This is a genomic window from Geodermatophilus sp. SYSU D01119 (genome assembly GCF_054049975.1).
This window is the reverse complement of the sequence record NZ_JBJGYL010000014.1, coordinates 1-112,251: the sequence shown is the minus strand read 5'-3', so window position 1 is coordinate 112,251 and position 112,251 is coordinate 1. Positions and strand designations below refer to the sequence as shown.

Sequence of the window (112,251 nt, the reverse complement as noted above, 5' to 3'; positions counted from 1 at the left end):
GTGCGGGAGGACGGGCACGTCCTCCCGCACGACGACGACGCCGACCTCGCCTACCTCAGCCGGCTCTCGGCCCCGGTGGACGTGGTGCTCGAGGCGTTCGAGCTCGGCCGGGTGCTGGCCGGCGCCGGACACCGGGTGCTGCGCCTGTCGGCCGGCCACCTCCAGGTCCTCGTCGAGCACGACGGCCGGCCCGATCACTACGTCGACGTCTTCACCGGGTTCCTGCTCGAGGGGCGCTGGTTCCAGCACTTCCCGATCCGCACCGAGGCGACCGAGGAGGACCTCCTCCCGCCGGTGACCGTGCTGGTCGAGGGCCGCCCGGAGCCGGCGCCGCGGGACCCCGAGCGGATGTTGGTCGAGCTCTTCGGCCCCGGGTGGCGCGTGCCGGACCCGGCCTACCAGTTCGACATCCCGCCGGAGACGGCCGACCGCTTCTACGGCTGGTTCGCCGACTACAACGTCGAGCGCGAGGGCTGGGAGGACGAGATCGTCCTCGCCACCGAGGAGCCCCGCCCCGCCCGCGCGATGAGCGGCCTCGCCCGGGCGCTGCACGCGATGGCCCCCGACGGTGCGCCGGTGCTCGACCTCGGCTGCGGGCTGGGCTCGGACGCCCTGGCGCTGGCCGCCGCGGGCCGGACCGTGCGCGCTGTCGACTTCTCCCGCTACGCCGTGGGGACAGCCCGCCGGGCGGCGGGGGAGCGGGACCTCGACGTCGCGTTCGACGTCCTCAACCTCCTCGACACCCGCCTCGTCCTCCGGCTGGGCGCCGAGCTCGCCGCCGGGCACCCGGGCGCCTGGACCGTGCTCGGACGCCGCCTGCTCAACGCGCTGGAGGACCGCGGCCGGGACAACGTGTTCCGGCTCTGCGGGATGCTGCTGCGCCGCGGCGGGACCGCCCACCTCGACGTCGTCGCCGACCACGCCCACCCGGGGATCGCCCCCCACCGCCACCTCCGCCTCGACGACGTCCTCGCCGAGGCGGCGCGGCACCGGCTCGTCGCCGACGAGGTGGTCCCGTGCACCGAGCCGGTCTCCTGGGCCGGCGCCCCCGAGGAGCGCCTCACCGACCTGTGGCGCATCACCCTGCGACGGAGGAACAGTTGACCCCCGACGACGCGGCGCCCCGGCGCCCCCTGGCCCGGCCGGCGCACCTGGTGCGCCGGGCCCTGGCACCCGCCGGCCTCGAGCTGGCCGGGCAGCTGTCCGCCCTGCAGCAGGAGTTCGCCGACCTCCGCGCCGCCGACGACCGGCTGCGCGAGGAGCTCGACGAGGCGCACGGCCGGACCCGTGAGCTCGAGGCGGAGGTGGCCCGGCTGCGCGGCCTCGGCGACGAGGTGGGCGCGCTCCGCGAGGAGGTGGCGCGGCTGCGGGACGGCCTGCACGAGGAGCGGCGGCTCCACCTGCGCGTCGCCGAGCTGACCGACCTGGTCACCGAGCTGGTCCTGCCCCTGCACGACCGGGAGATCGACCCGGCGGTCCTGCGCTCCCTCCGGCCGGAGACCACGTGAGCCTGGCGCCGGTGCCCGGCCCCACCCGGGTGGTCACCTTCGGCACCTTCGACGTGTTCCACGCCGGCCACCTCCGGCTGCTCGAGCGGGCCGCGGCGCTCGGGGACCGGCTCGTCGTGGGCATCAGCTCCGACGAGCTCAACCGCGGCAAGAAGGGGCGCTCACCGGTCTACCCGCTCGCGGCGCGCATGGCGATCGTCGGCGCGCTGCGGTGCGTCGACGAGGTGTTCGTCGAGCACAGCCTGGAGGCCAAGCGGCGGTACCTCGTCGAGCAGCGGGCTGACGTCCTCGTCATGGGCGACGACTGGGCGGGCCGCTTCGACGGCCTCGGCGACGTCTGCCGGGTCGTCTACCTGGAGCGCACCCCGGCGGTGTCCACGACCGCGATCATCGAGCAGATCCGCGGCGTGCCGGCGGAGGTCGGCGAGAGCGCCTGAGCGCCGTCAGCGGCGGAAGACCACCGTCCGCAGCACGACGAAGTTGACGGCGGTGCCCAGGCCCTGCGACACCGCCCAGGCCAGCGTCGGCGCCCACCACCGCTGCGGCAGCCACAGCAGGGCGAGCGCGTTGACCGCCAGGACCACCCCGAACGTGGTGCCGTAGAGCAGCACGAACCCGGCCACCCGCCGCGACCCGCCCTCGACGCCGAACGCCCAGCGCCGGTTGAGGACGTAGGCGGTCGTCGTGCCGCAGACGAAGCTGATCGCCCGGGCGAGCCAGGTGGCCAGCCCCAGGTGCAGGCCGAGGGTGTAGACGCCGAGGTCGACGACGGCCGACAGGGCGCCCACGGCGACGAAGCGGGTCAGCTGGCGCAGCAGCCCGTCGCGCGCGGGCTCGCCGGCGGGTCCGTCGGCGGGGATGCCGTCGGCCGGGACGTCGGCGGCCACGTCAGTCGAGCAGCCGGGACACCGCGGCCAGCCGCGAGTCGCCGGCCATCGAGGCCAGCCACGCCGACCAGCCCGGGCGACGGCGGACGGCGGCCAGCGCGGCGCGGGCGCCCTCCCGGTCGCCGCGCCGCGAGGCGGCCAGCGCGGCGTAGAGGTCGCGGGCGCCCTCGGGGGCGAACAGGGCCAGGGTGTCGTAGTCGCGCTCGTCGTAGGCGCGCTGCAGGTTGCGCAGCATCCGCAGCTGGGCGACCGGGTCGCCCGAGTCGTCGACGCGCAGGTCCATCCGCACCCCGTCGTCCTCCTCCGACGCCGGCTGCCCGCTCACCACGAGCAGTGCCGCCGACTGCCGCCCGCGCAGGTCGCCCCCGGCGTCCTGGCCCGCGGCGAGCGCGGCCAGCAGCCGATCGGGCAGCCCGCCCGCGGCGGCCTCGTACGCCGCGGCCATCGCCGGGAGCACGTCCGGGGAGGCGAGCATGTTGCCCTGGACGCTCCAGCCCCCGCCGACGAGGTGGCCGCTGACCGGGAACGAGCCGGGGCCGGTGTCGGCGGCGACGGACCCGTCGGTGGCGAGCACGGCGATCTGCCGGTCGACGTCCTCCGCGGCGTGCGCGGCCCGGCGCACCAGCACCGCCGGCGCGGTGCCCTCGGCGAGCCCGCCGAGCAGCACGTGCCCGAGGCCGCGCGGGCTGCGCGCCTGCACGGCGACGACGCCGACGCCCGGGCGGGCGCTGGGGACCGCCCGGCCGACGGCCAGGATGCACGAGGAGACCGCGATGCCCATGTCCCCGGTGACGGGGTCGCGGGCGACGACCGAGAACGTCACCGGGGGAGCGGTGCCGTGGTCACGACCGGGTCAGACCGTGGCCGGCAGGGCCATCGTGGGCACGTCGCCCGGCACCGCGAGCGGGGCACCGGTCTTCTCGACGACCTCGTCGGCGCTGACGCCCGGCGCCACCTCGCGCAGCACGAACCCCTCGGGCGTGACGTCGACGACGGCGAGGTCGGTGACCACCCGGTCGACGCACGCCTTGCCGGTCAGCGGCAGCGAGCACTCCTCGACCAGCTTCGGCGACCCGTCGCGGGCCACGTGCTCCATCATGATCACCACGCGGCGCGCGCCGTGGACGAGGTCCATCGCCCCGCCCATGCCGTTGACCATCTTCCCGGGGATCAGCCAGTTGGCCAGGTCGCCGCGGGGGTTGACCTGCATCGCGCCGAGGATGGCGAGGTCCAGGTGCTTGCCGCGGATCATCCCGAAGCTCATCGCGGAGTCGAAGAAGCTCGCGCCCGGCAGGATCGTGACGGTCTCCTTGCCGGCGTTGATCAGGTCGGGGTCCTCGTCGCCCTCGAAGGGGTACGGACCGACGCCGAGGACGCCGTTCTCGCTGTGCAGGACCACGTGCACGCCGTCGGGGACGTGGTTGGGCACCAGCGTGGGCATGCCGATGCCCAGGTTGACGTAGGAGCCGTCCTGCAGCTCCTGGGCCACCCGGGCGGCGAGCTGGTCGCGGGTCAGCGTCACGCGTTCTCCTCCGTGGCCTCTTCGCCGCCGGCGGCCGGCGGAGCGGACTCCGCGACCGCGGCCGGGCGGGGGCGCGTGGTGCGCCGCTCGATCTTCTTGCCCTCCGCGCCGACGACGACCACCCGGTCGACGAAGACACCGGGCAGGTGCACGTGCTCGGGGGTGATCTCGCCGGGCTCGACGAGCTCCTCGACCTCGGCGATCGTGACCCGCCCGGCCATGCCGGCCAGCGGGTTGAAGTTCATCGCCGACTCGTGGAAGACCAGGTTGCCGTGCCGGTCGCCGACCGCGGCGCGCACCAGGCCGAAGTCGGCGGTCAGCGCGGTCTCGAGCACGTACTCGGTGCCGTCGAAGACGCGGGTCTCCTTCGGCGCGCTGGTCTCGACCACGGTGCCCTCGGCGTCGTAGCGCACCGGGATGCCCCCGTCGGCGACCATCGTGCCCACGCCGGTGGGCGTGTAGAAGGCGGGGATCCCGGCGCCGCCGGCCCGCAGCCGCTCGGCCAGCGTGCCCTGCGGGGTCAGCTCGACCTCCAGCTCACCGGAGAGGTACAGCCGGGCGAGCTCCTTGTTGCCGCCGACGAACGAACTGATCGTGCGGCGGATGCGCCCGGCGTAGAGCAGCACCCCGAGCGCCTGGTCGTCGACGCCGCAGTTGTTGGAGATGGTCGTCAGGTCCCGCGCGCCCTTCTCCAGCAGCGCGTCGATCAGCGCCACCGGGACACCGCAGAGCCCGAACCCGCCCACGGCGAGGACGGCGCCGTCGCCGACGTCGGCCACCGCCTCCCGCGCGCTCGCGACGACCTTGTCCATCAGCTGACCACCGTCTCTCCCGGCGCGGTGGGCGGCCGCCTCAGGCGGGCCGGCCCAGCTCGCGGATGCCCTCGATCCGGACGCCGAGCGTAGCGGTGACCCGTTCGGCCTCCGCCCGGCCGCGCAGAGCGGCCGGGTCGGGGTGCCGCACGAGCACCAGCGAGGCGCCCGCCGCCAGCGGCGCGAGCAGCCAGGCGACCGGCCCTGCCTCCTCCGCGGTCCGCTCGTCGACCAGCACCCGGTCCCCGGCCGCTAGGCCCAGCCGCCCGGCGAGCTCCTCGGCGGCGCCGGCCAGCGCGCCGAGCGTCAGCTGCAGGCCGCCGGCCGACAGGCCGGGGGAGGCCGGGTCCGGCTGCCGGTAGGGGGTGAAGACGTCGCCGTGCGTCCGCACCTCGAGGGCGAAGTCGCGCGCCGGGCCGGCGTAGCCCGTCATGCCCATCCCGAGCGGGTGCAGCGACAGGCCCATGAGGTCGGGGAGGTCCTGCTCCTCCAGCGGCGCGAGCCGGTCCTGGGCGGCGAGGACGACGTCGGCGGCGTCGAGGCGGCCGTCGTCCTCGGCGGCGGTGTCGAGCACCGCGGCGCCGCAGCTCCACACGCCGAGCAGCACCGCGGCGGTCTGCCAGTGCACCGGCAGGGCGACGGCGACCGCACTGCCCGGGCCCACGTCGAACTCGTCCTGCAGCAGGTTCGCCGTCTTCGCGACCCAGTTCGCCAGGGTCGTGGCCGACAGCTCCACGCGCTCGCCGGTGGCGTCGTCGTAGGCGGTGACCAGGGGGGCGGAGGGGTCGCGGCGCAGCGCCGCGGCGAGCAGTCCGGCGGGGTCCGTGGGACGAGTGGGAGGCACGGGGACAGGGTGGCACCGGACCGGACCGGTTCGCCCCAGGGCCGTCCACGCGCGGATACAGTCGGCTCCCGGAACGCCCCACGAGCACCGGTCGGGCCCGCCTCCCGACGGGAGCGCCTTCGGTGCCGCGGGCCCGGCCGGTCAGGCCGCCCGCGTCGGACGAGAAGGCCGAGACCCCATGAACGCAGACACCGGCTCCCGCGCCGCCGTCCTCGACCGCGAGACCCCGCCGGTGCCCGAGCGGACCCCCGACGCCGACCGCGCCCCGCGCGGCCCGCGCGCCGCCACCTGGGTGCTCGCCCTCGCCGGCTACCTCGTCGCCCAGGGCCTGCAGCTGCTGCTGGTCCGCCACTGGGCGCCCCGGTTCTTCTGGTTCGACGACTCGCAGGCGCAGTTCGGCCCCATGACCTGGTGGCTGGGCCAGAACCTCGAGGGCGGCCGGCCGCCGCTCATGGACCCCGACCTCGGGATGGGCGGCAACGTCGTCGCCGACATGCAGTACGGCGTGCTGGACCCGCTGCACTGGCTGGTGCAGGCGGTCGTCGGCCGCTCCGGGGACTTCCTCGCCATCTCCTGGGCCTACGGCGCCGGGATGATCCTGGTGCTCGGCGCGGGCGCCGTCGTCGTCCTGCTGCAGTACGGCGTGCGGCCCGCGCTCGCCGTCGCCGGCGCCGTCGGCATCGGCTCCAGCGGCTTCCTCGTCTGGTACGGCAGCTCCTGGTGGCCGCTGCTGTGGGCCACCGCCTGTCTGCCGTGGCTGTGGGCCGGCCTGCGCAGCCGCTCGGCCGTGGGCGTGCTGGGCACCGGTCTCGCCACCTGGGCGCTGCTGACCTCCGGCAACCCCTACGCCTTCCCCTTCGCCGGGCTGGTGATCGTCGGCCAGCTCGTCGAGTACCGCCGCGAGTACGGCTCCTGGAAGGCGGCGCTGGTCAACGCCCGCGCGCTGTCGCGGGTCGCGGCCGCCGTCGGCGGGCTCGTCGTCGCGCTGCCGACCTTCGTCGCCACCCTGCAGCTGTCGGAGGTCATGGGCCGCCAGGGCGCCGACCCGCTCATCGGCAACGCCGGCTTCGGCGTGCCCAACCTCGCCGACGTGCTGCTCGGCGGCACCACGCTGCTCGGCCAGACCAACGCCTGGACCGGCACGATCGGCCTGGTCCCGGCCATGGCCACGATGCTGGTGGCCCTGCCCGCCGCCGCGCTGGTCGACTGGCGCGCCGCCTGGCGCCGGCCCGGGGTGCTCACCGCCGGCCTGGTGTGGGCCGCCGCCGTCGTCGCCACCCAGCTGCCCACCACGGTGTCGGTCTTCCGCTACCCGGTGCGCTACCTCGTCTACGTCGAGGTCTTCCTCCCGCTGCTGGTGCTGATCGCGCTGGCCGCCGCGCCGGTGCTCACCCGCCGGCGGATCGCGCTGGCCGGCGGGATCGCCGCCGCCCAGGCCGCGCTCGCCTTCTCCCGCGCCCCCGTGCTGGTCAAGTGGCACGCGCTGGCGTTCGTCGTCGCCCTCGTGGCGCTCGCCGCGCTGGTCGCCGTGCTGCGCGGCTCCACCGGCGGCCGCGCCGGCGCCCGCCCGGCGGTGCCGGCCCTGGCCGGCGTCGTGCTGGTCCTCGCCGTCGCCTCCGGCTTCCCGCTGGGCGAGCAGATGATGGTCACCGTCCAGGAACGCGACGACGTCATCAAGGGCAACCCCGACAGCAACGGCGCCCCGCTCCGGGCGCTGGACCCGGGCCGTGACGTGGGCACCACGGTCGAGCAGTTCCGGGCCGCCTCCGTCGCGCCCGGCGAGCAGCTCACCGTCGTCACCTGGGGCTTCGACGGCGACCGCGGCTGGTCCGACGGCGTCGTCAACGGCAGCGGCAACGTCATCGCCGGCCTGCGCCCGGGCTACGCCTCGCTGGCCGTCTGGCAGGCCGCGCTCAACGACCACTGGTGCCGCTCGGTCTGGGGCGCCACCTGCTCCGAGCCCGCGCAGCTGCTCGCCGAGGCCGGTGACACCGGGCTGACCTGGCTGGACCTCATGTCCTCCGACGTCGTGCTGCTGTCGGCCGAGGCGCCGCAGGAGGTCGTCGACCACTTCGCGCAGGGCGGCTGGCGCCAGGTCGCGGCCAACGACACGTGGCTGCGCTACCAGCGCGCCGACGGGCTGCCCGGCCGCGTCACCGCGGTCACCGGCGACGTGAGCGTCTCCGAGGAGGACTGGACCTCCACCCTCGCCCGCGTCGACGCGCCCATGGACACCTACGTCGTCTCCACCGGTGACGAGGGCGGCACGCTCGCCACCCGGATCCCGTACTACCCGGGCATGACGGCGACCCTCGACGGCGAGGAGATCCCGGTGACCACGGTCGAGGGCGCCGCCCTCGCGGTGGACCTGCCCGCCGGGATCGACGGCGGCCGCCTCCAGCTGGCCTACGCCCCGGCCGGCGCCGGCGCGGTCGTGCCCGCCGCCCTCGCCGGGTCCGCGCTGATCGTGCTGGCCGCCGCCGGTGCCGTCGTCGCCGGCCGCCGGGAGGCCCGCCGGTGAGCGGCGGCCGCGTGCGGCACCTGCTGCGGCAGGTGGTCCGCTTCCTCCTCGGCTCGTGCCTCGGCCTCGCCGTCGACCTGGGCGTCTTCGCCCTCGGCGTGCGGCTGGGTGCCTCGCCCGGCGTCGCCAACGTGGTCAGCGCCGCCTGCGCCGTGGTCGTCGTCTACCTGTTCGTGACGAAGTACGCCTTCGCCGCCGAGCGCTCGCGCACCACCTTCGCGCTGTTCGTCGGGTGGTACGCGACCTCGATCGTCGTCTTCTCGGTGCTCATCGAGCTCCTGCACGACGTCACGGGGTGGGACGCCTTCGTCTGTAAGTTGGTGTCGCTGCCGCCGTCGTTCGCGGCCAACTTCGTCGCCAGCAAGCTGCTGTTCCGCGGCCGTCCGGCGGCTCAGCCCGAGCGGGAGCCGGCGCGCGACGGGGCGGGGGCCTGAGGTGGCAGCACGACCGGGCACCGGGACCGACGCACTGGGGGGACCGAACGGCATGACGCGTCCAGGCGGGTCGGTGCAGGCCCTGCTCTTCGACCTCGACGGCACCCTCGTCGACACCCGCGAGGCCAACTACGCGGCCTACCGCGGCGCGTTCGCCGAGTCGGGCCACGAGCTGACGCCCGAGCAGTTCGCCGGCACCTGGGGGCGCGACTCGCGGGACTTCATCCCCGACCTGCTGCCGGGCATCGACCCCAGTGGCGTCGACACGATCCGCGCGGCCAAGAGCCGGCTCTACGCCGAGGTCCTGCACGAGACGTCGGCCAACGACGCGCTCATCGCGTTCCTGCGGCTGGTCGCCCCGACCCACCGCACCGCGCTGGTGAGCACCGCCAAGTCCGGCAACGGCCGGCAGATCCTCGACACCCACGGGCTGACGCCGCTGTTCGACGTCGTCGTGTGGGGTGACGAGGTGACCCGCAGCAAGCCCGACCCGGAGGGCTACCTCAAGGCGCTGGAGCTGCTCGGCGCCGACGCGTCGGCGAGCCTGGCGTTCGAGGACTCCGAGACCGGGCGCCAGGCGGCCCTCGCGGCGGGGCTGATGGTCCTCGAGGTGCCGCACTTCTGATGGCTCTCCGCTACTCGCGCGGCCGGCTCGCGCTCATCGTCGTCGCGCTGCTCTCGCTCGCCGGCTTCGTCGTCCTCACCCGGGACTCGCTCACCGACGTGTTCGACCGGCTGGCCTCGGGCCTGTCCGGCGGCGGCTGGGCGCTGCTCGGGCTCGCCGCCGCGGTGCAGCTCGGCGGGCACGTGCTGCGCGCCGCCCGCACCAAGGTGCCGATCGACAACGTCCGGCGGGGCAGCCTCGCGGGGCAGTTCCGGCACCTGTCGATCGGCTACCTGTTCAACCTCGTCTGGCCGCTGCGCGTCGGCGAGGTCGTCCGCTCCTACCTGATCGCGAAGACCCTGCGGATCAGCTGGCTGTACACGCTGATGGCCGTCGTGCTCGAGCGGCTCATCGACGTCGTGCTCGTCTCGGTGGCGTTCCTGCTGGTCATCGCGCTGTTCGGCGGCCCGATCGCCGGCATCGTGCCGTTCGCCGCCGTCGCCGCGCTGGTCGTCTCGCTGCTGCTCATCGGCTCGTTCGCCGCGCTCGTGCGGGAGAACGCGACGCTCATGCGGCTGGCCTGGCGGATGACGGCGTGGCTCAACACCGACCTGGAGAACCGGGCCCGGTTCAAGCTGTGGTCGGTCATCTTCGGCTTCCAGCGGTTCCTGCGGCAGCGCCGCCAGCTCGCCCGCTACGGCGTGCTGACGCTGGCCTCGTGGGCCTGCTACGTCGCCGCGGCCGCGGGAACCGTCGCCGTCGTGTTCCCGGCGCTGTCGAGCCGCGACGCGGTCATCACCACCGCGGCGCCGGCCGGCGTGGTCAGCCCGAGCATCGGCAACGGCGCCCCGGGCACCTACACCGACGGGATCCGCGACTTCGTCACCGGCAGCACCGGCCTGTCCGGCTCCGAGGTGCTGCTGTTCGCCGCCGCCTCCTGGGTCGTCGTGAACGTGCCGGTGATCGTCGTCGCCGTCGTCGCCCTGTTCGTCAACTGGGCGCGGCGCACCAGCGACCCGCTCGCCGGCGCCGAGCTCGCCCCGGCCGACCGGTACGTGAACAAGCTCGGCCGCGACCAGGACATCTCCGGGTCGATGACGCACTTCCTCGACGCCTACTTCCAGCGCCAGCACCTCAGCACGGTCATGCACCGGCTGGAGGTGAAGGGCAACGTCAGCCTGGTCCGCTTCTTCAAGGGCGGGTCGAACGCGGTGACGCTGCTGGCCACCAACGGCTCCGGCGAGCTGTTCGTGAAGAAGATGGTGCCCACGGAGTACGCACACCGGCTGAAGAACCAGCACGACTGGCTGGCCGAGCGGGCCGACCACGACCAGCTGGTCACCGTGCTGCGCGAGGAGCACGCCGAGGACCACTACTCGATCGACCTCGAGTACCGGCCCAGCAGCGTCCCCCTGCACGAGTACGTGCACGAGAACCCGCTGGCCGAGGGCGCGGCCAAGCTGGCCGAGGTCTGGGACTACATGTACTCGCGGGTCTACCGGCTCGGCGCGCTCGAGGCCCGCCCGGAGCTGCGCGACGACTACGTCACCGAGCGGTTCGTGCTGCGCGTGCGCGCCGCCGCGGAGTCGCACCCGGCGCTGGCCGAGGCGCTCAAGGGCGACCGGATCGTCGTCAACGGCACCGAGCTGGACAACTTCGACCGGATCCTCGCCCGCATCCAGGCCAACCCGGCCGCGTGGGAGGACCTGGCGACCTTCCGCTCGTCGTCGCACATCCACGGCGACCTGACGGTCGACAACATCCTCGTCGACCTGCCCACCGACCGGGTGCTGGTCATCGACCCCTCCGACGACAACCAGATCCGCGGCCCGGTCATCGACTTCGCCCGGCACATGCAGTCGCTGCTGTACGGCTACGAGTTCCTCAACGACGACGAGGACCCGGTCGTGCTCGGCGCCGCCGCCGACGGCACCCCGGAGATCACCTACCGCGACGCGCGGTCGGCCCGGTACGCCGAGCTCGCCGACTTCGTCTCCACCGAGGTCATGCCGCGGCGGCTGTCGCAGGCCGAGCAGCGCGCGGTGCTGTTCCACGTCGGGCTGTTCTACGGCCGGATGCTCACCCACCGGGTGGCGATCAACCCCGGCACGGTGCTCAAGTACTACGGCGTCTGCATCCAGGCGCTGAACCGCTTCCTGGAGCAGTACGAGCTGCCCGTGGCTGCCCAGGACGACGACGTCTTCGGCGATGCGCCGAGGGACGGGGAGGTCCTCGCACGGTGAGTCCGGAGCCGCAGAAGGTCGTTGTCGCCATCCCGGCGTACAACTGCGCCCCCCAGATCGGCCGGGTGCTCGACGAGATCACCGACGAGGTGGCCGCCCGGGTCGAGGAGATCTGGGTGATCGACAACCGGAGCACCGACGACACCCTCGAGCGGGCGGTGGAGTACCGGCGCTCGGGCCGGCTGCCGAAGCTGCGGGTGTTCCGGAACCGGCAGAACAACAGCCTCGGCGGCACCCACAAGGTGGCGTTCGAGCACGCCCGGGCCGCCGGGATGACCCACGTGGTGATCCTGCACGGCGACAACCAGGCGAAGAGCGACGAGCTCACCCTGCTGCTCGACCACGCCGCCGCCCACCCGGAGACCCAGACGGTGCTCGGCTCGCGGTTCAGCCGCCGCTCGACGCTGCACGGCTACGACGCCAAGCGGGTGTGGGGCAACCGGGTGCTCAACGGCGTCTACAGCGCCGTGGCGCTGCGCTCGCTGCAGGACCTGGGCTCGGGCCTGAACCTGTTCGCGCTGCGCGACCTCGACCCGGCCCGCTACCTGCGGTTCGCGAACCACCTGACGTTCAACTACGAGCTGATCCTCGACCTGGTGGCCCGGAAGGTGCGCTTCGCGTACGTGCCGATCACCTGGCGCGAGGAGGACCAGGTGTCGAACGCGCGGAACTGGAACATCTTCCGGACGGCGCTGCGCAACCTGGCGCTGTGGCGGCTGGGCCGGCCGACGTCGGAGCCGGCGCCGGAGCGCGACTACGAGTGGGACGAGGTCTCCTGATGGCCACGCTGCAGGTGCTCATGCCGATGGGCGGGCTCGGGACGCGGTTCCGCAAGGTCGGGATCACCACGCCCAAGCCGCTCATCGAGGTCGACGGCGGCCCGATGTTCCGGCGGGCGCTGCGCTCGTTCGACCCGTGGAGCGGCGACAAGACGGTCACCGTCGTCGTCCGGTCCGACGACGACGCCGAGCACGGGCTGGCCGAGAAGGTCCTCGCCGCCCAGCCCGACGCGCGGATCGTGATGCTCGACCACGACACCCGCGGCGCCGTCGAGACCTGCCTGGTGGCCCGGGACGCGCTCGACCCCGACCAGCCGCTGGTGATCATCGACTGCGACATCGCCTTCGACAGCGCCGAGTACTTCCGGGTGCTCGCCGACGCCGTCGAGCAGCAGAGCCTCGACGGGCTGCTGCTGTCGTTCTCGTCGGTGCTGCCGCGCTACAGCTTCGCCGAGGTGGGCCCCGACGGGCTCGTCGTCCGCACTGCGGAGAAGCAGGCGATCAGCTCCGACGCGCTCATGGGCGTCTACTCGTTCACCTCGGCGCGGGTGTTCCTCGAGGCCGCCGACCGGCTCATGGCCAGGCAGATCGACGCCGCCATGCCCGAGTACTACGTCTCGCTGGTGTTCAACGAGCTCATCTCGTCGGGCCGGCGCGTGGGCCTGGTGCGCGGCGACTTCTACTGCTTCGGCACGCCCGAGGAGCTCGAGGCCTACCAGCGGACCGGCCTGCCGGTCTGAGCTCCCGCACGACGCGGCCCGGAGGCCCGGTGGCGATCCGCCACCGGGCCTCCGCGCGTCCGGGGTGTTGGCGTTCCCGCGGGAACGCGTCCGCGGACGCGCTCCCCGCGATCACGGGGCTCCGGTGGCGACACGCCGCGCGGTACCGGCGCGTCGCCACGCCGGCTCCATGATCGCGGGGGAGGACCCGCCCCACGGGTGACCGCGGAAGCCGCGTTCCGCGGGAACGCGGAACCGGAACCACGGCGCACGGGCGCGCGGCCCGCGGCGGATCCGTGGCCACGGTGGGCGGGTGGGCGACGTCGAGGCTCTGCTGGACGCCGTCGAGCACGACGTCGCCACCGTGCTGGACGCGGGCGCCGGCCGCAGCCGCGCGAACGCCCTCGCTCTCACGGACGTCCGTGCCCCGGTGCAGCGGGCGCTCCAGGCCCTGGGGCCGGTCGCGGTGTGGACCGGCGACTCCCTGGGCGACATCTCCTGCGTCCACGAGGTCGAACCGCCCGGGACGGGGCCGCGACGGTGTTCGTCCCCGCGGTCCTGCCCCACGCCGCGGTGCGCACGAGCGCGGGGCAGCGGCTGACCGGGTTCGCGCGCCCGGACGAGGACGAGGGGCTGGCCGGCGCCGTCGTCGCCCTGCTGGCGGAACAGGGGCTGGTCGTGCGGGCCGACGAGGTGTGCCGCGCCCGGCGTCCGCGGCCCGACCTCCCCGGCGACCCCCCGCCGTCGTCCTTCGAGGCCCTCCTCCAGGACGAGTCCGGAACACCCGCGACTGGTACCGGGCCGGTGATCCGGACTCCTCCGACGGCGGTCCGTGGACGGCACAGCGCCCCCGGGCCCGGGTGGGCCCGGGGGCGCCGGCGCGTCGTCGGAGGGTCAGACCCGCTGGGCGATGACCTGCCCCAGCGTGCGCGAGAACGTCGCGGTGAGGTGCGAGCCGTCGAAGTAGACGATCACGCCGCCGATGAGCTCGTGGCAGGTCTGCTCGTCGCAGAAGACGTCGGTCAGGTCGAGCACCGAGATGCGGTCGTCGCCCAGCTCCTCGACGGCCTGCACGATGCGGTCGGGGGAGAGCCGGACGTCGCGCGGGCCGGCGCACGGGTCGTCGGTCTCGCCGACGCGGGCGATGCAGTCCGGCGCGCTCGACTCCAGGTTCACCAGCTCCGGGCCGGGGTGGAAGCCGTTGGTGGTGGGCACCGCGCGGATGACCGTCACGTCCTTGCCGGCGTCGGCCAGCCGCTGCAGCGAGCCCGCGACCAGGTCGGTCGGGAACTCCGCGTGCAGCTCGCCCGACTCGTCCTCGTACCGGTAGACGTCGGAGCGGTAGCTGGTGAAGACCCGGCTGATCGAGGGGTCGTCGGCGATCTGCTGGATCGCCGCCTCGCCCCACTCGCCGCACGCCGGGCGCTCCTCGGCGGGCTGACCGACGGCGGGCAGCTGCGAGCTGGCCAGCGCCGGGCAGCCGGCCTTCATGTAGGTGACCACCGCCCAGTCCTTGCGCTCGGCGACGGTCTCCATCGCCTCGTAGAGGCTCGCGGTGTGCGAGTCGCCGAGCAGGGCGACGGTCTCCACCGGGTCCTCGCTGCCGAAGCGGCAGGTGACGACGTCCGTCTCGGCCAGCACCGACAGGCACTGGAAGCCGTGCGGCAGGTCGCTCTTGGCGAAGATCGGGTTGGCGGCGTCGCCCTCGTAGGCGTACGGGTCGCCGCAGCCGTTGGCCGGGTCGGTGGCGCCGGCGCCGAAGCACGGGTCACCGCCCGCGGCGTAGGCGGCCGCGGCCGCCCGGGCCTTGTCGACCTCCGACTGCACGTAGAACCAGCCGCCGGCCGCGCAGCCCACGACGAGCGCGGTCGCCGCGAGGGTGGCCACGAAGGTGGTGCCGTTGCCGCGGCGGGCCAGCGGCGTGCCGGTGCGCACCGGGTCCTCGATCCACACCTTGGTGGCCCACGCCAGCACGACGGTGGCGACCAGGACGGCGAGCTTCGCCGTCGTGCCCATCTCGTGGCCGAGGGCGAAGGGCGCGATCACGACCAGCGGCCAGTGCCACAGGTAGGCGGAGTAGGAGACGTCGCCGAGGAACCGCACCGGACCGAAGTCGGCCAGCGTGGTGGGGCTCCAGTCCCAGCGCGGGGCGCCGGCCCAGATGACGGCGACGGTGCCCAGCACGGGCACGAGCGCGGCGGTGCCCGGGAACGGCGTCAGCGCGGTGAAGGCGAAGGCGGAGTAGGCGATGGCGCCGAAGCCGGCCCACGAGACCAGCGTCCGCAGCTTCTCCCGACCCTCCGGCGGGGTGGCGGCCACGAGGGCCAGCAGGCCGCCCAGACCGAACTCCCAGGCGCGGGCCGGGGTGGTGAAGTACGCGTCGGGCGGGCTGGTGACCGTGGTCGACAGCGAGTACAGGAACGAGCCGACGGTCAGCGCGCCGAACAGGACGCCGACGGCGAGGCGGCGGTGCACCCCGGCCTTCACGGCGACCCAGGCGGCGGCCACGACCAGCAGCGGCCAGACGAGGTAGAACTGCTCCTCGGTCGACAGCGACCAGTAGTGCTGCGCCGGCGAGGCGGCGTTGGTGTGCGCGAGGTAGTCGACGGCATCGCCGGCGAGCAGCCAGTTCTCGACGTAGAGCGCCGAGGCGCCGACCTCGCGCAGCCAGCCCTGCCAGTAGGTCTGGGGAACCCACACGACGGTGGCGACGGCGCTGGCCACGAGCACGAGCAGCGACGCCGGCAGCAGCCGGCGGGCGCGGCGGGCCCAGAACTGCGCCAGCTTCACGCGCCCGGTGCGCTCGACCTCGCGCAGCAGGTGCGCGGTGATGAGGAAGCCCGAGACGACGAAGAAGACGTCGACGCCGACGTAGCCGCCGGGCACCCGCAGCGGGACCACGTGGTAGAGGACGACCAGCGACATCGCGAGCGCGCGCAGCGCCTGGATCTCGACCCGGACGCCGGACTGCTTCTCCGGGGCCGCCGGTGGGGGAGGCGTGTCGCCGTCGCGGGGCGGGACGACCGGCGGCACGGGGGCCATCCGCACGGTGCTCGTCGGCAGGCCTGCCCCCGGCACCCCCGCCGTCGTCGGATCCATCGTCCCCAGTCGACCAGACACGCTGCTCTCTCCTGCATCCGGTGCGGCGGCGCACGCCTGCACCCGTTCGGTCCAGGTCGGCGGCGACACCGGCGACCGACGGACTGAATGTAACGAAACGGGTACTGAGAGGAACCGGTCCGACGCGCCCGTCGGCGACACTCGAGGGGTGTCCCGCACCCCTCGTCACACCCGTCCCACGACCGCGGCCGCGGTGGTCGCGGCGGCCGCGCTGTCCCTCGCAGGATGCACGTCCGGGGACGGCGGCGACACCCCTCCGTCCCCGCCGGCCGACGCGGTCCGGCTGGCCGCGGTCGGCGACTCGATCACCCAGGCCGACGGCGACGTGCCCGCAGGCGTCCTGGGCCGCGAGTCCTGGCTGTCCACGGCGGCGACCGACGGCGTCGTGTTCGCCGGCGGCTGGGCCCGGCCCGGCGCGACGACGGCCGACATGCTGGCCGCCGCCGGGCCGGTGGACGCCGACGTGCTCGTCGTCCTCGCCGGCACGAACGACCCGGGCGCGGGCCTGACGGAGGCCGAGACGGCCGACAACGTCCGCGGCATCGTCGAGGCGGTCGGCGTCGAGCGCGTGGTGCTGTCGGCGGTGCCCCCGCGCGACGAGGCGCCGGCCGTCGCCGTCGCCACCAACGCGGCGCTCGAGGTCCTCGCGGAGGAGGAGGGCTGGACCTTCGCCGACTCCGCGGCGGGCGTCCGGTCGGGGGACCGCTTCGCCCCCGGCATGGCCACCGACGGCCTGCACCCCTCGGAGGAGGGTGCGGCGGTCATCGGGGCGGCCCTGCGGGAGGCCGTCCTGGAGGCCGCGGGGGCTTGATCCCCGGACGGGTGAGCGCCCTTCGTGACCGGGCGGGGGCTCTGCGTGAACGCCTACGCTCGGGACACATGGGCTCGGGACAGGTGGGGACGACCCGGGCGGCACTGGCCCGGGGTGAGGTGGCGCTCCTCGGCGCCACCCGGCGGGCGCTCGGGCGCACGCCGGCGGTGCCGGTGGCGCGCGGGCTGTCGCTGTTCGGTGAGCACGCGGCCGGCTGGCTGCTGCTCGGTGCCGCCGGCTGGCTGCGCGGCCGCGACCGCCGCGACTGGGCGACGGCGACGCTCGGCGTGCTGCTGGCCCACGGCGCCGCGGTCGGCGTCAAGCGGGCCGCCCGCCGCTCCCGCCCCGTGCTCGAGGCGGTGCCGTCGCTGGTGCGCACCCCCAGCACGCTGTCGTTCCCGAGCGCGCACGCCGCCTCGACCGCCGCGGCCGCCGCCGGCTTCGGCCCGCTCGTCGGGCGGCCGGTGATGAACGCCGCCCTCGGCGCCATGGCGGTCTCCCGGGTGCTGCTCGGCGTGCACTGGCCCACCGACGTCGTGGCGGGCGCCGTGCTGGGTACGGCGGTGGCCTCCGGCGTCCGTCGCGCCGCGACCCCAGGGGAGGACCGATGACCAGCGGACCCGAGGCCCGGCGGGCCGAGCGCGAGGCCGAGGTCCCGGCGCCGCGGGGCGCCACCGCCGCCGCCGACGCCGCACTGCCGCCGCCCGGCGAGCTCCCGCCCCGCCCGCCCGGCGCGCGCGGCTCGCTGGCGGTGGGCCTGGTGCGCGCCGTCCGCCCGCGGCAGTGGGTGAAGAACGTGCTCGTCCTGGCCGCGCCCGCCGCCGCCGGGCGGCTGTTCGAGCAGGACGTCGCCCGGGCCACGCTGCTCGCGCTGGTCCTCTTCTGCGCGGTGTCGGCCGGCATCTACCTGGTCAACGACGTCGTCGACGTCGAGGAGGACCGCCGGCACCCGAAGAAGCGCTTCCGGCCGATCGCCGCGGGCATCGTCCCACGGGGCCTGGCCCTCGGGCTGGCCGTCGTCCTGTTCGCCGGGGCGCTGGTGCTCGGCTCGCTGTTCGCCCGCCCGGCCCTGGGCTGGGTGCTCGGCGTCTACGTCGTGATCCAGCTCGGCTACTGCCTGTGGCTCAAGCACCAGCCGGTCATCGACCTGGCGATCGTCGCCTCGGGCTTCCTGCTGCGCACGGTCGCCGGCGGTGTCGCGGCGGGCATCGCCATCTCGCAGTGGTTCCTGCTCGTGGCCGCGTTCGGGTCGCTGTTCATGGTCGCCGGCAAGCGCTACTCGGAACTGGTCGTCCTCGGCGAGGAGGCCGCCACCCGCAAGTCGCTGCGCGAGTACTCGGCCAGCTACCTGCGCTTCGTGTGGAGCATGTCGGCCGGGGTCACCGTCACCGTCTACAGCCTGTGGGCCTTCGAGATCGGCCGCACCCAGGACGGCATCCCCTGGTCGACCATCTCGATCGCGCCCTTCGTCCTCGGTCTGCTGCGGCACGCGGTGGACCTCGACCGCGGCGCCGCCGGCGCGCCGGAGGAGGTCGTCCTGAACGACAAGGTCCTGCTGCTCATCGGCACGGTGTGGGTGGCCACCCTCGGCCTGGGGGTGTTCCTGTGACCGCCACGCTGCCCGCCCGCGAGCAGCAGCTGACCGGCTGGGGGCGCACCGCGCCCACCCGCGCCAGCGTCACCAGCGTCCGCTCGGTCGACGACGTCGCGGCGGTGGTCGGCGGCTCCGGCCCGCGCGGCGTGCTCGCCCGCGGCCTGGCCCGCAGCTACGGCGACGCCGCGCAGAACGCCGGCGGCGCCGTGCTCGACCTCACCGGCCTGGACCGCGTGCTCGCCGCCGACCTGGTCACCGGCGAGCTCGACGTCGAGGCCGGCGCCTCCCTCGACCGGCTCATGCAGCTGTTCGTGCCGCTGGGCTGGTTCGTGCCGGTCACCGCCGGCACCCGCTACGTGACCGTGGGCGGGGCGATCGCCGCCGACATCCACGGCAAGAACCACCACCGCGTCGGCAGCTTCGGCGCGCACGTGGCCTGGCTGGACCTGGTCACCGCCGACGGGCAGGAGCGCCGGGTCGGCCCCGACACCGACCCCGACCTGTTCTGGGCCACCGTCGGCGGCATGGGCCTGACCGGTGTCATCGTGCGGGCCCGCGTGCGGATGAAGCCGATCGAGACCTCGCGCGTCGTCGTCGACACCGACCGCACGCCCGACCTGGACTCCCTGCTCGACCTGCTCACCACCACCGACCACCACTACGACTACTCGGTGGCCTGGATCGACTGCGTGGCCCGCGGCCGGCGGATGGGCCGCTCGGTGCTCACCCGCGGCCGGTTCGCCCGCCGCGACGAGCTGCCGGCGCGGGCGCAGCGCGACCCGCTGCGCTACCGCGGCGACGTGCTGCTCTCCGTGCCGCCGGTCGTCCCCGGCGGCCTGCTCAACCGGCTCACCGTCTCGGCGTTCAACGAGCTCTGGTACCGCAAGGCCCCGCAGCGCAAGCGGGACCAGCTGCAGACCATCCCCACCTTCTTCCACCCGCTCGACGGCGTGGGGGAGTGGAACCGCGTCTACGGCCCGGGCGGGTTCGTCCAGTACCAGTTCCTCGTGCCGTTCGGGCAGGAGGACGCCCTGCGCACCGCCCTCGAGCGGATCTCCGGCTCGGGCACCGCGTCCTTCCTCGCCGTCCTCAAGCGGTTCGGCGAGGGCGACCCCGGGTTCCTGTCCTTCCCGGCACCCGGCTGGACGCTCGCGCTCGACATCCCGGTCGTCCCCGGCCTCGCCCGGCTGCTCGACGACCTCGACGAGCTGGTGGTCGCCGCCGGCGGCCGGATCTACCTGGCCAAGGACGCGCGCGTCCGGCCGGAGGTCTTCGCCGGCATGTACCCCGACCTCGACCGCTTCCGCGCCGTCCGCGCGCGGGTCGACCCCGACGGGGTCTTCACGTCCGACCTCGCCCGGAGGCTGTCCCTGTGATCGACGCGCTCGGTTCCGTCGGCTCCCTGCTGCTGGTGGGCGGGACGTCGGACATCGCCGTGGCCACCGCCCGCCGCTACCTGCAGGAGCGGCCGCTGCGGGTGGTCCTCGCCGCCCGCGACACCCCGCGGCGGGCCGCCGTCGCCGAGGAGCTCACCGGCCTCGGCGCCACCGTCGAGGTGCTCACCTTCGACGCCGAGCACCTCGACGACCCCGCCGGCCTGGTGGCCGCCGCGGCCGCGGGCGGGGACGTCGACGTCGCCGTCGTCGCGGTCGGCCAGCTCGGCGACCAGGAGGTGCTGGCCGACGACCCGGTCGCCGCCGCCCGCCTGGCCCGGGTCAACTACGAGGCGCCGGTCGCCATCGGCACCGCGCTGGCCGCGCACATGCGGCGGCAGGGGCACGGCGTGATCGTCGCGCTGTCCTCGGTCGCGGGGGAGCGGGCCCGCCGCTCGAACTACGTCTACGGCTCCACCAAGGCCGGCATGGACGCGTTCTTCTCCGGCCTCGGCGACGCACTGCACGGCAGCGGCGTCTCCGTGCTCGTCGTCCGGCCCGGCTTCGTCCGCTCGAAGATGACCGAGGGGCTGCCCGAGGCCCCGCTGGCCACCACGCCCGAGGCCGTGGCCGAGGCAATCGTCGACGGCGTGCGCTCCGGGCGGCACACCGTCTGGGTGCCCGGCGCCTTCCGCGTGGTGATGAGCGGCCTGCGCCACCTGCCGCGCCCGCTCTTCCGCCGCCTGTCCATCTGAGGCGAGGGACGACCGAGGGCCCCTCTCCCGCGCGGGAGAGGGGCCCTCGGGCGTCGGGGACCTAGTTGATGCAGGTGGTGTCGGCGGCGGTGCGGGGCACCTCGGTGGGCGCCGCGGCCGTCGGCGCCGGCGGCGTCGTGGCCTGGCCGATCCCGTTGAAGTCGGTGCCCAGGACCAGTTGCACGGTGCCGGTGGAGGCGTCGCCGCTGGCCTCGGTGATGGCTCCGGGGATCTGCGCGGCCAGGGTGGTGGCCAGCGCCTCGTCGCCCGCGGCGTACCGGATCACCGTCTGGTCGTAGTCGCTGGAGTCGGCGTTGCCGGTCGAGGCGACGACGAAGCCGGCGGTCTCCAGCGAGGAGGCGGCCTCGGCGGCCAGCCCGGGGGTGCCCGAGCCGTTGTAGACCTGCACCGACACCTGCGCCGGCGCGACGGTGACCGGCGCGGCCGGGGCCTCGGACGCGGGCGCCTCGGGCTCGGCGGACAGGTCGGCGAAGAACTCGTGCAGCGTGTCCTCGTCGGCCAGCTGCAGGATCGAGCGGCCCTGCTCGTCGCGGTCGTCGCCGACGATCGGCACGGTCTGGAACTCGATGCTGCCGGGGGTGACGGCCTGCATCTGCTGGGCCAGGTCGAGAAGCACCAGGTCGCGGTCGATGGTCAGCGACTCCGACGCCGCCTGCACGAGCTCGCGCTGCTTGCCGAGGTCGAGCAGCACGTCCTCGGACAGCATCTTGCGCAGCACGCCGCCGATGAAGACCTGCTGGCGCACGATGCGGTCGAGGTCGCCGCGGGGCAGGCCGTGCCGCTGGCGGACGAACTCCAGCGCGTCGGCGCCGGCGATGACCTGCTCGCCGGCCGGGAAGACCGCGCCGGAGTACTCGGAGTCGTCGACGGCCTCGCAGAGGTTGACGGTCACGCCGCCGACCACGCTGGTCAGGTTGAAGAAGCCGAGCAGGTCGACCTCGGCGTAGTGGTCGATCTGCAGGCCGGTGAGCTGGCTGATGGTCTGCACGAGCAGCTGCGCGCCGCCGGCCTGGCGGTCGGCCTCGGGGGCGGCGTCGTCGACCTCGCTGTAGCCGTAGGCGTAGGCGGCGTTGAGCTTGTCCATGCCGTAGCCCGGGATCTCCACGTAGGAGTCGCGCGGGAAGGAGACGAACGAGGCGCTGGACCCGTCGGCCGGGATGTGCACCAGGATCATCGTGTCGGTGTTGATGCCGGAGTCGGTGCCGGCGGTGAGCTCGGCGAGCTGCTCGGGCGTGAGGTCGGCGCGGCTGTCGTTGCCGACCAGCAGCAGGTTCATCGCCTCGGGCGCGTCCCCGGCCTGGGTGTTGCCGGCGCTGGGGATGGCGTCGGTGCGGTTGACCGTCGCCTCGGCCACGCGGCCGAGGTACCAGCCCCAGCCGCTCGCGCCGAGCAGGACGACGGACAGGACGGCGGCGACCCCGCGGGCGACGGCGGCGGCGCGGCCGTTGCGGCGGCGCGCCGGGCGCGGGGCGTCGGTGTCGCGCTCGTCCCGGCCGGCGCGCGGGGCGGCGTCCGCGGCGTCCCGGGTGCGGGGGCGGGACGGGCGGCCGGCGCGCGGGTCGAGGCGCGCCGGGAGCGGCCGGCCCGGGGACGCGTCCTGCTCGTTGCGGTCTCGGCTCACGCGACCGAGGTTAGGTGCGGCCGGTGCGGCCGGGCGGCGAGCGACACGGGGGAACGCTCCGTCTCGCCGTCGCCCGCGCCCGTCTGGCACCGGCCGCCCGTCTGGTCGCGCGCGACCTCATCCGCCACGGACGTCACACACGGGGAGGATGCCCCCGGTGTCGCCCGACAGGAGGATGTCGCCCATGCGCGTGCTCGTCACCGGCGGAGCCGGGTTCATCGGCTCCCACTACGTCCGGACCATGCTCACCGGCGGCTACGCCGGCTACGAGGACGCCGAGGTCACCGTCTTCGACAAGCTGACCTACGCGGGCAACCCGGCGAACCTGGCGCCGGTGGCCGGCTCGCCGCGCTACCGGTTCGTGCAGGGCGACATCTGCCGCGCCGAGGACCTCGACGCCGCGTTGCCCGGGCACGACGTCGTCGTGAACTTCGCGGCGGAATCGCACGTCGACCGGTCGATCAGCGGTGGCGCGGCCGACTTCGTCCTGACCAACGTGCTCGGCGCCCAGGAGGTGTTCGCGGCGGCCCTGCGGCACGGCGTCCGCCGGGTCGTGCACGTGTCCACCGACGAGGTGTACGGCTCCATCGACGAGGGGTCCTGGACCGAGGAGTCGCTCCTCGAGCCCAACTCGCCGTACTCGGCGGCCAAGGCCGGCGGGGACCTCATCGCCCGCGCCTACGCCCGCACCTACGGCCTGGACGTCTCGGTCACCCGCTGCAGCAACAACTACGGGCCCTACCACTTCCCCGAGAAGGTCATCCCGCTGTTCGTCACCAACCTGCTCGACGGGCAGAAGGTGCCGCTGTACGGCGAGGGCGCCAACGTGCGCGACTGGTTGTTCGTCGACGACCACTGCCGCGGCATCCAGCTCGTCCTGGAGGAGGGGCGGCCCGGCGAGTACTACAACATCGGGGGCGGGCGGGAGCTGTCCAACCGGGAGCTCACCGAGAAGCTCCTCGAGGCCACCGGGCGCGACTGGAGCTACGTCGACCACATCGTCGACCCGCGCGGCGGCGGCCACGACCTGCGCTACTCGGTCGACTACTCGAAGACGGCGGCGCTCGGCTACGCCCCGCGGATGTCCTTCGAGGAGGGGCTGGCCCTGACCGTGCAGTGGTACCGCGACAACCGCGCGTGGTGGGAGCCGCTCAAGGCCGCGGCCTGGCGGGCCGGGGCGTGAGCGCGCCGACCGCCTGGCTCGTCACCGGCGCGCACGGGCAGCTCGGCCGGGAGCTGACCGCTCTCCTGGGCGCCCGGCCCGGCGACGAGCTCACCGCCCTCGGCCGCGACCGGCTCGACCTCACCGACGAGGACGGCGTGCGCGCCGCCGTGCGCGGCTGGCTGGCGGGCGCCCGCGCGGCCGGCCGCCGGCCGGTGCTGCTCAACGCCGCCGCCTACACCGCCGTCGACGCCGCCGAGACCGACGAGGACACCGCCCTCGTCGTCAACGGGCACGCGCCGGGCTGGCTCGCGCAGGAGGTGGCCGGCGCCGGGCGGCTGGTGCACGTGTCCACCGACTACGTGTTCAGCGGCGATGCCACCGAGCCCTACCCGGTCGACGCGCCGGTGGCCCCGCGGTCGGCCTACGGGCGCACCAAGGCGGCGGGGGAGCGGGCGGTCGCCGCGGCCGGCGGCGACGCCACCGTCGTGCGCACCGCCTGGGTCTACAGCCGGCACTCGGCGAGCTTCGTGCGGACGATGGCCGGCCGCGCCGAGGCCGGGGCGGAGGTGTCGGTCGTCGACGACCAGATCGGCTCGCCCACCTGGGCCGCGGGCCTCGCGGCGGGGCTGGTCGCGCTGGGGGAGCGGGACGAGCCGGCGCCGCCGGTGCTGCACCGCACCGACGCGGGCGCGGTCAGCTGGTTCGGCCTGGCCTGCGCGGTCTACGAGGAGCTGGGGGTGGACCCGGGCCTGGTGTCACCGACGACGACCGCCGCCTTCCCGCGTCCCGCGCCCCGGCCGGCGTGGTCGGTGCTCGACGGCGGCGCCTGGCTGGCCGCCGGGCTACCCGAGCCGCTGCCGTGGCGGGAGGCGCTGCACCGGGCGCTGGCGGTGCCGGCCGGGGTCTGAGGGTCCCGGCCGTCGTCCGATCCGCCGGGAGGGGTGGGTCCGCTGTGACCGATGGTGACGGGACGGTCCCGTCCCGTCACCGGTTCGGGCGCGTCGCCTCAAGGTCGGACGGCGCCGTGCCGATGCTCGTGGCGGACAGATGCGCCCTCGTCCGGGCGTGTGGCCGCCACGACCCCCCGGAGGTCCTCCCTCGTGCGCCGCCTACTCGCGGGAACCGCAGCCTTCGTCGCCATGACCGGCACCCTCCTGGTGCTGCCCGTCTACGCCGACCCGGGGCCCGAGGCGGTGCCGGTCGAGACGTCGGCCGAGGAGGTGCCGCTCGGCTCGGTCGAAGAGCCCGCGGCCGACGCCGAGGTGCAGGTGGGGACCACCGACCCGGTGGCCGGCGTGCCCGACACCGCGCCGGCGCTGACGGTGACCCGCACCGGCGTCGACGAGTTCTCCCTCGTCGGCGTCACCTGGGCCGCCGACCCGGCGGTCCGCGACGTCCGTGCACAGGTCCGGGTGCAGGACGCCGACGGCGCCTGGGGCGAGTGGACCGAGCTCGGCGTCGAGGACGCCGCGGTGGGCACGGACGCGACGTCCGGTACCGGGCAGCGCGGCGGGACCGCCCCGCTGTGGACGGGCCCGAGCACGGGCGTCGAGGTCGAGGTCGTCACCGTCTCGGGCGCCGCCCCGACCGACGTCCAGCTGGACCTGATCGGCTCACCGGAGAGCCCGGCCGACGCCCTGCCGGGCACGCCGGAGATCCAGGACACCGCCGACGCGGCGCTCGCGATGCCCGATGTCTACTCGCGCGCCCAGTGGGGAGCGGACGAGAACATCCGCAGCTGGGCGCCGGAGTACGCGTCCACCATCAAGGCCGCGACGCTGCACCACACGGCGGGCTCCAACAACTACGCGCCGGACGACGTGCCCCGGATCATCCGGGAGATGTACCAGTACCACGCGAAGAGCCTGGGCTGGGGCGACATCGGCTACAACGTCATCGTCGACAAGTACGGCCGCCTCTGGGAGGGCCGCTACGGCGGGCTGGCGAGCACCGTGGTCGGCGCGCACGCCGGGGGGTTCAACACCGGGACCTTCGGCGTCTCGATGATCGGCAACTACGACGTGGTCGACACGACGCAGCCGATGGTCGACGCGGTGGCGGCGATCATCGCCTGGAAGTTTTCGCTCTACAACGTCAACCCCAACGGCACGGTCCAGCTGACCTCCGGCGGCAGCACCTCGCGGTACCCCGCCGGTACGAAGGTGACCCTGCCGACGGTCTTCGGCCACCGGGACACCGGCAGCACCGCCTGCCCGGGCCGGTACGGCTACGCCAAGCTCCCCGAGATCCGCGGCAAGGTCGCCGCGCAGGTCGGCTCCGCGCTGCCGCTGGTCTCCCAGCGGTACGACACCGACGCCGCCGCCCGGGCGCTGCTCGGCGCGCAGACCACCGCCCCGACCCGCACCCCCGACGGCCGGGGCGCCTACGCCCACTACGCCAACGGCTCGATCTACGCCAGCGGCGCCACCGGCGCCCGCATCCTGCGCGGCCCGATCCGCGACAAGTGGGCTTCGCTCGGCTGGGAGAACGGCAGCCTCGGCTACCCGATCACCGACACGACCGCCACGCCCGACGGCCGCGGCCTCTACCAGCACTTCCAGAACGGCTCGATCTACTGGTCGCAGGCCACCGGCGCGCACACGATCGGTGGCGCCATCCGCGACCGCTGGGCCTCCCTCGGCTGGGAGAACGGCAGCCTCGGCTACCCGGCCTCGGACTGGACGACGACGCCCAACGGCCGCGCCCAGTACGTGCACTTCCAGAACGCCTCGGTGTACTGGTCGCAGGCCACCGGCGCCCGCGTCCTGTCCGGCCCGGTCTTCGAGGGCTGGGCGCGCACCGGCTTCGAGAACAGCCCGCTGGGCATGCCGACCACCGACGTGACGGCCACCCCCGACGGCGCCGGCCGTTTCGCGCACTTCCAGAACGGCTCGGTGTACTGGTCGCAGGCCAGCGGCGCGCACACGATCGGCGGGCCGATCCGCGACCGCTGGGCGGCCGCGGGCTGGGAGGCCGGCCCGATGGGCTACCCCGTCTCGGACTGGACGACGACGCCCAACGGCGCCGCGCAGTACGTGCACTTCCAGAAGGGCTCCGTCTACTGGTCGCAGGCCGGCGGCGCGCGCTGGCTGACCGGCGGGGTCTACGCCGCCTGGGCGGCCAGCGGCTGGGAGACCAGCGCGCTCGGCATGCCGGTCACCGACACGGCCACCACCCCCGACGGCGGCGCGACCTACGCCCACTTCCAGCGCGGCTCGGTCTACGCGACCGCCGAGCACGGCACCTCGGTGCTGAGCACCGACGTCGCCGCCGCCTGGGGGCGCACCGGCTGGGAGAACGGCCCGCTCGGCTACCCGACCGCCCCGCCGGCGCGCACCGCCGCCGCGCAGCCGGCCGGCGTGACCCTGCAGCGCTTCGAGGGCGGCGTCGTCTACGCCACCTCCGCCACCGGCGCCCACGCGGTCTCCACCGCCTTCGGCGCCGCGGTCGACGCGGCCGGCGGCAGCGAGGTGCTCGGCTACCCGACCACCGACGTGGCCACCACGCCCGACGGGCGCGGCAGCTACCAGCACTTCCAGCACGGCTCGGTCTACGCCACCGCGGCCACCGGCGCCCGCGTCGTCCGCGGCGCGGTGTACGACCTGTGGGCCCGCACCGGCTGGGAGAACGGCGTCCTCGGCTACCCGACCGTCTCGACGGCGGCCACCCCGGACGGCCAGGGCCTCTACGCCCACTTCCAGGGGGGCTCGGTCTACTGGACCCGCCCGACCGGCGCCCACCTCCTGCGCGGCGAGATCTACACCGCCTGGGCGGCGCAGGGCTGGGAGCAGGGCGCGCTGCGCTACCCGACGACCGACGTCACCACGACGCCGGACCGCAAGGGCAGCTACGCCTACTTCCAGGGCGGCGCCGTCTACAGCAGCGCCGTGGGCGGCACCCGCGTCCTGCGCGGCGCCGTCCTCGACGCCTGGGCCCGCACCGGCTGGGAGCAGGGCCGCCTCGGCTGGCCCACCTCGGACACCGCCGCGCAGCCCGGCGGCGGCACCCGCACCTCGTTCGAGCACGGGACGATCACCGTCTCCGCCTCCGGCGCGGCGACCGTGACCGTCCGCTGACCCGCTCGCCGTCCCCCGAACCGCCGACGAGCGCCCCGGCCGGGGCGCGGAGGAGAACCGTCATGACCCGTTCCACCACGACCCGCCGGACCCTCGCGGCGGTGACCCTCGCCGCCGTGTGCGCGCTGCCGGCCTGTTCCTCGGAGGGGAGCACCGATGAGGCGGGCGCGTCGTCGTCGGCGACGAGCGCCGCCGCCGAGAGCCCGGCCGCTCCGGACGAGGACGCCGACGCCACGGAGGCGCCCGTCGTCGACGAGGCCGGCGAGCCGGTGGCCACCGACGAGCCGGCGGAGGAGACCAGCGTGGCGATCTCGAACGCCTACTGGGACCCGGCCGAGGCCGCGCTGTTCGCCTCGGGGTTCGTCAGCCCGGTCGTCGAGGACGGCGGTACCTGCACGCTCCTGGTCTCGCGGGACGGCAACACCGTCCGGGCGACCGTCGAGGGCATCGCCGACGCCACCACCACCGTCTGCGACCGGCTGGTGCTGCCGGGCGACGAGCTCCGCCCGGGCACCTGGTCGGTCGTCCTGCAGTACGAGTCCGGCACGGCGTCGGGCGAGTCGGCGCCGTTCGAGGTCGAGGTGCCGGAGTGACCCCCACCCGCCGGGTCCTGGTCGCCCTGCTCACCGCGGTCTGCGGCGCGGCGGTCCTGGCCGGCGTGCTGACCACGTCGTCGGCGCCGCGGCTGGCGGAGGCCGCGGACCCCAGCCAGTTCCGCCCGGGCAACATCATCAGCGACCAGCTGTTCTTCGACGGCAACGCGATGACGGCCCCGGCCGTGCAGACCTTCCTCAACCAGAAGAACCCGAACTGCGCGGCCGCCCCCGACGGCACGCCCTGCCTGAAGAACTACCGGCAGGACACCTGGACGCGCGCGGCCGACGGGAACTGCCCGGGCGCCTACGTGGGCGCTCCCGGGGAGACCGCGGCGACGATCATCGCCAAGGTCGGCCAGGCGTGCGGTATCAGCCAGCGGGTGCTGCTGGTCCTGCTGCAGAAGGAGCAGGGTCTCGTCACCGCGAGCGGGTCGGGGCTCACCGCCACCCGCTACCAGAAGGCCACCGGCTACGCCTGCCCGGACACCGCCCCCTGCGACGCCCAGTACTTCGGCTTCTACAACCAGGTGTACATGTCCGCCTGGCGGTACAAGTGGTACGCCGCCAACCCCGGCTTCCTCGGCCGCAGGGTCGGCGCGACCGTCCAGATCCGCTACGACACCGAGGTGGAGTGCGGGTCGTCCGCGGTCTTCCTCGAGAACCAGGCGACCGTCGGGCTCTACAACTACACGCCGTACCAGCCCAACGCCGCGTCGTTGGCCGCCTACCCGAGGACCGGCGACGCCTGCTCGAGCTACGGCAACCGCAACTTCTGGTTCCAGTTCACTGACTGGTTCGGCTCCACGCAGGTCCCCGGTGCGAGCCAGGTGACCGGGCGCTACGCCGAGACCGGCGGTGCCTCCGGTCCGCTCGGTGGGACCGCGGGGAACGTGCAGTGCGGTCTGCGCAACGGCGGCTGCATCCAGAACTACGCCAAGGGCTCGATCTACTGGTCGCCGGCCACGGGCGCGCGGATCGTCTGGCTCGGCGCGGTCCGCGACAAGTGGTCCACCTACACGTGGGAGGCCGGGCCGCTCGGCTACCCGACCGGCGACGGCGTCTGCGGCCTGGCCGGCGGGGGCTGCTTCCAGGCGTTCGAGGGCGGCTCGCTCTACTGGTCGCCGGCCACCGGCGCCCACTTCGTCACCGGGGCGATCCGCGACAAGTGGGGCTCGACGTTCTACGAGTTCGGCGCGCTGGGCTACCCGCTGACCGACCAGGCCACCACGCCGAACGGTGCCGCGCAGTACGTGCACTTCCAGCGCGGGTCGATCTACTGGTCGGCGGCCACCGGGGCGCGCGTGCTCTCCGGCGCGGTGTACGACCGGTGGGCGGCCAGCGGCTGGGAGACCAGCCCGATCGGCCTGCCGGTCAGCGACGTCGCCACGACCCCCGACGGCCGGGGCAGCTTCGCGCACTTCCGGTCCGGCTCGGTCTACGCGACCAGCACCACCGGCGCGCGGATCATCCGCGGCGAGGTCTACGCCAAGTGGGCGGCGACCGGCTGGGAGAACGGCCCGCTCGGCTACCCGGTGGCCGACCAGGCCACCACACCGAACGGCGCTGCGCAGTACGTCCACTTCGAGAAGGGGTCGGTGTACTGGTCGGCCGCCACCGGCGCCCACCGGCTGGCCGGCGACGTGCTCGACGCCTGGGCCGCCACCGGCTGGGAGACCGGCACCCTGCGGCTGCCCACCAGCGACGTCGGCACCACACCCGACGGCGAGGCGCAGTACGCCCACTTCCAGGGCGGCTCGGTGTACGTGACCTCCACCGGCGCGACGGTGCTGCCGTCAGCGGTCGTCGGCGTGTGGGGCCGCAACGGCTGGGAGGGCGGTCCCCTGGGCTACCCGACCGGCGCGGCGAGCACCGCCGGCGGCGTCACGACGCAGCCGTTCGAGGGCGGCCGGGTGCACACCGGCGAGGCCGGCGGCGACGCCGTGCTCACGCCGATGGTCGCCGCCTACGACGCGGCCGGCGGTCCCACCGGCGCGCTCGGCCTGCCCACCTCGCGCACCGGGCGCACCCCCGACGGGAAGGCCACCTACCAGCACTTCCAGGGCGGGTCGGTCTACGTGACCGCCACCGGCCCGAAGGTGCTGCCGACGGCGGTCGTCGCCGTCTGGGCGCGCAGCGGCTGGGAGGGCGGCTCGCTCGGCTACCCGACCGGGGCGGCCCAGACGGCCGGCGGCGTGACGTCGCAGGCGTTCGAGCGCGGCACCGTCTACGTCTCCGGCGGCCGCGGCTCCTCCGTGCAGACCGTGCTCGCGTCGGCCTACCAGGCGGCGGGCGGGCCGGCCGGGACGCTCGGCGTGCCGGTCTCCGACACCGGGCGCACCCCGGACGGCAAGGCCACCTACCAGCACTTCGAGGGCGGCTCGATCTACTCGACCGCCACCGGCGGTGCCCGTGTCCTGCCGACGGCGTTCCGCGACGCCTGGGCGGTGAGCGGCTTCGAGCGCGGCCCGCTGGGCTACCCGGTCGGCGACGTGCGGACGACGCCCGACGGCCTGGGGGAGTACCAGCACTTCGAGACCGGGTCGATCTACCGGACCCGGGCCACCGGCGCCCACTTCCTGTACGGCGCGGTGCTCGACACCTGGGCCCGCGGCGGCTGGGAGACCGGCGTCCTCGGTTTCCCGACCACCGACGTCACGGTCACCCCGGACCGGCAGGGCCGCTACGCCTACTTCCAGGGCGGCGCGGTCTACAGCAGCCCGGCGGGCGGGACGCGCGTCGTCCGCGGCGCCGTCCTCGACGCCTGGGGGACCACCGGCTGGGAGCAGGGCCGCCTCGGCTACCCGACCGGCGACGCGCAGACCGTGGCCGGGGGCACCCGGCAGACCTTCCAGAACGGCACGATCACCGTGGACGGCGCGACGGGTGAGGCGACTGTGCAACCCCGTTGAGATGTGACGGACGGGTCGCCCCGGGGCAGCATTGCGCTCCCCGGGGCGATCTGCGTCCACAGGTAGCGTGGTCCGCATGACTGCGACGGCCGCCCCTGGCGTGCGCAGCTGGCGCAAGGCCGTCGACGACCTGTCGGACGGGTGGCGGCAGCGCCAACTGTGGGGCCACCTCGGCTGGCAGGACATCCGCCAGCGATACCGCCGATCCGTCCTCGGACCGGTGTGGATCACCATCAGCATGGCGGTCACCGCCATCGCGCTCGGCGTCCTCTACTCGGGCCTGTTCGACATCGAGCTGTCGCGGCTGCTGCCGCACGTGCTCGTCGGCTTCATCGTCTGGGCCTTCATCAGCGGCTGCATCAACGAGGGCTCCGAGGTCTTCATCGCCAACGAGGGCCTCATCAAGCACCTGCCCTCGCCGCTGTCGGTGCACGTGTACCGGCTGGTGTGGCGGCAGATCCTCTTCTTCGCGCACAACCTCCTGGTCTACGTCGTGATGCTGCTGGTCTTCCCGCAGCCGCTGAAGTGGACGGTCGTCTACGCGATCCCGGCCTTCGTCCTGCTGGCGCTCAACGGCGCCTGGGTGGCCCTGGCGGTCGGCACGATCACGGCCCGCTTCCGCGACATCCTGCCGATCACGCAGAGCATCGTGCAGCTGGCGTTCTTCCTGACGCCGATCGTCTGGATCTACGACGAGCTCGTGAACAGCCCCAACCCGGCGATCGCCGAGCGGGCGCGGCTGGCCGAGTTCAACCCGTTCCTGCACTTCGTGGAGATCATCCGCCGGCCGCTGCTGGGTCAGGACCAGGTGTGGCGGCACTGGGTGGTCGTCCTCGTCATCACGGTGGTCGGCTGGGCGCTCACGATGCTCGTCCTGCGCCGCTACCGGTCCCGCGTCTCCTACTGGGTGTGAGCGTGTCCGAGAACCCGAACAGTCCGATCGGCATCGTCACCAAGGACGCCTGCGTCGACTTCCCGATCTTCGACGCCAAGAGCCGGTCGCTGAAGAAGACCGTCGTCGGCCTGGTCGGCGGCAACGTCGACAGCAGCCGCAAGGTGCCGGTCATCGAGGCGCTGCGCGACATCACCGTCTCCCTCGACCACGGCGCCCGCGTCGGGCTGGTCGGCCACAACGGCGCCGGCAAGTCCACGCTGCTGCGGCTGCTGTCGGGCATCTACGAGCCCACCCGCGGCATCGCCGAGGTGCGCGGCCGGGTGGCCCCGGTGTTCGACCTCGGCGTCGGCATGGACCCCGAGATCTCCGGCCTCGAGAACATCATGATCCGCGGCCTGTTCCTCGGGATGACCCGCAAGCAGATGCAGGAGCGGGTCGACGACATCGCCGAGTTCACCGAGCTCGGCGACTTCCTGCACATGCCGCTGCGCACCTACTCCACCGGCATGCGCGTGCGCCTCGCCCTCGGCGTGGTCACCAGCATCGACCCGGAGATCCTGCTGCTCGACGAGGGCATCGGCGCCGTCGACGCGGCGTTCCTCGAGAAGTCCAAGCAGCGGCTGGTGGCGCTGGTCGAGCGCTCGGGCCTGCTGGTCTTCGCGTCGCACTCCGACGAGTTCCTCCGCGAGCTGTGCGACACCGCCATCTGGATGGAGCACGGCCGGATCCGGCAGCAGGGCCCCCTGGAGGACGTGCTGCGGGCCTACAAGGGCCTGCCGGCGTGACCGCGGCCGCCCCGGCCGCCGGCGAGCGGGTCGTCGCCGTCGTCGTCACCCGGCACCGCCGGGAGCTGCTCGCCGAGAGCCTGGCGGCGCTGGCGGCGCAGAGCCGGCCGGTCGACCACGTCGTCGTCGTCGACAACGGGCCGGACGAGTCGGCCGCCGACGTCGTGGCCGCCAGCGGCCTGCCCGCCACCCACCTGCCCAGCGAGCGCAACCTCGGCGGCGCCGGCGGCTTCGCCTACGGCATGCTGCACGCCCTCGCCCTGGGCGCGGACTGGGTCTGGTGCGCCGACGACGACGGCCGCCCCGCCGACGGCACCGTGCTCGCCACCCTCCTCGACGCCGCGCGGCGGCACGGGCTGGCGGAGGTCAGCCCGCTGGTCACCGACATGGCCGACCCCGACCGGCTGGCCTTCCCGCTGCGCCGCGGGCTGCGCTGGCGCCGGCACCGCAGCGACTTCGCAGGCCTCGACCTGCTGCCGAGCTACGCCTCGCTGTTCAACGGGGCGCTGTTCCGGGCCGAGGCGCTCGACGTCGTCGGCGTGCCCGACTACCGGCTGTTCTTCCGCGGCGACGAGACCGAGATCCACCGCCGGCTGCTGCGCGCGGGGCTGCCGTTCGGCACCTGCACGCAGGCGGCGTACCTGCACCCCGAGGGGACGACGGAGTTCGCGCCGATCCTCGGCGGGCGGCTGTCGGCCCAGTACCCGGCCAACGAGGTCAAGCGGTTCTTCACCTACCGCAACCGCGGCTACCTCATGGCCCAGCCCGGGATGCGCTGGCTGCGGCCGCTGGAGACGGTCCGCTTCGGCTGGTTCTTCCTGGTCTCCCGCCGCGACCCCGCGGGCTGGCGGGAGTGGCGCCGGCTCACCCGGGCCGGCCGCCAGGAGCGCCTGACCCGCCCCGCCTGACCGGCCGTCCACGGACCGCCGCACACGACGAGGCCGCCGCACACGACGAGAGGGCCCCGACCGGATCTCCGGTCGGGGCCCTCTCGTCGTGGTGCCGGGGACTACACCCGCTCGTAGCCCCACTGCTCGAAGGCGCTGCTCCAGCTGTCCATGGAGGTCAGGTCGCCCGCGGCCTCCTGGTAGCGGCGCTGCAGGTCAGGGAACTCCGCCGACATCCGGCGCAGGTACCGCGCCGACGTCGCCGCCAGCCGGCGGAACGTGGCGGGGTCGCGACGGCGGAACGTGACGCCGCGGCCGTCGGCGGTCCCCACGGTGGCGCTGTCGAGGCGGGAGAGCAGGAACCAGCGGGCGTCCTGGAACGCCAGGTTCAGCTGCGGGGTCTCCAGGTTCGCCTCGTCCACCGGCCGGGCGTTGTGCACCAGGCCCTTGACCAGCGTCTTCGCGATCGACACCGGGGACACCGGGATCTTGCGGAAGCGCACCGCCTTCGCCGTCGGCATGGACGGCAGCGGCAGGTCGGCCGAGGAGGGCAGCACCTGGCCGTCGGAGTGCGTCGCGCGCACCTCGCGGGCCCGCACGACCGACTGCGGCATGCCGCTGAACAGCCCCTCCGGCCCGGCGAGGAAGTCGCGGTAGGCCAGGTGGTGCAGCTCGACGGTCGAGTACTGCAGGTTGATCAGGAACCGCAGGTCGGCCTTGAGCATCTCGCGGAACAGCTTGCCGCCGTGCTTGTGCGGCGAGTGCAGCGCCGCGGCGACCAGCCGGTTGCGGATGTGGAAGTAGGCCTGCCAGTCGCTCGCGTCGTCCTTGTCACCCCAGGAGAGGTGCCAGATCGCGGTGCCGGGCAGCGACGCGGTCGGGAAGCCGGCCGCGAAGGCGCGCAGGCCGTACTCGGCGTCGTCCCACTTGATGAACACCGGCAGCGGCATGCCGATCCGCTCGGTGACGGCGCGGGGGATGAGGCACATCCACCAGCCGTTGTAGTCGACGTCGATCCGGCGGTGCAGGTCCGGCGACTCGCGCAGCGACTCCTTGCCGAAGTCGTGGTGGTACTCGGTGTTCGGCGCGTTGGTCCAGAAGAACGTCTCGCGGTCGACGATCTCGCCCATGCTGTGCAGCACCGAGCGGTTCTGCAGGGCCAGCATCTGCCCGCCGACGAGCATCGGGCTCTTGGCGTAGGCGGCGAAGGCGCGGGCCCGCAGCAGGCTGTCGGGCTCGATCATGATGTCGTCGTCGAGCAGCACCACGTGGGTGGCGTCGCTGCGGGTGAACGCCTCGTGCATGGTGCGCGCGAAGCCGCCGCTGCCGCCGAGGTTGGGCTGCTCGACCACGCGCAGCCGGTCGCCCAGGGCCGCCTTGACCTCGGCGTAGCCGACGGCGTCCTTGACGTGGTTGTTGCCCTGGTCGGCGATCGTGACCAGCGCCAGCCGCTCGAGCACCGCGGCGTCCTCGACCAGCGCGCGGGCGGCGGCCAGCGCGTCGACCGGGCGGTTGTAGGTGCAGATGCCGACGGCCAGCCGCGGCTCCTCGGCCGGCGCCTGCGGGGCGTACCAGCCGGCCTCGCGGACGACGGTGTCGCTGTCGGCGGTGACGTCGAACCAGTACCAGCCGCCGTCGATGAACGGCGCCAGGTCGAGCTCGAACTCCAGCGTCCGCTCGTCGTCGCCCTCGTGCGAGACGCCGGTGACGTGCATCGACTCGCCGTCGGCCTTGGAGCGGTGGACGTCGATGCGGCAGGTGCCGGCGACGGTCACCCGCAGCACGATCGAGCCGAGCACGCTCCACCGCCGCCAGTAGCTGGCCGGGAAGGCGTTGAAGTAGGTGGCGAACGAGACCTCGGAGCCGGCGGTGATCGTCCCGGAGTGGCGGCCGTCCTGCCGGACGCGGACCGGCGCGTTCTCCTCGTCGAGGTAGAGGCTGCGGACCTTCAGCGGGTCGGCCGGCCGCGGCATGAGGACGCGCTGGACCAGCGTGACGGCCTTGTCCGGGGTGAGGTCGGTCTCGGCCGGCTCGCTCACGGCGTCGGGCTTGACCGGCGCGTCGGCGACCTGGGGTGCGGTGGTCGTCATGGGGGAGTAGTCCTCTGTGTCGACGTCGGAGCGGTCAGTCGTCGAGGCGGCCGTCGAGCGAGCCGCCCTCGTCGAAGAACGGCCGGATGCGGTTGTCGAACATGCTCAGCGCCGAACCGATCGCCATGTGCATGTCCAGGTACTTGTAGGTGCCCAGCCGGCCTCCGAAGAGCACGCGCTTCTCGGCGGCCTCCTGCTTGGCCAGCTCCCGGTAGCGCTCCAGCTTGGCGCGGTCCTCGGGGGTGTTGATCGGGTAGTACGGCTCGTCGCCGGTCTCGGCGAAGCGCGAGTACTCGCGGACGACGACCGTCTTGTCCTCGGGGTAGGACCGCTCGGGGTGGAAGTGCCGGAACTCGTGGATCCGGGTGAAGGGCACGTCCTCGTCGGCGTAGTTCATGACCGAGGTGCCCTGGAAGTCACCGATCGGCAGGACCTCGGTCTCGAAGTCCAGGGTGCGCCAGCCGAGCTCGCCGGCCTCGTAGTCGAAGTACTTGTCGATCGGGCCGGTGAAGACCGTCGGCACGTCGGCCGGCAGCTCGTCGCGCACGTCGAAGTAGTCCGTCGACAGCCGCACCTCGATGTTCGGGTGGTCGGCCATCTTCTGCAGCCACGCCGTGTAGCCGTCCTTCGGGAGGCCCTCGTACGTGTCGTTGAAGTACCGGTTGTCGAACGTGTAGCGCACGGGCAGGCGGGCGATGACGGCGGCGGGCAGCTCGGTCGGGTCGGTCTGCCACTGCTTCTTGGTGTACCCGCGGATGAACGCCTCGTAGAGCGGGCGGCCGATCAGCGAGATCGCCTTCTCCTCGAGGTTCTTCGCCTCGGCGGTGTCGATCTCGCCGGCCTGCTCGGCCACGAGCGCGCGGGCCTCGGCGGGGGAGAAGCTCTTGCCGAAGTACTGGCAGATGGTGGCCAGGTTCATCGGCAGCGAGTACGTCTGCCCCTGGTAGATCGAGTACACCTTGTGCTGGTAGCCGGTGAACTCGGTGAACTGGTTGACGTACTGCCAGACCCGCTCGTTGGACGTGTGGAAGAGGTGGGCGCCGTACCGGTGGATCTCGATGCCGGTCTCGGGCTCGGGCTCGGAGTAGGCGTTGCCACCGATGTGGTCACGTCGGTCGAGGACGAGCACGCGCTTGTCCAGCTGGCTGGCCACCCGTTCGGCAACGGTCAGTCCGAAGAAGCCGGAGCCGACGACGACGAGGTCAGGTCTCGCTGAGGTCACGGGGACCGACGGTACCCGGGAGGTCGCCCGCAGCCACGTCGACGGATGTGGTGTCGGGGGCGTCGGTTACGGATGTGACGAACCCGTCCGGTCTGGGTGACGGTCAGGGCGCCACGAGGGAGAACGAGCCCGCGCCGCGCCACGCCGAGGTCACCGGCCAGTCGCCGTCGGGGCGGTCCTGCTCGTACACCAGCGCCCGGTCGGGTTCGGCCGCCGGCGCCCGGTCGAGGTTGGCGAAGTTCAGTCGCAGCAGCAGGCGCATCACCGTGCCGGCCTCCTCCTGGCGCTGGTCGATCTGCGGCAGCAGCGTCCCGCGGTCGGAGAACGGGTCGACGATGTCGCACCGGCACGCGTAGGCGAGCGTGCCGATCTCGCCGGGGCTGCGGACGACGTCGTCGCCGACCTCGGTGCGCAGGTCCTCACCGATCGCCAGGTACTGCTCGGCGGTGGCCCAGTTCGTGGTGATCGGCGTCATCTCCCACGGCACCCCGCGCTGCAGCGCGAAGGCGGCGTCGACCAGCAGCAGCGCGGCCGCCAGGCCCGCCGCCAGCAGCGCCACGGGCCGCCGCCCCGCGGGGGTGGGGGCGTCGGCGGTGGCGGTGGCGTCGGCGGTGGCGGGCCGGCGCCCGGCGGCCGCGGCGCCGAGGAAGGCCGCGGTGACGGTCAGCGCGCCGACCGAGGGCGCGTAGTACCAGTGGAACGGCGGCGGCGCGAGCAGCGAGTAGGCCACCGCGTGCAGCACCCCGCCGGCGCCGAGCGCCACGACCGGGCCGAGGCCCGCCCAGCGGGCGCTGCGCCGCAGGAACGGCCAGGCGACGAGCGCCAGCAGCCCGGCCAGGGCCGGCACCGCGGCGAGCACCGTGGCCGCCGGGTAGCGCTCGAGGTAGAGCTGCCAGCCGTTGGCGAAGTCCCACGGCCCCCACGCGCCGGTGGACACCGTCTTGATGACCAGCGTGTCGGGCACCAGGGCGCCCAGCGCCACCCAGCTGAAGACGTACCAGGGCGCGGCCACCAGCAGCGCCGTGCCGAGGACGACGTGCGTGCGGCGCAGCAGTCCCGGGGTGGCCAGCAGCAGCACCAGCGGGAAGACGGCGAGGTCGACGCGGGTGAGCACCAGCAGCGCGGCCAGCGCGCCGAAGAGGACCGGCCGCCGCTCGGCCGCGGCCACCGTCGCCCAGACCGCCAGCGTGAGCGCCAGCGTCATCTCCATGCCGACGATCGCGAGGAACAGCGGGGACAGCAGCAGCAGCGCCGTCGCCGCGACCGCCGCGCCGCGGGAGAGGTCGAGGCGCCGGGCCAGCCGGGCCAGGCCCAGCGCCTGCAGCGCGGTGAGCACCACGAACACCACGCCCAGGCCCCACACCGGGTCGCGGACCACGAACGCGGCCAGCCCGAGGACCAGCACGTTGAGCGGGGAGGTGGCGCTGTTCGCCGTCCGGAACGGGGTCAGCCCCCAGTGGAACTCCTCGGCGAGGTTCCGCGCGTAGGACAGGGTGATGTAGGCGTCGTCGATGAGGCTGGCGCGCACCAGCAGGAAGCACAGCGCCGCGACGACGGCGGCCCCGCCGGCCAGCAGCAGGTCGGTCCGCTCGGTGCGGCGCGACCGCGGGGACGCCGGGGACACCGACGACGACGGGCTCGCCTGGGACGTCTGCACGGGACCTGCTCCTCGGGCGGGAGCCGACCGGTCCGTCCCGGTGGCCGCCGCCGCTGCCTCGGGGGTCGGACCCCTCGACCCTAGGCGACCGGACGGGCGCGCCGCCCCGGTCACGGGACCCGTTCCAGGTAGATGGTGGCCGGCCCGGTGGCGGGGGAGTCGGTGGGCCAGGTGATCGCGCCGTCCGGCACCGGGCCCTGCGTCCAGCGCAGCCGCCACTCCGGCGCGAGCGGCTCGTCGTCGCGGTCGAGGCGGGCGAAGTTCGCGTCGAGCAGCGCGCGCATCAGCGGGCCGGCCCGCTCGGTGCGCTCCTCCACCAGGCCGACGGCGATGCCCCGGTCGGAGAAGTAGTCGACCATCTCGCAGCCGCACGCGTAGGCCAGCGTGCCGATCTCGCCGGGCGCCTCCACGGTGTCGTCGCCCACGATCGCGGCGACCTCCGCGCCGATCTCCCGGTACTCCTCGGGCAGGGCCCACGCGCCGAAGTAGACGGGGCGGTCCCACGGCAGCGGGCGGTCGCCGGAGGTGACGGCGAGCAGCGCGCCGGCCAGCGCGGCGAGGCCGAGGGGGACGGCGTACCGGACGGCCGGCAGCCGCGGCGCGGGCAGGAACAGCGCCGCGCCGAGGACGCCGGCGGTGGCCAGCGCCACCGTCGTCGGCACGTAGTACCACTGGTAGGGCGGCACCTGGAGCAGCGAGTACGCGCCGTACCAGGCCAGCCCGCCCACCACCAGCCCCGCGAGCGGGCCGGCGACGCCCGGATGGGCGCGGCGCACCCGCGGCACGGCCAGGGCCACCGCGACGGCGACGCCCGCGAGCGCCGGGACGAAGGCGAGCGACAGCTGCAGCACGCCCCGGTCGAGCCAGAGGGTGAAGGGGCCGTTGGCGAAGGTGAAGTCCCCGAACGAGCGCTGCAGGGTCTTGATCACGAAGGTGTCCGGGATCGCGGAGCCCAGGACCGTCCAGCTGAACGTGAACCACGGCAGGGCCACGGCGGTGGCCACGGCCGGTGCGCGCCAGCCGCGGACGGCCGGGGTGAGCAGGAACACCGCGGCGACGATCACGCCGAGGTCGAGCCGGGTGAGCACCAGGACCCCGGCCAGCAGCCCGAACGCCGCGGTGCGGCCGGACACCGCCGCCCAGGTCAGCGCCGCGAGCAGCGCCGCGATCGGCAGCACCTCGAGGCCGATCGCGGAGTTGAGGAACGGGTTGGCCAGCACCACGGCCAGGAGCGCCACCGACCACGCGCCGGAGCGGCCCAGGCGCCGCGCCGTGGCGGCGGTGACCCCGGTGAGCAGCGCGCACCAGGCGACGGTGGCGATCCCCAGGCCGAGCACCGGCCGGACGTCACCGGTGACCAGCGACACCAGCCAGGTGACCGCCGCCAGCGAGAGGACGTTGAACGGCGAGGTGGCGCTGTTGGCCGTCTCGGTGGGGATCAGGCCCCAGTGCAGGTCGGACGCCACGTTCCGGACGTAGGAGAGCGTGATGTAGGTGTCGTCGATGAGGGCGCGCGACACCACGAGGAAGAACAGCCCGCCGACCACCGCGCCCGCCGCGGCCCAGCCGAGCACCGGCCGCCGGTCCCGCCCCCGCACGGGTGGGACGACGGGCACCTCGCCGGTGTCCTCGTGCTCGGCCGGCGGCGCGCTGTTGGCCACGCTGGTCCCCTCGGTCGGTCGTCGTCGTGTCGCGCGTGCCCTGGGTCCCCGTGCGCCCCGGGTGTCGGGCAGGCCCCGGGACGCGGCCTCTAGTGTCGGGCACATGAGCGCCGAGCACGCGGGGCCGCTGCGCGTCGTCGCCGTCACCTACTCCCCGGGCGAGGCGCTCGAGGGGTTCGTCACCTCCCTGGCGGAGGCCACCACCCGCCCGGTCGAGGTCGTGCTCGCCGACAACGGTTCCACCGACGGCGTGCCCGAGGACGTCGCCGCGCGCCACCCGCACGTGCGCCTGCTGCGCACCGGCGGCAACGTCGGCTACGGCGCGGCGGTCAACGCGGGCCTGGCCGGGGCGGCGGGCCGGTACGCCCTGGTCGCCAACCCCGACGTCCGCTTCGAGGCCGGCGCCGTCGACGAGCTGCTCGCCGTCGCCGCCCGCTGGCCGCGAGCGGCCACCGTGGGCCCGGCCATCCGCACGCCCGAGGGCGAGCTCTACCCCTCCGCCCGCGACCTGCCGCGGCTGTCCACCGGCGCCGGCCACGCCCTGCTCGGCTGGGCGTGGCCGGGGAACCCCTGGACGGCGCGCTACCGCCGCGAGCGCGAGGCCCCGCGGGAGCGCACCGCCGGCTGGCTGTCGGGTTCGTGCTTCCTCGTCGACCTCGGGGCGTTCCGCGCCGTCGGCGGCTTCGACCCCGGCTACTTCATGTACTTCGAGGACGTCGACCTCGCCGAGCGCCTCGGCCGGGCCGGCTACCTGCACGTCTACGCGCCGTCGGCGGTCGTCGTCCACGAGGGCGGGCACGCCACCCGCCGCGAGCCGCACCGCATGCAGCGGGTGCACCACACCAGTGCGCTGCGCTACCTGGCCGGGCAGTACCCCGGCCGCCGGAACGCGCCGCTGCGGGCGGCCCTGCGGGCCGGGCTCGGCGGCCGGATGCTGGTCAGCTACGTCAGCGGCCGGGTGGCCGCCGGGGCGCGGTTCCAGCGCCGGGCCGACGACGTCGGCCGCGCCGCGCGGCGGGCGCGCACGCCCTAGACGCGCCGCCGGACGGGTGATCCGCGACCGGAACCGGGCCTCATCCGGCCGCGGGCGTGCGAGCATCGGCGCCGAACACCGTCGCGAGGAAGTGGAGTCGATGAAGCGCGCGCTGATCACCGGGGTGACCGGGCAGGACGGCCTGTACCTGTCCGAGCTCCTGCTCGACAAGGGGTACGAGGTCTACGGGCTCGTCCGGGGCCAGAACAACCCCAAGGTGGAGATCGCGCGGCAGATCCCCGGCCTCAAGCTGCTGTTCGGTGACCTCACCGACCTCTCCAGCCTGCTGCGCGCGGTGCAGACCGCACAGCCCGACGAGGTCTACAACCTCGGCGCGATCTCCTTCGTGGCCTACTCCTGGGAGAACGCCCACCTGACCTCCGACGTCACCGGCAAGGGCGTGCTCAACATGCTCGAGGCCGTGCGGCTGTCCTGCGGCGACGACCCGGGCCGGATCCGCTTCTACCAGGCGTCGAGCTCGGAGATGTTCGGCAAGGTGCAGGAGGTCCCGCAGCGGGAGAGCACCCTGCTGTGGCCGCGCTCGCCCTACGGCGTCGCCAAGGTCTTCGGTCACTACATGACGATCAACTACCGCGAGTCCTACGGGATGCACGCGTCCTCGGGGATCCTGTTCAACCACGAGTCGCCGCGCCGCGGGCCGGAGTTCGTCACCCGCAAGGTCACCCGCGCCGTCGCCCGCATCTCCCTGGGCCTGCAGAAGGACCTGGAGCTGGGCAACCTCGACGCCCGCCGCGACTGGGGCTTCGCCGGCGACTACGTCGACGCCATGTGGCGGATGCTGCAGCAGGAGCAGGCCGACGACTACGTCGTCGCCACGGGGGAGACCCACTCCATCCGCGAGCTGCTCGACGTCGCCTTCGCGGCCGTCGGGATCGACGACTGGGACCAGTACGTCAAGCTCAACCCCGCCTTCCTCCGCCCGGCCGAGGTCGACCTCCTCATCGGGGACGCCTCCAAGGCGAAGGAGCAGCTCGGCTGGGAGCCGAGGGTCGGGTTCGAGCAGCTGGTCCAGATGATGGTCGAGAACGACCTCGCGGAGCAGCGCGCGCTGGCCGGCTGACGTGGCGCTCGCACTGGTCACCGGGATCGGCGGCCAGGACGGGGGCTACCTCGCCGAGCAGCTGGTCGCGGCCGGCCACCGGGTCCACGGCACCGTCAGCGGCGGCTCCGTCAGCGGAGCGGGCGGGCCGCTGCCCGCCCACCTGGCCGCGCTCGGGGACGCGCTGACGGTGCACGCCGCCGACCTGCGCGACCCCGGCGCGCTGCCGGGGCTGGTCGACGACGTCGGGCCCGACTGGGTGTTCAACCTGGCCGGCGCCTCCAGCGTGGCGGCGAGCTGGGACGACCCGGTCGGCACCCTCGACGTCAACGGCCGGGCGGTGCTCGCGCTGCTGGAGCACCTCCTCCGCCGGGCGGAGGACGGCACGCCGGTGCGGCTGGTGCAGGCCTCCAGTGGCGAGGTGTTCGCCGGCGCCACCGGCGGGCCGGTCACCGAGGAGTCCCCGGTCTCGCCGGTGAACCCCTACGGCGTCGCCAAGGCCGTCGCGCACCGGTCCGTGGGCATGTACCGGGAGCGCGGCCTGCACGCGAGCTCGCTGGTGCTGTTCAACCACGAGTCGCCGCGCCGGCCCGAGCGGTTCGTCACGCGCAAGATCACCCGCGGCGTCGCCGCCATCGCCGCGGGCCGGGCCGACCGGCTCGTCCTCGGCAACCTCGACGTCCGGCGGGACTGGGGCTGGGCGCCGGACTACACCGCCGCGATGCTGCTCGCCGTCGAGGCGCCCGAGGCCGGCGACTACGTCGTCGCGACGGGGGTGGCGCACAGCCTGCGAGACCTGGTGGCGGCCGCCTTCGCGGAGGTGGGCATCGCCGACTGGGAGCCGCTGCTGACCTCCGACCCCGGGCTGGTGCGCCCGGCCGACGCCGAGGTGCTCGTCGGCGACCCGTCCCGGCTGCGCGAGCGGCTCGGCTGGGCGCCGACGGTCGGCTTCGAGGAGATGGTGGCGACGATGGTCCGCAACGACCTGGCGGAGCTGTCCGCCGACGAGGGGGAGACACGCCGGTGAGGCACGCGGTCGTCATGGCCGGCGGCTCGGGCACGCGGCTGTGGCCGCTGTCGCGGGCGGCCAGGCCCAAGCAGCTGCTCGACGTCGTCGCCGAGCCCGGGGGAGGGGCGCACAGCCTGCTCGCCGAGGCGTTCGAGCGGCTGGAGGCGGTGCTGCCGGCCGAGCGGATCTGGGTGTGCACCGCGGCGCGCTACGGCGAGCAGGTGCGCGCGGCGCTGCCCCGGCTGCGCGCCGACCGGCTGGTCCTCGAGCCGGTCGCCCGCGACACCGCCAACGCCGTCGGGCTGGCCGCCGCGCTGGTGGCCGAGGCCGACCCCGACGCCGAGCTCGCCGTGGTGAGCGCCGACCACGTCATCCGCCCGGTCGAGCGCTTCGCCGCCACGCTGACCACCGCCTTCGACGCCCTGTCCGCCCGGCCGCGGGCGCTGGTCACCCTCGGCATCACGCCCACCGCCCCGGCCACCGGCTTCGGCTACGTCCGCCGCGGCGGGGCCACCGGGGTGCCCGGCGTCGCCGAGGCCGCGGCGTTCAAGGAGAAGCCCGACCGCGCCACCGCCGAGGGTTACCTCGCCTCGGGCGAGTACCTGTGGAACTCCGGCATGTTCGTCTGGCGGGCGCGCACCGTGCTCGACGCGCTCGCCGACCACCTGCCCGCCTCCGCCGAGGGGCTGGCCCGCGTGGTGGCCACGCCGGCGGGCCCGGAGCGCGACGCCGTCCTCGCCGAGGTCTTCCCGACGCTGCCGAAGACGAGCGTCGACTACGCGGTGCTCGAGCCCGCGGCCACCGAGCCCGGCCGGGTGCTGGTGGCCGACCTCGACGTCGAGTGGCTCGACGTGGGCTCGTGGCCTGCGCTGGCGCAGACGCTGGCGGTCACCGGCGACAACGCCGTCTCCGGGCTCGCGGTCGCCCTCGACAGCGCGGGCAACATCGTGCTGAGCGACGACCCCGACCACCTGGTCGCGCTGGTCGGAGTCCGCGACAGCGTCGTGGTGGCCACCCGCGACGTCACGATGGTCTGCCCGGTGTCCGACGCCGAGCGGGTCAAGCAGCTCCTCGCCGCCGTGGAGGAGCGCTTCGGTGCGCGCTTCAGCTGAGCGCCACGTGCGCGCCCGGTGGGCGGTGCGGCTGGGCGTGGCCGTGTGGGCGGCCTCCGTGCTGCTCGTCGCCGCGTGGTGGGCGGCGCCGCCTGCGAGCTGACGCCGGGCAGCTCGGTGTACGGCGAGCCGAGTCGCAGCTGGCTGCCGCCGGGGACGACGTGCACCTACGCGGCGGGGCCGGCCACCGGCCTGGACGAGGAGCTGGTGGTCGACCCGCCGGCGCGGCGGACGGCCGTCCTGGCGGTCGCGGTGGCCGGCGGCCCGGCGCTGCTGCTCGCCCGTCGCCGCGCGCCGGCCGCACCCCGCCGCCGCTGACGCGCCCGGCGGGTGGGACCGCGGGCACCCGGTGCCGCGGCCGGGCGGCGGCGTGGTCGAATGCCGGGCATGCAGAGCTTCGACGTCGCAGCTGTCGTGTCCGGCGGGGCCTCGGGCCTCGGGGAGGCCACCACCCGCGCGCTCGCCGCGCGCGGCGCCGCGGTCACCGTCGCCGACCTCAACGAGGAGCGCGGGACCGCGCTGGCCGGCGAGCTGGGCGGGCACACGACGTTCGTCCGCACCGACGTCACCGACGAGGCGCAGGTCGCCGCGGCGATCGCCGACGCCACCGGCAAGGACCGGCCGCTGCGGATCGCCGTCAACTGCGCCGGCATCGGCTGGGCGCAGCGCACCGTCGGCAAGGGCAACACCGCCCACGACCTCGAGCCGTTCCTGCGCACGGTCCAGGTGAACCTGGTCGGCACCTTCAACGTGCTGCGCCTCGCCGCCGCGGCGATGGCCGCCACCGAGCCGGAGGAGGACGGCGAGCGCGGCGTCGTCGTCAACACCGCCTCCATCGCGGCCTTCGACGGGCAGATCGGCCAGATCGCCTACGCCGCGTCCAAGGGCGGCATCGTCGGCATGACGCTGCCGGCGGCCCGCGACCTGGCCAGCGTCGGCGTGCGCGTCTGCACGATCGCGCCGGGCCTCGTGGACACCCCGCTGCTCGGCAGCCTGCCCGAGGAGGCGCGCACAGCGCTGGCCAACGGGATCCCGTTCCCCAAGCGGCTGGGCCGCCCCGACGACTTCGCGCAGCTGGCACTCGGCATCATCGAGCACGGCTACCTCAACGGCGAGACCATCCGGATGGACGGCGCCCTGCGCATGGCGCCCCGCTGACGGGGGCCGTTCCTCTCCCTCTTCCCCGGAGAACCGCGTGACCACAGCACTGCCGGCCCCGACCCCGCCGGCGCACCACCCCGCACCGGCTCCCGCCGGCGCGGACTTCGCCGACTGCTGGCGGCCGGACTGGACCTTCGACCTGAAGGCCGTCCTGCGCCCGCACCAGCGCGGCGCGAGCGACCCCACGATGCGGTGGGACGGCGACGCCGTCTGGCGCACGACCACCACGCCCTGCGGGCCGGCCACCGTCCGCATCACCTCCCGCGGCGGCGAGGTGCAGGTGCTGGCGTGGGGTCCCGGGGCGGAGTGGGCCGGGACGGCGGTGCCCGGGTGGCTCGGCGCGCACGACGACCCGGCCGGCTTCGACCCGAGCGGCCACCCGCTGCTGCGCGAGATCGCGCGGCGCACGCCCGACCTGCCGCTGAGCCGCACCGGCCGCACCTGGGACGCGCTCGTGCCCGCGGTGCTGGAGCAGAAGGTCACCGTCATCGAGGCGCACCGCGTCTGGCGCGCGCTGCTGCGGCTGGCCGGCGAGCCCGCCCCGGGCCCCGCGCCCGAGGGCATGCGGGTGCTGTTCCCCCCGCGCCGGATGCTGGAGATCCCCGACTGGGAGTGGCACCGCGCCGGCCTCGACGGCGCCCGGCGGCGGGCGCTGCGGCACGTCGCCTCGGTGGCCCACGCGCTCGAGCCCGACGGCGACTGCGACTCCCCGACGCTGCAGCGCCGGCTGCGCACCGTCCCCGGCATCGGCGTGTGGACGGCGGCCGAGGTCGTGCAGCGCACGCTGGGCTGCCCCGACACCGTCAGCTACGGCGACTACCACCTCAAGAACCTGGTGGGCTGGTCGCTGGCCGGCCGCAAGACCGACGACGACGGGATGATGGTGCTGCTCGAGCCCTGGCGCGGGCACCGCCAGCGGGTGGTCCGGCTGCTGCACCTGGGCGGGAGCATGCCGCCCCGCCGCGGCCCCCGCGTGGCGCCGACCGACTACAAGCGGATCTAGCGCTCCCGTCCGCGAGATCTGCACACTCGGGACCTTCCCGGCGCGGGAGGCCCCGAGTGTGCAGATCTCGCGGGAGATCCGGATCTAGCGGTCCTCGAGCAGGCGCAGCAGGTAGTCGCCGTAGCCGCTCTTGGCCAGCGGCTCGGCGGCGCGGCGCAGGCCGTCGTCGTCGAGCCAGCCCTGCCGCCAGGCGACCTCCTCGATGCAGCCGATCTTGAGGCCCTGCCGCTCCTCGACCACCGAGACGAACTCCGTCGCCTGACGCAACGAGGTGAAGGTCCCGGTGTCCAGCCAGGCGGTCCCGCGGTCGAGGACGGTCACGGTCAGCCGGCCCTCGCGCAGGTAGTGCTCGTTGACGGCGGTGATCTCCAGCTCGCCGCGCGCGCTGGGCCGGATCGAGCGGGCCACCTCGACCACCGAGGACTCGTAGAAGTACAGGCCCGGCACCGCGTAGGAGCTCTTCGGCGTCGCGGGCTTCTCCTCGATGGACAGCACGCGGCCGGACGGGTCGAACTCCACGACGCCGTAGTCGGCCGGGTTGGCCACGTGGTAGGCGAACACGTGCCCGCCGTCGGGTTCCGGGAGGCGGCCGAGCGCCGTGCCGAGGCCCGCGCCGTAGAAGATGTTGTCGCCGAGGACCAGCGCGACCGCCTCGTCCCCGACGAAGTCCGCGCCGATGAGGAACGCCTGCGCGAGGCCCTCGGGACGCTCCTGCACCGCGTACTCGATCCGCATCCCGAGCCGGGCGCCGTCGCCGAGCAGGGCGCGGAAGGCCGCCTGGTCGCCAGGGGTGGTGATCACCAGCACCTCGCGGACGCCGGCCATCATCAGCGTCGAGAGCGGGTAGTAGACCATCGGCTTGTCGTAGACGGGCATCAGCTGCTTGCTGACCGCCTGGGTGATCGGGAACAGGCGGCTGCCGGTGCCCCCGGCCAGGATGATCCCCCGCATGACGGCGGACGCTACCGAGACCTGCTGGTCAGGCGCGCGGGGAGCCGAGCCACAACCTCCCGACGAGGGAGGAGCCGCCCGGGCTGCCCACCGGCTCCCAGCGGGTCGACCAGCCCTCGGCGTGCAGCTGCACCACGACGGCCCCGATCAGCGCGCCGAGGTTGAGCGCCGCCGTGGTGGTGGCCCGCTCGGTCAGGTGCACGTCGACGGCGCCGTCGCCCTCGCCGCCGTGCCGCAGCACCACCGGGAACTCCGGCAGCGCGGCGCTGGCCACCCGGAACGCCTCGGCCACCGCCTCGCGGTCGCCGGGCCGCGGCACCAGGTCGGCGGCCGGCCGGCGGGTGGCCACCAGGTCGCGGCTGCCGTAGGGGAACAGGTCGCCGGGGCCCAGCCGCACCAGCGGCCGGGTGCCGGGGTCCTCGTCGAGCCGCTCGAAGGGCAGCCCCCGGACGACGGCGACCGGCACCCCGCCGAGCTTCCCCTTCACCAGGTCGGCGGCCGAGGCGAGCTCGTCGACGACGGCGACCTGCGTGGTCTCCAGCCGGTTGCCGTGCGCGTCGACGTCGCCGCGGTGGTCGGTCAGCGCGGCGATCCCCGCCGATCCCACCGCGACGTCGGTGAGCCCCTCCCGCCAGGTGCGGCCGAAGGTGTCACTGACGACCACCGCCACGTCGACGCCGAGCAGCTCCCGCAGCCGCACGCGCAGGCGGCGCGCGGAGGCGTCGGCGTCCTCCGGGAGCAGGACCAGCGAGTCGCCGGGCACGTTGGAGGCGTCGATGCCGGCCGCGGCGACCACCCAGCCGTGCCGCGTCTCGACGATCTTCAGCGGCCCGCGGCGGGCCACCACCCGCACGGTCTCCTCGTCGATGGCCCGCTGGCGCACCGCCTCGCGGTCGGCGCCCGGCGGCACCGGGACCACCCGGCCCTCCACCTTCGACACGACCTTCGAGGTCACGACGACGACGTCGCCGTCGGCCAGCCACGGCGCGGCGGCGGCCACCGCGCCGGCCAGGTCGTCGCCGGCGGTGAACTCGGGCAGCCCCAGGACCGGATGAACGGAGATGCCCACCGTCGGCCCCTCCGCAGGGGCCCGTCGCGAGCTCGCGAGCGGCGGGGGGCGGAGGGGTCCTTCGTCAGACACCCGCGGCGTCCAGGGCGGCGCGGGCCATGGCGGCAGTGGCCCCCGGCGAGTCCATGAGCAGCGGGACGGCGCGCACGTCGACGCCGGGCACCTGCGCCGGGTCGCCGGTGTGCACCAGCCACGCGTCGAGCAGGCCGCCGTCGGAGCGGGCGCCGTAGTGCCGGCCCACGCCCTCGGCGCTGACCTCGACGCCGACCACCGGCAGGCAGCGGTCGGCCATCCCGCGCACCACGGCGCCGTCGACGACGGGGGACAGCCCCACGATCCGGCCCGGGGTGGCCAGCAGCGCCTCGCGCAGGCCGGGCACGCCGAGGATCGTGCCGATCGACACCACGGGGTTCGACGGCGCGAGGAGCACGGCGTCGGCCCGGGCCAGCGCCTCGGCCACGCCCGGTGCCGGGCGGGCCCGCTCGGCGCCGACCTGCACGAACGCGTGCGCGTCGAGCCGCGCGCGGTGGCGCACCCACCACTCCTGGAAGTGGATGGCGCCGCGGCGGCCGGTGTCCGGGTCGTCGACCACGACGTGCGTCTCGACCCGCTGGTCGCTCATCGGCAGCACGGTGACGCCCGGCTCCCAGCGGGTGGCCAGCGCGGCGGTGACGTCGGAGAGCGGGTAGCCGGCGTCGAGCATCCGGGTGCGGACCAGGTGGGTGGCGAGGTCGCGGTCGCCGAGGCCGAACCAGGTGGGCTCGGCGCCGTAGGCGGCCAGCTCCTCCTTGACCGTCCAGGTCTCGCCGGTGCGGCCCCAGCCACGCTCCGGGTCGATGCCGCCGCCGAGCGTGTAGACCACGCTGTCGAGGTCGGGGCAGATCCGCAGGCCGTGCATCGTCACGTCGTCGCCGGTGTTGACCACCGCGGTGACCGACCCGGGCGGTGCCACGTCCCGCAGCCCGGTGAGGAAGCGGGCTCCTCCGACACCTCCGGCGAGGACGACGATCTCCACGAAAGTCATCGTGCCCCATGGGCACTTGTCCACTGTTCGACGGGCGTGTTGCGAAGGTGCACGAGAACTGACGAACGATCCGTGATGGGTGTGACGGGTGTGGTCAACCGCTTACACCGGGCGATGTTGACGCTCGGGCAACGACACGCGTGTAATTCCGGCGGTGTGAGGCGCAGGCGAGCGCCGGGAGGAACCCGGCGCACCGCGCCCCGGACGACAGCGAGAGGGGACGCATCGTCATGGCAGAGGTCTCGTGGCTGAGTGACTACGTCAGCGGAGCCGAGCGGTCCGGCCGGGGCGCCGGCGCCGCCGACCAGGGTCTGATGGGCATGCTCGGCATGGGCCTGACCGACGACATCGCGTCCTGGCAGGAGCGCGCGCTGTGCGCCGAGACCGACCCGGAGGCGTTCTTCCCCGAGAAGGGCGGCTCCACGCGCGAGGCGAAGAAGATCTGCACCGGCTGCGAGGTCAAGGCCGAGTGTCTCGAGTACGCGCTGGCCAACGACGAGCGCTTCGGCATCTGGGGCGGGCTCTCCGAGCGGGAGCGCCGCCGCCTGCGCCGTCGCGCCATCTGATCCTCCGGGGTGGCCGGCCGGCCGCCCGACGGGCCGTCCGACACACCGACGTGCGAGACCCCGGCCTCTCCTCACCAGCCCCCGGCGGCACCGCCGCCGGGGGCTGCGGCGTCCCTGTGGTCGGATGAGCGGGTGGGGGACGCGCGCACCCGGGTCGCACGCGGCCGGGCGCAGGTGGTGCGCGAGCTGCGCGCGGCCGTGCCGCTGGCCCGCGACCTGCGGGCACCGCTGACCGCCTCGGCGCCCTGGCTCACCACCGTGCTGTCGGTGGAGTCGGCGTACCGCCGGCCCCGGCCGCTGCCCGTGGCGGTGGTGGCCGGACGCGGCGGGTCCGCCGGCCCCGACGGGCTGGCGCTGCTGGCCCTCGCGACCGCCGGCCCGGTGGTCACCGCGACGCTCCTCGGTGACGGGCTGCCCGTGCCGGGCGGCCGTCCCGCCGCGCGGTTGCTCGCCCGCGACGACGACGTCGCCGACGCCCTCGCCGCGGGCGTGCTCGGGGTGCTGACGGCGCTGCGCCGCCCCTGGCGGATGCGCCTGACCGGGCTCCCGCTGGGCGACCCGACCGTGCGCGCGCTGGCGCGGCGGCGGCCCGACGCCGCGCTCGCCCGTGCCCGCAGCAGCCGCCTGGTCGACGACCTCGGCGCCGTCCCCACCGGGGAACTCGTCCGCAGTCGCGACGCCCGCGACCTCGACGCCGCCCTGCCCGACCTCCTCGCCGAGGTCCGCGACCGCCGCGCGGCCGCCCTCGTCCGCGCCGCCGCCCGGCTGCACGCGGCGGCCGGCCGGCTCGAGGTGGCCACCGTCCGCGACGGCGGGCGGCTGCGCGCCGGGCTGCTCACCCTGCTCGACGGCGACGACCGGCTGCCCTGGTGGGGACGCTCCGAGGTCGGCGGCCTGCGCGAGGAGCGGGGCGCGCCGCTGGTCGGCGTGTCGCTCACCGGCCGCGGCAGGGTCGTCCGCGCGGCCGTGGACCGGGTCGTCCCCCTGCTCCCCGTGAGCGCGCCGGCGGGCCGGCGGCTCAGCCGGGGACGCGGATCCGGCTGAGCGACGGGTCGGGCAGCGACTCCGCCCGGTCGGTGCCGAGGAACAGCGTGCCCTCGGCGGGGGCCTCGCCGCCGCGCGGCGGCTCCGCCGGCGCGACCGTGACGCTGAGGTCGTACACGCGGCCGGTGTAGGCCGGCGGGGTGCCGTTGGGTCGCGTGTAGGTGGGGAAGCGGCCCGCCAGCCGGAGGGCGTCGCCGTCACGGGTGACCCCGAGCGCCGGGGCCGGCAGGTCGGCGTACTCGACGCCGGTGGCCGTGCAGCCGGCCGCCGCCGGGTCCTCCGGCGCGGTGCTGCCCAGGCAGTTCCAGGTGACCAGCCGCAGGTGCGCGAGCGCCGCCCCGCCCTCGCCCACGGTGACGCTGACGGCGGGGTAGCCGACGCTCACCCCGACCGCGCGCCGCTCGAGCACCAGGCCGCCCAGGGCCAGCCGGGCGCTGACGCCGGTGTCGCCGAGGGGCACCGACCGTGCGGCGAGCAGGCCCGCGCCCCGCTCGCCGGGCAGCGGGTCGGCCGGGACCGGGGGCAGCGACGGTGCGGCCGGGGACGGCGCCGGCGGCGGAGGAGCGGGCGTGGCGACCGGCGGGGGAGCGGGCGAGGAGGCGGGGTCGTCCCGCGCGGCCAGGGCGACCCCGGCCAGGACGGCGACCAGCGCCAGCGCCGCCGCGCCGAGGACGGCCACCGCTCGGCCGGCGTCGCCGTCGTCGCCGGGCCCGTCCGGGACCGGGGGCTCCGGCGCCGGGACCGCCGGCGGGAGCGGCGTCCCCGGCGGCGCGTCGAGGAAGCCGGGCAGGTCGTCCTGCGCCCAGCGGGAGGCGGGCGCCGGCGTGGGGACAGCGGGCCGCGTGGCCGGGCGGCGCACCGCCGGCCGGGTGCGGGCCAGGAGCACCGCGACGGCGGCGAGGCCCGCCAGCGCCACGCCCAGCACCACCCAGGCGGCGACCGGCGCGGTGGACTCCATCCCGCAGAGCATCGCAGGGCGACCCGGGTGGATCAGCCGTCGCGGCCGGACGGGGGGCCTGACACGATCCGGCTGTGGCAGACAGCGGGTCGACGTCGTCCGGTGTCCGTGACCGCGTGGCCTCGCTGCTCGCCGAGCTGGGCGTCACCCAGCCGGTGACCGCGGTCGCCGACCTCAGCGCCCGGCTGGGCGTGGTGCAGGGCGTGCTCGCCGACCGCGTCCTCGACCTCGCCGTCACCGAGAGCGGCCGCCGCCGGCTGCGGGCGGAGCTGCGCGGCCGGCGCTGGGCCGAGGAGCGGCAGGTCGGCGTCCCCGAGGTGCTCGCCGCCGCCGACGACGGCCGCTGGCTGCTGTCCCGCCGCGTGCACCCGGGCGCCTCCGGCGGCCAGCGGTGGACGGCCGCGGCGGTGGAGACCGCCGTCCGCATCGCGCCGCTGCCCGTGCCGCCGGGCCAGCCGTGGACCCCTCCGGCCGGGCCGGCGCTGCGCCGGGCGCGCAGCACCGTCGGCGACACCGGCCGGCTGCTGCGCGGCGGCCTGCGGATGGGGGAGCTCCGGGCCGTCCGCGCCGCCGCGGCGCAGCTGCCGCTGTCGGAGGTCGGGCACGGCGACTACCGCGCAGCGAACGTCGTCCTCGACGCCGACGGCGCCGACGACGGCGACCGGGTCGTCGTCCTCGAGTGGTCCGGCGTGCGCGCGGCACCCCGGCACCGCGACCTGCTCACGCTGTGGGCGACCACGCCCGACGCGCAGGACCGCGCGCAGATCGGCGAGGTGGTGCTCTCGCGCACCGCCGGCTGGGAGGAGCCCGACGTCGGCCTGCTGTGGCACGCCGTCGCCCTGGAGCAGCTGGCCGCGCGGCTCACCCGCGCCGACCGCGGCGACGGTCTCGACGTCGCCTTCGCCCGCGCCCGCCTCGACGAGGCGCGCGGCATGGCCGAGGAGCTGGGCAGCCCGGTCGAGCGCTGACCCGTGGGGCCTCAGCCCGTGGGGTCGATCTCCTCGGGGTCGCGGCCGAGCAGCACCGCCACCTGGTCGACGACGACGTCGCGGACGAGGTCGGCGAGGTCGTCGCGGTCGTGCGCCCGGATCTCCAGCGGCCGCCGGTAGACGACGATCCGCGGCGGCACCTCGCGGCCGTCCTCGCGGTGCGCCGGCAGCACCCGGGCCAGCGGCACCGTCCCGTCGTCGAGCACGTCGGGGTCCAGCACCACCTCGTCGGGGTCGGTGTGGTCCACCCACGGCACGTCCTCGACGGCGAACTCCACCCCGGCGAGCTCGCGCTCCCAGCGGCGCTCGATGTCCTCGACCGCGTCGAGCACCAGGTCGTCGAACTGCTCGGCGCGGCTGCGCGAGAGCGGGACCTCCTCGGGTACCAGGCGCCCGCGCAGGCCGCGGCCGTGGCGGTCGCGGCGGGAGCGGGAACGGCCGGAGGAGGGTCGCGGGGCGGGTCGGCTCATGGCGCGCCGAGCGTACGGCGCGCCCGCGGGGGCGGGCAGCGCGCGCGGGGCCCGGCAGGGTCCGGCGGGTCCGCCGCGGGCCCGGGCGGACCCGGTCCCGGGGCGCGCGGGGACGTCGGGTTGGATGGGAGAGGTGGTGCGCTGGACCGGTGCGCCTGCTCGCCGGACCCCGTGGGCGGGGCTACTGTGCCTCGCGTGAGGAACCGGTGGTGAGGCAGTCACGTCGCTGCTCGCGCAGCGGCTGCGCGCAACCGGCGGCGGCGACCCTGACCTACGTCTACGCGGAGTCGACCGCCGTCGTGGGTCCGCTGGCGACGTTCTCGGAGCCGCACAGCTACGACCTCTGCGAGTTCCACGCCGAGCGGCTGACCGTGCCGCGCGGCTGGGAGGTCGTCCGGCACGAGATCGACGTCGAGGACTCCGGCCCGACCGGCGACGACCTGCTCGCGCTGGCCGACGCCGTCCGCGAGGCCGCCCGTCCCGAGCCCCCGCGCAACCCGGCCGACGACGGCCGCGGCACCCGGCGGGGACACCTCCGGGTGCTCCCCGACCTCGACTAGGCGCACCCGCCCGCGGCTCCGGATAGGGTCGTCCGGCACCGGGGTCGGCCCGGGGCGAGGCCGGCGCGAGGGTGGGCTGTGGCGGATCTGTCGTCGATCATCAAGGCCTACGACGTCCGGGGCGTGGTCCCGGACGAGTGGGACGAGGACGTGGCGCGGCGCATCGGCGCCGCCTTCGCCGAGTTCGTGGCCGCCGAGAGCGGTGCCACGACCGTCGTGACGGCGCACGACATGCGCCCCTCGTCGGTGCCGCTGTCGCGCGCCTTCGCCGAGGGCGTCCTGTCCCGCGGCGTCGACGTCGTCGAGGCGGGGCTCGGCTCCACCGACCTGCTCTACTTCGCCGCCGGCTCGCTCGACGTGCCCGGCGCGATGTTCACCGCCAGCCACAACCCGGCGCAGTACAACGGCATCAAGCTCTGCCGCGCCGGCGCCGCCCCCGTGGGGCAGGAGTCCGGGCTGGCCACCATCCGCGAGTGGGCCGAGGTCGACGCCTACGACCGCGACCCCGGCCGCACCGGCGAGGTCACCCGGCGCGACCTGCTCGCCGAGTACGCCGCCCACCTGCGCCGGCTGGTCGACCTGTCGGCCATCCGGCGGCTGCGGGTCGTCGTCGACGCCGGCAACGGCATGGGCGGGCACACCGTCCCGGTGGTGCTCGACGGGCTGCCGCTCGATGTCGTCCCGCTGTACTTCGAGCTCGACGGCACCTTCCCCAACCACGAGGCCAACCCGCTGGACCCGGCCAACCTGGTCGACCTGCAGGCCGCCGTCGTCCGCGAGGGCGCCGACATCGGGCTGGCCTTCGACGGTGACGCCGACCGGGTGTTCGTCGTCGACGAGCGCGGGGAGCCGGTGAGCCCCTCGGCGGTGACCGCGCTGGTCGCCGTCCGCGAGCTGGCCAAGGGCCACGGGACGACGGTGATCCACAACCTGATCACCTCGCGTGCGGTGCCGGAGATCGTCCGCGAGCACGGCGGGCAGCCGGTGCGCACCCGCGTCGGCCACTCGTTCATCAAGGCCGAGATGGCCCGCACCGACGCCGTCTTCGGCGGCGAGCACTCCGCGCACTACTACTTCCGCGACTTCTGGCGCGCCGACACCGGCATGCTCGCCGCGATGCACGTGCTGGCCGCCCTCGGCGAGCAGTCCCGGCCGCTGTCGGAGCTCACCGCCGCCTACAGCCGCTACGCCGCCTCCGGGGAGATCAACTCCCGGGTCGACGACGCCGCCGGGCGCACCGCCGCCGTCCGCGAGGCGTTCGAGGCCGAGGGCGCGACGTTCGACGAGCTCGACGGGCTCACCGTCGACCTGCCCGACGGCTCGTGGTTCAACCTGCGGGCGAGCAACACCGAGCCGCTGCTGCGGCTGAACGTGGAGGCGCCCGACGCGGCGCGGATGGAACAGCTCCGGGACCGGGTGCTGGGGATGGTGCGCGCATGACCGCGACGGGACCGCTCGGCCTGGACCCGGTGCTGCTGGAGATCCTGGCCTGCCCCGACACCCACCACGCGCCGCTCACCGTCGACGAGGCGGCGGGCGAGCTGCTGTGCACCGAGTGCGACCGGGCCTTCCCCGTCCGCGACGGGATCCCGGTCCTGCTGCTCGACGAGGCGCGTCACCGCGGGGGGAGCGGGGGAGCATGACCTCGCCGGAGCTGGCCGAGGAGGTCCTCGACGACCTCGACGTGCTGCGCGCCCGCGACCCGCGCGGGCTGCTGCCGGCCGTCGCCGGCGCCGGCGCGCAGGTGCGCGAGACCTCGCGCCTGGTCGACGAGGCGGGCCTCGGGCCGGTCACCGGCGGCGGCCGCCCCCGCGGGCTGGTCGTCGTCGCCCGCCGCGAGGGCGCGGTCGCGGCGTCGGTGCTGCGCGCGCTGCTCGGCCCGGCCAGCCCGGTCACCGTCGACGTCGTCCCCGGCCCGGACCTGCCGGTGTGGACCGGGCCCGCCGACGTCGCCGTCGTCGCCACCCGCACCGGCGCGGGCCGGTACGCGGTGACCCCGGCCTACGAGGCCGCGCGCCGCGGCGTCACCCTGCTCGGCATCGGCGCCGAGGACGCGCCGCTGCGGGCGGCCTGCTCGACGGCGCGGATGCCCTACGTGCCGCTGCCGCGCTCGCGGGTCCGCCACACGACGCTGTGGTCGCTGCTCACCCCGATGCTGCGGCTGGTCACCGAGCTGGAGCTGGTCCGGCCCGAGGTCGCCGACCCCGAGGCGATCGCCGCCGCCCTCGACGAGGTCGCCGTGGAGTGCGGCCCGGCGCAGGAGTCCTTCGTCAACCCGGCGAAGACCCTCGCGCTCGAGCTGCTCGACGCCCTGCCGGTCATCGCCGCCGAGGGTCCGATGGCCGACACCGCCGCCGCGCGGTTCGCCGACCAGCTGGCCACCCTCGCCGGCCTGCCCACCAGCGGGTTCCGGCTGCCCGACCAGCGGGTGGCCGCCTGCGCGGTGCTCGGCGGGCCGCTGGCCACCCCCGACGCCGACGACTTCTTCCGCGACCGCGCCGAGGACACCGGCCGGCGGCTGCGGCTGCTCACCGTCCGCGACACCGACGCCGCCTCCCACGACGGCGCGGGGGAACGGGAGCCGCGCTCGGCGCGGGAGGCCATGGCCGAGGTGCTGCGCACCGCCGCGGCGAACAACGTGCCGGTCAGCGGGCTGGCCGAGCACGGCGAGCCCGAGCGCTGGGGCCGGCTGCCCCGGCTCGCCCGGCAGCTCGCCGTCGCCGACTTCACCGCCGTCTACCTGGCCCTGGCGCTGGACCAGGAACGCGCGCAGCGGCGGTGACGCCGGACGGCCGGTGTCCCCACCGCCGGGGCGGGGTACCGGATCGCGAACGACCGTGCAGCGCACCCGACTGCTGACCGACTGGAAGGACCTCCCGTGGCCGGTGGACTCGTAGCCCTGTTCGACGACGTGGCGCTGATCGCCCGCGCCGCGGCCGCCTCGATCGACGACGTGGGGGCCGCGGCGGGCAAGGCGAGCATGAAGGCCGCCGGGGTCGTCGTCGACGACACCGCGGTCACGCCCCAGTACGTGCAGGGCATCAGCGCCCAGCGGGAGATCCCGATCATCCGGCGCATCGCGCTCGGGTCGCTGCGCAACAAGCTGCTGGTCATCCTCCCGGCGATCCTGCTGCTCAGCGAGTTCCTGCCGTGGCTGCTCACCCCGATCCTCATGGTCGGCGGCGCCTACCTCTGCTACGAGGGCGCCGAGAAGATCTGGCACCGGCTGCGCGGGCACTCCGCCGCGCACGGCGACGCGGAGAACCACCCGCCGGACGAGGACACCCTCGTGCGCGGCGCCGTGCGCACCGACCTGATCCTGTCGGCCGAGATCATGGTGATCTCGCTCAACGAGGTGGCCGACGAGGGCTTCTGGTCCCGGGCGGCGATCCTCGTCGTCGTCGGCCTGCTCATCACCGTGCTCGTCTACGGCGTGGTCGCGCTCATCGTGAAGATGGACGACGCCGGCCTGCGGCTGTCCCGGTCGGACAGCAGGGGCGTGGCCGGGTTCGGCCGGGGCCTGGTCAAGGCGATGCCGCGGCTGCTGGCGGCGCTCACCGTGATCGGCACGGTGGCGATGCTGTGGGTCGGCGGCCACATCCTGCTGGTCGGCACCGACGAGCTCGGCTGGCACGCCCTCTACGAGGTCGTCCACCACTGGGAGGAGGCCGCGCACGAGGCGACCGGCGCCCTCGGCGGGGTGGTCGGCTGGCTGGTGAACACGCTGGCGAGCGCGGTCGTCGGCCTCGTCGTCGGGGCGGTGGTCGTGCTCGTGCTGAGCCTGACGCTGCACCGCCGCAAGGGCCGGACGGGCGAGGGGGCGGCCACCCACTGAACGGGTGGGGCATCACCCGGCCCGACCGGGTGATGTGGCGGGAGAGACGGGTGGGACGGGCCGATCCGGGCCCGTCCGCCGCTAGCCTGCTCGGTGATGTGGCAGCTGAGCAGCGCGGTCCGGAACTACCCCTGGGGTAGTCGCACCGTCATCCCCGAACTCCTGGGCCGGCCCAGCCCGGCCGCGCAGCCCGAGGCCGAGCTGTGGATGGGCGCCCACCCCGACCAGCCGAGCGTGCTGCCCGACGGCAGCCCGCTCGACGCGGCGATCTCGGCCGACCCCGAGCGGCTGCTCGGGGCCCCGGTGGTGGAGCGCTTCGGCGCCCGGCTGCCGTTCCTCATGAAGGTGCTGGCCGCCGACGCGCCGCTGTCGCTGCAGGCGCACCCGACGATGGCCCAGGCCCGCGCGGGCTTCGCCGCCGAGGAGGCGGCCGGGATCCCCAAGGACGACCCGACGCGGACGTTCAAGGACCCGTGGCACAAGCCCGAGCTGCTGCTCGCGCTGACCACCTTCGAGGCGCTGTGCGGCTTCCGGCCGATCGAGGAGTCGCTGCACTGCCTGGCCAAGCTGCAGCTGCCCGACCTCAAGCCGACGATCGCGGCGCTGGCCCGCGGCGGGCTGCAGGCGGCCATCCCGCAGCTGCTGGCGCTGTCGGGCAAGCGGCGCACGCACCTGGTGGAGGTGGTGGCCGAGCGCGCCGCCGGTTTCGTCGCCGCGCACGACCCGGAGTTCATCAACACCTACCGGTGGGCGGCCACGCTGGCCGAGGCCTACCCCGGCGACCCGGGCGTCGTCATCTCGCTGATGTGCAACCACCTGAAGCTCGCGCCCGGCGAGGCGGTGTTCCTGCCCGCGGGGAACCTGCACGCCTACCTGTCCGGCGCCGGCGTCGAGGTGATGGCCAGCTCGGACAACGTGCTGCGCGGCGGCCTGACCAGCAAGCACGTCGACCTGGCCGCGCTCATCGAGGTCCTCGACTTCTCCGACGGCAAGATCCCGGTCCTGCACCCGGTGCTCGGGCCCGGTGGCCTGCGCTACCCGGTGCCGGTCGACGACTTCGACCTCACCCGCGTCCAGCTCGACGAGCAGGCCGGCCCGCTGACCACCCGCGGCCCGCAGGTGGTGCTGTGCACCGAGGGCCGCGCGGTCCTCGCCGGTGCCGACGGCGAGGTGGTGCTCGAGCGCGGCACGTCGGCGTTCGTGCCGGCCGGTGCCCCGGTCACCGCCCGCGGCCCGGCCGTCCTCTACCGGGCCACCACGAACCTGCGCTGACCGGACACCGACCTGCGCCGACCTCCCGCCGGAGGGGTCGCGTGTCGCGGCGGGGAGGGGCCCGCCGGCCGACGTAGCGTCGGTCGTGCCCTCCCCGTCGCCCCGCCGCGCGCTCGCCGCGCTGGGCGCCGTGGTGGGCGCCGTGGTGGCCCTGACGTCGGGGTGCGACCTGGGCGCGGGCGCCGCGCCCGCACCGGTGACCGGCCCGCCGGGCAGCGCCCTGGAGACCCTCGCGACGATCGACGTCCGCGGCCGCGGCCCGCGCACCGGCTACGAGCGCGACGAGTTCGGCGACGGCTGGGTCGACACCGACCGCAACGGCTGCGACACCCGCAACGACGTCCTCGCCCGCGACCTCACCGGCGAGACGTTCGTGCCCGGCACCCGCGACTGCGTCGTCGCCACCGGCACCCTCGCCGACCCGTACTCCGGCCGCACCCTCGAGTTCCGCCGCGGCGAGGGCACCAGCGAGGCGGTGCAGATCGACCACGTCGTCGCGCTCTCGGACGCCTGGCAGAAGGGCGCGCGGCAGTGGGACGACGCGCGCCGCACGCAGTTCGCCAACGACCCGCTCAACCTGCTCGCCGTCGACGGCCCGCTCAACATGCAGAAGGGCGACGGCGACGCCGCGACCTGGCTGCCGCCGGACCGGTCCTACCGCTGCGCGTACGTGGCCCGGCAGGTCGCGGTGAAGGCCGGCTACGGCCTGTGGGTGACGCAGGCCGAGCACGACGCCATGGCCGCGGTGCTCGGCACCTGCCCCGGGGAGCCGCTGCCCGGAGGCGCGCCGCTGCCCGCGCAGGAGACGCCGCAGGGGCCGTTCCCCGACTGCGCCGCGGCCCGCGCCGCCGGCGCCGCGCCCCTCCGCGAGGGCGAGCCGGGCTGGAACCCCGGCCTCGACGGCGACGGGGACGGGGTCGGCTGCGAGTCCTGACCGCCGCGCTGGGCTACCCTGGGAGACGGCACGAGCCCCGCCGAAGCCTCGGCATGCTCGCTCATCTCAGTGACCCCGGGTCCCGCCTACCCGGCGCGGGGCATCGACCCTGGAGCGACATGACCGCCTCTACCGGCACCCGTCCCCTGACCACCCCGAACGGCGAGGCCGACTTCAAGGTCGCCGACCTCTCCCTGGCGCCGTTCGGCCGCAAGGAGATCCAGCTCGCCGAGCACGAGATGCCCGGCCTCATGGCGCTGCGCGCCGAGTACGGCGACGAGCAGCCGCTGGCCGGCGCCCGCATCGCGGGCTCCCTGCACATGACCGTGCAGACCGCCGTCCTCATCGAGACCCTCGTCGCGCTCGGCGCCGACGTCCGCTGGGTCTCCTGCAACATCTTCTCCACCCAGGACCACGCCGCCGCCGCGATCGTCGTCGGCCCCGAGGGCACGGCCGAGGCGCCCGCCGGCGTCCCGGTCTTCGCCTGGAAGGGCGAGACGCTCGAGGAGTACTGGTGGTGCACCCAGCGCCTGTTCGAGTTCCGCGACGAGAGCGGCGACGTCGTCGGCCCCAACATGCTGCTCGACGACGGCGGTGACGCCACGCTGCTGGTGCACCTCGGCACCCGCTTCGAGGCCGACGGCGCCGTCCCCGACACCACCGAGGCCGACTCCGAGGAGTACGGCGTCATCCTCGACGTCCTGCGCGGCACGCTGGCCGCCGACGCCGGCTACTGGACCCGCATCGGCCAGGGCATCCGCGGCGTCACCGAGGAGACCACCACCGGCGTCATGCGCCTGTACGAGCTCGCCCGCGACGGCCGGCTGCTCTTCCCGGCGATCAACGTCAACGACTCGGTCACCAAGAGCAAGTTCGACAACCTCTACGGCTGCCGGCACTCGCTCATCGACGGCATCAACCGCGCCACCGACGTCATGATCGGCGGCAAGGTCGCGGTGGTCTGCGGCTACGGCGACGTCGGCAAGGGCTGCGCGGAGTCGCTGCGCGGCCAGGGCGCCCGGGTCATCGTCACCGAGATCGACCCGATCAACGCCCTGCAGGCGGCGATGCACGGCTACGAGGTGACCACGCTCGACGAGGTCATCGGCAAGGCCGACATCATCATCACCGCCACCGGCAACCGCGACATCATCACCGCGGAGCAGCTCGGGCAGACCAAGCACCAGGCGATCGTGGGCAACATCGGCCACTTCGACAACGAGATCGACATGGCCGGCCTCGCCCGCACCCCGGGCATCGTGCGGACGCAGATCAAGCCGCAGGTCGACGAGTGGCGGTTCGCCGACGGCCACACGATCATCGTGCTCTCCGAGGGCCGGCTGCTGAACCTCGGCAACGCCACCGGGCACCCGAGCTTCGTCATGAGCGCCTCGTTCTCCAACCAGGTGCTCGCCCAGATCGAGCTGTGGGGCAACCGCGCTGCGTACGAGGGCGAGGAGCCCACCGTCACCGTGCTGCCGAAGAAGCTCGACGAGCACGTGGCCCGACTGCACCTCGACGCGCTCGGCGTGAAGCTCACCGAGCTGTCGAAGGTGCAGGCCGACTACATCGGCGTCCCGGTCGAGGGCCCGTACAAGAGCGAGCACTACCGCTACTGACGGCAGGACCCCTCACCCGGGGGACCGGAACGGTCCCCGGGAGGGGTGAACCTGGGGCTCGTGGGGGCGCCGGACCGGACTCTCCGGTCCGGCGCCGCCGTTATCGCCCCGTGACGTCGCAGAATGGGTCCGTGCCTCCGACCGCAGCGAACGCCGGGCCCAGCCGCGGCCGCGTCCTCGTCGTCGACGACGACGCCGCCCTCGCCGAGATGCTCGGCATCGTCCTGCGGCGCGAGGGCTACGACCCCGCGTTCGTCTCCGACGGGAACCGCGCGGTGTCGGTGTTCCAGCAGACGCGCCCCGACATCGTCCTGCTCGACCTGATGCTGCCCGGCCGCAACGGCCTGCAGATCGCCCAGGACATCCGCGCCCAGTCCACCGTCCCGATCGTCATGCTCACCGCCAAGGGCGACACGATCGACGTCGTCCAGGGCCTCGAGGCCGGCGCCGACGACTACGTGACCAAGCCGTTCAAGCCCGTCGAGCTCGTCGCCCGGGTGCGTGCCCAGCTGCGCCGCGGCGAGACCGGCCAGGCCGAGACGCTGGCGATCGGCGACGTGCAGATCGACGTCCCGGCCCACCAGGTGACCCGCGACGGCCAGCCGATCGCGCTCACCCCGCTGGAGTTCGACCTGCTGGTGGCCCTGGCCCGCAAGCCGCGCCAGGTGTTCACCCGCGAGCTGCTGCTCGAGCAGGTGTGGGGCTACCGGCACGCGGCCGACACCCGGCTGGTCAACGTCCACGTGCAGCGGCTGCGCGCCAAGATCGAGCGCGACCCGGAGAAGCCGGAGATCGTGCTGACCGTGCGCGGGGTGGGTTACAAGGCCGGCCCGCCGTGACCGCGTGAGTACGGCGGAGCGGGCCGCGGCGCCCGCGGACGCCGAGGTCCTCGAGTCGCCCCGGTCGGCGGCCCGGCGCCGGCTGCCCCGGGACCTGCCGACCCTGCGGCGCGGCGTGCGCCGGCGGGCCGGGCGGGCGCGCCGGATCGGCCGCGCGCTGCTGGCCGCCGCGCTGTCGGCCTGGCGCTCCTCGCTGCACGTCCGGATCGGCGCGATCACGATGGTCGTCGCCGGCACCGTCGTCGTCATCGTCAGCCTGGTGCTGTTCAGCCAGATCCGCACGCAGCTGCTCACCGTCAAGCAGCAGGCGGCGATCGACCAGGTGCAGTCGGGCGTCTTCTACGCCCAGACCGAGGTGGTCGGCATCGCCGCCGGTGACGCAGCGAGCGTGCGGACCACGCTGGACCGCACGGTGCAGCAGCTGCTCACCCGCGGCGGGTCGGCCGGCGACTTCGACGTCGTCATGGTCTACCGGGCCGGCGAGACCGAGCGGCCGCCCGCGGTCAGCCGCTCCGGCATCTACCCGGCGCTGCCCGACGGGCTGCGCGCCGACGTGCGCGGCGGCGGGCAGTCCTACCAGTACGCGATGGTCCCCAACGACGCCGGCCAGGAGCGTCCGACGCTGCTGGTCGGCTCCCCGGTGCCCGGCGGGGCGTCGTCGTCGGGGCAGATCGAGCTGTACTACGCCTTCCCCCTCGACCAGGAGGAGGAGACGCTCTCGCTGATCCGCAGCACCGTGGCGATCAGCGGCATCGCGCTGACCCTGTTCGTCGCCGGCATCGGCGTGCTCGTGACCCGGCTGGTCGTCGACCCGGTGCGCCGCGCGGCCGGCACCGCCCAGCGGCTGGCCGAGGGCCAGCTCGAGGAGCGGATGGCCGTCCGCGGCGAGGACGACCTCGCCCGGCTGGCCACCAGCTTCAACGCGATGGCCGACAGCCTCCAGCGGCAGATCACCCAGCTCGAGGGCCTGTCGCAGCTCCAGCAGCGGTTCACCTCCGACGTCAGCCACGAGCTGCGCACCCCGCTGACGACGGTGCAGATGGCCGCCGACGTGCTGCACGAGTCGCGGGAGGACTTCGCGCCGCACGTGGCGCGGTCGGCCGAGCTGCTGCACGAGGAGCTCGAGCGCTTCGAGCGGCTGCTGTCGGACCTGCTCGAGATCAGCCGCTACGACGCCGGCGCCGCCGTCCTGGACTGGGCGCCCACCGACCTCGGCGCGATCGTCGGCCGGGTCACCGACGGCATGGCGGCGCTCGCCGAGCGGCACGGCTGCGAGCTGCAGGTGACCTGCCCGCGCGACCCGGTGATCGCCGAGGTCGACGCCCGGCGGGTGGAGCGGATCCTGCGCAACCTCGTCGGCAACGCCATCGAGCACGGCAGCGGCAAGCCGGTCGAGGTGACGCTGGCAGCCAACCGGACGGCGGCCGCGGTGACCGTCCGCGACCACGGCGTGGGCCTCACCTCGGCCGACGCCCAGCACGTGTTCGACCGGTTCTGGCGCGCCGACCCCTCGCGGGTGCGCACCGTCGGTGGCAGCGGTCTGGGCCTGTCGATCAGCCTGGAGGACGCGCGGCTGCACGGCGGCTGGCTGCAGGTGTGGGGCCAGCCCGGTCTCGGCGCGCAGTTCCGGCTCACCGTCCCGCTGACCGCGGGCACCGACCTCACCAGCTCCCCGCTGCCGCTGCGGCCCACCATCGTGCGGCGCCCGGCCGGCGCGACCGCACAGCCGGGCGCCCGGTCGACGGCCCGCCCGGCGGTGTACCGGCCGTGAGACGACGCCGCGCCGTCCTGGCCGCCGTCGTGCTGGGGCTGCTGACCGCCTGCTCCACGGTGCCCACCGGCTCCCCGCCGGTGCAGATCACCGAGGCGCCCACCCGGCCCGCCGGCGAGGTCGGCATCGAACCGGTCGGGCCCGCCGCCGGCGCCTCCCCGGAGGAGATCGTGCGCGGCTTCGTCGACGCCGCCGCCAGCAGCGTGCAGCGCCACCCGGTCGCCCGCGACCACCTCACGCCCGAGGCGGCGGCCTCCTGGTCCGACGAGTCCGGCATCACCCTGGTCGGCGCCGACTACGCCACGGTCACCCTCGACGAGGGCACCGTGGCGCTCACCGGCGACCTGGTGGGCACGGTCGACCCGCGCGGGGTGTTCACCGCCTCCACCGGGCAGCCGTTCACCCACGAGTTCACGCTCACCGAGGCGGGCGGGCAGTGGCGCATCACCAACCCGCCCGACGGCCTGGTCATGCTCGTGCCCGACTTCGAGCGGCTCTACGACGACCTGGCCGCCTACTTCGTCGACCCGACCGGTCAGCGGGTCGTGCCCGACCGGCGCTACCTGCTCGGCGGCGGAGCCCAGCCGACGACGCTGGTGCAGCGGCTGCTCGACGGGCCCTCGCCCGCGCTGAACGCCGGGGTGGGCAACGCCCTGTCGGGCGTGACGCTCACCCGGGCGGTCACCGTCTCGGGGTCCACCGTCACCGTCGATCTCGCCGGTCTGGACGACCTGGACACCGCGCAGCTGTCCACGCTGTGCGCCCAGCTGGTGTGGACGCTCGACCAGCTCGACGGGATCAGCGCGGTGGAGATCACCAGCGGCGGCGAGCCGCTGCCGCTCGAGGGCGTCCCGTCCGTGCAGCGCACCGACGACTGGGCCGGTTACAGCCCGGAGTCGGTGCCCGCGGACGCCTCCGGGCACTACCTGGACGCCGGGCGGCTGATGACCGTCGACGGCCGGCCCGCGCCCGGGCCGGCGGGGGAGGGGGCCTACGGCCTGTCCTCCGCGGCGGTGTCGGCCGACGCGCGGACCAGCGCGCTCACCTCGATGGTCGGCGTCTCGGTCTCCGGCGGCACCGCCTCCTTCCTGGCCGGCGACTACGGCCGGGAGCTCGCGCCGGTGTTCACCGCCGGGCGGCTCTCGGCGCCCACGGTCGCCGCGACGCGGCCGGAGTACTGGGTGGTCCGCGACGAGACGACCGTGGTGCGGGTGCCCGCTGGCGGCTCGCCGCAGCCGGTGAACGCCCCGACGCTGCCCCAGCAGGGGCGCGCGACCGCGCTGCAGCTGTCGCCCGACGGCGTGCGCGCCGCGCTCGTGGTCGGCGGGGCGGACGGGTCCTCGCTGCTGGTGGGCACCGTCGTCCGCTCCGACGACGGCCCGGTCGCGCTGCGCGACCTGCGCGAGATCGCCCCGTCGCTGACCGGCGTCACCGACGTCGCCTGGCGTGACGCGGGCACCCTGCTGGTGCTCGCGGCCACCGGCGCGGAGGACGGCACCGTCCCCTACGAGGTCGGGGTCGACGGCTGGGGCCTCACCGAGGTGCCCACCGCGGGGCTGCCCAGCCAGCCGACCGCGGTGGCGGCCGCGCCCGGCCAGCAGCCGCTGGTCAGCGCGGGCGGGTCGGTGTGGGTGCTGGCCGGGGGCACGTGGGTGACGCTGGTGCGCGGGCAGCAGCCGGTGCCCGGCGTCGAGCCCTTCTACCCCGTCTGAGTCCACAGATCGGGCGGGGCCGGCCCGTCGCGCCCCCTCGGGCCCGAGGGTGGGGCGGTGCGCGCGCTCGCGGCGGCCCTCGCCGACCTGGTGCTGCCGCGCGCCTGCGCCGGCTGCGGCGTGCCAGGGCCGGTGCTGTGCCGCCGCTGCGCGGGGCTGCTCGCCCGCCCGCGGGAGGCCGCGCCGCGCCGCGTGCCGTGGGGGATGCCGCCCACCGTCGCGGCGGGCGCCTACGCCGGGCCGGTGCGCCCGGCGGTGGTGGCGTTCAAGGAGCGCGGCCGCGCGGAGCTCGCCCGCCCGCTCGGCGCCGCGCTGGCCCTCTCCGTCGCCGTCCACGCCGCGCTGCTGCCCGGGCGCCCGGTGCTGCTGGTGCCCGTGCCGGCGACCCGGGCCGCCCTGCGGGAGCGGGGCCGCGACCACGTGCGGGAGCTGGCCGGCGCCGCGGTCGCGGAGCTGCGGGCCGCCGGGGTGGAGGCCGCCGAGGCCCGGCTGCTCACCCGCCGCGGCCGGGTCCGCGACTCGGCCGGGCTGACGGTGGCGCAGCGGCGGGCCAACCTCGCCGGCACCTTCGCCGTCCGGGGTGCGGCCCCGCCCGGGGCCCTGCTCGTGGTCGTCGACGACGTGGTCACCAGCGGCACCACGCTCACCGCGGCGGCCGGCGTGCTGACCGCGACACGCCCGGGCGCCGACACGCCGGTGCTGGCCGCCGTCGTCGCCGCGACGCCACGGCCGGTCCGCCCGGGCGTTCCCGCGGCGTCACCAGGGATCCCGCCCCCGGCCGGCCGCGAGGTCGTCCGGCGGCCCCGCTGATCGACTGTCCGGGCAACGTGACAGCGACTAGCGTGCCATTGGTCACACCCGACGACCGGGAGGTCCTATGGAGATCGTGGTCCGTGGCCGCAACGTCGAGGTGCCGGAGCACTTCCGGCAGCACGTCGAGGACAAGGTCGGTCAGCTCGAGAGATTCGACGGCAAGTTGTCCCGCATCGACGTCGAGTTGTTCCACGAGAAGAACCCCCGCCAGTCCGCCAACTGCCAGCGCGTGGAGATCACGCTGCGCGGCAAGGGACCCGTGGTCCGCGCCGAGGCCAGTGCGCCGGACTTCTACGCCGCGCTCGACCTGAGCTGCGGCAAGCTCGACAACCGCCTGCGCCGGGCCAACGACCGGCGCCGCGTGCACCACGGCCGGAGGACCCCGGCCAGCGTGCGCGTGGGCGGTGGCCCGGCCGACGTCGCGCCGCTGGCCACCCCCTCGCTCGGCCTCGCCGACGGTGCCCTCGACCAGCTCACCGACGGCGAGCCGCTGGTCACCGACCTCGACGAGCACCTGCCGGGGCAGATCGTCCGGGAGAAGCACCACCCGGCCACCCCGATGACCGTCGACCAGGCCCTGCACGAGATGGAGCTCGTCGGGCACGACTTCTTCCTCTTCCAGTGCGCCGACACCGGGCAGCCGACCGTCGTCTACCGGCGGCACGCCTTCGACTACGGCCTCATCCGGCTCGTCGACCAGCCGCTCGGCGCGGCCGCGACCCCGGCGGCCGAGCCCGCCGCCGTCCCGCGCTGACACCGGGGCAGGGGCCCGGCACCCCGGGCCCCTGCCTCAGTCGGTCGCCAGCCGGCCGAACAGCACCGCGTCGGCGGAGCCGCCGTCGCGCCGCGGCAGGCAGCCGCGCACCACGCCCTCCTCGGTGAACCGGGCCCGCCGCGCGACGGCCTGCGAGGCGGCGTTGTCCACGTCGACCACGAGGTGCACCCGCGGCGCGCCGTGCGCGAACGCCCAGCCGGCGAGGCCGTCGGCGATCTCCGCGGCGAAGCCCCGGCGGCGCGCCCAGGGCGCCACCGAGTAGCCGATCTCGGGGCCCAGGTGCCGGGCGCCGCTGAGCAGCAGGCCGCCGGTGCCCACGAACGCGCCGTCGTCCTCGGCCACCACCGGCAGGCCGGTGCCCTCGGCCCGCTGCCGCTGCACCGTCTCCAGGAACGCCCGGGCGTCGTCCTCGGTGTAGGGGACCGGCGCCCCGGAGACCCAGCGCTGGGTCTCCGGGTCCTGCATCGCGCGGGTGACCGCGGCGGCGTCGTCGCCGGTGGGCGGGCGCAGCACGAGGCGGGCGGTGCGCACCACCGCGGTGGTCAGGTCGGTGCCGGTCAGGTCGAGGGTCGCGGGTTGCACCGGCCCATCGTCAGGCGTTGCCCAGCACGCGGTCGACCGAGATCTCGAGGACGACCCGCGCCGGGTTCTCCCGCGGCTGCCGGTAGCGGCGCGCGTACCGGCTCTCGGCGTCGGCGACCGACGCCGGGTCGTCGCGCACGACCGCCGTCCCCTCGAGGGTCAGCCAGCGCCGGCCGTCGACCTGGCACACGGCCACCCGCGACTGCCCGGCCCGCACGTGCCGCGCCTTGGCCGACGTGCCGGAGGTGATGACCCGGGCGGTGGCGGTGGCCGGGTCGAAGGTGACGCCGACCGGCACGACGTGCGGGCTGCCGTCGGCGCGCAGCGTCGTGAGGGTGGCCAGGTGCCGCTCGGTGAGGAAGGTCAGCAGGTCCGGCGCGAGGTCGTGCGGGTCGTGGGCCACGCGCCGAGGTTAGGTCGCCGAGGCGGCGGGCACCGGCGGGCCGTGGAGCTGGGCGGGGCGAAGGTGCTGGTGGCGGGGGCGACCGGGGTGCTCGGCGGGGCGCTGGCCCGCGCGCTCGCCGGCGCCGGGGCGCGCGTGGCGCTCGCCGGGCGGGACGGCGACCGGCTGGCCGCGCTGGCCGCGGAGCTCGGCGGTGCGCCGGCGTCCGCGGTGGACGCCGTCGACGTCGACGCCGTCCGGGCCGCGGTCGACGGCGCCGCGGGGGCCCTGGGCGGGCTCGACGCCGTCGTCGTGGCGTGGGGTGTGGTGGCCTTCGGCCCGGCGGCCGACGCCGACGACGCGGTGACCGAGGAGCTGTTCGCCGTGAACACGCTGGCGCCGATGAGCCTGGTCCGCGCGGCGCTGCCGCACCTGGCCGACGGCGGCGCGGTGGTCCTGCTCTCGGCGGTCGTGGCGGACGCGCCGACCCTGGGCATGGCCGAGTACTCGGCGAGCAAGGCGGCGCTGTCGGCGTGGGCGTCGGTGCTGCGGCGGGAGCTGCGCGGCCGGTCGGTGGCGGTGCTGGACGTGCGCCCGCCGCACGTCGACACCGGCCTGGTGGACCGGGCGCTGGCCGGCACCCCGCCGCGGCTGCCGGCCGGGCACGACCGCGACGAGCTCGTGGCGGCGGTGCTCGACGGCATCCGGCAGGGCGCGCGGGAGGTCGTCGTCGACCCGCGGGAGCGGCGGCTCGTCGTCCGCTGACCTGGGGATCGGCCGGGAGGGTACGTGCGGCGTCCCCGGCACGCCGGGTGGGCCGCCTACGCTGGGGTCGTGGTGTTCTCGAGGATCCTCCGGGCCGGAGAGGGAAAGCTCGTCCGTCGACTGGAGCGGATCGCCGACGCGATCGACTCCCTGTCCGACGACGTCGCCGACCTGACCGACGCCGAGCTGCGTGCCAAGACCGACGAGTTCAAGCAGCGCCACGAGGACGGCGAGACGCTCGACCAGCTGCTGCCCGAGGCCTTCGCCGTCGTCCGTGAGGCGGCCAGCCGGACGCTGGGCCAGCGGCACTTCCGCGTCCAGCTCATGGGCGGCGCGGCGCTGCACCTGGGCAACATCGCCGAGATGCGCACCGGTGAGGGCAAGACCCTGACCGGCGTGCTGCCGGCCTACCTCAACGCGCTGTCCGGCAAGGGCGTGCACGTGGTCACGGTCAACGACTACCTGGCCCGCCGCGACGCCGAGTGGATGGGCCGGGTGCACCGGTTCCTCGGCCTGTCGGTCGGCACGATCCTGTCGGGCGAGAAGCCCGCGCACCGCCGCGAGCAGTACGCCTGCGACATCACCTACGGCACGAACAACGAGTTCGGCTTCGACTACCTGCGCGACAACATGGCCTGGTCGAAGGCCGACCTCGTGCAGCGCGGCCACAACTACGCGATCGTCGACGAGGTCGACTCGATCCTCATCGACGAGGCCCGCACCCCGCTGATCATCAGCGGCCCGGCCGAGTCGGCGGGCAAGTGGTACGTCGAGTTCGCGCGGATCGTGCCGCTGATGAAGCGCGACGTGCACTACGAGGTGGAGGAGGCCAAGCGCACGGTCGCCGTCACCGAGGAGGGCGTGGAGTTCGTCGAGGACCAGATCGGCATCGACAACCTCTACGAGGCGGTCAACACGCCGCTGATCGGCTACCTGAACAACGCGCTGAAGGCCAAGGAGCTCTTCCACCGCGACCAGCAGTACATCGTCAGCAACGGCGAGGTGCTCATCGTCGACGAGTTCACCGGCCGCGTGCTGGCCGGCCGCCGCTACAACGAGGGCATGCACCAGGCCATCGAGGCCAAGGAGAAGGTGCAGATCAAGGACGAGAACCAGACGCTCGCCACGATCACCCTGCAGAACTACTTCCGGCTCTACGACAAGCTCTCCGGGATGACCGGCACCGCCCAGACCGAGGCGGCCGAGCTCTCCCAGACCTACAAGCTCGGCGTCGTGCCCATCCCGACGAACCGGCCGATGGTCCGCGAGGACCGCTCCGACGTCATCTACAAGACGGAGTCGGCCAAGTTCGACGCGGTCATCGACGACATCGCCGAGCGGCACGAGGCCGGGCAGCCGGTGCTCGTGGGCACCGCGAGCGTCGAGAAGTCCGAGCTGCTGTCGAAGATGCTGCTGCGCCGCGGCATCCCGCACGAGGTCCTCAACGCGAAGAACCACGCGCGGGAGGCCTCGATCGTCGCCCTCGCCGGGCGGCTCGGCGCGGTCACCGTGGCCACCAACATGGCCGGCCGCGGCACCGACATCCAGCTCGGCGGCAACGCGGAGTTCCTCGCCGACGAGGCGCTGCGGGCCCGCGGCTTGTCGCCGTCGGAGACCCCGGAGGAGTACGAGGCCGCCTGGGACGAGGCGCTGCAGGCCGCCAAGGACCAGGTCAGGGCCGAGCACGAGCAGGTCGCCGAGGCCGGCGGGCTCTACGTCCTGGGCACCGAGCGGCACGAGAGCCGCCGCATCGACAACCAGCTGCGCGGCCGCTCGGGCCGGCAGGGCGACCCGGGGGAGTCGCGGTTCTACCTCTCCCTCGGCGACGACCTGATGCGCCGGTTCAACGGCCCGATGCTCGAGTCGATGATGACCACGCTGCGCGTCCCCGACGACCAGCCGATCGAGTCGAAGATGGTCACCCGGGCCATCCGCTCGGCGCAGACGCAGGTCGAGCAGCAGAACTTCGAGGTCCGCAAGGACGTCCTCAAGTACGACGAGGTGCTCAACCGGCAGCGCACCGTCATCTACGAGGAGCGCCGCAAGGTCCTCGACGGCGAGGACCTGCACGACCAGGTCCAGCACATGCTCGACGACGTCGTCGGCGCCTACGTCGACGGCGCCACCGAGACCGGCTACGCCGAGGACTGGGACCTCGAGGTCCTGTGGAACGGGCTCAAGGCGCTCTACCCGGTGGGTCTCGACCGCGCCGAGCTGCTCGACCGGGTGGCCGACGGCGAGCAGGCCGCCCTGACCGCCGAGGTGCTCAAGCAGGAGCTGCTCGACGACGTCCACCGCGCCTACGAGGAGCGCGAGGCCGCGCTCGGCTCGGAGGTCATGCGCGAGCTCGAGCGGCGCGTGCTGCTGTCGGTCCTCGACCGCAAGTGGCGCGAGCACCTCTACGAGATGGACTACCTGCGGGCCGGCATCCACCTGCGCGCGATGGCCAACCGCGACCCGGTCGTGGAGTACCAGCGCGAGGGCTACGACATGTTCAGCGCGATGCTCGACGGCATCAAGGAGGAGTCGGTCGGCTTCCTGTTCAACCTGGAGGTCAAGACCAAGGAGCAGCAGGAGGCCGAGGCCCGCGCCCAGCAGGCCGAGGCCGAGGCCAAGGCGCTGGCCGCCGCGCAGGAGGGCACCGCCCGCGTGCTCGCCCGGCAGCGGGCGCAGCAGGAGGCGGCTGCGGCGGCTGCCGCCCAGGCTCCGGCCGCTCCGGCCGCCCCGGCTCCGGCTCCCGCGGTGGACGGCGACGGGTCCGCGCCTGCGCCGGCCGCTCCCGCGCCGGCCGCTCCGACGCCGGCCGCCCCGGTGTCGGTGTCCAAGCCGTCGGCCAAGCCCGCCGCCCGCCGCTCCACCGGCGGCCCGGCGAACCGGCCGGCCGCGCGCACGACGCCGCCGGCCCCGGCTCCCGAGGCCCCGTCGCCGTCGGGCACCGGCCCGCAGCTGGCGGTCAAGGGCCTCGACGAGCCGCGGCGCGCGCAGGAGGACCTGAGCTACTCGGCGCCGTCGCTGGACGCCTCGCCCAAGGAGAGCGGCCCGGCCAAGGCGGCCAAGACCGCGACGGTCACCGGCACCAAGGAGCCGGCCCGCAACGCGCCGTGCCCCTGCGGCTCGGGCAAGAAGTACAAGGTGTGCCACGGAGCCGCCGGTCGCTGACCGCTCACCGCACCCGACGGCGCACGCGTCGCGGCCCGGCCGCTCACCGGCCCGCGAGGCGGGGGTCGCCGGCGCGCACGGGCCGGGTGGCGGTGTGGACGACGGCCGGCGGGAGGTTGCGCCGGACGGCGGGCCGATCCGCGCGGCGCGGTCAGGCCGGCCCACGGCGGTCGCCGGCCAGCCCGGCGGCGGCGCGCCCGCTGCCCTCGTCCCCGGGGAAGGACACGCCGGTCAGCTCCTCCGACAGCCGCCAGATGCGCCGCGCGTCCTCGGCGCTGCGCAGGGTCCGGTACAGCCGCTGCTCGGCCGGCGGCCCGCTGACGTGCCGGAACCGGCGGGGACCGTAGAACCGGCCGCCGACCGCGTCGGGTGACGTCGCGGCGAGCAGGGCGGGGAGGGCCGCGGTCTCCGGCGTCCCCACGATGCCCAGCGCCGACAGCCGGCGGATGAGGCGGATCTCGCGACCCTCGTGGGTCCGGCCGATCTCCGGCCGGGCCGCGAGCAGGCTGGTCGGGGCGACACCGGGGTGGCTCAGGGTGCTCGTGATGCCCCAGCCGTGGGCGACGCTGCGCCGGTCGAGCTCGAGTGCGAAGAGCCCGGCGGCGATCTTCGACTGGCTGTAGGCGCGGAACCCGTCGTAGGACCGCTCCCAGTCCGGGTCGTCCCAGTTGATCGCGTTGCTGTTCGCCGCGAGGCTCAGCTGCGTCGTCACCCGGGCGCGGCCGGCGCGCAGCAGCGGCATCAGGTGCGCCACGAGCGCGAAGTGGCCGAGGTGGTTGGTGCCGAACTGCAGCTCGTGCCCCTCGGCCGTCGTCCGGCGCCCGGGGGGCGTCATCACGCCGGCGTTGGCGATCAGGACGTCGATCGGCCGGCCCTCGTCGAGCAGGGCGCCGGCGAGGTCGCCGACCGATCCGAGCGAGGACAGGTCGAGCGCGTGCAGGGTGATCCGCACCCCGGGGACGCGGGCGCGGATCTCCGCCGTCGCCGCCTCGCCCTTGCCGCGGTCGCGGACCGGCAGGACCAGGTCGGCGCCGGCCCCGGCCAGGCGACGGGCGAGGACCAGGCCGATGCCGTCGCTACCTCCGGTGAGGACCACCCGCTTCCCCGACAGGTCGGGAACGGGGACGTCGATCGTCGTGCGGGCCATCTCGGCCTCCTGTGCTCGGTGGGTGCGCGCTGTCCGCGCCGTGTCCCCACCGTCGGCGCTCCGGCCGGAGCGAGGCAGGACCTGCCGATCCCCCCGTCCGGGTCGGCGGGGGAGGGCGGGTCCGCTCCCTCAGCCGATCGACAGCGCGGTGCAGCGCCAGAGGCCGTGGTTCTCCTCGAGCCGCGCGGCGACCGCGTGCGCCCGGCCGGCCCGGCGCGCCACCGCGCTGACCTCCGCGACGCCGTCCACCGGCTCGCAGACGTGCACCGGCCCGAGCAGCAGCGGCCCGGCGCCGTCGGTGCACCACGCCGGCCGGCGCCCGCCCAGCAGGGCGGCGTGCACGCCGGGTGCGGTCAGTCGCTGGACCTGGCCCATCGACCGGCGGCCCGCCAGTGCCTCGAGCACGGTGGTGAACAGCAGCCGCCCCGCCGCGCGCGGGTCGGGGAGCCCGGCGCGCACCGACCACGCGGGACCGAGCAGGTCGGGCCGCCGTGCGGGCCCACCGTCCGCCGCCGGGCGGGGGCCCGGGCGGTGCGGCGGCCGCGGTGGCGGCGTGGTCGGGTCGACGAGCGTCGCGGCGGGCCCGCGCAGCGGCGGGTGCAGGGCTGGGACGAGCGTGAGGTGCGGGGCGGGGGCGGCCGGCTGGGGGCCGGCGGGGGAGGCGGCGGTCACGGGGGCTCCCGGGGTCGGGTCGGTGGGGGACGGGGCCGGGGGAGCGGCCGGGACGCACGGCTGGGTCGGTCAGGCGGGCGGGCGCAGGACCTGGCCCGGCAGCAGGTGGTCGGGGTCGGCGCCGATGACGCCGGCGTTCGCCGACCACCAGCGGCCGACCGCCTCGGCGACCTCGGCGTCGGCCGGGGCGTGCCCGGTCCGGTCGCGGAGATCGGCCGCGGCGATCGACCACAGGCACTCGCCGCGCAGGACGACGTGCCCGCCGGGGGCTGGCAGGGGCCAGTCGGGGACGGTGGCTGGTGCTGCGGCCGGCGGCGGAGCAGGGGTCGGCGGAGCAGGGGGCGTCGGAGCAGGGGTCGGCGTGGTCTGCGCCGGTGCGGCGGCGGGCCAGTCCGGCACGGCGGCCGGTGCGGTGGCGGCGGCCGGTGCGGTGGCGGCCGGGAGGACGGCGGCCGGGCCGGTGCAGGCGGTGAGCACCGGCGTCGCCGTGAGCCCGACGCCGAGCGCGAGCGCCGCGGCCCGCCGGCCGGCGGCGGGGAGGACCGCGCGCAGGACGAGCGCGGCGGCCGCGCCGGCCAGGCCGGGCAGCGCGGACAGGGCGGTGAGCACCAGCCCGAGCGCGCCCCACGCCCACATGAGCCACGCGGCGGCCGCCACCGCCGACAGCAGCACCGGCTCCGGGCCGGCCGTGTCGACGGCGCGCTGCAGGCTCCCGGCCGACGTCCAGGACAGGTCCGGGGTGAGCACGGCCAGGACGGCCGCCACCGCGGCCATGGCCACCGTCGTGGCGGTGAGCCGACGAGTCGACATGTCTCCTCCTCTGCACGCGTCGGCGTACCAAAGCAGACGAACGCAAGCAAACGCAACGAAAGCTGTGGATCTACGCTCTCGCCCATGCGCTGGCAGCAGCTGTTCACCGACCTGCGGGCGGAGTTCGAGGAGGCCGCCGCGGCCGAGGAGCGCGCCGAGCTGCCGTCCCGGGCGCGGGCGGAGACGGCGGCCGTCCGGCTGGCCGCCCGCCTGGGCGGCGCGGTGGGCGCGCGGGTGTCGCTGCGCTGTCGCGGAGCAGGGGAGGTGGCCGGCCGGCTCGGGGAGGTGGGGCCGGACTGGGCGCTGCTGACCGACGACGCCGGGCGGGAGGTGCTGGTGTCGCTGCCGGCGGTGCTGGCGGTGTCGGGGCTGGTGCGGTCGACGGCGGCCGCGGAGCCGGCGTCACCCGTGCGCGCCGCGCTGGACCTGCGGCGGGCGCTGCGGGGGCTCGCGCGGGACCGCAGCGCCGTCGCCGTCGTGCTGGACGACGGGGCGGTGCTCACCGGCACGGTGGACCGGGTGGGCGCGGACTTCGTCGAGCTGGCCGAGCACGCACCGGAGGACTTCCGGCGGGCCGGCGCGGTGCGCTCGGTGCGCGCGGTGGTGCTGGCGGCGGTGGCCGTGGTGCGGACGCTGACCCCGGGCGCCGCCTGAGGTCAGCGGCGGGCGCGCCGTCCGCGGGCGGGGGCGGCCCCGGCGGGGGTGTCCACCTCGGTGTCCCCGGTGCTCGCGGGGGCGTCGGCGGACGCGAGTTCCTCAGCGGCGGGCACCGCGCCGGCGCGCGCCTCGGCGTACTTCTGCTGGATGAACCGCTCGAGCTCGTCGACCTCGACCCGCCACTGGCCGCGGCCGCCGATCTGGATGGCGATCAGCTCGCGGCGCCGCACCAGCGCGTAGGCCTGCGACCAGGAGACGTTGAGGACCTCGGCGACGTCGTCGAGGGTCAGGAATCGCGGTGTGGGCATGGCTCTCCGTCCGGTCGCCGCCAGTCTGTCAGGACCGCGTCCGTCCGCGTGCATCCCGTCCACACCCGAACGTGTGGACAACCGGTGCGTCCATCCGCGCCCGTATCGCATCATCTGCGTCCGACCGCGCGGGACGCCGGTCGCCACGCCCGCCGGTGCGGGGGAGCCGGGCACGGCTCCGGGGACAGAGGGAGGAGCGCCCGGTGAGCGCTGCCACGCGCACGGTGCCGCCGACGGCCACGCCGGTGACGGGGACGGCGGCGGGCCCCGTGCCGCGCCGCGTCCGCCCGCCACGGTGGCTGGACCTGCGGCTGGTCCTCGGCGTGCTGCTGGTCCTGGGCTCGGTGCTGCTCGGTGCGCGGGTGGTCGGTGCCGCCGACGCGACCGTGCCCGTCTGGTCCGTGGCCGGCGACCTCGCCGCGGGCACCGAGATCGAGGCCGCCGACCTCGTCGCCGTGCAGGTCCGGCTCGGCGACGCGGCCGGTGCCTACCTGTCCACCGGCACCGACCCCGCCGGCCGCACGCTCGCCCGGGCGGTGCGGGCCGGTGAGCTGCTGCCCCGGAGCGCCCTCGAGGAGCCGGCCGACCTGGTGCAGCTCGCGCTCCCGGTGCAGGCCGGCTACGTGCCGCCCGGCCTGACCCGAGGCCAGGTCGTCGACGTCTACGGCGTGACCGACCCCGTCGGCACCACGACCGGCGGGGGAGTCGTCCCCGTGGTCGAGGGCGCGACGGTGCAGGCGGTCAGCGGGCGCGCGGAGGGCGTCCTGTCGACGGCGACGACGACCGTGCAGGTGGTCGTCGGCGTCCCCGCCGCGGACGCGGCCGCGGTGCTCGGGTCGATCGGCGGGCGGCCGCTGGTCGTCGTGGTGCACGGCTCGGTGGACGGCGCCGCGACCTCCGCCCCCCGGGCGTCGGTCCCCCCGTCGCCGGGCCCCCCGTCATCAGGCACCGCGACGCCGAGCCCTCCCGCCGCGAGCGACCCGCCGGTCCCCGCCGCGCCGTCGACGGCGGCCGCCCCGCCCGCGGTGCCGCCCGCCCCGGTGCCGGTCGCCGACCCGGGCGCCGCCGTCCCCGCCGGGCCGACCCTCTGATGGCGCTGCAGGTCGTCACCGCGGTCACCGGCGCCGCCTGGGAGGCGGCGCTCGTCGGCGCGCTGGACCGGGCCGACCACGGCGTGACGGTGGTCCGCCGCTGCGTCGACGCCTCCGACCTGCTGGCCACGGCGGCCACGGGCACCGCGCAGGCGGCGCTGCTGTCCGCGGACCTGCACCGGCTCGACGTCGACGCCGTCGCCCGGCTGCAGGCGGCCGGGGTGGCCGTCGTGGGCCTGGTCGACCCCGGGGACGAGCGGGCCGGTGACCGGCTGCGCGCGCTCGGCGTGACCACCGTGCTGCCCGCGGACGCGGCCCCGGAGGACGTGGTCCGGGCACTGCGCGAGGCGGTCACCGGCGGCCCGTCCGGCGGCCACGACGTCGCCGACCCCCGCGCGGCGCTCCCGGGTGCCGGCGTGGACGCGACCGGGACGGTCGAGCGGCGGCCCGCCCGCGGGCGGGTCGTCGCGGTCTGGGGTCCGACCGGTGCGCCCGGGCGGACCACGGTCGCGGTCGGCCTCGCCGACGAGGCGGCCCGGCTCGGCGTGCCGACGCTGCTGGTCGACGCCGACGTCTACGGCGGCGTCGTCGCGCAGGTGCTCGGGCTGCTCGACGAGTCGCCCGGGCTGGCCGGTGCCGCGCGGCAGGCGGCCGCCGGCACGCTGGACGAGGCGGCCCTGCAGCGGCTGGCCTGGTCGGTGCGGCCGCAGCTGTCGGTGCTCACCGGTCTCGCCCGCGCCGACCGCTGGCCCGAGCTGCGGCCCCGCGCGGTGGCGGCCGTGCTGGAGGAGGCCCGCCGGGTGGCGGACCTGACCGTCGTCGACTGCGCCTTCAACCTCGAGGAGGACGAGGAGCTGTCCTTCGACACCGCCGCCCCGCGGCGCAACGGTGCCACGGTGACCGTGCTCGAGTCGGCCGACGAGGTGCTGTGCGTCAGCGGCGCCGACCCGGTCGGGCTCCAGCGCACCATCCGCGCCCTCGGCCAGCTCCGCGACCTGCTGCCCGAGGTCGAGCCGGGGGTGGTGGTCAACCAGGTGCGCCGCGGGCCGGTGCCCGGCGACGCCCGACGGGAGATCGGGGAGGCGCTCGAGCGCTTCGCCGGCCGGCCGGTGCGCACCTTCCTGCCGGCCGACCGCGGCGCCACCGACGCCGCGCTCGCCTCGGGCCGGACGCTCGCCGAGGTGGCGCCGAGCTCGCCGCTGCGGACGGGCCTGCGGGGTCTGGCCGCCACGCTGGCCCGGGTGCCGGAACCGGTGCGGGGACGCCGCGGGTGGCGCCGGCGGCGCGCCGGGTGACCGGCACCCGCGGTCCGGGCGGACGCCCCCGCGCGGGCTGGGGTGCCGGACCGCGGCCCCGTAGCGTGGGGCTCCGACCCGGAGGAGGACGATGGCCGAGCGGCTGACCACCCTGGACGCGTCGTTCCTGTACCTGGAGGACGCCGGGGCGCCGATGCACGTCGCGGGCGTGCTGGTGCTCGAGCCGGTCGAGGGCGGCCTCGACGCGCTCGCCGAGCTGGTCGAGGCGCGGCTCCCGCTCGTGCCGCGCTACCGGCAGCGGATCGTGCCGGTGCCCGGGCGCCTGGCCAACCCGGTCTGGGCCGACGACCCCGACTTCGACGTGGCCTACCACGTGCGGCGCTCGGCGGTGCCGCGCCCGGGCACCCGGGGGCAGCTGCTGGACCTCGTCTCGCGGGTGACCTCGCGTCCGCTCGACCGGGACCGCCCGCTGTGGGAGGTCTACCTCGTCGAGGGGCTCGAGGGCGGCCGGGTCGCGGTGGTCACCAAGACCCATCCGGCGCTGGTCGACGGGCTCGGCGCGGTGGACATCGCGCAGGTGCTCCTCGACACCACGCCCGACGCCGCACTGCCGGCCGCGGACAGCTGGGTGCCGCGGCGGCTGCCCGGGCGGCTCGGCCTGGTCCGGGACGCGCTGGTCGAGTCCGTGCAGCGGCCGACGGCGGTGCTGGAGAACGCCCGGTCCGCCGTCGGCGACCTGCGCTCGACCGCCGCCCGCGTCGCCGGGGTGGCCGAGGGGCTCGCCCGCGCGGCGCGCTCGGCGATCCTCGCCGCCCCGCACGGACCGCTCGGCCGGACGATGGGCAGCCAGCGCCGGGTCGCCGTGGCGCGCGCCGACCTCGAGGACCTCAAGGCGATCCGCAAGGCGCACGGCGGCACGGTCAACGACGTCCTGCTCACCGTGCTGACCGGGGCGCTGCGCGACTGGCTGCTCTCGCGCGGGGAGCCGGTGCTGGGCTCGACGGCGGTGCGCGCGCTGGTGCCGGTGTCGGTGCAGGGCGAGGAGCAGCGGGCGCCCGGGGGCAGCGTCGCGGCCTACCTCGTCGACCTGCCCGTGGGGGAGCCCAATCCCCGGGTGCGGCTGGCCCGGCTCAGCTACGCCATGCGTGGCGTCACCGACTCCGGCCGCTCGGTGCGCGCCGACGCGCTCATCGCGCTGACCGGCTTCGCGCCGCCCACGCTGCACGCACTGGGCGCCCGCGCGGCGCGCGGCCTGTCGCGGCGGATGTTCAACCTGGTCGTCACCAACGTCCCCGGCCCGCAGCAGCCCCTGTACGCCGCGGGCAGCCGGATGCTGGAGGTCTTCCCGGTCGTGCCGCTGGTCGGCGGCCAGGCGCTGTCGGTCGGGATGACCAGCTACGACGGCTCCGTGTACGTGGGCCTCAACGCCGACCGCGACGGCGTCGGCGACGTCGACGTCCTCGCCGACCTCGTCGAGCAGGAGGTCGCGGCCCTCGCCGAGTCCGTGCGCTGACCCGCTGCGCGCGGCCGGCGCGCGGGCGCGGGATACCGTCGCGGTCCCCGACAGGAGAGGAGCGGCCGGGTGCGGATCTACCTGCCGGCGACGACCACGGTGCTGCGGCGCCTGGTGGACGAGGGCCGGCTCACCGGACCGCACACGGCCTTCGCCGTCACCGCCCGGCTGCGCGAGTACTACGCGCTCAGCGACGCCGCGGCCGACGTCGAGGAGCTCGAGTACGCGGCGCTGCTGGCGGCCGCGCGGGCCAGCCTGCGGCTGATCGACGTCGACCCGGGTGCCGCGCGACGTCGGGTGGTGCTCGCCGCCGACGTGCCCGACACGGCGGTCAGCGAGGTCGACGACGCCGACACCGACCCGGGCGCGGTGCGGGTGACCGGTGACGTCGCGCTCGCCGACGTGGCCAGCGCGCACGTGGACGGCGCGGACGCGGAGGACGACGTCCGGGCCGCCGTCGGCGTGGTCCTGGAGGCCGACCTCGGCAGCGACGAGGCGCAGTTCGTCGTCGACCAGGCCGAGGGGCACGAGCTGGCCTGGTACGCGACGCAGGAGATCGGGCCGGCGCTCGACCTGCTCTGACCCGCCGGTCACGGCCCGCCGCCGGAGGCGTGCCGGGCCACCTGGACCCGCTGAGCGACGCCGGCGGTCACCAGCCAGCCCGACCCCGGGCGCACCGGCACCGGGGTGCGCGGCAGCCGGATGCCGAGCAGGTCGGCGTCGCCGGGACCGGGACACAGGAGCAGGCCGCTGCGGCTGCGGCGCAGGTCGGCGACCGGTCCCCGGAAGGCGGCGGAGAGCTCGCCGGCGGTGCCCGCGGCGAGCGTGACGACGTCCCGCCCGGAGAGCCCGGCGGCGGTCGCGGCGGCCAGCACCGGCGCGTCGGCGACCGTGCCGGCGTCGTCGACGAGGAGGACCCCGGGACCGCCGCCGATGTCGCGCAGCCACGCGTGCCAGCCGGCGACGTCGTCGGTGGCGAGGGCCACCGCAGCCGGAGTGGCGGGCGGCTGCCGGCCGCGGACGAGCTGCGCCACCGCGACGCCCGACCCCGACAGCGTGCCGGCGAGCGCCGCGAGCGTGCCGGTGCGGCCGCTGCGGGGCGGCCCGACGACGAGCAGCCCGCCGCCGCGGCGGAGGTCGGCGCGCAGCAGCCTCCCCTCGTCGCCGCCCGGCCCGACCGGCACGGCGGTGAGCGGGTCGCCGCCGGGGCTGCCGGGCGGCAGCAGGGGGGACGGCGGCAGCTCGGGGATGCGCAGGGCCGTGGATCCGGCCTGTCCGGGTGCCGGGACGGGCAGCGGCCGCGGGAGGGCGAGCTGGCACTCGACCGCGTCCTCGCCGAGCAGGGCACGGCCCGGCGGCCGGGAGGCGGGGACGGCGCGCACCGGCACGCCGGCGACGGCGTAGTCGGCGCGGTCGGGCAGCGGGAGGACCAGCCGCGTACCGGCGACCGCGGCCAGCCGCCCGCCGGGGACCGCGCGGTCGGCGGTGAGCACGCCCGTCAGGCCGGCGGCGGCGCCGTCCCGCAACAGCCGCAGCAGCTCGGCCGATCCCTGTCCCGGCAGCGCCACGTCGAGCTGCGCCATCACCGACTCGACACCGTCGACGAGCAGCAGGACGGCCGGCCCGCCGGGGTCCGGCCCGGCGCGGCGGGCGGAGACCGACTCCGCGAGCCGGGCCAGGAGCCGCACGGTGCGCAGGGCGTCGCCGGAGTCGACGGCGGTGCCGGTGTGCGGCAGCCGTGCCGCCTCGGCGGCCAGGGCGCCGCCGCCGTGGTCGAGGACGTGCACGTGCAGCCGGCCGGGTCCCAGCTGCGTGACCGCCTCCGCGAGCACCGTCCGCAGCAGGGTGGTCCGGCCGCTGCGGGGGCCGCCCACGGCCAGCCAGCTGCCGCCGGCGGCCAGGTCCAGCGTCAGCACCTCGCGGGACTGCCGGTCGGGGCGGTCGACGAGCCCCACCGCGAGGCGGGTGCCCGGGCCGTCCGGGACCGGGAGGCCGGTGGCGGCGAGCCGGTCGGGCAGGGCCGGCTGCCAGGGCCGGTGCGGCGGCGGCCCGCCGGCCCGCCCCGCCTCCCGCGTCACGGCCTCGGCGATGCGCGCCAGGTCGGTGACCCCCGGCGGCGTCCCCGGGGCGCCGGTGGGGGCGGTACCGGGTGGCCAGGAGCGGCGGCGCACGGCCGGGCCGGTCGCCCGCGCCGGGGCGGCGGTGGCCACGCGGGCGGTCTGGAAGGCGACCGGGCGGGCCGACCCGACGCGCAGGAGGCCGCCGCCGGGCCGGTCGGCGGGGACGTGTGCGGCCTCGGGGCCGCCCAGGACGTCGCGCGAGTCGGCCTCGTCGGTGGTGCGCAGGCACAGCCGCAGCGAGCAGTTGGCCCGGATCTCCGGGGACACCACGCCGCCGGGCCGCTGGGTGGCCAGCACCAGGTGCACGCCCAGCGACCGGCCGCGCTGCGCGATCCCGACCAGGCCGCTGACGAACTCCGGCAGCTCCTCGGCGAGGCCCGCGAACTCGTCGACGACGATGACCAGGCGCGCCAACGCCACGTCGTCGGGCAGGGCGGCCAGGTCGGCGACCCCGGCCGCCGCGAGCAGCGCCTCCCGGCGGGTGAGCTCGGCGGTGAGCGAGCGCAGCGCCCGGGCGGTGGCCGCCGCGTCGAGGTCGGTCACCAGGCCCACGGTGTGCGGCAGGGACGCCGCCTCGGCGAAGGCCGCGCCGCCCTTGTAGTCGACGAGCAGGAACGAGCACCGGTCGGGCGGGTGGGCGAGGGCGAGCCCCGCGACCAGCGTCTGCAGCAGCTCGGACTTGCCCGACCCGGTGGTGCCGGCGACCAGGACGTGCGGCCCGTCGCGGCAGAGGTCGACCACGGCCGTCCCGTCGGCGGTGCGCCCCAGCGGGACGCGCAGCGAGGCCCGCGTGCGGGACCAGGCGACCGCCACCGGCCCGCCGTCGTCCGGCCCGGCCAGGTCGAGCAGCCGGACGGTGCGCGGCAGGGCGGCACCCGCCCGGCCCGCGTCGAGGGCGGCCAGGTCGCGGGCCAGCCGGGCGGCGACCGGTCGGGGCAGGCGGTCGGCCGTGAACTCGCAGCGGCCGGACCCGTCCCCGCGGTCGAGGAGGCCGGTGTCGCCGGTCTCGCCCGCGACCTGCACCACGGCGCCCCCGGACACGGGCAGCTCGTCGGCCCGCGCGGCCACCGACAGGACGAGCACACCGGCCGCGCGGCAGCGGCGGAGGGCGTCGCGCGTCTCCTCGTCGGCCGCGCGGTCGACCACGAGCAGCAGCCGCCCGCCCGGCCGTGCGGCGGGCGCCGCCGGCCACCCGCTGCCCGCCGCCGTGCCCGCCGGCCGGGCGTGCACCGCGCCGGGTGCCAGGTGCGGCAGCCACCGCACCCAGGCCCAGTCGCCGACGCGGTCGGGGGCGGTGAGCAGCGCGACGTCGACGTCGCCGGGCGGGTGCAGCGCCACCACCTGGGCGAGCACGCCCGCCGCCAGGCCGAGAGCGGCCGCCCGCGGTCCGGTGACCCCCAGGCTCCCGGCGCGCAACAGGTCCACCGCGACGGGCAGGTCACCGGCCGTCTCCGGGTGCCGCCTCCCGTCCTCGACGCGGACCACCCGCGTCGGCCCGGCGCCCAGGCCCAGGCGGACGACCAGGTCGCCGGCGCCGCGCGACCACAGCAGAGCGGTGCGCCGGCGGGCCGCACCGGCGAGTGCGGCGAGGTCGGGCAGCTCGCGTGCGGCCGCCCGGACGTCGGCGCGGACGGCCTCGTCCAGCCGGGACCGCGCGGCCCGGAGCTCCTCGGCGTGCGCGGCGGCCGCCCGGCGTCCGGACCGCCGGCCGGACCACCGGTCGGAGGCCCAGGTGCCCACCGCCACCAGCGGCGAGAGCAGCGCGAAGAACAGGAACGTCGGGGTCGACAGCGCCCAGGCCAGGCACGCGCCGGCGACGGCGGGCAGCAGCACGGCCACCCAGGCGAGCCCCCGGCGCGGGGTGTCCTCCGGCGGGCCCGGCAGCACCACCTCGGTCTCGGGCCGCTCGGCGCCCGGCGCGGCACCGGGCCGCAGCAGCAGCCGCCCACCCGGTGCCGGACGGGTGGCCGCCGGGGCGTCACGCGGGCCGGTGACCGCCAGCGTGCTGGCGCCCACGCGCAGCAGCGCACCGTCGGGCCAGACCGCCGGGCCGGTCAGGTCGCGGTCGTCGAGCCGGGTGCCGTTGGTCGAGCCCAGGTCGACGACGGTGGTGCCGCCGGCGCCGACGTCGAGCCGCACGTGCCGCCGGGACACCCCCGGGTCGGGGAGCGGCAGCGTGGCGCCGTCGCCGCGGCCGACCACGTGCCGCCCGGAGGCCAGGCCGACGGTCGTCCCGGCCGCCGGGCCGCCGACGACGTGCAGCTCCAGCGGGCTCGGCGGCCGCTCGTCGCGGGGCGCCGGCCGCCCGAGGCCCAGGACGGCGCCGTGGGCGAGCAGCGGGGAGGTGAGCGGCAGCTCGTCGGCGAGCCGGGTCGACCCGGACCACAGCCCGGCGGCCGGCACGCCCAGCGCCGCGACGAGCGCGGGCAGCACGGCGCCGAGCCGGTCGTCGTCGGCGGCGGAGACCTCGACGTCGACGGCGCCCTCCGGAGCGACCACGGTCCAGCAGCGCGGGGGGACGTCGGGCGGGGGAACGGGCACCCGGCGACCGTGCGGGCCCCCGCGCCCGGGCCGGGGCCGCCGGCGCGGACTGTGGACAGGAGGCGGGCTGTGGACGGGGGAGCGGGCGCCGTCGCGCCCCGGCCCTAGCGTCCGTCGCCAGCTCCCGGGAGGTGCCCGGGACGGATCGGAGGGGTCATGAGGGTCGACATCGCCACGCTGCAGTCGCTGGCCGGGCAGTGCCAGGCCGAGGCGGCCGACACCGCCGCCCGGCACGCCACCCTGTCCAGCAGCGTCACCGGCTCGGTGCTCGACGGGTGGACCGACAGCCAGGCGGCCGTGCAGTTCAGCGCGCTCTACGAGCAGTGGCGGGCCTCCGCGCAGTCGGTCAGCGACGCGCTCACCGGGATGGGCGGACTGCTCACCGCGGTCGCGGCGTCCTACCAGCAGCACGAGGCCGACGTCGCGGCCCGCATCGGGGCGCTGGTCTGAGCCGGCTCAGCCCGGTGGCGCGGCGGCGGGGGCGGCCGGTGCCCGTCCCCGCCCCAGCCGCCCGCGCACGGCGGCGACCGCGTCGGGGAACCGCTCCCACGGCAGGATCGACAGGATCGCCACGCAGTGCGGCAGGAAGATGATCCGCAGGCCGCCGAAGACCATGAGGTGGAAGCCGAGCAGGAAGAGCACCAGCGCGGTGCGGGCCCGGTCGGACCGGACGAGCAGCATCAGCGGCGCGGCGAACTCCAGCACGAGCATCGCCCACTGGACGGCGGTGAGCAGGCCGGGGACGTCGAGGGTCCACTCCGACAGGACGGTGCCGCGGCGGATGACCGCCCGGGTGATGGTCGAGCCGGTCGCCCAGTCCCAGCCGCCGAAGCGCATCTTCGCCCAGGCGGCCAGGAAGTAGGTGAGCATCACGGTCACCATCACCGCGGCCATCGCCCAGCCGGCGGCCTCCGACGAGCGGCGGTCCCGCCAGCGGGCGACGCCGATCGTGGGCAGCACCGCGAGCGCGACGAGGTAGGCGATGCGGTCGTGGTCGACCTTGCCGTAGCTCATCGCGATGACCATCCACTCGAGGTAGAGGACGAACACCGCGGTACCGAGCAGGCGGGGTGCGCGACCGGTGGCCGCCGCGAGCGCGCAGGCCACCAGGGCCCACTGGACGACGTGCACGACGGTCGAGGTCGGCGTGGGCAGGTGCAGGAGCTGGCCGATCACCAGCGGCTGGTAGTAGGCGGTCGGGACGTCGGCGTGCGCGCTCACCCAGGCGGTGGTCAGGAAGACGTCAACCGGCACGAACAGGTAGGCGATGGTGCGGAACACCGCGATCCGCGCCAGCGGCACCGGCCGGGTCCAGAAGCCGCGCAGCGGGTTGCGGGAGGCCGGCCGGGTCGCGGTCGCCTCCGTGGGGAGGCCGGCGCTCACGGGCCGACCTCCAGCTCCTGCTCGACGAGCACCTCGTCGGTCCACGCGCCGGTGGCCTCGCCGCCGACCAGCTCGAAGTGGCGCTGGACCACCTGCACCTCGACCAGCTCCGGGCCGCCGGGGTGGTGCTCGGCGTAGGTGTCGGCGAGCAGGACCAGCAGCGACGGGTCGTCGACCAGGCGCGGCAGCTGGCCCTCGAACTCGGCGCGGCGCAGGCCCACCTCGCCGCCGGACAGCCGCACCTCGCGCCCGTCACCGGTCAGGCCGACCACGCGGGTGGACACCACCGGGGCGTCGTTGGCCGCGCGGGTCGAGTACATCTTGAACGGGCCGAACGGGAAGTGGGCGTCGGTGCCCCAGAGCGTGCCGGCGAGGAGCAGGGCGAGGACCACGGACGAGGCGGCCAGGCGGGCGCGGCGACCGGCGGGGGACAGCCTGATGACGTCGCCCTCCGCGGGGTCGCCGGTGCGGAGCGGGCGTACCACCGGGGCATCGTAGGATCGACGCCCGTCCAGATGGGTCACCGGCGCCGCGTGGTGGGCAACTGGCCCCATCCGTCCCACGGGGCCCGTCCTCGCGCGCGTGCCGCGCCCTCTCACCGCACGACGACGTCGGGAGAGCACACGTGCAGTTCGGTCGGTACTACGAGGAGTTCGAGGTCGGCGCGGTCTACAAGCACTGGCCCGGGAAGACCGTCACCGAGTACGACGACCACCTGTTCTGCCTCATCACGATGAACCACCACCCGCTGCACCTGGACACCCACTACGCGGCGGAGACCACCGACTTCGGCAAGAACGTCGTGGTCGGGAACTACGTCTACTCGCTGCTGCTCGGCATGAGCGTCCCCGACGTCTCGGGCAAGGCCATCGCCAACCTGGAGATCGAGTCGCTGCGGCACGTCGCCCCGACCTTCCACGGCGACACCATCTACGGCGAGACGACGGTGCTCGACAAGACGGAGTCGAGGTCGAAGGACGACCGCGGCGTCGTCTACGTCGAGACGATCGGCTACAAGCAGGACGGCACGGTCGTGTGCGTCTTCCGCCGCAAGGTCATGGTGCCCAAGCGCTCCTACGGCGAGGCGCGCGGCGGCGAGCAGCCCGGCCGCCCGGAGCCCAAGCCCCGTAGCTGAGAGGGCCCGAGCCGGCGCGCCGGGGCGCGCCGCCCGCTCAACCGGGCAGCGCGCCCCAGCCGCGCAGCGTCTCCAGCAGCCGCGGCGTGCAGGCCAGCCGGTCGAGCTCGGCCGCGTCGGCGAACACGACGGCGTCCGCGTCGTCGCCCGGCACCGGTGCGGCCGGGCCGGCGAGCGTGCACGTGAAGTCGGCGACCTCGTAGACGACGCCGGCGCCGGGGATGGTCACCCGCCCGACCTCCGCGCCGACGGTCACCGCCAGGCCGGTCTCCTCGCGGACCTCGCGCGCCACCGCGTCGACCAGGGACTCCCCCGGTTCCACGCGGCCGCCGGGCACCGACCACAGCCCCCGGCCCGGTTCGTTGCGGCGGCGCACCAGCAGCAGCCGGCCGGCGTCGTCGAGCACCACCGCGCCCACGCAGGCCTGCACCGGCAGGCCGGCGGCGGGGGAGTCGAGCGGCACCCGCGCAGGGTACGGCGACACGGACCGGGACCGTCCGTGTGCGCTTGACGGGAACGGCGCGTGACAGGACGGTGTCTCCGATGAGCGCCTCCCCGGTCTGCCCCCGCTGCGGCGAGCCGCTCGTCGTCCGCCCCGGGGACTCGGCGCAGGCCTGGTGCCACCTGCACGGCGCCGTCACCCCGCTGCACCACACCGCCGTCATCGCCCACGACGCCATCGCCGCCGTCACCGCCGACGCCCGCGTCCCCGCCTGGGTGCCCGACCCCGTGCCCGCGGGCTGGTCGGTCACCGGCCTGGCGTGGGGCGGGGAGCCCGGCGCACGGGCGATCGTCGTCGGCTGCGCCGGGCCCGCGCCGCTGGGCGGGCCCGCGGAGATGGTGCTGGTGGCCGAGGAGCCGGGCACCGGGGTCGGGTGCGGCTACGCCGGGCTGCCCGGGCTCGACCCCGGCGACGTCATCACCGGCCCGTCGGTGGCCTCCGTCGAGGCCGCGGGGCAGCACGCGCCGCTGTGGGCGGTCCCCACGTCCGACGACCGGGCCGCCTTCGTCGGCGAGGCCTACGGCGTGTGGCTGTGGCTGGTGATGTGGCCGATGGCGGCGGGCTGGCTGGTCGCCGAGCCGCTGCGGCTGCTCGACCTGCGCGAGCGGCTCTACCCCGACCTGCCGCTGGGGCCGCCGAGCGAGCACTTCCTGCCGGGGGAGTGACCGCACCGGCGTGTCCGCCGCCGCCCGGGCTGGGGCACGTGTTACCCATGGGGCAGGCCTCCGGGCCGAGCCGCGCGGGCACCGGGCCCGCCGGTCCGCGCGCACTCCGGAGGTGGCGGTGAACCTGAAGAAGGTGCTCGTCTGGCTGGCCATCGCCTTCGTCGTCTTCTACGTCATCCAGCAGCCGGAGTCCTCGGCCGAGATGGTCAAGAACGCCGGCGAGGCGCTCGGCGACGCCGCGTCCTCGATCGCCGACTTCGTCACCTCGCTGGTCTAGCCGGGCCGTGACCGGCCCCGCCGACGGCCGCCCGCCGCGGTGGGCCAAGGACGCCGCCAAGTACCTGCTGCCCGGCGAGCAGGCCGTCGTCGCCACCCGGCGGCACTGGGCGGTGCTGCTGTCCCCGGCGGCCCGCGCGCTGCCGGTGTTCGCGATCGGCGTCTGGGTGCTCACCCTCGACCCCGGCAACCGGTTCTCGGCCACCGTCGGCCTGCTGGTCGCCGTCGGCGCGCTGGGCTGGTTCGCGCTGCGCGCCGGCGAGTGGTGGATGCGGCACTTCATCGTCACCCGCCGCCGGGTGCTGTTGACCTCGGGGATCGTCGCCCGCACCGTCACCCTGCTGCCGCTGCGCCGGATCACCGACCTCACGTGGAAGGAGACGCTGCTGGGTCAGGTGCTCGGCTACGGCACCTTCCGGTTCGAGTCGGCCGGCCAGCAGCAGGCGCTGTCGCAGATCACCTACCTGCCGCGGGCGGACCTGCTCTACCACGAGGTCAGCGGGCTGCTGTTCGGCAGCGACTGGGGCAGCGGAGCCGGCGGCGACGACGAGGGCAACCCCGAGCCGGCCGCGCCGGCGCGCCCGCGGCACGACACCCAGCCCATCCCCGGCGCCCGCCAGGACCCGCCCGGCGCGTGAGGCTCCCGGCGCGCGCCGCCGCGCTGGGGGAGGCTGGACGCCGATGCTGATCGACCTGCACACCCACTCGTCGGTCTCCGACGGCACCGAGACCCCCGCCGAGCTCCTGGCCACCGCCCGCGCGGCCGGCCTCGACGTCGTCGCCGTCACCGACCACGACACCACCGCCGGCTGGGCCGTGGCCGCCGCGGCCCGCCCGGCCGGGCTCACCGTCGTCCCCGGCATGGAGCTGTCCTGCCGCTGGTTCCCCGCCCACGAGCCGCCGGTCAGCGTGCACCTGCTGGCCTACCTCTTCGACCCCGACCACCCCGCGCTGTCGGCCGAGCTCGGCCGGCTGCGCGCCGAGCGGCTCAGCCGCGGCGAGCGGATCGTCACCGCGCTGGCCGCCGCCGGGTACCCGGTGGTCTGGGAGCGCATCGTGCGGGCCTCCGCCGGCGGCGTGGTCGGCCGGCCGCACGTGGCCCGCGCGCTGGTCGAGGCGGGCGTCGTCGGGTCGGTCGACGAGGCGTTCGCCACGCTGCTGAGCCACCGCAGCCCGCACTACGTCGCCAAGGCCGACACCGACGTCCTCGAGGGCATCGCGCTGGTCCGCGCCGCCGGCGGGGTGCCGGTCTTCGCGCACGGCCTGGCCACCAAGCGCGGCCGGGTCGTCGACGACGCCGCGATCGCCGCCATGGCCGACGCCGGCCTGCTCGGCCTCGAGGTCGACCACCCCGACCACAGCCCCGCCGAGCGCGACCACCTGCGCGGCCTGGCCCGCGACCTGGGCCTGCTGGCCACCGGCTCCAGCGACTACCACGGCACCAACAAGACGACGCCGATCGCCGCCTGCCGCACCGACCCGGGGCAGTACGAGGCGCTGCTGGCCGCGGGCACCGGCAGCACCGTGTTCTCCGGCTGATCGTCGGCGCGCCCGGCTAGCGTGGGGGCGTGCAGTTGGAGATGCCCGGCATGCCGCGGCGGCTGTTCCCGGCCACCCCGAGCAAGCTGGCCGCGTTCGCCGACTGCCCGCGCCGCTACCGCTTCGCCTACGTCGACCGGCCCACCCCGCCCAAGGGCCCGCCGTGGGCGCACAACACGGTCGGCTCCGCGGTGCACGCCGCGCTGCGCTCGTGGTGGGAGCTGCCGCGCGACCGCCGCACCGCCGCCGCGGCGCGGCAGCTGCTCTACGGCGTCTGGTCCGACACCGGCTTCCGCGACGCCGAGCAGTCCGGGCAGTGGCGCGCCCGCGCCGCCGGCTGGCTCACCGACTACGTGCCCACCCTCGACCCCGACGACGAGCCGGTCGGCACCGAGCGGCAGGTCGCGGCGACGACGGCGGCGCTGGCCGTGTCGGGCCGGGTCGACCGCATCGACCAGCGCGGCGACGAGCTGGTGGTCGTCGACTACAAGACCGGCCGGGTGCCCAGCACCGAGGACGAGGCGCGCGGCTCACCGGCGCTGGCGCTCTACGTGCTCGGCGTCCAGCGCACGCTGCGCCGCCCCTGCCGCCGGGTGGAGCTGCACCACCTGCCCAGCGGCACGGTCGCGGCGTTCGAGCACACCGAGCGCTCGCTGGCCAACCACGTCCGCCGCGCCGAGGACATCGCCGCCGACATCGCCACCGCCACCCAGCGGGTGGAGGACGGCGCGTCCCCCGACGAGGCGTTCCCGACCGCGCCGGGCCGGCAGTGCGGCTGGTGCGACTTCCGGCCGAGCTGCCCGACCGGGCAGGCGGCCACGCCGGCGCGGGAGACGTGGAGCAGCCTGCCCGTCGACGACGACGCGGTCGTCTGACGCGGTCGTCCGGCGCCGGTCGTCCGGCGCCGGTCGGCTAGACGGCCTCGGCCGCCGCGGTGCGCTCGAACCCGGCGCGCACGATCGGCGAGCGCCGCGCCCGCTCGGGCACCGCGAGCAGTCCCGTGCGGAACGCCCGGAGCGCCGCCGTCGCCGCGGTGTCGGTGAGCGCCAGCCCCGGCAGCGACGCCAGCCGGCGGGCCCACGGCGGCAGGGTGGCCACCGCCAGCGAGGCCAGCGACCCCCAGGCCGGCCGGGCCGGGGTGAGGAACTGCACCCAGCGCGGCATCGGCGGGGCGACGACGAACCGCCAGGCGTCGCGCGCGGCGGGGGTCAGCGCCAGCTGCGGGCGGACCCGCGCGAAGTAGGCCTCGAGCTCGGCGACGGAGGCGGGGACGTCGTCCGGGTCGATGCCGATCAGCGCCGCCGCGGTGACCTGCTCGGCCACGTAGCGGTCGGCCTCGGCGGGCGTGACGACGCCGGCGCGGCGGGCGACGTCGAGCAGCGAGTCGACCTCGCAGGCGTGCACCCACAGCAGCAGGTCGGGGTCGTCGACCCGGTAGGTGCGCCCGGTGGTCTCCTCGGTGCCGCCGAGCCGCCGGTGCAGGCCGCGCACCCGGCGCACCGCCCGGATCGCCTCGTGGCGGGTGCCGAAGGTGAGCGTGTCGACGTACTCGGCGGTGCGGGTGAGGCGCTGCCACGGCGACTCGCGGAACACGGAGTTGCGGGCGACGCCGTCCATGGCGACCGGGTGCAGGGCCTGCAGCAGCAGCGCGCGCAGCCCGCCGACGCTGTAGACGGGGTCGGCGTGCACCCGCCAGGTGACGCTGTCCGGGCCGAAGAAGCCGAGCAGGTCCTCCTCCGGCGTCCAGTCCCGCGCCGAGGGCCGCACGCCGCTCACAGCGACGTCCAGAAGTCCTCGAGCGCCCGGAGGGTGCGGGGTGGGTTCTCGACGGCGGGGGAGTGGATGGCGTGCGGGACCACCTCGTGGCGGGCGCCGAGCCGCCGTGCCATGTCGGCCTGCTCGGCCGGCGACCAGGCGTCGTCGGCCTCGCCGTGCGCCACGAGCACCGGGATCCCCGTGGCGGCCAGCTCGGCCACCCGGTCGGGCTCGGTGGTCATCGCGTCGGCCATGCCGCGCAGCCCGGCGGCGGTGTTGCCGAGGAACCGGCGGGCGTAGAAGGCGCGGGTCGGCTCGGGCACGGCCTGGGCGCGCTCGTCGGTCATGGCCAGCTGCTCGAGGGTCGCCTGGACCAGCGGCACGCCGCCGGAGTCGAGCAGCGGGCCCAGGTGCTCCAGCAGCGCCACCCGCGGGCCGGTGAGCCGGGCGGGCCCGGAGCCGAGCAGGGTGAGCGAGCGGAACGCGGCGGGGTCGGCGAGCACGGCACCGCGGGCCACCAGCCCGCCGAAGCTGTGCCCCACGAGGTGCGGGACGCCGGTCTCCCCGGCGAGCACGTGCGCGACCGCGACGACGTCGGCGGCGAGCTCGGCGACGGTGTAGGCCGCCGGGTCGTCGGGCCCCGGGGACTCGTACTGCCCGCGCTGGTCGATCGCGACGACGCGGTAGCCGTCGGCGGCCAGCGGGGCCAGCAGCGGCGCGAAGTCCTCCTTGCTGCCGGTGTAGCCCGCGACCATCAGCACGGTGCCGCTCGGCCCGTCACCGCCGGTGTCGAGCGCGGCCAGCGGGCCAGCGCGGCCCGGCAGGGTGCGCGGGGTGGCGTCGTGGTCGGCGAGCTGCCGCAGGTCGTCGGAGGGCACGGCGAGGGTGGCGGACGGCTCGGGGCTCCCGGGCAGGACCATGCCCCCAGTCAACCCCGCCGCGGCGCGGCGTGCCGCCGAGGTCCCCCAGCGGTCGCTCAGCGGTAACCGAGCACCCGGTCCTCGAGCCGGTAGACCAGCGCCGGGCCGGCCACGGAGGTGCGCCCGCCGGGTGCCAGGCCGCCGTCGACGTCGGCCCGGCTGGTCTCCTCCCCGGTGGCGAGGTCGCGGAGCACGAAGCCGCCCTCCTCGGGCACCCAGACGGCGACCTCGCCCGTCGCGGCCTTGCCCGCCTCGAGAGCCGGGAGCCCCTGCGCGGGCCGCTCCCACCGGACCTCGCCGGTGGCCGGGTCGACCGCCCACAGCGTGCCGCGGGCCCACAGCAGCGCCAGGTCGCCGGCGCCGCCCTGCAGGAGGCCCCCGTCGCCGTCCGGCAGCGGGAGGGCCGCCGCCTCGGAGCCGTCGTCGGGGCGGGAGGCCAGCAGCGTGCCGCCGGCGGCGACGGTGACCAGCCGGTCGGCGCCCACGAGCGCCACGTCGCCGCCGTCGGCGGGGAGGGGGACGTCGCGGGTCCACCGCGCCTGGCCGGTGAAGGAGTCGAACAGCCGCAGCTGCAGCGCGCCGGCGCCGGGACAGCGCTGCAGCAGCGCCACCCCGGAGCTGCCGACGGCGGTGCCGTCGAGCGCGCAGCCCTCGTCCGCGGCGGTGCGCCAGCGGACGTTGTCGCCGGTCGGGTCGACGACCACGACGCCGGTGCGGCTGCTGGCGAGCACGACCTGCGCGGTGCCCTGGATCGTGGCGTCGCCGCGCAGGCTGAGGTTGCGCGTCCACTGCCGCACGCCGGTGGCGGCGTCGAGGGCGAGCGCCTCGTCGCAGCGGTCGGCCGTGCGGAACACCGCCACGACCAGCCCGTCGACGGCGGTGGCGCCGCACAGCCGGGCGTCGTCCCGGCGGTAGTGCCACGCCTCCTCGCCGCTGACGGCGTCGTGCGCGACGAGGCCGCGCTCGCCGGGCACCACGACCCGGCCCTCCTGCACCAGCTGCGCGGGCAGGCCGTCGCCGTCGGCCGACCAGGCCTGCGCGACCTGACCGGCCGGCGTCCCCTCAGGGAGCGGGGACGCCGGCGCGGTGGTGCTGTCGGTGGCCGCGACGCTGGAGCCGCGGTAGAGCAGGACGGCGACGAGCGCCAGCGCGAGCGTGGCCGCCGTCCAGACCCGGACCCGCAGCGGCGGGGGACGCAGCGCCACCTCCGGACGCGCGCGCCGTCAGGCGGCGGACTCGGAGTCGCCGCCGTCGCCGGTGTCGCCCGGGGACCCGGCACCGGCCTCGGCGGTCCCGGAACGGCGGCGGGAGCCACCGCGGCGGCGACGGCGGCGGCGCGCGGCGCCGTCGCCGGCGGGCGCGCCCTCCCCGGCGTCGGCAGCGGGGCCGCCCTCGGCCGCGGCGTCGGTGGCGGAGTCGGTGCCGACGTCGGCGGGCGAGCCGCCGGCCTCGGCGGGAGCGGAGCCGTCGGCCTGGCCGTCGGCGGGCTCGCCGCCGCGGGTGCGCCGCCGCGAGCGCGACCGCGAGCGGGCCGGCCGGTCGCCGTCCTCCCGGGTCTCCTCGCGCGCGGGGCCGCGGCCCGCGCCCTTGTTCTTCTTGCCGGTCTCGCCGAGGTCCTCGAGCACCTCGGCCTCGAGGCCCTCGCGGGTGCGCTGCGACCGCGGCAGCCGGCCCTTCGCGCCCTCGGGGACGTCGAGGTCGGTGTAGACCCACGGCGAGGTGGAGTACGTCTCCGGCGGGTCGGCGAAGGGCAGGTCCAGCGCCTTGTTGATCAGCTGCCAGCGCGGGATGTCGTCCCAGTCGACCAGGGTGACGGCGACGCCCTCGCGGCCGGCGCGGCCGGTGCGGCCGATCCGGTGCACGTAGGTCTTCTCGTCCTCGGGGCACTGGTAGTTGACGACGTGGCTGACGCCGGTGACGTCGATGCCGCGCGCGGCGACGTCGGTGGCGACGAGGACGTCGACCTTGCCGCTGCGGAAGGCGCGCAGCGCCTGCTCGCGGGCGCCCTGGCCGAGGTCGCCGTGCACGGCGGCCGCGGCGAACCCGCGGTCGACGAGCTCGTCGGCGACCTTCTGCGCGGTGCGCTTGGTGCGGCAGAAGACCATCGCCAGGCCGCGGCCGCGGGCCTGCAGCACGCGGGAGAGCAGCTCGGGCTTGTCGAGGTTGTGCGCCCGGTAGACGAACTGCGTGGTCTGCGGGACGGTCGAGCCCTCGTCGTTGCCGTGCGCCCGGATGTGGGTCGGCTGGGTCATGAACGACCGCGACAGCGTGACGATCGGGCCGGGCATCGTGGCGGAGAACAGCATCGTCTGCCGCTTCTCCGGGACCATCGCGAGGATCCGCTCGATGTCGGGCAGGAAGCCCAGGTCGAGCATCTCGTCGGCCTCGTCGAGGACGAGCACGCGGACCTTGCCCAGGATCAGGTGGCCCTGCTGCGCCAGGTCCAGCAGCCGGCCGGGGGTGCCGACGACGACCTCGACGCCGGCCTGCAGCGCGGAGACCTGCGGCTCGAACGCGCGGCCGCCGTAGATGGCCTGCACGCGGATGCCGCGCTTGGCGCCGGCGGTGCCGAGGTCGCGGGCGACCTGCACGCACAGCTCACGGGTGGGGACGACGACCAGCGCCTGCGGGACGCCGTCGCCGCCCTCGGCCGCCGGGACGACGCGCTGCAGCAGCGGGACGCCGAAGCCGAGGGTCTTGCCGGTGCCGGTGCGCGCCTGGCCGATGAGGTCGTTCCCGGCGAGCGCCAGCGGGAGGGTGAGCTCCTGGATGGCGAACGTGCGGGTGATGCCGGCCTCGGCCAGCGCCGCGACGACGTCGGGGTGGACGTCGAAGTCGCTGAACAGCGGGGCGGTCTCGGCGACCGGCGCGCCGCCGAGGGCCTCGACGGCCTGCTCGACCTGCTCGGGCGCCGGCGCGCCGCTCTCGGCGTGGTCGATCTCGGGGGTGGTGGGGGTGTTCTCGGTGGAGGTCAGGGTTCTCGCCTCTGGTCGGCTGGGGGAGCGGCCGGGGGCGACGGCGACGTCGCCCGGGCGCTCCGCGGTCGGGTGTCGCGGGATGCGTTCCAGCGCCGACGCGGCCAGCGGACCGGGGAGGACCGGGACGCACCCGGTGCCCGGTGGGGGCTCCTCGGGGCGTCTTCCGACGTTCGTCAGCGCACAGATACCAGCGGACCTGGCGGCCCGCCTGTTCCCATGGTAGCGCGGGCAGCGGTTAGCCTCGGTCGCCGCGCGGGGGTCCCCGCAGTCCGACCGGCCCCGCGGCGGGCCCTACGGCCGGTGCCCACCGGCCTGCTGACCTGCCCGGGAGGTGGCCCGTGACCGCGGCCGACCCGCGAGCCGTCGTCGACCTGCTCGGCGTCCTCGCCTACGCCGAGCTGACGGCGTTCGACCGCCTGGCCGAGGACGCGCGGATGGCGCCGACGCTCGAGGGCCGCGCCGCACTGGCGCGGATGGCGGCCGCGGAGATGGCCCACCACGACCGGCTCGCCGCCCGGCTGACCGAGCTCGGCGCCGACCCCGCCGTCGCGATGGCGCCGTTCGTGCCGGCGCTCGACGGCTTCCACGAGGGCACCCGCCCGCGCACGTGGCTCGAGGGCCTGGTGAAGGCCTACGTCGGCGACGGGCTGGCCGCCGACTTCTACCGCGAGATCGCGGGCTCGCTGCCCGAGCCGGACCGCTCGCTGATCCTCGACGTCCTCGCCGACACCGGCCACGCCGACTTCGCCGTGCGCGAGGTGCGCGCGGCGATCGCCGCGCAGCAGACGCTCGCCGGCCGGCTGGCGCTGTGGGGGCGGCGGCTGGTGGGGGAGGCGATCTCCCAGTCGCAGGCGGTCATCGCCGAGCGGGAGGGGCTGGTCGGGCTCCTCGTCGCGGGCACCGGCGACCTCACCGGCATCGCCCGCCTGGTCGACCGGATCACCGCGGCGCACACCGAGCGGATGCGCACGCTGGGCCTGAACCCCTGAGACGGCGGAGGGGCGCCCCCGCGGATGCGGGGACGCCCCTCCGGGACGACGTCGGTCAGGCGCCGGCGACGAACCCGACCCGGCGCTGGTCGGCCTGGGCGATCTCGACGTAGGCGATCCGGTCGACCGGGACGAGGACGCGGCGCCCTCGCTCGTCCTCCAGGGTCAGCAGCCCGTCCTTGGTGCCGCCGGACATGGCGGAGGCCACGTCGGCAGCGATCTCGTCGGGGGTCTTCGGGCTGTCGACGACCAGCTCCCGGGGGGAGTGCTGGACACCGATCTTGACTTCCACTCGGGATGCCTCCTCGTGTTGCACGGCTGGCGACCACGCTAGTCCAGCGCGGGCGCCGCGGCCCCGCCGCGGACCTGCGCCCAGAGCGAACGGCGGTCAGCCGGCGGCCGGCTCGCCCTCGACGCGGGGGAAGCGGGAGATGCCCCGCCAGGCCAGCGCCGACATCAGCGACACGGCGTCGTCGCGCGAGACCGTGCCCTTCTGCGCCAGCCACCAGCGGGCGCTGCTCTCGGCCAGCCCGGTCAGCCCGGACGCCAGGAGGTGCGCCTGCTCCGGCGAGCTGCCGGTGTCGCCGGCGATGACCTCGGCGATCGCCTCGACGCAGGCCCGGTTGCCGCGGTCGACGAGCGCGCGCACGTCGTCGTCGTTGCGCAGGTCGGACTCGAAGACGAGCTTGAACGCCCCGCCCTCGGCGTCGATGAAGTCGAAGTAGGCGCCGACGGCGCCGTGCACGCGCTGCCGGTTGTCCTCGGTGCCGGCCATGGCCTCGCGCACCCGGTCGGTGAGCTCGGTGACCTGCTGCTCGAGCAGCGCCAGGTACAGCTCCCGCTTGCCGGGGAAGTGCTGGTAGAGGACGGGCTTGCTGACGCCGGCGCGGTCGGCGATGTCGTCCATCGCCGCGGCGTGGAAGCCCTGGGCGACGAAGACCTCCTGCGCCGCCTGCAGCAGCTGGAGCCGCCGCGCGCCCCGCGGCAGGCGCGAGGTGCGGCGCACGGGGACCGGTCGGGAGGGCTGCATGGCGCCGGGGATGTTACCGGCGGGTCACCCGGCGCACGCGTCCCGGCCGCCTGGCATACCGTCGCCGCGTGCCCGAGGCCTCCCGCGCGCGCACCCGTCGGACTCCCGCGCCCCCCACGGTGGCGCCGTCGTCGACCGCCCGCCCGTCCACCGCGGACCTCGCCGTGCCGGCCGCGCCGCCCCCGGCCTGGCCGGGGGAGGAGGTCGAGGTGACCGGCGGGCGGGTGTTCGTCCGCGCCACCCCGTACGCCGGCCCGCCGGAGGGGCCTCGCGAGCGGGCGCTGTACGTGCACGGCCTCGGCGGCGCCTCGACCAACTGGACCGACCTCGCGGGCCTGCTCGCCGTCCGCTGCGAGGGCTGGGCGGTCGACCTGCCCGGCTTCGGCCGCTCGCAGCCCCCGCCGCGGGGCGCCTACTCGGTGCGCGGGCACGTGCGGGCCGTCGTCGACGTGCTCGAGCACGTCGCGGTGCAGCCGGGCGAGGCCGCCGGCCGGCCGGTGCACCTGCTGGGCAACAGCCTCGGCGGGCTGGTCAGCCTGGTCGCGGCCGCGCGGCGGCCGGACCTGGTCGCGTCGCTGACGCTGGTGTCCCCGGCCATGCCGGTCTACCGGGTGCCCGCCGCGTTCAGCCGGGCGCTGCTGCTCCTGCTGCTGCCGGGGATCCCCGCGCTCGCCGAGAAGCGGCTCGCGGCCGTGACGCCCGAGCAGTCGGTGCGCGGGATGATGCAGATGTGCTTCGGCGAGCCCGCCCGGGTGCCGCGGGAGCGCCTGGAGGCCGCCGTCGAGGAGGCCCGCGAGCGCGCCGCGCAGGGCTGGGCCAACCGGTCGCTGACCCGCAGCATGCGGGGGCTGATCACCTCCTACCTGCGGGTCGGCCGGGCCAACGCCTGGCGCATGGCCGCGTCGCTGCGCATGCCGACCCTGGTCGTGTGGGGCGACCGCGACCGGCTCGTCGACCCCCGCCTCGCGCCGCGGCTGGCCGCCGCCGTGCCGGACGCGCGGCTGCTGGTCCTGGAGACGGTCGGGCACGTGGCGATGCTCGAGGCGCCGGAGGAGACCGCGCGCGCGGTGCTCGGGCTCATGGAGGACACCGCGGGGGACACCGCCGGGGACGCGGGCCCCGGCGCGGGGGAGGCCCGGGCCGGCTGAGCCGGGCCGGCTGAGCCAGGCCGACGCGCCCTCCCGGTCCTGCCCGATCCCCGGGCCGTCGTGAGAGCCTGGGCACCGGGAAGCGCGGCGTCGCCGTCCGGGTGCGCTGCGCGACGGGAGGACGAGCGGCGAGGAGGCGGCACCGTGGCACGTCCGCCGTCCGGCCGGCAGCCCGAGCCGTTGCGGGCCCGCCCGCCCGTGCCGCCCCCGCCGCGCCCCCGCGACCTGCCGGGGGCCGATCGCCCGGGACCGGGCCGGCCACGGGCCGGCGGCCACCCGCGGGCCGACGACCACCCGCGCGCCGACCGCACCCGCCCTGCGGCCGTGCGCCGGCGGCCGGGCCGGCTGCGCCGCTTCGTCCGCCGGCACGGCTGGCGGGCCTACGCGATCCCGCTGCTCACCGTGGCCACGGTGCTGGCCCTCGTCGACGTCGTCGGCGCCCCGGACACCACGCCCGCCGCCTCGACCGGCGCCGCGCCGACCCCGGCGGAGGCCCCGGCGAGCAGCGAGGCCGCCCCGGCCACCCCCTCGCCGACCGCGCCGGCCGAGGGCGACGCCGGCCCGACCGACGTCGTCCCCCCGCCCGCCGCGGCCACCTACGTGGAGCAGGGCAGCGGCGAGGTCGCCGTCGTCCCCGGCAGCTCCGGCGTGTACGGCAGCGGGCCGCTGCAGCGCTTCGTCGTCGAGGTGGAGGGCGGCATCGGCGTCGACGGCGCGACGTTCGCCGCCGCCGTCGAGGCGACCCTCGGCGACCCGCGGTCGTGGGGGAGCGGCGGCCGGATGTCCTTCCAGCGCGTCGACACCACCGACGTCGGCTCCTACGACTTCCGGGTCAGCCTGGTCAGCCCCGGGAGCATGGAGCGCTACTGCCCCGGCGTGGGCACCGGCGGCTACACCTCCTGCCGCTACGGCGAGCGGGCGGTCATCAACCTGGCCCGCTGGGAGACCGCCGTCCCCGACTACCAGGGCGACATCGCCACCTACCGCCAGTACGTGGTCAACCACGAGGTCGGGCACGCGCTCGGCAACGGCCACCAGCCCTGCCCGGGGCCCGGGCAGCTCGCGCCGGTCATGCAGCAGCAGACCCTCGGGCTCGAGGGCTGCACGAAGAACGCCTGGCCCTTCCCCTGACCGCCGCGGTGGAGCTGCCCGACCTGCTGTCGCTGTCCTTCACCGAGGTCGCCCGCACCCGGCCGCGGTCGCTGCTCGCGCCCTTCCCCGACGTCGACCGCCCCGGCCCGGTCGCCGGGTGGCCGGCCGGCCTCGGCGCCGGGCCGCGGGCGCCGTTCTGCGCCGTCGTCCTCGACCTGGAGGAGGGGGACGACGGCGATGCCGACGGCGACGGCGACGGCGACGGCGAGGACGCCGACGGCGAGGCCGCGTGCGGGCTCCTGCTGCCCGGCGGGCCGGTGCTGGCCCGGCTCGACGAGGCCGCCGGACGGGTGGAGCTCGCCGCCACCGGCGTGGTGCTCGTCTCCGCCCCGGCCGCGGCGGCGCCGTCCGGCCTGGCCTGCGTGGTGCAGGAGAACCGGGTCACCGTGCTGGTGCGCCGCGGCGACTGGGTGCCGGTCCTCACCGCCGACGTCTCGGCCCGCGTCGACCTGCGGCTGCCCGCCGTCCTCGCGTCCGCCGAGTACGCCGCCGGCGCGCGGGGACCGCGGGTCCGGCGGGTACGGGCCGGCTGCTCGGGCCCGGCCGGGGTCCGCGACCCGCAGGTGGTGCGCACCGCCGACGGGCGGGCGCTGGTCCGCGACGGCCGGCTGTACCTGACGATGACCGGCGCCGGCCTCGGCGGCTTCCGGCAGGCGTCCTGGGGCGTCTGGACGCTCGCCCTCGACGACCCGACCCGGGCCGAGCAGGTGGCCGCGCTCTACACCGCCCGCGACGGGCTGCTGCTCGGCGACCACGCCGGCCAGCTCGTCGTCGACGAGGACGCCGGCACCACCACCGTGCTGGTGTCCTCGTGGGGCGACCACGACGAGCGGCGGGGCGTGCACCTGCGCACCGCCACCACCGGCGCCGACCTCCTCAGCGGCGTGCACGTGCTCGACACCGCGCCGGTGGACCTGCCGACGGCGGGCAGCGCCTGGGACCCGTCGCTGGCCCGGATCGGCGGACGCTGGCTGCTGGCCTTCACCGAGTGCGACTCCTTCGGCCCGCCGCGCTACCGCTTCCACCCGGCGCTCGCCGCCACCGACGACGCCGACCCGGTCCGCGGGCTCGTGCGGGTGGCCGCCGATCCCGGCCTGCAGCAGACCGAGGGCACCCTGCTGGTGCCGGCGGGGGAGGGCTGGGTGGTGCTCGCCAGCGACCGCGACGCCGGCCGCTACCTCGTCCACGACACGCGCCTGCGCCGCCTCGGCGAGCTGGCCGCGCCGTTCGGCACGAACATCCCGCACGCGATGGTCGTCCCCGGCGGGCCCGACGGCGCCACCCCGTGGCTGGTCACCTTCGACGGGACGCCGTGGCACGGGCACCTGCTCGGCTACGGCACGCACGGCGACCTGGTGGTGATGGCGGGGGAGCCCTGCACCTGACCCCGGCGGGAACAGCGGCGCGTGCCACGCTGTTGTGCGCACGAACGCCGGCCCCAGCGGGGCCGCTGGTCGCGACCCGAGGAGTCAAGCGTGTCCCTGCCACCCCTGGTGGAGCCCGCCGCCGACCTGTCGATCGACGAGGTCCGCCGCTACAGCCGCCACCTGATCATCCCGGACGTCGGGATGGACGGGCAGAAGCGGCTCAAGAACGCCAAGGTGCTCGCCGTCGGCGCCGGTGGCCTCGGCTCGCCGGTGCTCATGTACCTGGCCGCGGCCGGGGTGGGCACGATCGGCATCGTCGAGTTCGACACCGTCGACGAGTCCAACCTGCAGCGGCAGATCATCCACGGGGCCTCCGACGTCGGCCGCTCGAAGGCCGAGAGCGCGCGCGACTCGATCAAGGAGATCAACCCCTACGTCGACGTCCGGCTGCACGAGACGCGCCTGGACAGCGACAACGTGATGGGGATCTTCGAGCAGTACGACCTCATCGTCGACGGCACCGACAACTTCGCCACGCGCTACCTCGTCAACGACGCGTGCGTGCTGCTCGGCAAGCCCTACGTGTGGGGCTCGATCTACCGCTTCGACGGCCAGGTGTCGGTCTTCTGGGCCGAGCACGGCCCGAACTACCGCGACCTCTACCCGGTGCCCCCGCCGCCCGGGATGGTCCCCTCCTGCGCCGAGGGCGGCGTCCTGGGCGTGCTCTGCGCGACCATCGGCGCGATCCAGGCCACCGAGGCGGTCAAGCTCATCACCGGCATCGGCGAGACGCTGCTCGGCCGGCTGATGGTCTACGACGCCCTGGAGATGACCTTCCGCACGATCAAGGTGCGCAAGGACCCCGAGGCCGAGCCGATCACCGGGCTCATCGACTACGAGGCGTTCTGCGGCGTCGTCTCCGACGAGGCGCAGGCCGCCGCGGCCGGCTCGACGATCACCGTCGACGAGCTCAAGGACATGATGGACGCGGGCAAGGACTTCGAGCTCATCGACGTCCGCGAGCCCAACGAGTACGAGATCGTGTCCATCCCCGGCGCGACGCTCATCCCGAAGGACGAGCTGCTGTCGGGCCGGGCGCTGTCGCGGCTGCCGCAGGACAAGCCGATCGTGCTGCACTGCAAGACCGGCGTCCGCTCGGCCGAGGTGCTCGCCGCGGTCAAGAACGCCGGCTTCAAGGACGCCGTCCACGTCCAGGGCGGCGTGACGGCGTGGGCCACGCGGATCGACAAGACGCTGCCCACCTACTGACGGCGCCCCTGCGAGGGGCCATGTCACGCCTCACCGGGGCCCGGCACCTGCGTCTGCGGGTGCCGGGCCCCCGGCGTCTGTGTTGACTGGGGCGCGTGTCCGCACCCGACCCCACCGAGCTGCTGGAGCTCTTCCAGCGCGCCCAGGCCGCCTTCACCGACCGCGTCGACGCCGTCGAGCCCGGCCAGTGGGACCTCGAGGCCCTGCCCGGCTGGACCGTGGCCGACCTCGTCGCCCACCTCGTCGGCGAGGCCCACTGGGTCCCCGGCCTGCTGGCCGGCGAGCCGCTCGACGACGTCGCCGCGCGGGTGCCGGACGGCACGGGCGCGCTCCTCGGCGACGACCCGCTCACCGCGTGGGAGACGGTCGCCGACGAGGCGCTGGCGGCCGTCGCCGGCGCCGACCTCGTCGCGGGCACCGTGCACCTCTCCCGCGGCCCGACGCCGGCGTGGGAGTACGTCGAGGAGCTGACCACCGACCTGACGGTGCACTCCTGGGACCTCGCCCGCGCCACCGGCGGCGACGAGGTGCTGGACGCCGCCCTGGTCCGGGCCGCGGGGAGGCTGGCCGACCGGCTCCCCGCCGACGGCGTGCCCGGGCTGTTCGACGCCCCGGTGGAGGCGCCCGACGGGGCCTCGCCGCAGGAGCGGCTGCTGGCCCGCCTCGGCCGCCGGGTGTAGCCCGCCGGTGTGTCGGCCGCTCCGGGACGGCCCGGAGCGCGCCGCGCGTCCCTATCCTGCGGGCTCACGCCAGCAGGAGGTCATCCCATGAGCCAGCCGCCCTCGGGTCAGTACCCCGACGGCTCCGGCCAGCCGCAGCCCGGCCCGTACGGCCAGCCGCAGCAGCCCGGCCAGTACGGCGCTCCGGGCCCGTACGGCCAGCCCCAGCAGCCCGGCCAGTACGGCGCTCCCGGCCAGTACGGCCAGTACGGCCAGCCCCAGCAGCCCGGCCAGTACGGTCAGCCGCAGCCCGGTGCCTACGGACAGCCCGGTCAGTACGGGCCGCCCCACGGCCAGCCCGGCGGGCCCGGCGGCCCGGGCGGGGGCAGGAGCCGGCGCGGGCTGGTCATCGGGCTGATCGCCGGCCTCGTGGTTGTGATCGCGGCCGCCGTCACGCTCTTCTTCGTCCTCCGCGACGACGACCCCGCGCCCTCGGCCGACGACACCGCGACCACGACGTCGAGCAGCTCCTCCAGCAGCTCCTCGTCGAGCTCGTCGAGCAGCTCGTCGTCGTCGACGACCAGCGCGCCGCCGCCCGGCGGGGCCGGCTCCGGGGACCTGCTCGCGATCGTCCCGGCGGACTTCACCGACTGCACCGAGGCCCCGCTGGCCGGCGACGGCGACGTCGCGCACGCCACCTGCGGCGCCGCCACCACGCAGCCCGGTCCCCAGCAGGCGGAGTTCTACGCCTACCCCGACGCGGCGACGATGGACTCGGTCTTCGCCACCGACACCGAGGGCGCGCCCGCCATCCCCGACGGGCAGACCTGCGAGACGACGCAGGGCGCGGGCACCTGGACGGCGGCGTCGAACTCGGGGTCGGTCGCCTGCGCGATCGACGCCGACACCGGCCGGGTCGGCATCGTCTGGACCGACGACGCCGCGCTGGTCGAGGGCATCGTCACCGCCCCGGGCTCCACGCAGGCCGACCTCGCCGCGCTCTACGCGTGGTGGACCGCGAACAGCGGCTACCAGCTGTGAGCCGCCGGGCGCCCGGGGAGCCGCCGTCCCCGGGCGCCCGCGCGGTCCCCGACCCGGCCGACGTCGACGAGGCGGTGTTCGACGCCGTCGAGTCCATCCCGCCGGGCCGGGTGAGCACGTACGGGGCGATCGGCCGGCTGGTCGGCGTCGGCCCGCGCCGCGTCGCCCGCGCGCTGTCCGGCGGCGGGGGCGCGGTGCCCTGGTACCGGGTGGTGCGCGCCGACGGCAGCTGCGCCGAGCCCGTGCGGGTGCGCCAGCTCGAGCTCCTGGCCGGCGAGGGCGTGCCGCTGCGCGAGGGCCGGGTGGACCTGGCCGCCGTCGGCTGGCCCTGACGCGACGAGTCCCGGGGCCCGGGCCGGTCCGCCCCCTGGACCGCCCGACCGAGAAGACCCCGTGGCCACGCTGCTCCACTCCGCGACCGCGTCGCTGGACGGCTTCATCGCCGGCCCGGGCGGCGACATGTCCTGGCTGACGCCGCACCGGGCCGGGCCGAACCCGACCGCCGACCGGCTCCTGGCCCGGACGACGGCGATCCTCGCGGGCGCGGTCACCTTCGGCGGCGACGACCCGGACCGCGGCACCGAGCGGGAGGGCGCCTTCGGCGGGCAGTGGTCGGGGCCGGTCGTCGTCCTCACCCACCGCCCGCCCGCGCAGGCCCCCGACGGCGTCGCCCTCACCGACGACCTGCACCACGCCGTCGAGCTGGCCCGCGCGGCCGCCGGCGACGGCGTGGTGGACGTGCTCGGCGCCGACGTCGCCCGGCAGCTCCTGGCCGCCCGGCTGCTCGACGAGGTGCTGCTCTTCTTCGCGCCCGTCCTCCTCGGCGACGGCACGCGCGTCCTCGACGTCCCGGGCGGGACGCAGGTGCTGCTCGACCGCGTGCCCGGTGGGACCGAGCACTGGTACCGGGTCCGCTACCCGGATCCGCCCGCCGGCTGACGCCGCGCCCCGCGCGCGGCCGCGGCGATGTCGGACCTCCGTGGTGTCATCGAGGGGTGGCACTGCGGGGGGACACGACGCACGGGGACGGGGCGCCGGTCTACCGGCTCGTGCAGCCGGCCGCCGCGCCGGCACGGCGGCCGCGGCTGGACCCGACGCAGCAGGCCGTCGTCGACCACCCGGGCGGGCCGCTGCTCGTCCTGGCCGGTCCCGGTACGGGCAAGACGACGACGATCGTCGAGGCGGTGGCCGCGCGGATCGACCGCGGCGTCGACCCCGAGCAGATCCTCGTCCTGACCTTCAGCCGTCGGGCCGCCGCCGAGCTGCGCGACCGGGTCACCGCGCGGGTGGCGCGCACCATCCGCGAGCCGCTGGCCCGCACCTTCCACTCCTACGCCTACGGGGTGCTCCGCCGGGCGGCGCTGCTGCGCGGGGAGGCGCCCCCGCGGCTGCTCACCGCCGCCGAGCAGGACGCCGTGGTCGCGGAGCTGCTGCGGGGTGACCTGGCGGGGGAGGGCGCGGTCCGCTGGCCCGACCAGCTGATGCCGGCGCTGGCCACCGCCGGCTTCCGCGGGGAGCTGCGCGACCTGCTGCTGCGGGCCACCGAGCGCGGTGTGGACCCCGAGCTGCTGGCCGCCTGGGGCCGCGAGACCGGCACCGACGCGTGGCTGCACGCCGCGGCGTTCCTCGAGCAGTACGAGGCGGTCACCGCCTTCTCCACCGCCGGCGGCGGTGACGCCTCCGGCTACGACCCCGCCGAGCTGGTCCGCGCGGCGATCGCCGAGCTGGAGGACGACCCCGAGCTGCTGCGCGCCGAGCGCGCGCGGGCCCGCTGGCTGTTCGTCGACGAGTACCAGGACACCGACCCCGCGCAGGTCGAGCTGCTGCAGCTGCTGGCCGGCGGTGGCGGCGACCTGGTCGTGGTCGGCGACCCGGACCAGGCCATCTACGCCTTCCGCGGTGCCGAGCCGCGCGGCATCGTCGAGTTCCCCGACGCCTTCCGCACCGTCCGCGGGGAGCCCGCGCCGCGCGTCTCGCTGGGCGTGTGCCGCCGGTCGGGCCCGGCGCTGCTCGCGGTGAGCCGCCGGGTCGCCGAGGCGCTGCCCGGGCCGTGGGAGCACCGCCGGCTGGCCGCCGTCGACGGCGCCGACGAGGGCGCCGCGGAGGTGCACGTCTTCGGGTCGGCGTCGGTGGAGGCCGCCTACGTCGCCGACACCCTGCGACGGGCCCACCTGGTGGACGAGGTGCCGTGGGGCGAGATGGCCGTCGTGGTCCGCACCGCGCTGGCCATCGGGCCGCTGCGCCGCGCGCTCACCTCGGCCGGCGTCCCGGTGGAGGTCGGCACCGACGACCTCCCGCTGGCCGCCCAGCCGGCCGTGGCGCCGCTGCTGGCCGCGCTGCGCGCGCTGCTGCCGCGGCGGGACGCCGCGCCCGGCACGCTCGACCTCGACGAGCCCGGCGCCGAGGCGCTGCTGACCTCCCCGCTGGGCGGGGCCACCGTGCTCGACCTGCGCCGGCTGCGCCGGGCGGTGCGCATCGCGCAGGCCCAGCGCGGGGTCGACGCCGACGAGCGCGGCGAGCCGCTGGCCGCGGCGCTCGCCGACGAGGCGCTGCTCGAGGAGCTGCCGGAGGCCGTCGCCCGGCCCGCCCGGAGGGTCGCCGGCGTGCTCGCCGCCGGTCGCGTGGCGCTGGCGCGCGACGGCTCGGCCGAGGACGTGCTGTGGGCGATGTGGCAGCGCAGCGGGCTGGCCGGCCGGTGGGCGCGGGCGAGCGCCGCGGGCGGGGCGGCGGGCGCGGGAGCCGACCGCGACCTCGACGCCGTCGTCGCCCTCTTCGACGCCGCCGCCGGCTTCGTCGACCGGCTGCCCTCGGCCACCGTCGGCGCGTTCGTCGAGCACCTCGCGGCGCAGGAGCTGCCCGGCGTCGCCGGTGCGGGCCGCGAGTCGTCCGCCGACGCCGTCCGGCTGCTCACCGCCCACGCGTCCAAGGGCCTGGAGTGGGACGTCGTCTGCGTCGCCGGTGTGCAGGAGGGCATCTGGCCCGACCTGCGCGACCGCGGCACGCTGCTGGGCACCGAGCTGCTGGTGGAGCGCGTCGCGGGCATCGACGGCGCGGCGGTCGACCGGCGCGTCCAGATGCTGGCCGAGGAGCGGCGGCTGTTCTACGTCGCCTGCACCCGCGCCCGCAGGCGCCTGGTGGTCACGGCGGTGGAGGGCGCGCTCGACGGCCCCGACGCCGGCGCCACCGCCTCGCGGTTCCTCGACCTCGTCGCCGCCCCGCCCGACGAGGGCCGCCCGCTGACGCCGCTGCCCCGCTCGCTCACGCTGCCCGCGCTGGTCGCCGACCTGCGGCGCACGGTCAGCGACCCGCAGACCGAGCCCGCCCGCCGCTCGGCGGCCGCCGCGGTGCTGCGCCGGCTGGCCGACGAGGGCGTCCCCGGCGCCTCGCCGGCCGACTGGTGGGGCCTGGCGCCGCTGTCCGACGACGCGCCGCTGGTCCCCGAGGGCGAGCCGGTGCGGGTGCGCCCGTCGGCGATCGAGACCTTCCAGCGCTGCCCGCTCAAGTGGGTGCTCGGGGCGGTCGGTGCGGAGGCCTCGCCGGACTCGACCCGCACGGTCGGCTCGGCGGTGCACGCGGTGGCGCAGCAGGTGGCCGAGGGGCTGCCCGCCGCCGACGCGCCGGCCGCGCTGGCCGAGGAGCTCGACGCCCTCGACCTCGGCCCCGGCTGGGCCGACCAGCGGCAGCGCGTGGCCGCTCGCGACATGCTCGACCGGTTCCTGCGCTGGCACGCCGCCAACCGGCGCGAGCTGCTGGCCGCCGAGGCCGACTTCGACGTCACGGTGGGCCGGGCGCGCATCCGCGGCCAGGTCGACCGGCTCGAGCGCGACTCCTCCGGCCGGCTGGTCGTCGTCGACCTCAAGACCGGCCGCAGCCAGGCCAAGGGCATCGACACGCACGGCCAGCTCGCCGCCTACCAGGTGGCGGTCGCCGCAGGCGCGTTCGGCGAGCACGGCGACGCCCCCGGCGGGGCGGCGCTGCTGCAGGTCGGGTCCGGGGCGAAGGCCAAAGAGCAGGCGCAGGACCCGATCCCGGCCGACGTTCCGGTGGGGGAGACGTGGGCGGGCGAGCTCGTCGCGGAGGTGGGCGAGGGGATGGGCGCGGGCACCTTCGAGGTGCGCACCGGCAGCCACTGCTCACGGTGCCCGGCCCGCCGCAGCTGCCCGATGCACGAGCGCGGCCGGCAGGTCACGGCGTGAGCCGCCGGTCGACACCGGCGGAGGACCAGCTCGCCTTCGACGACGCCCTGTTCGGCGGGGCGCCCGAGCCGGCGCAGCCGCGGCGCCTCCTCACCCCGGCCGAGGTCGCCGAGCGGTGCGGGCTGAAGTACGCGCCGTCCGACGAGCAGGCGCGCGTGGTGTCGGCGCCGGCCGACCGGCCGCTGGTCGTCGTCGCCGGTGCCGGGTCGGGCAAGACCGAGACGATGGCCGCCCGGGTGTGCTGGCTGGTGGCCAACGAACTGGTGGCGCCCGACGCGATCCTCGGGCTGACCTTCACCCGCAAGGCCGCGAGCGAGCTCAACGAGCGCATCCGCATCCGGCTCGGCGCGCTGGCGCGGCACCCCGGCACCGACCCGGAGCTCAAGGAGCGGCTCGCCGTCGCGATGCCCACCGTGTCCACCTACCACGGCTACGCCGCCTCGCTGGTCAGCGAGCACGGGTTGCGGATCGGCGTCGAGCCCGGCGCGGGCGTCCTCGGCCCGGCCATGTGCTGGGGCCAGGCGGCGTCGGTGGTGTCGCAGTGGACCGGCGACATGGCCGACGTCCCGCTCACCCCGCTGACCACCGTCGAGGACGTGCTGGCGCTGGCCGGCGAGCTCGGCGAGCACGACATCTCCGCCGACGCGCTGCGCTCCTGGACGGCGCGGCTGGAACGGCAGGTCGCCGGCTACCCCGACGCGAAGGGCAAGCGCGGCCCGTACGCGCCCGTGCTGGAGATGCTCGCCCGGCAGCGGGCCCGGGTGGCGCTGCTGCCGCTGGTCGAGGCGTTCGAGGGGCGCAAGAGGGCCGCCGGCGCCATCGACCACTCCGACCAGGTGGCCCTGGCGGCGAAGGTGGCCGTCAGCGCGCCGGAGGTCGGGCGCCGGGAGCGGGCGCGCTGGCGGATCGTGCTGCTCGACGAGTACCAGGACACCAGCGTCGGCCAGCTGCGCATGCTCGAGGCGCTGTTCGGCCGCACCAGCGGGCACGCGGTGCTGGCCGTCGGCGACCCGCGGCAGTCCATCTACGGCTGGCGCGGCGCCTCGGCCGGCACGATCGAGCGCTTCGCCCGCACCTTCCCCGGCCTCCGCGGCCGGGAGGCGCAGCGGCTCACCCTCGCCACCAGCTGGCGCAACGACGGCGCGGTGCTCGACGTCGCCAACGCCGTCGCCGGGATGCTGCCCGCCCCGGAGGTGCCGCTGCCCGACCTCGCGCCCGCCCCCGGGGCCGGGCGGGGCCTGGTCACCGCCGGGCTCTACGCGACCGTGGCCGAGGAGACCGAGGCGCTGGCCGACCGGCTGGCCGCCTGCTGGCGCGGCGAGGACCCGGACGTGCCGCCGCGCGCCGACGGCCGCCCGCCCACCACCGCGGTGCTCGTGCGCACCCGCAAGCAGCTGCCCGGCATCGCCGCCGCGCTGCGCGCCCGCGGGCTGCCGGTCACCGTCGTCGGCCTCGGCGGGCTGCTCGAGGTGCCCGAGGTGTCCGACGTCGTCGCCACGCTCACCGTGCTGGTCGACCCCACCGCCGGCGACGCGCTCGGCCGGCTGCTCACCGGCGCGCGCTGGCGGATCGGCCCGCGCGACCTCGCCGCGCTGGAGTCCCGGGCCCGCGCGCTGGTGCACGGCCGCCGCCCGGCCCGCGACACCGACGAGGACGCGGCGGCCAGGCCGTCGGAGCGCGGCAGCATCGTCGAGGCCCTCGACGACCTGGGCGACCCGGCGGCCTACTCGCCCGCCGCGTACCGGCGGCTGCGCCGGCTCGGCGCGGAGCTGGCGCACCTGCGCGGCCGGCTGGGGGAGTCGCTGCCCGACATGGTCGACGACGTCGCCCGCGTCCTCGGCCTGGAGACCGAGCTGGCCAGCGTGCCCGGGGTGAGCCCCGGCGCCGCCCGGGCGCACCTTGACGCGCTGCACGCCGTCGCCGCGGAGTTCACCGAGCTGGCCGAGCTGCCCTCGCTGCCGGCGTTCCTCGGCTACCTGAAGGACGCCGAGGAGCGCGAGCGCGGCCTGGAGCCCGGCGAGGTCGCCGTCGACCCGGAGTCGATCCAGCTGCTCACCGGCCACTCCGCGAAAGGCCTGGAGTGGGACGTCGTCGCGGTGCCCGGCATGACCGCCGACCAGTTCCCCGCGCGCACCGACACCGCCGACTCGTGGGTGAAGGACCCGGGCGCCGTGCCGGTCGACCTGCGCCTCACCGACCGCGAGGAGCTGCCGCAGCTGCGCCTGCCGGTGCCCGGCTCCGGCGACCAGGCGGCGGTGCGCGCCGCGCTCGAGGACTACGTCGAGGAGTGGAAGCGCTTCGGCGAGGCCGAGGAGATCCGGCTGGGCTACGTGGCGGTCACCCGCGCCAAGCACCTGCTCGTGTGCTCGGGCAGCTGGTGGCGGGAGGGCGTCAAGCCCAACGGCCCGTCGGTGCTGCTCGACACCGTCCGCCGGGCGTGCGCCGCAGGGGCCGGCGTCGTCGTCGCCTGGGCCGAGCGGCCCGAGGACGGCGCCACCAACCCGGCGCTGGAGGAGTGGCCGGTCGGCGTGTGGCCCGCCGACCCGCTCTCCGCGCCCCGGCGCCGCGCGCTCACCGCCGCCGCCGAGCTGGTGGCCGGCGCCGCGCCGCACCCGCTCGACCCCGCCGCGGCGCTCGGCACCGCCGACCCCGAGGTGGAGCGCTGGGTGCGCGACGCGGACCTGCTGCTGCGCGAGCGGCGGCGCACCGCGCGGCCCACGGTCGAGGTGCCGCTGCCGTCGCACCTGTCGGTGTCGGAGCTGGTCACGCTGCGCCGCGACCCGGCCGAGCTCGCCCGTCGCCTGCGCCGGCCGATGCCCGCCGCGCCCGCGCCGCTGGCCCGCCGCGGCACCGCGTTCCACGCCTGGCTGGAGGAGCGCTTCGGCGCCGCCCGGCTGCTCGACCTCGACGAGCTGCCCGGCTCCGGCGACGAGTCGGCGCCCCCCGACGGCGCGCTCGCCCAGCTGCAGCAGGCGTTCCTGTCCAGCCCGTGGGCCGAGCGGCAGCCGGTCGAGGTGGAGGTGCCCTTCGAGACGCCGCTCGGTCCGCTGACCCTGCGCGGGCGGATCGACGCCGTCTTCGGCGACGCCGACAACGGCTTCGAGGTGGTCGACTGGAAGACCGGCCCGCCGCCGTCGGGTCCGGAGCTGTCGGCCGCCGCGGTGCAGCTGGCCGCCTACCGGCTGGGCTGGTCGCGGCTGGCCGGCGTGCCGGTCGAGCGGGTCAGCGCCGGCTTCCACCACGTCTCCGCCGGGGTCACCGTGCGCCCGGTCGACCTGCTCGACGAGGCCGGCCTGCTCGCCCTGGTCACCGGCCGGGCCGCCGCCGACGACCTGCCCGACGACCTGCCGCCCGAGCCCGACGACGACGAGCTCCCGCCCCCGCCCGACGACGAACCCGGTTGACGCCCGTGCCGGCCTGATCGCGTGGCCGTCGTCATCCGGCACCTCGAGGACACCGACGTGACCGACGTCGTCGCGCTGTCCCTGCGTGCGTGGGAGCAGGGTCACGCGCCCGCGCGGTGCCCGACCTCGCCCCGCAGCGCGAGGTCGGGC

At 76.1% G+C, this 112,251-nt stretch carries 102 protein-coding genes; 70 read left to right on the top strand and 32 right to left on the bottom strand.

Annotated elements, in window-relative coordinates:
* The 3 genes from ACI79X_RS13150 to ACI79X_RS13140 form a co-directional block, all read left to right on the top strand.
* On the top strand, positions 1 to 1,104 hold a 1,104-nt coding region (locus ACI79X_RS13150), incomplete at its 5' end, for a class I SAM-dependent methyltransferase (protein ID WP_457025848.1).
* A complete protein-coding gene (locus tag ACI79X_RS13145) occupies positions 1,101 to 1,508 on the top strand; it encodes a DUF6752 domain-containing protein (RefSeq protein WP_457025847.1) in 408 nt (135 codons plus the stop codon). The genes ACI79X_RS13150 and ACI79X_RS13145, both read left to right, overlap by 4 nt.
* On the top strand, positions 1,505 to 1,945 hold the full coding sequence (locus tag ACI79X_RS13140) for an adenylyltransferase/cytidyltransferase family protein (RefSeq protein ID WP_217651288.1): 441 nt from the start codon (positions 1,505 to 1,507) through the stop codon (positions 1,943 to 1,945). The genes ACI79X_RS13145 and ACI79X_RS13140 overlap by 4 nt, the downstream gene beginning before the upstream one ends.
* 6 nt (positions 1,946 to 1,951) lie before the next feature.
* On the opposite strand, the gene ACI79X_RS13135 is transcribed toward ACI79X_RS13140, so the two are convergent.
* Genes ACI79X_RS13135 through ACI79X_RS13115 form a run of 5 tightly spaced genes read right to left on the bottom strand, consistent with a single transcriptional unit; the run spans position 1,952 to position 5,573 of the window.
* Entirely contained in the window at positions 1,952 to 2,395 is a 444-nt protein-coding gene (locus ACI79X_RS13135) for a GtrA family protein (protein ID WP_457025846.1), read from the bottom strand.
* A 1-nt stretch (position 2,396) separates the two neighbouring features.
* The gene (locus tag ACI79X_RS13130; RefSeq protein WP_457025845.1) at positions 2,397 to 3,218 is read right to left on the bottom strand and encodes a DUF1028 domain-containing protein; all 822 of its coding nucleotides are present in this window, start codon (positions 3,216 to 3,218) and stop codon (positions 2,397 to 2,399) included.
* Between the two features lie 30 nt (positions 3,219 to 3,248).
* Positions 3,249 to 3,917 carry a CoA transferase subunit B gene (locus tag ACI79X_RS13125; RefSeq protein ID WP_457025844.1) on the bottom strand — a complete coding sequence of 223 codons (669 nt, stop codon included), beginning with the start codon at positions 3,915 to 3,917 and terminating at the stop codon, positions 3,249 to 3,251.
* On the bottom strand, positions 3,914 to 4,729 hold the full coding sequence (locus tag ACI79X_RS13120) for a CoA transferase subunit A (RefSeq protein ID WP_457025843.1): 816 nt from the start codon (positions 4,727 to 4,729) through the stop codon (positions 3,914 to 3,916). The genes ACI79X_RS13125 and ACI79X_RS13120 overlap by 4 nt, the downstream gene beginning before the upstream one ends.
* A 40-nt stretch (positions 4,730 to 4,769) precedes the next feature.
* Positions 4,770 to 5,573, bottom strand: a complete 804-nt coding sequence (locus ACI79X_RS13115; protein WP_457025842.1) for a TIGR03089 family protein — start codon at positions 5,571 to 5,573, stop codon at positions 4,770 to 4,772.
* Between the two features lie 178 nt (positions 5,574 to 5,751).
* Here ACI79X_RS13115 and ACI79X_RS13110 point away from each other — a divergent pair, with 178 nt between their 5' ends.
* Genes ACI79X_RS13110 through ACI79X_RS13085 form a run of 6 tightly spaced genes read left to right on the top strand, consistent with a single transcriptional unit; the run spans position 5,752 to position 12,894 of the window.
* Complete coding sequence (locus tag ACI79X_RS13110) at positions 5,752 to 8,094, top strand: hypothetical protein (RefSeq protein ID WP_457025841.1); 2,343 nt, start codon at positions 5,752 to 5,754, stop codon at positions 8,092 to 8,094.
* Entirely contained in the window at positions 8,091 to 8,528 is a 438-nt protein-coding gene (locus ACI79X_RS13105) for a GtrA family protein (protein ID WP_457025840.1), read from the top strand. The genes ACI79X_RS13110 and ACI79X_RS13105 overlap by 4 nt, the downstream gene beginning before the upstream one ends.
* 52 nt (positions 8,529 to 8,580) lie before the next feature.
* Positions 8,581 to 9,153, top strand: a complete 573-nt coding sequence (locus ACI79X_RS13100) for an HAD family hydrolase (RefSeq protein ID WP_457025839.1) — start codon at positions 8,581 to 8,583, stop codon at positions 9,151 to 9,153.
* Complete coding sequence (locus ACI79X_RS13095; RefSeq protein WP_457025838.1) at positions 9,153 to 11,375, top strand: lysylphosphatidylglycerol synthase transmembrane domain-containing protein; 2,223 nt, start codon at positions 9,153 to 9,155, stop codon at positions 11,373 to 11,375. Before ACI79X_RS13100 ends, ACI79X_RS13095 begins: the two co-directional genes overlap by 1 nt.
* Entirely contained in the window at positions 11,372 to 12,154 is a 783-nt protein-coding gene (locus tag ACI79X_RS13090) for a glycosyltransferase family 2 protein (RefSeq protein WP_457025837.1), read from the top strand. Before ACI79X_RS13095 ends, ACI79X_RS13090 begins: the two co-directional genes overlap by 4 nt.
* Positions 12,154 to 12,894 (top strand): glycosyltransferase family 2 protein, encoded by a 741-nt coding sequence (locus ACI79X_RS13085; protein WP_457025836.1) that lies wholly within the window; start codon positions 12,154 to 12,156, stop codon positions 12,892 to 12,894. Before ACI79X_RS13090 ends, ACI79X_RS13085 begins: the two co-directional genes overlap by 1 nt.
* Before the next feature lie 873 nt (positions 12,895 to 13,767).
* Here ACI79X_RS13085 and ACI79X_RS13080 read toward each other — a convergent pair.
* Positions 13,768 to 15,906: an acyltransferase family protein gene (locus ACI79X_RS13080; RefSeq protein ID WP_457025835.1), complete on the bottom strand. Its 2,139-nt coding sequence runs from the start codon at positions 15,904 to 15,906 to the stop codon at positions 13,768 to 13,770.
* 235 nt (positions 15,907 to 16,141) lie between these two features.
* Here ACI79X_RS13080 and ACI79X_RS13075 point away from each other — a divergent pair, with 235 nt between their 5' ends.
* The 5 genes from ACI79X_RS13075 to ACI79X_RS13055 all read left to right on the top strand — a co-directional run bounded on the left by ACI79X_RS13075 (position 16,142) and on the right by ACI79X_RS13055 (position 20,526).
* Complete coding sequence (locus tag ACI79X_RS13075; protein ID WP_457025834.1) at positions 16,142 to 16,804, top strand: SGNH/GDSL hydrolase family protein; 663 nt, start codon at positions 16,142 to 16,144, stop codon at positions 16,802 to 16,804.
* A 68-nt stretch (positions 16,805 to 16,872) separates the two neighbouring features.
* Positions 16,873 to 17,415 carry a phosphatase PAP2 family protein gene (locus ACI79X_RS13070; protein ID WP_457025833.1) on the top strand — a complete coding sequence of 181 codons (543 nt, stop codon included), beginning with the start codon at positions 16,873 to 16,875 and terminating at the stop codon, positions 17,413 to 17,415.
* Positions 17,412 to 18,413, top strand: coding sequence for a decaprenyl-phosphate phosphoribosyltransferase (locus ACI79X_RS13065; protein WP_336027904.1), 1,002 nt, complete (start codon positions 17,412 to 17,414; stop codon positions 18,411 to 18,413). Before ACI79X_RS13070 ends, ACI79X_RS13065 begins: the two co-directional genes overlap by 4 nt.
* Positions 18,410 to 19,774 (top strand): FAD-binding protein, encoded by a 1,365-nt coding sequence (locus tag ACI79X_RS13060; protein WP_457025832.1) that lies wholly within the window; start codon positions 18,410 to 18,412, stop codon positions 19,772 to 19,774. Before ACI79X_RS13065 ends, ACI79X_RS13060 begins: the two co-directional genes overlap by 4 nt.
* Complete coding sequence (locus tag ACI79X_RS13055; RefSeq protein ID WP_457025831.1) at positions 19,771 to 20,526, top strand: decaprenylphospho-beta-D-erythro-pentofuranosid-2-ulose 2-reductase; 756 nt, start codon at positions 19,771 to 19,773, stop codon at positions 20,524 to 20,526. The genes ACI79X_RS13060 and ACI79X_RS13055 overlap by 4 nt, the downstream gene beginning before the upstream one ends.
* A 61-nt stretch (positions 20,527 to 20,587) precedes the next feature.
* Here the strand turns inward: ACI79X_RS13055 and ACI79X_RS13050 are convergent, their stop codons facing one another.
* Positions 20,588 to 22,168, bottom strand: a complete 1,581-nt coding sequence (locus ACI79X_RS13050; protein WP_457025830.1) for an LCP family protein — start codon at positions 22,166 to 22,168, stop codon at positions 20,588 to 20,590.
* Positions 22,169 to 22,352: 184 nt separating this feature from the next.
* On the opposite strand from ACI79X_RS13050, the gene rfbB reads away from it, so the two are divergent.
* The 8 genes from rfbB to glfT1 all read left to right on the top strand — a co-directional run bounded on the left by rfbB (position 22,353) and on the right by glfT1 (position 33,502).
* Positions 22,353 to 23,351, top strand: coding sequence for a dTDP-glucose 4,6-dehydratase (gene rfbB, locus ACI79X_RS13045; RefSeq protein ID WP_457025829.1), 999 nt, complete (start codon positions 22,353 to 22,355; stop codon positions 23,349 to 23,351).
* A complete protein-coding gene (gene rfbD / locus ACI79X_RS13040; RefSeq protein ID WP_457025828.1) occupies positions 23,348 to 24,241 on the top strand; it encodes a dTDP-4-dehydrorhamnose reductase in 894 nt (297 codons plus the stop codon). Before rfbB ends, rfbD begins: the two co-directional genes overlap by 4 nt.
* A gap of 231 nt (positions 24,242 to 24,472) precedes the next feature.
* Entirely contained in the window at positions 24,473 to 27,409 is a 2,937-nt protein-coding gene (locus tag ACI79X_RS13035) for an N-acetylmuramoyl-L-alanine amidase (protein ID WP_457025827.1), read from the top strand.
* Positions 27,410 to 27,471: 62 nt separating this feature from the next.
* Positions 27,472 to 28,002, top strand: a complete 531-nt coding sequence (locus ACI79X_RS13030; RefSeq protein ID WP_457025826.1) for a hypothetical protein — start codon at positions 27,472 to 27,474, stop codon at positions 28,000 to 28,002.
* Positions 27,999 to 30,914, top strand: coding sequence for a hypothetical protein (locus ACI79X_RS13025; protein WP_457025825.1), 2,916 nt, complete (start codon positions 27,999 to 28,001; stop codon positions 30,912 to 30,914). Before ACI79X_RS13030 ends, ACI79X_RS13025 begins: the two co-directional genes overlap by 4 nt.
* Before the next feature lie 76 nt (positions 30,915 to 30,990).
* Positions 30,991 to 31,827: a galactan export ABC transporter permease subunit Wzm/RfbD gene (wzm, locus tag ACI79X_RS13020; protein WP_457025824.1), complete on the top strand. Its 837-nt coding sequence runs from the start codon at positions 30,991 to 30,993 to the stop codon at positions 31,825 to 31,827.
* A complete protein-coding gene (gene wzt, locus ACI79X_RS13015) occupies positions 31,824 to 32,594 on the top strand; it encodes a galactan export ABC transporter ATP-binding subunit Wzt/RfbE (protein WP_457025823.1) in 771 nt (256 codons plus the stop codon). Before wzm ends, wzt begins: the two co-directional genes overlap by 4 nt.
* Complete coding sequence (gene glfT1, locus ACI79X_RS13010; RefSeq protein WP_457025822.1) at positions 32,591 to 33,502, top strand: galactofuranosyltransferase GlfT1; 912 nt, start codon at positions 32,591 to 32,593, stop codon at positions 33,500 to 33,502. Before wzt ends, glfT1 begins: the two co-directional genes overlap by 4 nt.
* Positions 33,503 to 33,603: 101 nt before the next feature.
* Here the strand turns inward: glfT1 and ACI79X_RS13005 are convergent, their stop codons facing one another.
* From ACI79X_RS13005 to ACI79X_RS12990, 4 genes are all read right to left on the bottom strand, one after another.
* Complete coding sequence (locus tag ACI79X_RS13005; RefSeq protein ID WP_457025821.1) at positions 33,604 to 35,571, bottom strand: glycosyltransferase; 1,968 nt, start codon at positions 35,569 to 35,571, stop codon at positions 33,604 to 33,606.
* Between the two features lie 34 nt (positions 35,572 to 35,605).
* Positions 35,606 to 36,793 carry a UDP-galactopyranose mutase gene (glf, locus tag ACI79X_RS13000; protein ID WP_457025820.1) on the bottom strand — a complete coding sequence of 396 codons (1,188 nt, stop codon included), beginning with the start codon at positions 36,791 to 36,793 and terminating at the stop codon, positions 35,606 to 35,608.
* Between the two features lie 103 nt (positions 36,794 to 36,896).
* Complete coding sequence (locus ACI79X_RS12995; protein ID WP_457025819.1) at positions 36,897 to 38,450, bottom strand: hypothetical protein; 1,554 nt, start codon at positions 38,448 to 38,450, stop codon at positions 36,897 to 36,899.
* Between the two features lie 110 nt (positions 38,451 to 38,560).
* On the bottom strand, positions 38,561 to 40,111 hold the full coding sequence (locus tag ACI79X_RS12990) for a hypothetical protein (RefSeq protein WP_457025818.1): 1,551 nt from the start codon (positions 40,109 to 40,111) through the stop codon (positions 38,561 to 38,563).
* A 103-nt stretch (positions 40,112 to 40,214) separates the two neighbouring features.
* Between ACI79X_RS12990 and ACI79X_RS12985 the strand changes: the two genes are divergently transcribed.
* The 7 genes from ACI79X_RS12985 to ACI79X_RS12955 all read left to right on the top strand — a co-directional run bounded on the left by ACI79X_RS12985 (position 40,215) and on the right by ACI79X_RS12955 (position 46,489).
* Positions 40,215 to 41,144: a glycosyltransferase family 2 protein gene (locus ACI79X_RS12985; RefSeq protein ID WP_457025817.1), complete on the top strand. Its 930-nt coding sequence runs from the start codon at positions 40,215 to 40,217 to the stop codon at positions 41,142 to 41,144.
* Between the two features lie 100 nt (positions 41,145 to 41,244).
* Complete coding sequence (gene gmd / locus ACI79X_RS12980) at positions 41,245 to 42,225, top strand: GDP-mannose 4,6-dehydratase (RefSeq protein WP_457025816.1); 981 nt, start codon at positions 41,245 to 41,247, stop codon at positions 42,223 to 42,225.
* Position 42,226: 1 nt separating this feature from the next.
* Positions 42,227 to 43,231, top strand: a complete 1,005-nt coding sequence (locus ACI79X_RS12975) for a GDP-mannose 4,6-dehydratase (protein WP_457025815.1) — start codon at positions 42,227 to 42,229, stop codon at positions 43,229 to 43,231.
* On the top strand, positions 43,228 to 44,325 hold the full coding sequence (locus ACI79X_RS12970; protein WP_457025814.1) for a mannose-1-phosphate guanylyltransferase: 1,098 nt from the start codon (positions 43,228 to 43,230) through the stop codon (positions 44,323 to 44,325). The genes ACI79X_RS12975 and ACI79X_RS12970 overlap by 4 nt, the downstream gene beginning before the upstream one ends.
* 75 nt (positions 44,326 to 44,400) lie before the next feature.
* Complete coding sequence (locus tag ACI79X_RS12965) at positions 44,401 to 44,643, top strand: hypothetical protein (protein ID WP_457025813.1); 243 nt, start codon at positions 44,401 to 44,403, stop codon at positions 44,641 to 44,643.
* Positions 44,644 to 44,712: 69 nt separating this feature from the next.
* Positions 44,713 to 45,483, top strand: a complete 771-nt coding sequence (locus ACI79X_RS12960; protein WP_457025812.1) for an SDR family NAD(P)-dependent oxidoreductase — start codon at positions 44,713 to 44,715, stop codon at positions 45,481 to 45,483.
* A 37-nt stretch (positions 45,484 to 45,520) separates the two neighbouring features.
* Complete coding sequence (locus ACI79X_RS12955) at positions 45,521 to 46,489, top strand: DNA-3-methyladenine glycosylase family protein (RefSeq protein WP_457025811.1); 969 nt, start codon at positions 45,521 to 45,523, stop codon at positions 46,487 to 46,489.
* Between the two features lie 84 nt (positions 46,490 to 46,573).
* Here the strand turns inward: ACI79X_RS12955 and rfbA are convergent, their stop codons facing one another.
* The 3 genes from rfbA to cofD form a co-directional block, all read right to left on the bottom strand.
* Positions 46,574 to 47,440 carry a glucose-1-phosphate thymidylyltransferase RfbA gene (rfbA, locus tag ACI79X_RS12950; RefSeq protein ID WP_457025810.1) on the bottom strand — a complete coding sequence of 289 codons (867 nt, stop codon included), beginning with the start codon at positions 47,438 to 47,440 and terminating at the stop codon, positions 46,574 to 46,576.
* A 28-nt stretch (positions 47,441 to 47,468) separates the two neighbouring features.
* A complete protein-coding gene (locus tag ACI79X_RS12945) occupies positions 47,469 to 48,509 on the bottom strand; it encodes a coenzyme F420-0:L-glutamate ligase (RefSeq protein ID WP_457025809.1) in 1,041 nt (346 codons plus the stop codon).
* A 64-nt stretch (positions 48,510 to 48,573) separates the two neighbouring features.
* Positions 48,574 to 49,533: a 2-phospho-L-lactate transferase gene (cofD, locus tag ACI79X_RS12940; RefSeq protein ID WP_457025808.1), complete on the bottom strand. Its 960-nt coding sequence runs from the start codon at positions 49,531 to 49,533 to the stop codon at positions 48,574 to 48,576.
* A gap of 314 nt (positions 49,534 to 49,847) precedes the next feature.
* Between cofD and ACI79X_RS12935 the strand changes: the two genes are divergently transcribed.
* Positions 49,848 to 50,099 carry a WhiB family transcriptional regulator gene (locus ACI79X_RS12935; protein WP_175562932.1) on the top strand — a complete coding sequence of 84 codons (252 nt, stop codon included), beginning with the start codon at positions 49,848 to 49,850 and terminating at the stop codon, positions 50,097 to 50,099.
* 132 nt (positions 50,100 to 50,231) lie between these two features.
* Positions 50,232 to 51,143, top strand: a complete 912-nt coding sequence (locus tag ACI79X_RS12930; RefSeq protein ID WP_457025807.1) for a hypothetical protein — start codon at positions 50,232 to 50,234, stop codon at positions 51,141 to 51,143.
* Here the strand turns inward: ACI79X_RS12930 and ACI79X_RS12925 are convergent.
* Positions 51,118 to 52,101, bottom strand: a complete 984-nt coding sequence (locus ACI79X_RS12925; protein ID WP_457025806.1) for a hypothetical protein — start codon at positions 52,099 to 52,101, stop codon at positions 51,118 to 51,120. The two genes, ACI79X_RS12930 and ACI79X_RS12925, sit on opposite strands and share 26 nt — an antisense overlap.
* A gap of 74 nt (positions 52,102 to 52,175) precedes the next feature.
* Between ACI79X_RS12925 and ACI79X_RS12920 the strand changes: the two genes are divergently transcribed.
* Positions 52,176 to 53,069 carry a hypothetical protein gene (locus tag ACI79X_RS12920; RefSeq protein WP_457025805.1) on the top strand — a complete coding sequence of 298 codons (894 nt, stop codon included), beginning with the start codon at positions 52,176 to 52,178 and terminating at the stop codon, positions 53,067 to 53,069.
* Between the two features lie 11 nt (positions 53,070 to 53,080).
* Here ACI79X_RS12920 and ACI79X_RS12915 read toward each other — a convergent pair whose 3' ends face one another.
* Positions 53,081 to 53,560 (bottom strand): metallopeptidase family protein, encoded by a 480-nt coding sequence (locus ACI79X_RS12915; protein WP_457025804.1) that lies wholly within the window; start codon positions 53,558 to 53,560, stop codon positions 53,081 to 53,083.
* 209 nt (positions 53,561 to 53,769) lie between these two features.
* Here ACI79X_RS12915 and ACI79X_RS12910 point away from each other — a divergent pair, with 209 nt between their 5' ends.
* The 13 genes from ACI79X_RS12910 (at position 53,770) to hpf (ending at position 67,669) form a co-directional block, all read left to right on the top strand.
* The gene (locus ACI79X_RS12910; protein ID WP_457025803.1) at positions 53,770 to 54,120 is read left to right on the top strand and encodes a DUF3499 domain-containing protein; all 351 of its coding nucleotides are present in this window, start codon (positions 53,770 to 53,772) and stop codon (positions 54,118 to 54,120) included.
* A gap of 78 nt (positions 54,121 to 54,198) precedes the next feature.
* The gene (locus ACI79X_RS12905; protein WP_457025802.1) at positions 54,199 to 55,560 is read left to right on the top strand and encodes a phosphomannomutase/phosphoglucomutase; all 1,362 of its coding nucleotides are present in this window, start codon (positions 54,199 to 54,201) and stop codon (positions 55,558 to 55,560) included.
* Positions 55,557 to 55,763: a Trm112 family protein gene (locus ACI79X_RS12900; protein WP_457025801.1), complete on the top strand. Its 207-nt coding sequence runs from the start codon at positions 55,557 to 55,559 to the stop codon at positions 55,761 to 55,763. The genes ACI79X_RS12905 and ACI79X_RS12900 overlap by 4 nt, the downstream gene beginning before the upstream one ends.
* Complete coding sequence (locus ACI79X_RS12895; RefSeq protein WP_457025800.1) at positions 55,760 to 56,902, top strand: SIS domain-containing protein; 1,143 nt, start codon at positions 55,760 to 55,762, stop codon at positions 56,900 to 56,902. Before ACI79X_RS12900 ends, ACI79X_RS12895 begins: the two co-directional genes overlap by 4 nt.
* 96 nt (positions 56,903 to 56,998) lie before the next feature.
* Positions 56,999 to 57,955, top strand: coding sequence for a DUF808 domain-containing protein (locus ACI79X_RS12890; RefSeq protein ID WP_457025799.1), 957 nt, complete (start codon positions 56,999 to 57,001; stop codon positions 57,953 to 57,955).
* A gap of 96 nt (positions 57,956 to 58,051) precedes the next feature.
* Positions 58,052 to 59,227: a mannose-6-phosphate isomerase, class I gene (gene manA / locus ACI79X_RS12885; RefSeq protein ID WP_457025798.1), complete on the top strand. Its 1,176-nt coding sequence runs from the start codon at positions 58,052 to 58,054 to the stop codon at positions 59,225 to 59,227.
* An 85-nt stretch (positions 59,228 to 59,312) separates the two neighbouring features.
* Positions 59,313 to 60,161 (top strand): HNH endonuclease family protein, encoded by an 849-nt coding sequence (locus ACI79X_RS12880; RefSeq protein WP_457025797.1) that lies wholly within the window; start codon positions 59,313 to 59,315, stop codon positions 60,159 to 60,161.
* 119 nt (positions 60,162 to 60,280) lie between these two features.
* On the top strand, positions 60,281 to 61,780 hold the full coding sequence (gene ahcY, locus ACI79X_RS12875) for an adenosylhomocysteinase (protein WP_457025796.1): 1,500 nt from the start codon (positions 60,281 to 60,283) through the stop codon (positions 61,778 to 61,780).
* Positions 61,781 to 61,911: 131 nt separating this feature from the next.
* The gene (mtrA, locus tag ACI79X_RS12870) at positions 61,912 to 62,619 is read left to right on the top strand and encodes an MtrAB system response regulator MtrA (RefSeq protein ID WP_457025795.1); all 708 of its coding nucleotides are present in this window, start codon (positions 61,912 to 61,914) and stop codon (positions 62,617 to 62,619) included.
* A gap of 4 nt (positions 62,620 to 62,623) precedes the next feature.
* The gene (gene mtrB / locus ACI79X_RS12865) at positions 62,624 to 64,390 is read left to right on the top strand and encodes an MtrAB system histidine kinase MtrB (protein ID WP_457025794.1); all 1,767 of its coding nucleotides are present in this window, start codon (positions 62,624 to 62,626) and stop codon (positions 64,388 to 64,390) included.
* Positions 64,387 to 66,102 carry an LpqB family beta-propeller domain-containing protein gene (locus ACI79X_RS12860; RefSeq protein ID WP_457025793.1) on the top strand — a complete coding sequence of 572 codons (1,716 nt, stop codon included), beginning with the start codon at positions 64,387 to 64,389 and terminating at the stop codon, positions 66,100 to 66,102. Before mtrB ends, ACI79X_RS12860 begins: the two co-directional genes overlap by 4 nt.
* A 57-nt stretch (positions 66,103 to 66,159) precedes the next feature.
* On the top strand, positions 66,160 to 66,912 hold the full coding sequence (locus ACI79X_RS12855; protein WP_457025792.1) for a ComF family protein: 753 nt from the start codon (positions 66,160 to 66,162) through the stop codon (positions 66,910 to 66,912).
* Between the two features lie 67 nt (positions 66,913 to 66,979).
* Positions 66,980 to 67,669, top strand: coding sequence for a ribosome hibernation-promoting factor, HPF/YfiA family (hpf, locus tag ACI79X_RS12850; protein WP_457025791.1), 690 nt, complete (start codon positions 66,980 to 66,982; stop codon positions 67,667 to 67,669).
* A gap of 36 nt (positions 67,670 to 67,705) precedes the next feature.
* Here hpf and ACI79X_RS12845 read toward each other — a convergent pair whose 3' ends face one another.
* Complete coding sequence (locus tag ACI79X_RS12845; protein ID WP_457025790.1) at positions 67,706 to 68,272, bottom strand: GNAT family N-acetyltransferase; 567 nt, start codon at positions 68,270 to 68,272, stop codon at positions 67,706 to 67,708.
* Between the two features lie 10 nt (positions 68,273 to 68,282).
* Positions 68,283 to 68,675, bottom strand: a complete 393-nt coding sequence (locus ACI79X_RS12840) for a pyridoxamine 5'-phosphate oxidase family protein (RefSeq protein WP_457025789.1) — start codon at positions 68,673 to 68,675, stop codon at positions 68,283 to 68,285.
* Between the two features lie 42 nt (positions 68,676 to 68,717).
* On the opposite strand from ACI79X_RS12840, the gene ACI79X_RS12835 reads away from it, so the two are divergent.
* Both ACI79X_RS12835 and secA read left to right on the top strand, forming a co-directional pair.
* Entirely contained in the window at positions 68,718 to 69,419 is a 702-nt protein-coding gene (locus ACI79X_RS12835) for an SDR family NAD(P)-dependent oxidoreductase (protein WP_457025788.1), read from the top strand.
* Positions 69,420 to 69,488: 69 nt separating this feature from the next.
* On the top strand, positions 69,489 to 72,578 hold the full coding sequence (secA, locus tag ACI79X_RS12830; protein WP_457025787.1) for a preprotein translocase subunit SecA: 3,090 nt from the start codon (positions 69,489 to 69,491) through the stop codon (positions 72,576 to 72,578).
* 151 nt (positions 72,579 to 72,729) lie between these two features.
* Here secA and ACI79X_RS12825 read toward each other — a convergent pair whose 3' ends face one another.
* The 3 genes from ACI79X_RS12825 to ACI79X_RS12815 form a co-directional block, all read right to left on the bottom strand.
* On the bottom strand, positions 72,730 to 73,725 hold the full coding sequence (locus ACI79X_RS12825; protein ID WP_457025786.1) for an SDR family oxidoreductase: 996 nt from the start codon (positions 73,723 to 73,725) through the stop codon (positions 72,730 to 72,732).
* A gap of 129 nt (positions 73,726 to 73,854) precedes the next feature.
* Complete coding sequence (locus tag ACI79X_RS12820) at positions 73,855 to 74,397, bottom strand: Rv3235 family protein (RefSeq protein ID WP_457025785.1); 543 nt, start codon at positions 74,395 to 74,397, stop codon at positions 73,855 to 73,857.
* 69 nt (positions 74,398 to 74,466) lie between these two features.
* Entirely contained in the window at positions 74,467 to 75,207 is a 741-nt protein-coding gene (locus ACI79X_RS12815) for a hypothetical protein (RefSeq protein ID WP_457025784.1), read from the bottom strand.
* A gap of 84 nt (positions 75,208 to 75,291) precedes the next feature.
* Between ACI79X_RS12815 and ACI79X_RS12810 the strand changes: the two genes are divergently transcribed.
* Positions 75,292 to 75,861, top strand: a complete 570-nt coding sequence (locus tag ACI79X_RS12810; RefSeq protein WP_457025783.1) for a hypothetical protein — start codon at positions 75,292 to 75,294, stop codon at positions 75,859 to 75,861.
* A gap of 2 nt (positions 75,862 to 75,863) precedes the next feature.
* Here the strand turns inward: ACI79X_RS12810 and ACI79X_RS12805 are convergent, their stop codons facing one another.
* Entirely contained in the window at positions 75,864 to 76,172 is a 309-nt protein-coding gene (locus tag ACI79X_RS12805; protein ID WP_457025782.1) for a helix-turn-helix domain-containing protein, read from the bottom strand.
* 203 nt (positions 76,173 to 76,375) lie between these two features.
* Between ACI79X_RS12805 and ACI79X_RS12800 the strand changes: the two genes are divergently transcribed.
* The 4 genes from ACI79X_RS12800 to ACI79X_RS12785 all read left to right on the top strand — a co-directional run bounded on the left by ACI79X_RS12800 (position 76,376) and on the right by ACI79X_RS12785 (position 80,614).
* Positions 76,376 to 77,263: an SAF domain-containing protein gene (locus ACI79X_RS12800; RefSeq protein ID WP_457025781.1), complete on the top strand. Its 888-nt coding sequence runs from the start codon at positions 76,376 to 76,378 to the stop codon at positions 77,261 to 77,263.
* On the top strand, positions 77,263 to 78,558 hold the full coding sequence (locus ACI79X_RS12795; RefSeq protein ID WP_457025780.1) for an AAA family ATPase: 1,296 nt from the start codon (positions 77,263 to 77,265) through the stop codon (positions 78,556 to 78,558). Before ACI79X_RS12800 ends, ACI79X_RS12795 begins: the two co-directional genes overlap by 1 nt.
* Positions 78,559 to 78,649: 91 nt before the next feature.
* Positions 78,650 to 80,032 (top strand): WS/DGAT/MGAT family O-acyltransferase, encoded by a 1,383-nt coding sequence (locus ACI79X_RS12790; protein ID WP_457025779.1) that lies wholly within the window; start codon positions 78,650 to 78,652, stop codon positions 80,030 to 80,032.
* A 69-nt stretch (positions 80,033 to 80,101) separates the two neighbouring features.
* Positions 80,102 to 80,614: a DUF6912 family protein gene (locus tag ACI79X_RS12785; RefSeq protein ID WP_457025778.1), complete on the top strand. Its 513-nt coding sequence runs from the start codon at positions 80,102 to 80,104 to the stop codon at positions 80,612 to 80,614.
* A gap of 8 nt (positions 80,615 to 80,622) precedes the next feature.
* Here the strand turns inward: ACI79X_RS12785 and ACI79X_RS12780 are convergent, their stop codons facing one another.
* Positions 80,623 to 84,693 carry an FtsK/SpoIIIE domain-containing protein gene (locus ACI79X_RS12780; RefSeq protein ID WP_457025777.1) on the bottom strand — a complete coding sequence of 1,357 codons (4,071 nt, stop codon included), beginning with the start codon at positions 84,691 to 84,693 and terminating at the stop codon, positions 80,623 to 80,625.
* A 156-nt stretch (positions 84,694 to 84,849) separates the two neighbouring features.
* Here ACI79X_RS12780 and ACI79X_RS12775 point away from each other — a divergent pair, with 156 nt between their 5' ends.
* On the top strand, positions 84,850 to 85,143 hold the full coding sequence (locus tag ACI79X_RS12775) for a WXG100 family type VII secretion target (protein ID WP_073421584.1): 294 nt from the start codon (positions 84,850 to 84,852) through the stop codon (positions 85,141 to 85,143).
* Positions 85,144 to 85,149: 6 nt separating this feature from the next.
* On the opposite strand, the gene ACI79X_RS12770 is transcribed toward ACI79X_RS12775, so the two are convergent.
* Complete coding sequence (locus tag ACI79X_RS12770; RefSeq protein ID WP_457025776.1) at positions 85,150 to 86,076, bottom strand: HTTM domain-containing protein; 927 nt, start codon at positions 86,074 to 86,076, stop codon at positions 85,150 to 85,152.
* Positions 86,073 to 86,561: a hypothetical protein gene (locus tag ACI79X_RS12765; protein ID WP_457025775.1), complete on the bottom strand. Its 489-nt coding sequence runs from the start codon at positions 86,559 to 86,561 to the stop codon at positions 86,073 to 86,075. Before ACI79X_RS12765 ends, ACI79X_RS12770 begins: the two co-directional genes overlap by 4 nt.
* A gap of 140 nt (positions 86,562 to 86,701) precedes the next feature.
* Between ACI79X_RS12765 and ACI79X_RS12760 the strand changes: the two genes are divergently transcribed.
* Positions 86,702 to 87,211: a MaoC family dehydratase gene (locus tag ACI79X_RS12760; RefSeq protein ID WP_073421586.1), complete on the top strand. Its 510-nt coding sequence runs from the start codon at positions 86,702 to 86,704 to the stop codon at positions 87,209 to 87,211.
* Between the two features lie 37 nt (positions 87,212 to 87,248).
* On the opposite strand, the gene ACI79X_RS12755 is transcribed toward ACI79X_RS12760, so the two are convergent.
* Entirely contained in the window at positions 87,249 to 87,674 is a 426-nt protein-coding gene (locus ACI79X_RS12755) for an NUDIX domain-containing protein (protein WP_457025774.1), read from the bottom strand.
* An 80-nt stretch (positions 87,675 to 87,754) separates the two neighbouring features.
* Between ACI79X_RS12755 and ACI79X_RS12750 the strand changes: the two genes are divergently transcribed.
* The 5 genes from ACI79X_RS12750 to ACI79X_RS12730 all read left to right on the top strand — a co-directional run bounded on the left by ACI79X_RS12750 (position 87,755) and on the right by ACI79X_RS12730 (position 91,068).
* Positions 87,755 to 88,378: a DUF6758 family protein gene (locus ACI79X_RS12750; protein WP_457025773.1), complete on the top strand. Its 624-nt coding sequence runs from the start codon at positions 87,755 to 87,757 to the stop codon at positions 88,376 to 88,378.
* Between the two features lie 118 nt (positions 88,379 to 88,496).
* Positions 88,497 to 88,655: a hypothetical protein gene (locus ACI79X_RS12745; protein ID WP_457025772.1), complete on the top strand. Its 159-nt coding sequence runs from the start codon at positions 88,497 to 88,499 to the stop codon at positions 88,653 to 88,655.
* A 7-nt stretch (positions 88,656 to 88,662) separates the two neighbouring features.
* Entirely contained in the window at positions 88,663 to 89,292 is a 630-nt protein-coding gene (locus tag ACI79X_RS12740) for a PH domain-containing protein (protein WP_457025771.1), read from the top strand.
* 43 nt (positions 89,293 to 89,335) lie between these two features.
* Entirely contained in the window at positions 89,336 to 90,193 is an 858-nt protein-coding gene (locus tag ACI79X_RS12735; protein ID WP_457025770.1) for a PHP domain-containing protein, read from the top strand.
* Positions 90,194 to 90,222: 29 nt separating this feature from the next.
* On the top strand, positions 90,223 to 91,068 hold the full coding sequence (locus tag ACI79X_RS12730) for a RecB family exonuclease (RefSeq protein WP_457025769.1): 846 nt from the start codon (positions 90,223 to 90,225) through the stop codon (positions 91,066 to 91,068).
* A 37-nt stretch (positions 91,069 to 91,105) separates the two neighbouring features.
* Here ACI79X_RS12730 and ACI79X_RS12725 read toward each other — a convergent pair whose 3' ends face one another.
* The 4 genes from ACI79X_RS12725 to ACI79X_RS12710 are packed head-to-tail and all read right to left on the bottom strand — an operon-like array spanning position 91,106 to position 95,672.
* The gene (locus ACI79X_RS12725) at positions 91,106 to 91,969 is read right to left on the bottom strand and encodes an oxygenase MpaB family protein (RefSeq protein WP_457025768.1); all 864 of its coding nucleotides are present in this window, start codon (positions 91,967 to 91,969) and stop codon (positions 91,106 to 91,108) included.
* On the bottom strand, positions 91,966 to 92,868 hold the full coding sequence (locus ACI79X_RS12720; RefSeq protein WP_457025767.1) for an alpha/beta fold hydrolase: 903 nt from the start codon (positions 92,866 to 92,868) through the stop codon (positions 91,966 to 91,968). The genes ACI79X_RS12725 and ACI79X_RS12720 overlap by 4 nt, the downstream gene beginning before the upstream one ends.
* Before the next feature lie 56 nt (positions 92,869 to 92,924).
* Positions 92,925 to 94,073 (bottom strand): outer membrane protein assembly factor BamB family protein, encoded by a 1,149-nt coding sequence (locus ACI79X_RS12715; RefSeq protein ID WP_457025766.1) that lies wholly within the window; start codon positions 94,071 to 94,073, stop codon positions 92,925 to 92,927.
* 18 nt (positions 94,074 to 94,091) lie between these two features.
* Complete coding sequence (locus ACI79X_RS12710) at positions 94,092 to 95,672, bottom strand: DEAD/DEAH box helicase (RefSeq protein WP_457025849.1); 1,581 nt, start codon at positions 95,670 to 95,672, stop codon at positions 94,092 to 94,094.
* Positions 95,673 to 96,184: 512 nt separating this feature from the next.
* Here ACI79X_RS12710 and ACI79X_RS12705 point away from each other — a divergent pair.
* Complete coding sequence (locus ACI79X_RS12705) at positions 96,185 to 96,835, top strand: ferritin-like fold-containing protein (RefSeq protein WP_457025765.1); 651 nt, start codon at positions 96,185 to 96,187, stop codon at positions 96,833 to 96,835.
* Positions 96,836 to 96,890: 55 nt separating this feature from the next.
* On the opposite strand, the gene ACI79X_RS12700 is transcribed toward ACI79X_RS12705, so the two are convergent.
* Both ACI79X_RS12700 and ACI79X_RS12695 read right to left on the bottom strand, forming a co-directional pair.
* Complete coding sequence (locus tag ACI79X_RS12700) at positions 96,891 to 97,127, bottom strand: DUF3107 domain-containing protein (RefSeq protein ID WP_089402287.1); 237 nt, start codon at positions 97,125 to 97,127, stop codon at positions 96,891 to 96,893.
* A gap of 96 nt (positions 97,128 to 97,223) precedes the next feature.
* Positions 97,224 to 97,865, bottom strand: coding sequence for a TetR/AcrR family transcriptional regulator (locus tag ACI79X_RS12695; RefSeq protein WP_457025764.1), 642 nt, complete (start codon positions 97,863 to 97,865; stop codon positions 97,224 to 97,226).
* Between the two features lie 68 nt (positions 97,866 to 97,933).
* Between ACI79X_RS12695 and ACI79X_RS12690 the strand changes: the two genes are divergently transcribed.
* The 10 genes from ACI79X_RS12690 to ACI79X_RS12645 all read left to right on the top strand — a co-directional run bounded on the left by ACI79X_RS12690 (position 97,934) and on the right by ACI79X_RS12645 (position 112,101).
* Positions 97,934 to 99,013 carry an alpha/beta fold hydrolase gene (locus tag ACI79X_RS12690; RefSeq protein ID WP_457025763.1) on the top strand — a complete coding sequence of 360 codons (1,080 nt, stop codon included), beginning with the start codon at positions 97,934 to 97,936 and terminating at the stop codon, positions 99,011 to 99,013.
* A 324-nt stretch (positions 99,014 to 99,337) separates the two neighbouring features.
* Positions 99,338 to 100,144 carry a DUF3152 domain-containing protein gene (locus ACI79X_RS12685; protein ID WP_457025762.1) on the top strand — a complete coding sequence of 269 codons (807 nt, stop codon included), beginning with the start codon at positions 99,338 to 99,340 and terminating at the stop codon, positions 100,142 to 100,144.
* Between the two features lie 8 nt (positions 100,145 to 100,152).
* Entirely contained in the window at positions 100,153 to 101,550 is a 1,398-nt protein-coding gene (locus ACI79X_RS12680; RefSeq protein ID WP_457025761.1) for a hypothetical protein, read from the top strand.
* A 90-nt stretch (positions 101,551 to 101,640) separates the two neighbouring features.
* Entirely contained in the window at positions 101,641 to 102,801 is a 1,161-nt protein-coding gene (gene moeZ / locus ACI79X_RS12675; RefSeq protein ID WP_457025760.1) for an adenylyltransferase/sulfurtransferase MoeZ, read from the top strand.
* A gap of 95 nt (positions 102,802 to 102,896) precedes the next feature.
* A complete protein-coding gene (locus ACI79X_RS12670; RefSeq protein WP_457025759.1) occupies positions 102,897 to 103,481 on the top strand; it encodes a TIGR03086 family metal-binding protein in 585 nt (194 codons plus the stop codon).
* An 87-nt stretch (positions 103,482 to 103,568) separates the two neighbouring features.
* Positions 103,569 to 104,501 carry a hypothetical protein gene (locus ACI79X_RS12665; protein WP_457025758.1) on the top strand — a complete coding sequence of 311 codons (933 nt, stop codon included), beginning with the start codon at positions 103,569 to 103,571 and terminating at the stop codon, positions 104,499 to 104,501.
* Complete coding sequence (locus tag ACI79X_RS12660) at positions 104,498 to 104,833, top strand: MGMT family protein (protein WP_457025757.1); 336 nt, start codon at positions 104,498 to 104,500, stop codon at positions 104,831 to 104,833. The genes ACI79X_RS12665 and ACI79X_RS12660 overlap by 4 nt, the downstream gene beginning before the upstream one ends.
* A gap of 61 nt (positions 104,834 to 104,894) precedes the next feature.
* Positions 104,895 to 105,440 (top strand): dihydrofolate reductase family protein, encoded by a 546-nt coding sequence (locus ACI79X_RS12655; RefSeq protein WP_457025756.1) that lies wholly within the window; start codon positions 104,895 to 104,897, stop codon positions 105,438 to 105,440.
* A 56-nt stretch (positions 105,441 to 105,496) separates the two neighbouring features.
* The gene (locus ACI79X_RS12650) at positions 105,497 to 108,697 is read left to right on the top strand and encodes an ATP-dependent helicase (RefSeq protein ID WP_457025755.1); all 3,201 of its coding nucleotides are present in this window, start codon (positions 105,497 to 105,499) and stop codon (positions 108,695 to 108,697) included.
* A complete protein-coding gene (locus tag ACI79X_RS12645; RefSeq protein ID WP_457025754.1) occupies positions 108,694 to 112,101 on the top strand; it encodes an ATP-dependent helicase in 3,408 nt (1,135 codons plus the stop codon). Before ACI79X_RS12650 ends, ACI79X_RS12645 begins: the two co-directional genes overlap by 4 nt.
* The last annotated feature ends 150 nt before the right edge of the window (positions 112,102 to 112,251 follow it).

Bases quoted from the DNA above. Each gene is read 5' to 3' on its own strand.
- ACI79X_RS13065 (WP_336027904.1), top strand. From the start codon at position 17,412: ATGACCAGCGGACCCGAGGCCCGGCGGGCCGAGCGCGAGGCCGAGGTC.
- ACI79X_RS13005 (WP_457025821.1), bottom strand. From the start codon at position 35,571: ATGACGACCACCGCACCCCAGGTCGCCGACGCGCCGGTCAAGCCCGAC.
- ACI79X_RS12960 (WP_457025812.1), top strand. From the start codon at position 44,713: ATGCAGAGCTTCGACGTCGCAGCTGTCGTGTCCGGCGGGGCCTCGGGC.
- ACI79X_RS13030 (WP_457025826.1), top strand. From the start codon at position 27,472: ATGACCCGTTCCACCACGACCCGCCGGACCCTCGCGGCGGTGACCCTC.
- ACI79X_RS12805 (WP_457025782.1), bottom strand. From the start codon at position 76,172: ATGCCCACACCGCGATTCCTGACCCTCGACGACGTCGCCGAGGTCCTC.
- ACI79X_RS12735 (WP_457025770.1), top strand. From the start codon at position 89,336: ATGCTGATCGACCTGCACACCCACTCGTCGGTCTCCGACGGCACCGAG.
- ACI79X_RS13085 (WP_457025836.1), top strand. From the start codon at position 12,154: ATGGCCACGCTGCAGGTGCTCATGCCGATGGGCGGGCTCGGGACGCGG.
- ACI79X_RS12815 (WP_457025784.1), bottom strand. From the start codon at position 75,207: ATGTCGACTCGTCGGCTCACCGCCACGACGGTGGCCATGGCCGCGGTG.
- ACI79X_RS12935 (WP_175562932.1), top strand. From the start codon at position 49,848: ATGGGCATGCTCGGCATGGGCCTGACCGACGACATCGCGTCCTGGCAG.
- ACI79X_RS12775 (WP_073421584.1), top strand. From the start codon at position 84,850: ATGAGGGTCGACATCGCCACGCTGCAGTCGCTGGCCGGGCAGTGCCAG.
- ACI79X_RS13095 (WP_457025838.1), top strand. From the start codon at position 9,153: ATGGCTCTCCGCTACTCGCGCGGCCGGCTCGCGCTCATCGTCGTCGCG.
- ACI79X_RS12925 (WP_457025806.1), bottom strand. From the start codon at position 52,101: ATGGAGTCCACCGCGCCGGTCGCCGCCTGGGTGGTGCTGGGCGTGGCG.
- ACI79X_RS13035 (WP_457025827.1), top strand. From the start codon at position 24,473: ATGACCGGCACCCTCCTGGTGCTGCCCGTCTACGCCGACCCGGGGCCC.
- ACI79X_RS12790 (WP_457025779.1), top strand. From the start codon at position 78,650: ATGGCCGAGCGGCTGACCACCCTGGACGCGTCGTTCCTGTACCTGGAG.
- manA (WP_457025798.1), top strand. From the start codon at position 58,052: ATGTGGCAGCTGAGCAGCGCGGTCCGGAACTACCCCTGGGGTAGTCGC.
- rfbB (WP_457025829.1), top strand. From the start codon at position 22,353: ATGCGCGTGCTCGTCACCGGCGGAGCCGGGTTCATCGGCTCCCACTAC.
- ACI79X_RS12695 (WP_457025764.1), bottom strand. From the start codon at position 97,865: ATGCAGCCCTCCCGACCGGTCCCCGTGCGCCGCACCTCGCGCCTGCCG.
- hpf (WP_457025791.1), top strand. From the start codon at position 66,980: ATGGAGATCGTGGTCCGTGGCCGCAACGTCGAGGTGCCGGAGCACTTC.
- ACI79X_RS12750 (WP_457025773.1), top strand. From the start codon at position 87,755: ATGAGCGCCTCCCCGGTCTGCCCCCGCTGCGGCGAGCCGCTCGTCGTC.
- ACI79X_RS13120 (WP_457025843.1), bottom strand. From the start codon at position 4,729: ATGGACAAGGTCGTCGCGAGCGCGCGGGAGGCGGTGGCCGACGTCGGC.
- rfbA (WP_457025810.1), bottom strand. From the start codon at position 47,440: ATGCGGGGGATCATCCTGGCCGGGGGCACCGGCAGCCGCCTGTTCCCG.
- ahcY (WP_457025796.1), top strand. From the start codon at position 60,281: ATGACCGCCTCTACCGGCACCCGTCCCCTGACCACCCCGAACGGCGAG.
- ACI79X_RS12985 (WP_457025817.1), top strand. From the start codon at position 40,215: ATGAGCGCCGAGCACGCGGGGCCGCTGCGCGTCGTCGCCGTCACCTAC.
- gmd (WP_457025816.1), top strand. From the start codon at position 41,245: ATGAAGCGCGCGCTGATCACCGGGGTGACCGGGCAGGACGGCCTGTAC.
- cofD (WP_457025808.1), bottom strand. From the start codon at position 49,533: ATGACTTTCGTGGAGATCGTCGTCCTCGCCGGAGGTGTCGGAGGAGCC.
- ACI79X_RS12900 (WP_457025801.1), top strand. From the start codon at position 55,557: ATGACCGCGACGGGACCGCTCGGCCTGGACCCGGTGCTGCTGGAGATC.
- ACI79X_RS12810 (WP_457025783.1), top strand. From the start codon at position 75,292: ATGCGCTGGCAGCAGCTGTTCACCGACCTGCGGGCGGAGTTCGAGGAG.
- ACI79X_RS12895 (WP_457025800.1), top strand. From the start codon at position 55,760: ATGACCTCGCCGGAGCTGGCCGAGGAGGTCCTCGACGACCTCGACGTG.
- ACI79X_RS13110 (WP_457025841.1), top strand. From the start codon at position 5,752: ATGAACGCAGACACCGGCTCCCGCGCCGCCGTCCTCGACCGCGAGACC.
- ACI79X_RS12795 (WP_457025780.1), top strand. From the start codon at position 77,263: ATGGCGCTGCAGGTCGTCACCGCGGTCACCGGCGCCGCCTGGGAGGCG.
- ACI79X_RS13100 (WP_457025839.1), top strand. From the start codon at position 8,581: ATGACGCGTCCAGGCGGGTCGGTGCAGGCCCTGCTCTTCGACCTCGAC.
- ACI79X_RS12915 (WP_457025804.1), bottom strand. From the start codon at position 53,560: ATGAGCCGACCCGCCCCGCGACCCTCCTCCGGCCGTTCCCGCTCCCGC.
- ACI79X_RS12720 (WP_457025767.1), bottom strand. From the start codon at position 92,868: ATGGTCCTGCCCGGGAGCCCCGAGCCGTCCGCCACCCTCGCCGTGCCC.
- ACI79X_RS12665 (WP_457025758.1), top strand. From the start codon at position 103,569: ATGAGCCAGCCGCCCTCGGGTCAGTACCCCGACGGCTCCGGCCAGCCG.
- ACI79X_RS13070 (WP_457025833.1), top strand. From the start codon at position 16,873: ATGGGCTCGGGACAGGTGGGGACGACCCGGGCGGCACTGGCCCGGGGT.
- wzm (WP_457025824.1), top strand. From the start codon at position 30,991: ATGACTGCGACGGCCGCCCCTGGCGTGCGCAGCTGGCGCAAGGCCGTC.
- ACI79X_RS12825 (WP_457025786.1), bottom strand. From the start codon at position 73,725: ATGGCCCGCACGACGATCGACGTCCCCGTTCCCGACCTGTCGGGGAAG.